Raw genomic sequence first — 115,343 nt, 5'->3', positions numbered from 1 at the left:
CGGAGTGCGCTTCCTTCGCTGAATATTTAACCAAATTCACCAGCAGCTTATCGATCTCGGTAGTATCGTTCCGCCAGTTTTTGCTGTATTTCCCGAACCATTCTTCGTTCAGAAAAACCACTCCTGAATACCGGTAAACGTCCGAAAACCCGAACGCATCAATCACAATCGGCTCAGTGGGCCACTCTGCATTCAATTCTTTGTCGCTGTATCGCTCGCGACCATCGCCGAGGAGGGCGATAAACCTGTATGTTTTTACCATGGTGACAATTATTTCCGCTCAATATATTTCGCCGGATTTACTGCAACAAGTGATCGTGTAAAAATTGTTATACCTGCCCCACGCTCTTATCGGGGATGATTGTGACAATGGGAATGTTCGCTAATTTTACGCCCATATCAAGGATATAATTGTCAGATGATCCGAATTTCCCAGCTCCCGCTCATACAGAACCCCGGCCAGTTTTATGCCACGGAACATATCCTGCTCGTGGATGTCCTCCTCGTAGGCGACGCACCACGACAGATGCGGGAATATATCAAAAACACCCACGGAGGATTTATTTACGATAAAAAGACCTACATCCCGATCACATTGACGGGTACGCCCGAGAGCCTGCTTGCTAACGCGGGCAAACCGATCGTTTTCAAATTTGACCGTGGCTTTGAGAACCATTACCATTTCGACGGTAACCTCAATGCCCTGCTCTGGCATAAAAAGTTGTACAACATTTCATCGCTTATCGACCAGTCCTCAGTCCAGTTCGAACGGGAAGAAGATTTCATCATACAACGCTACCTGACCGGCTACCGTGAATACGTCGAACCCGAAACCGAAGAAAAGCTCCTGTCCATTCCGGTGCAAAGCCCTGCTATCGGGTTAAAAGCAATGAGGGGCTTGAAGCCTGTCAGGAAGGATTCCGCCGGTGCTTAAAGCACCTTCTTTTTAATCGCTTTCCCCCAAAACTCGCCCAGTACAGCGACACCATCTACGTTGGGATGCAGGTAAAACACGCCCTGCTGTCCGTTTTCGGGCTTGAAGAGTTTGAGGTAATGCTTTTTGAAGTATTTAAATGCTTTGGTATCCCCTTTGAAAACGCGTCCGGGTTCGGTGGTTTTGTATTCGCTGATCAACGCATCGAGCTCCGGAACATACGTTTGAAGCCGCTCCAACCCCTCCGCCAGATATTTTGACCGATTATAGGTATTGGTGCTGTACCAGATCGGGTGATGAATGATGACTTTGCTTCCCGGATACCGTTTCAGCAGCTCTGAAACGATTGTCTGCATATTCTTTTTATAGCTTTCCTTTGAAACCGGCGAGCCATTTGGACCTTGTATCGCACTGTCATTAGTCCCGAGCTTCATCGAGAACAATAGCTGATGGTCTTTTTTGAGATACAAACTATCGGCAGCGGTAGTGGCTAGCGTGAAATACTTGCCTGTCTCCGGGAGCCAGTCTACCGTAGTGGAACCGCTGCGCCCGACGTTCGCGTACAAGACGTCGTCGATGCCCTTTTGTGCTTTCAAATAGTTGACGGCGTGTGTAGGTGGAGGAAAACCGTTGTCCCCGCCCTTACCTTGAGTAATGCTATTGCCGATAAAGACAATGCTCAGCTTGGCCTGGGAGAAAACGTTGAGGGAAATCAGGAGAAATACAGCAGCAAGTATTAGAATCTTCATTGAATATGCCAGGATTGAGACTTATAAACTTTTCGGATATGTTTAAGAAAAGACCGGCACCGCAAATACTACCGAAAAAAACGGCTATCATTTTACCAGCACTTTCATGAGTTCTGTCAGGCTGACGGAGAACGGCAGGCCGGATGCCCGGTTGGCGCGGTAGCCGGGAAGCCGTGTCACATCCCAACGCATCCCCGCAAACTCCGGCTCAACTTCCGGATCTGTGGCATACACCAGATACAATTCCCGGGAGGGTCCCGGATATCCCTTTTGTATCAAATCTTGTTTAGAAAACAACCTCGGCGCCCTGTTATGCAACTTGAAGAGCATACCCGACAGCGGCTGGCCCGGTCCGTGCAGCAGCAGATACCGCGCATTCACTTCGGCTACGCCCAGTGACAGCGACCCGCTTTTGGCGCCGGTGCGGAAATTGTACAGATTGTGCGTTCGGATCCAGTTGAGATGCTCGCCGTTTTTGTAATATCCGACCAACACAAAAGTTTCGTCGGGAATCAGATCACGGTTTTTACCAAACGCTTCCGGCAGCAGCTCTCTCATATCCGCCGATGCCTGATTGTTGTAAATATCAAAACTACGGAACGCAACTTTTTCACGTTGCGAAGCCCGGTTCTGAAAGTGCGCTATGACGTCGAGCAGAAAGCGTTTCAGTTCCTCGCGGCCACTATCGGTTTTAGAGGGCCGTATCGCGAATGCGCCCAGGCCCGGAATCAGTTCATGGAACCCTTTTCTCTTGTAAACCTTCCCATCTGCGCCCGGGTAGAGCACATATGCGCCCGCAGTCCGGCGTATGGCGTCCTTATAGCTATGCATTTTTAACAGATCGTCCCGCGTGTGATCAGGTTGAGGCTCACCCGAAGCGAGCCGTACCTCATCTTCTCCAAATACGCCCGCCACCGATTCTACCTTGTATTTGGCATCAAAATGAATGTGCACGATTAGTTCCTCGGTTTCGGCCTGGGCCTGCGTAACACCGGCAGGCCAGATCGATAATGTAAAATCCGGCCGCATTCCTGTGGTCCAGCTGCCGGCCTGCGGATAATCGTTGTGCCCGGAAAAAGACCTGTTGAAACTGAATTCCACATTGAGCTTCCGGGAACCAGCATCGAAAACACCACTGACCGGCAAATGATGACCTTGTTTGAGTTGCAACCCCAATCCATTTTTCGTTGGCTTCACCAGATTACCTATATGCGCCGGTTCTATGGCAAATACACTTTTTACAATATCAAGCAGTTCGAAAAACAGCCAGTACTCGTACAGCACGGCAACATCCTTTTTCCCTGCATGATACACATCGTCGCCACCGCGCCAAACCAGTCGCGCAGCCAGATCGAACATCAGCCACACCCGCAGGATTTGTTTATACCCTTCTTTCCGGACCAGGCCAGGACCATTCAATACAAGTCGGACCGGCTTTCCTATCTCTTTAAACAACGGGGCCGAAAGCATCTGATTCAAATGGTTTTCCAATACGGTAGCCTCGTGCCAGAAGCGGCTACGCTCCGGCGCAATCCGCTTAATATGGTTCACAAAGCCCGCAAAAACCTCCAACGCGTGCTTTACGAAGCGGTTTTCGGGCGTATCCAAGGAGTCGGTTTTCGAACCGACCGTTATCCGGGAGGGTATCGAAACCATTCGTTTTTTAAGGATATGGTGATCCGAAAGCACAATGCGATTGCCTCTTTTTCTCAGCTGATTTAGAGTACTCCGATCAGCGCGCCCAGCGTTTCGGATATCCTTTTCTGCTTCTTGCCCCTGCCATTTCATGATCGGATTCCGCACTATTTTCTGAAATGCTATTTCAAACCTCCGGCTCATGAGCACGGCATTCACGAATGCAAACCGCTGGTAGAGCGTCTGCGGATCGGTCTGGTAGTCGGGTGTGAAGGGATGAGTAACGGGCGCGTTGTAGTAGAACAACAAATCGGTGCAGTGCTCGGTGATTCCTTCCAGCATCAGGCGATAGTCGGTTCGATAGCTGGCTTTTTTAGAGCGGATTTCTACTTTTATTTCTCCGCAACAGGCGTTATCCGAAAGCCGCAGCACTTCGATCGTCAGCGTACCTACATAAACATGCGGTGTAAGCCGTCCCATTGCCAGATTGATGCGGGAAGGTACCACGGCTGGTGACGACCGAAGCACAAAATCACCCAGCACCTCATATTCATAAAAACAACCTTCCAGCAATTGGATACGTGCCTCGCCATGCTCAAATGCCTCCCATTCGTCCAGTTCAAAAATGGTCGGTTCATTGCGTTCTTCGGCGATAATGTGCACCGAAACAACCCCGTCGGTCGTTTCGGCGCTTATCAGGAGCTCATTCCCCTCCATCAGGCTTCCGCAAAACTGGCAAAGCCATGATCGATCAGGTTTCTGTAAATGCGCCTGATTTTCTCCAATGCCGCCGGGTAATACACCTCTTCCGGACCCAATAAATCTTTCTTACCCGCCAGGTAGTCGTCCAGCAGGTCCGGATCAGCCAAACAACGCTTGCCTAACGCTTTCAACACGGGTTCCAGCTTCCTGCGGGAGCCGTAGATTTTAGGTAAAAGCTTTTGCATCAAAGCCGCGTCCATCACTTTCTGCACCGGCCATTTGGCCCCAAGTTGGTGGATCACCCCCGCGAACCGCAGGATTTCGGCAGCACTCCGGTAGCCGAATTCTGCTCCCGCCGGCTTTAGTATTTCAAACAATGCCAGCAATTCATCGGAGAGCTGCGCCCGAACCGGGCTTTCCGGCACACTGTTGCGCGCCATAGCCACGAATGCCTCCGCCCCATCTGCCCCATTTCCCGCGAGGCTGCCGGCGGCAGGGATTGGCCCGGATTTCAGAAATTTCTGCATTTCCTCTTTCAGGATACTGAACTCGATCACACTGGCCCGGTCGAGTACCTTGGGACTGAACATGTAAGTCGTTTCATCAATATTCACCGTTCCAACGATAAACAAATTGGGCGTTACCCGGACGCGCGGCGGCACCCCACCGGCAGTTTCATTATGCAGCCGGATGGGCTCACCCGACTCCATTCCGCTCAGAAAATCGGCAAAATACCGTTCGACATGGCTCAGGTTCATTTCATCGAGGATCAGAAAATACGGTTTATCCGCATTGATTTCGGCGGATATCAGCAGATCTACGACGCCACTTTCGGGCTTTACGTATTGTCCAGGTTCGAGCGCATTCGGAAAGCCCAGGAGTGGCTCACGGTTGGTCCAATCGGCTCCTACCGGCACCAGACAGATCTGATCTTCCGTTTCACAAATCCATTGTGCAAATGCATGCGCCAACCGCGTCTTTCCGGCACCTGAAAGGCCCGTCAGGATTACAAATGGCTTTGCTATGAGTGCCGCTGTAAACCGAAGTACGAGCTCCGGATCGATTTGCAGGCCGCATTCCAACGCCATTTGATGAAATGCCTGATAGTCAAACTGCGGGGGCCCGGTTATGCTGCCCGAAAGGGTAGCCTTATAAATACCCAACATCTCGCGCAAATCCGCCTCAACTTGCTGTTTATCCAGATCCGCAACTTCATAAACCCGGAATACGAACGAGCCGCCATATCTTGCCGGCTTGCCCAGCCCATGCCTTTTAAAATAACTATTGATCGTTTCCGCGCCGGATTGCTGCCACGGTATTTCGGGAGAAAGTGTTTCGCTTACGCCAAAGGCCAGTACCAGTAGCTGTTGGTTTTTGTAAAAAAGATAAAATGGATAAATGCCATTGCTGATGTGCTGCCCGGGCGCCAGAAATGCGATCCACGGCACCCGCGCAGGATTACCTTTTCCAAAACTGATCTTGATTTTGAGCCCTTCCAGCTTGCCAGCGAAGTGAGAGGTTTTAAGGTTTTCGGTCTGGCATTGCGCCAGAAAGCGGGTGAGCTGTTCGAAAAATTCCATGAAATAGTGTGTTAGGGAACCAATCATTCAAGTGGCTTAAAGATGAATGATATTTTGTTCTCTCCCAAACGCATCCGCCCTTTCAGACGAATTTATAACCCTGGTTATTAAGCTGATAGAGAATCAGTCACACTAATTCATGAATTTCCGGAAAAGCCAGATCAGCAGGTTCAGCAAACCGCTGAGGAGTAACATGGTGGTAATCGGGAAGTAGAACCGAAAATTTTCCTTTTCCACACGAATGTCGCCCGGCAACCGGCCAAGCCAATGCAGTTTGTCGCTGAGAAAATACACGACAACACCCACCAGTATCACCAACAGGCCAATGATAATGAGATATTTACCCGTTACCTGAGACATTTTATTCGATATTACCCAACGCCAGATCAATATGCGCCAGGTGATGTTTCACATGCCATACCGACATCGCCAGTGCCTGCCTCTGATCGAGCCAGAACCCGCGGACGGGGTGCAAATAACGACGCGCGAATTGTTCGTCGTTTAACGTTCCCGCAAGGTAGGCGTAACGGGCATGCGTTCCTTCCAAAATGGCCAAAGAGGCCTCGATGGGCACATTCAGGGAATCGGGTGTAAAGGCCCAGGCGTTCATATCGATGAGTGTTACCTCATTATAATCCGGTTCGGTGATCGCCTTTTTCATCCGCAGGTAATGCACAAACTGCAAGTCGGCCACGTGGTGAACAAGCTGCCGGATATTCCAACTTCCCTCCCGATATGTTTTCAACAAATCCTCATCCGAGAGGTTCCCGACCCGCTTTCGGTATTCTTCCGGAATTTCGGCAATAATGCGTATGAATTCGCGGACTTCGTCGCCGGAATAAGCCTCTTTCAACGCAACAGGGCCAATAGGATAGCGGCGATCGGTCATACGCTCTTCTTTCTTTTCGATTCAACAAAGAGGGCACCCGCGATCAACCCTATAAGCAATAGCGAGCTCACAAGGTCGATTTTACTACCCACGGCCACTGATACTGGCTCGAAACGGAACTTGATCGTGTGTTTGCCCGCAGGTACACGCAGCGCACGCAACACGTAATTGGCCCGCAACATATCCGCAGGTTTGTCGTCGATCGTCACTTTCCATTCGTTGCGGACATTGTAATAAATCTCCGAAAACACTGCCAATCCTTCCGCGTTTGAGTTGGTTTCATACACCAGTTCGTTCGGTTTGTAGGATACCAGGCTGATTTTAGCCGTCGAGTCGGCACCTGCTTTAAGGCCTTCCAGTTTGGATGCAAAACGCTGGTCGATCACGGCTTCCGTACGCAGGTTCACCGTGCGCAACGCGGCCATTTCGGCATCCGCATTCGGCACAACTTTAAAGGACTTCACAAACCACGCGTGGCCGTAGGCCTGCGGGTTGGGCTGCGCAACTTTGTTACCTTGCTGGTCCGGCGTGATGAAATACTTGGCATTCAGCATATTCAGCACTTCCATATTGGGCTTTTCGGTAAAGAACTGATTTTCAAAAAGCTCCTGGTAGCGGCGCATTTTGGCAGCATGATACCCGCCCAGCGATTTATGAAAATAAGATGCCTGTGCGCTGTTGAACGGCCCTCCCTGAGAAGCCACGTCATACACCCGATAGTCCGGATCGGTATCGCGGAGGATTTGCTCGTCGGCCGGCGACGGGGTAGTAACACTCTGAGCCACGTAAGCGCTTACAAAGTCATCGTTGTTGAGGTACCTCTTATCCACTCCGAATAAATCAAAAATAACCAGCACAAGCAGCACGCCGTAAAATACTGTCGATTTGAGCTTATCCTGGGCATAGAACCATACCAGCCCTGCGGCCAATGCTATGAATATCAATCCACGGATCGCATCGCCCTTCATCAGGCCCTCGCGGTCCTGGATGACAGCATTCATGATCTGTTGACCAAATGCCTGATCTTGTGCCATTTGTGCAAACTGCTGTGAGAACTGCGCATCGTTAAGTCCTTTGAAGCTGAAAAACAACCCCGGCAATAATGCCATAATCAGCATCAGCCCTCCGGTAATGGCTGTTGATATCAGGAAAGGCTTCTGTAATTCTTTTACAGTAACCTTTTTTTGAGCTATGGTCACCAATGCTAAAACGCCTACGAGCACCATCAGAAGTTGTGCCAGGGAGATCACCATCGTCATCGCCCGGAACTTGTTGAACATTGGGAAGTAATCGAAAAACAGGTAATTGATACCAGCCAAACTCTTTCCAAGCGCCCAGATCACGTAAAGCACAATTACCCCCGCAGCCCAGTATTTCAATGGGCTTTTAACAATAAACAACCCAAGCACAAACAGGAAGAATACAATAGCGCCAATGTAGTTGGGGCCACCCATAATCGGCTGATCACCCCAGTAGAGTGGTAGTTGCTGAACTATATTCTGAGCAGTAGCAGCGTCAACACCGCGACCTGTAAGCGTTTTGTAAGTTTCGGATGTATTCGACAAAGGGCCGTAGGAAGCACCGCCATATGCGTTCGGAATCACCAGGGTAAGCAATTCCCCCACGCCATAGCTGTATGTGAATGCATATTCTTTATCCAGCCCGTTACCCTTTTTGGCAGCAGCATCCTTGCCCGTTGTCGTAAGCTCCGATTTTCCGCGGATCGTTTCTTTGGTATAGTCATAAGCGTTCCAAAGCCTTGTCGTGTGCGTGCCAACGGCAACAACCGCCGCCAGGGCAAGCCCTCCCAGGATCATCACCAGGTCTTTTGCAAGGCCTTTTTTAATCAGGGTGATACTTTCCATGATTACCAGGATTATGATACCAATCCCGAGATAGTAGGTAATCTGCACGTGGTTGGCATACAGTTCCAGCGAAAGGAAAAATGCGGTAAGCGCCGCTCCTGCCAGCCAATTACGGCGAAATGCCAGTATCACACCGGCAAGCACGCCCGGCGCATACATGATCGCGATCACCTGCGAAATGTGCCCTGCTTCCAGGTTAATGACGTTAAAACAGGAGAATGAGAATGCCACCGCGCCTATTGCCGCGAGCCAGCCGCCCGCCCCGAGTACCAGGAACAGCACATAAGCGCTCACCATGCCGATCAGGAAATAGTTGGCCGGTGCCGGGAGCAGTTTGTTCACAGCCTGCCCGATTTTGGTGGGAATGCTGGTAGGATAGTCGGCCGAGACAAGGTAGGCCGGCATCCCGGCGAACATGCCGTTGGTCCACCACGACCGTTCACGGGTTTGCTTATAGTAATCCATTACCTCCCGCGCACCGCCCAGCGCCTGGATCTCGTCGGTTGCGCTGAGTTTCTTGCCTTGCAGCACCGGTGAAACGTAAGCGACGGACAAGATCATAAAACCGATGACAGCTACCAGGTGTGGCCAGAGACGTTGCCACGAGAACAGATTTTTCATTTTGGTAATATTAAGCTACGGGTTGATTTCGGATGAAAGCGGTACCGCACACGGCCCGCCTTAAATATGACTTTTCAAACAGTAATAGTAGCAACGAACGTCGGTTAAGGGATATTAAATTTCCATTAACCGGCGCAAATATAGGAGTATTGGTATATGTTTGAGATGCTAAAAACGAATCTTGTTCCGGCATTTTTTTAACATAATTAAGAATCAAGGCATATATTTTAAGAAAATACCGGATAAATTTGCGGAAATTGTGCCTTTAAGGTTCAATACGGAGCTGTACATAGAAAGATTAGAAGTAACCCGAAATTATTAAATGAAACGAATTGGAGTTTTTACCTCAGGAGGAGATGCCCCTGGTATGAACGCCTGCATCCGGGCGGTAGTACGCGGAGCATGCTACCATGGTATTGAAGTATTTGGAATCAGAAGAGGATATAGCGGAATGATCGCAGGAGATGTCTACAAGATGGAGTCTCATTCGGTCAGCAATATAGTTCAAAGAGGAGGTACCATCCTTAAATCAGCAAGAAGCAAGGAATTTATGACTCCCGAAGGCCGCAAGAAGGCATACGACAACTTGCAGGCACTCGGAATCGAAGGACTGATCGCCATTGGCGGTAACGGTACGTTCACCGGCGCGATGATCTTTGGCAACGAGTACGGTATCCCTACCGTAGGCGCTCCCGGAACGATCGACAACGATTTGTACGGAACCGACTATACCATTGGTTTCGATACCGCCGTGAACACTGCGTTGGACGCGATCGACCGTATCCGTGATACTGCCAGCTCACACGACCGTATCTTCTTCATCGAAGTAATGGGCCGTGACTCGGGTTATATCGCTATCCAGTCGGGCATTGCAGGTGGTGCGGAACTTGTGATGGTTCCCGAAGTCCTGACCCCGATCTCGCAGGTTGTGGAAACTCTGAAACAGGGATGGAGCCGTTCGAAATCATCATCCATCATTATCGTGGCGGAAGGCGATGAAGAAGGCAGCGCGCAGGAAGTAGCCGATAAAATTAAGGTGCAGGTGGATGAGAACGCGGACATCCGTGTAACCACACTGGGCCATACCCAGCGCGGAGGAACACCGTCTGCTTACGACCGTATCCTGGCAAGCCGCCTAGGATTGGGTGCATTGGAAGGCCTCATCGCAGGACAAAAGAATGTAATGGCTGGTATCATCAACAATGAGCTGGTTTATACGCCTTTCGAAGATACTATCAGACTTCCCAAGCCGATCAACGAGGATTTGTTGAGAATGGTGAAGATCCTGAGTGTATAACACAGGTAAGATCTAGCAGTAACCCACTGCTTTGTAGGCTACATACCCTACGAATTCATGCCATAGCATGCAAAAGTAGGCAAAAGCCTCGGGGTCCGGCACCAGTTTATGGATGAAGAACCGGTTATATCCCCCACGAAAGTCGGCCGGGAAGGGGTCAGTTTTGATCCCCATTTTTTCGAAACACCCGGCCGACCGGCGCATGTGAAATGCGGAGGTAATCAGCAGGTATTTTCCGGAAGGAAACATTTTATTCAGGATTCGCCCCGAGTACATGGCATTCTCACGCGTGTTGCGCGCTTTTTCCTCGAACAGGATATCTTTTGCCGGCACTCCCCAGCTTACAAGCAGCGACGCCGCCTGGCGTGTCTCGCCCAGCCTCCGGGTCATCAGCATTTCGCCGCTCGTTCCCGTAATCAATATCTTTCTGATCTTGCCGTGCTTGTAGAGCAGGTAGGTTTGCAGGAGCCGGTCACCATGGTTACCCATTGCCGGGTGGTCCTGCCTTGGTGTGCTCATCGTGATCAGCCCGCCGGACAGCAGAATCCCGACGTCATAAGTCTTCCTCACCTCGGCCAGATTGACGAATTTGGGCTCCCACGCATTGATAGCCTTCGTCACCAGGTACGAGTTGGATGCCAGCCCGAGAGCCGCAATCCCAAAACCCAACGCCAGCTTCCGGCGCCGGTTGCTTTTGGTCAAAAATGAATAGATAAGTATAAAAAACACAATGCTGAGCGGCATTATGAGAAAGTCGATCGCTTTAGAGAGAAAATAAAACATTTGAATAAGAACCCTGCTGATGTTAGCGTTTTGAAGTTAATTTTACAGACTTCAAACTTTGAAATAATCCAATAAACAGCTTTAAAGCAAACTTTTCATAGCCTGATGAGAGATTATACCCGCACTTACCTTCTGCTGCTGCTGGCCGTTTTCGGCCTTTTTTCCTCCGCTTACTCCCAGGGCTACCGCATCGAGGCTACCATTAAGGGATTCCGTGACTCGTCGTTTGTGATCGGGCATTATAATCGGAATGCCACACAATTCGTACCCAAAGACACGGCCAAGGCGGATGCCAATGGAAAAATCGTGTTCGAAGGAAAAACAGCGCTACCCGGTGGCCTTTACGTGATCCTTTTCCCCGGGAACCAAAAAATGATCGAACTAATCTATTCCGGTAAGGAAAACAATATCGCGCTCGAAGCCGACTCTGCCGATGTGAATACCTCCATCAAAATAACCGGCTCCAAAGAAAACGAGCTTTTTTACAACTATCGAAAAGAATTAGCCAAAGGCAGCAAGGAGATCGAAGCGCTCAGCAAGCAAACGACACCAGAGGCACAGGCGCGTATCAAGGCAATCCAGGAGGGATTTGGCACCTATCGTAAGAAACTGCTGTCCGAAAACGCCGGAACTTTCACATCGCAGCTGCTCAGAATGTCGGCCGACCCCGAAATCCCCACGGCTCCGAAATTAGCCAACGGTAAAACCGACTCGATGTGGGTTTTCAACTACTACAAGGCGCACTACTGGGATGCATTCGATTTTTCCGACCCGCGGATTGTGAATACCCCCTTCTTCGAGCCTAAAATAGAGCGGTACTTTAAAAATCTGGTAGTCCAGGTGCCCGATTCGATTATCAAAGATGCCGACCTGATGGTGAAGAAGGTTTCGCCTAACAAGGACCTGAAAGCCTGGACAGTATTTTACATTACCAACCAGTACGAAAATCCCAAAACCGTAGGTACGGAGGCAGTTTGGGTATATATGGCCAATAAATATTACCTCTCCGGCGAAATGGGCGTTTCGGAAGATGTAAAAAAACGCATTGCCGAAAAAGTAGCAACGATGAAGGACTTGCTGGTAAATAAAACTTTCCCGGCCCTGACCCTCACCGATCCTAACGGCAAAAAAGTTAGTGTCCAGAGCATTGACGCCAATTACACCGTGCTATTCTTCTTCGCTCCTACCTGCGGGCATTGCAAGGAAGCGTCCCCAGTGCTGAAAGCGTTCTACGACAAAAACAAGGCCAATGGTATCAAGGTAATGACCATTTCGACGGAACATAATATCGAGGAATGGAAGTCCTTCGTGAAAACGTATCACCTGGAAGAGCTCATCAACGGCTACGATGCCTTGAACCAGATCGACTTCAACCGGAAATTCGATGTCGTGACAACGCCGACGATCTATATTCTGGATAAAAACAAAAAGATCATCGCCCGCAAAATGCCTGTTGAGCAGCTGGAAGACTTTTTGAATTACTACCAAAACAAAATGGCCAGAAAACTCTGACCATTTTGTTAAGCTCCGATTTCCATATCACTTAAAGGAATGCTACGCAAATGGGCAATTTCACGGCAATGCTTTCGTGCTTGAACGTGAATTTGCCCGTTGCTGCATTTACATCATACACCACCAGGTTGTCCGATCCCTGATTGGCCACGATCAGGTATTTGCCTGTCGGGTCTATATTGAAATCACGTGGCGTAGCGATGGATTTCGTTTGCTGGTCCACCATTTCCAGCTCACCATTGCCCAGTATCCTGAATGCAGTGATCGAGTTATGGCCGCGGTTGGAAACGTAGACAAACTTTCCGTTCGGGTGCAGATGCACGGCAGCGCTTGTGTTCGTAGGTCCCGAATAATCCGCGGGGATCGTGGGATAAGTTTTGATTGCTTTAATCACCCCTTTTTTATCGATCGAGCAGGCCGTTACAGTAGCATCGAGCTCGTTGAGCAGGAACAATCGCTTGCCCGAAGGGTGAATGACGAGATGGCGCGGCCCGGCGCCTGGCTTACCTGAAAAAAACGGCTGTGCCGCATTAGGCGTAAGCTTTCCGGCATTAGGATCGATGCTGTAATTCATCACCTTGTCGCTTCCCAAATCGGTTACATACACAAATTTACCATCCGGAGTCGATGTTGCGAAATGTGCGTGCGCCTTTTCCTGGCGTTTGGCATTCGGGCCAGTGCCGGTATATTGCTCTTTATAAACGGGCGCGCTCAATTTCCCATCGTCACTAATGTTGTAAGCCGAAAAACTTCCGCCGCCATAGTTGGAAACAAAAGCCATTTTGCCTGCCGGATGCACCGACACGTGGCATGGCCCCATTCCTTCCGAGGGCTGGCTATTCAGAAATGTTAACTTTCGGTCGGGCGCTATGGCATATGCCGAGACTTTGTTATCTGACCCGATCGCGTAAATGTGCCGCTTGTTGGGTGAAATGGCTACATAACCCGGCGCGACAGACTTGTTGACGGTATCGATGAGCGTAATCTGACCCGAGGCAAGGTTCAGCTCGCAGCGGGTGATCGAAGAATTCGCTCCCTTATCCTGCGTACCTACGTAAAAAGTAATGTTTCTGTCCTGTGCAAAAGCTTTGAGGCCCGCCGAAAATAATATAACGGATAACAGCAGTTTTTTCATCGTTTGAGTTTAAATGAATCCCTTCAATGCTTGGGAAAGAGTACCCAAAGGCTTTTTTAATGTTAATTTGCCGGATAAGTATCATTAAAATCAAACCAGAAGCCATGAGCACAATTACCTGGCAGGAATTTGAGCAGGTCGACCTGCGCGCCGGAACGATCATTCAGGCCGACGATTTCCCGAAAGCGAGAAAGCCGGCGTACAAGCTACATATCGACCTCGGCCCTGAAATCGGTATTAAACCAAGTTCTGCACAAATTACGAAACGGTACACCAAAGAACAGCTAATCGGCAAACAGGTGCTTTGCGTGGTGAACTTTCCTCCGAAACAAATCGCCGATTTCCGTTCCGAGGTCCTTACAACCGGCTACGTGCTACCCGACGGCGAAGTGATTCTCACAAGCCCCGATTTCCCTGTCCCAAACGGCACACGCCTCGCGTAGAGGCCTGTTTCCATGAATCTTGTAAATCATAGCCAGAATTGTGTAATGCGGCCGGCAGCGTTGGGTTTTATTTTTGTATACCAATTCTGAAAGATTATGGAAACGATAACAGATATAAAAAAAGTGACACTCCCGGTCACCGGCATGTCGTGTGCGGCATGTGCCGTGAGCGTGGAGTCTATGCTGGGTCACACTAAAGGGATCACAAATGCGGCGGTAAATTACGCCAATCAGTCGGTATCGGTATCCTACGATCCCGACCTCGTCGACCTTCCCGATATGGACCGTGTGCTGCAAAGCATCGGTTACGGACTTATCATCGAAGAAAATGAGGAAGACGCGATTGCGGAACAGGAGAAAATTCAGCAGGAGCATTACCAGAAACTGAAAAACAAGGCCATCTATACCGGCATACTCACAGCGCCGGTGGTAGTGTTGGGGATGTTCCTCATGGACTGGAAATACGCCAACTACATCATGCTGGCCCTGACAATCCCGGTCCTGTTCATTTTTGGTCGGGATTTCTTCGTGAATGCATGGAAACAGGCGCAGCACGGCAAAGCCAATATGGATACGCTTGTTGCACTCAGTACCGGCGTTGCATTTCTTTTCAGCACATTCAATACATTCTTTCCTGCTTTCTGGCACGCACGCGGCCTGCACCCGCACGTGTATTTCGAAGCCGCGGCGGTCATTATCTTCTTCATTTTGCTGGGTAAGCTCATGGAAGAGCGCGCCAAGTCGAATACTTCCGATGCGTTGAAGAAACTGATCGGCTTGCAGCCCAAGACCGTCAGAGTATACCGCGATGGCGCCGAAATAGAAATCCCGGCGCGTGAGGTAATCCTGGGCGACGAAATCATCATCCGGTCCGGGGAAAAAATCCCCGTCGACGGTAAAGTTTTCAGTGGCAGCTCCTTCGTCGACGAGAGCCTCATGACCGGCGAACCGATCCCCGCCGAAAAGAAACCCGGCGACAGCGTCTTTGCAGGAACAATCAACCAAACCGGCAGCTTCACATTCATTGCCGAAAAAGTGGGCAAACAGACGGTTCTGGCGCAAATCATCAAAACCGTGCAAGCCGCTCAGGGCAGCAAGGCACCGGTTCAGCGCCTCGCCGACCGCATTGCCGGGGTATTCGTACCCGTCGTAATCGGTATTGCCATTCTTACCTTCATCGTGTGGATGGTGTTGGGAGGCGAGAATGCCATTACGCAAGCGATGCTCACGGCGGTCTCTGTGCTGGTAATAGCTTGCCCATGTGCGCTCGGCCTTGCTACACCTACGGCTATGATGGTAGGGGTTGGTAAAGGTGCTGAAAACAATATCCTGATCCGCGACGCCGAAAGTCTGGAAAAGGCTTACAAAGTAGATGCCGTAATCCTCGATAAAACAGGTACGCTCACCGAGGGACGTCCTCAGGTAACCGACTGGCAATGGGTAAGTTCGCTCGTTGATCCACAGACACATCTGGCAGCTGTGAAGGCACTTGAAGCACGTTCTGAGCACCCGCTCGCGCAAGCTATCGTGCAGTACATTGAAAACGATGCAAAAATCGATGTCTCTGACTTCCAATCCATGACGGGAAGCGGGATACGCGGCACGGCAGGCGGTCGCGAATACATCATCGGCACGCTCAAATTTCTCGAAAAAGAGCACGTTCGCATTGCCTCCGAGCTTCAACCTGCCTATGAACTACTCACAGCGCAAGCTAAAACCGTGATCGGAATCGCGATCGACGGGCAACACGCCGGGCTCGTCGCCATCGCCGACCAATTGAAACCGACCTCACGCGAAGCCGTTGAAAAACTACATGCGCAGGGCATTGAGGTGCATATGCTCACAGGCGACAATGCGCAGACAGCCGCAGCTGTGGCTGCACAAGTCGGGATCGACAGCTATCAGGCGGAAGTGAAGCCGGATGATAAAATGCAGTTTGTCAAAAAGTTGCAAGCGCAAGGCAAGACCGTTGCAATGGTCGGTGACGGCATCAACGATTCCCAGGCCCTCGCGCAGGCGGACGTGAGCGTAGCCATGGGTAAAGGTTCCGACATTGCCATGGACGTAGCCAAAATGACGCTTATCACCTCGGATCTGCTGGCATTGCCCAAAGCCTTGCGGCTATCCCACAAGACGGTGGTAACGATCAAACAAAACCTCTTCTGGGCATTTATTTACAATGTTATAGGTATTCCGATCGCCGCCGGTGTCCTCTATCCTATCAATGGCTTCCTCCTCGATCCGATGATCGCCGGCGGTGCCATGGCCCTGAGCTCTGTATCGGTGGTAATGAATAGCTTGCGGTTGAAGGGCGCACGACTGTAAATTTTCTGGTGGTGAGTCTAATTGTTTTGATTGATCAGGCTTACTACCACCTTTACCATCATATCTTTCTCCTTCGGGTTACTTTCAGCGATCATCAGTGTAAGCGCTACCAAAGCGTTGTCAGCCAGCCGTTTTGAACCATCCGATTTGTAAAGGATACTGTTTCGTTCCAGGAACCACACAAAAATCAAAGCCGCAATTCTCTTATTACCATCAGTAAACGAGTGGTTTTTGATGATAAAATAAAGCAGATTCGCGGCCTTCTCTTCGATACTTGGATACAGCTCTACGCCATCGAATGTCTGGTAAATTGTACTGATGGAACTCTTAAAAGAATCATCCTTTTCGTTGCCGAAAAAGGTATGATCTCCGAATTTGCTACGCAAGCCATGGATGGCCGAAATAGCCTCCTCATAAGTGATTACGTAAAGCTGCTTTTCAGATACACGTTCAATCCCTAATGCCTGCTGATCGTATTTTTCAAGTATATCAAGTGCATAGGCATAATCCGTAACCACCTGAATAAGCCCGGTCGCTTCACCAGCCGTCAGTTCTTTGTTGTGAATGACATTCGCGAGTAGGGCGACTGTTTTTTTCAGATTTTCCAGCTGACTCAGCTTTAATTTTTCCTGCGTAGCGAAGCCTTTGATCAGGTAATCTTTCAAAATCCGGTTAGCCCAAATCCGGAACTGCGTTCCCTGCTTCGATTTGACGCGGTAACCAACGGAAATGATTGTATCCAGGCTATAAAAGGCGGTTGGCTTGTCAGAAAAAGGAATGTGCATTTTTTGCACATTCCTTTTTTCATCGAGTTCTCCCTCTTTAAAAACATTGAATATATGCTTCGAGATAACTGATCTCTCCTTTCCAAACAGCTCGGCCATTTGCATCTGCGTAAGCCAGACCGTCTCATTTTGAAGTTGTACCTGAATGGCGAGCTGTCCTTCCTCTGATTCATAGAGCAGAATTTCACCATGCGGTGCGGGAGTGGTTGCGTTCATACGGTGTTTTGTTTAAAGTTTCACCATTGATACGCTAACCCACAGATTTGGTAACAGCTTGTAGAACTCTCCCAACTCAACCCAAAAACTCTGTAACACCTCCCCACAATTCTGTAACAAACCCCAAACCGGCACTGCCGATATTTGTAAAACAATTTAACACATAACCTATCCCGCGGGAAACGGGAGATTTTAGTAAACATGGAAACCTTGCAATTCAAAACCAATATCAAATGCGGCGGGTGTGTCGCTTCTGTTACACCGTTCCTGAATGGAGATGAAAATGTTGAAACCTGGGCAGTCGATCTGGAAAGTCCGGACCGTGTGCTGAAAGTCGAAACGAGCCATTCGCCGGAAGAAATTCAGGAGTTGATTAAAAAGGCTGGATATGTAGCCGAAGAAATTGCCTGATAATTAGTATTTTTGGCCCGGAATCTGAATTTCGGGCCAATTCAATAGCCTTTGCCAGCATTCAAATGAAAAACAAACTGCACCAATCGATCACCATCCTGATGGCCTTCCTCGTCCTGCTAAGCAGTACCGGGTTTGTGCTGACAGAGCGCCATTGCGCTGTGATGGGAGGCAAATCGGTGCAGCTCGTAGGCAAGTCCACAGAAACCTCCTCCAAGCCCAAAGTTGCTTCCTCCTGCTGTGCCAAACGCGCGGCATTGAAAATGGCTAAAGGCACATTCTTCGAAAAGGCAGCCTGCTGCAAGGAAAGTAAGAAGCTCGAAAAACTGGAAGTAGCGTCAGTTGATTCGCAATTGCTCGCGAAGTTGCTCAAATCGGTGGCGACAGGGGTCACCTGGGCGGTTACGCGTTACCAGTTTATCCAGGCCGAATGGACGCTTCCTGCCCCCTTCTTTTCCCCCGACATATCCTTCACTTCCCGCCTTCATGGGAGAAGTATGCTCGCATTTATCCAATCGTTCCTGATTTGATATCATTGAATAACAGCCGTTTAATGCAAGATCGCCGCATTTATGTCGACGATTCGGGCAATGAGTCTTTTATTCCAATGAATCCATGTAATCATGAACAAATACCTTCTGGGAGGGTTACTTCTACTCATAACCTCTTCCATCTATGCACAACGTATAACCGGTTCGGTCAACGAACAGGAACCGCAAACCAGGAACCTGAAACCCATCACCGGTGCCAATGTATACTGGTCGGGCACCACGCAGGCTACGGCTACCGATGAAAACGGCCGGTTCAGCATTCCACGTTCGGCGCAATCGGCCTTGCTGGTCGTCAGCTTCGTCGGATTTCGGAACGATACCATCAAAATTGGCCAGGAAAGCGACTTGCAGGTTGTACTGCAAAGCGATCAGACGCTCGACGAAGTGGTAGTCAGGGCTGGAAATACGTCTATCGACAGGCTTTCTCCCCACCAAACAGAAATCATCACAACCCGGGCGTTGGCCAAGGCAGCGTGCTGCAATCTTTCCGAGAGTTTTGAAACCAATGCATCTGTTTCCGTCTCATACAGCGATGCGGTGACAGGCTCCAAACAGATCCAGATGCTTGGACTGAACGGTACTTACATTCAGACCAACGTCGAGAACATTCCTTCCATCCGCGGGCTAGCATCTACATTCGGACTCAATTTCGTTCCCGGAACCTGGATCCAGTCGATTGATGTCGGCAAAGGTGCCGGCTCGGTCGTGAATGGCTATGAATCGATGACCGGGCAGATCAATGTCGAGCTTCAAAAACCGGATACACAGGAAAAACTATATCTGAATACCTACGTCAACAATTTCGGACGCGGGGAAGTGAACCTGAACCTCGCGCACCAGCTGAACAAAAAATGGAGCACCGGACTGCTTACACACGGTAGTACGCTGCGTAACCGCGTCGACAAAAACAACGACGGCTTCCTCGACCTGCCCCTTTACACGCAATACAATGCCGTGAACCGCTGGAAGTATCAGGGCGATAAATTAATGGCCCAATTTGGGGTAAAAGCACTTTATGAAGACCGCCTGGGTGGCCAAAAGAGCTTCGAACGTGAAATGAAAGGCACTACCCAAGCCTATGGTTTCGGTGCCAAAGTGAACCGCTACGAGTTTTTCTCGAAAATTGCACGGTTGTTCCCCGAGCAACCCTACAAAGGACTTGGCCTGATTCTGAATGCCTCTATTCATGATTCGAAATCCTATTTTGGACTAAATAACTATGATGGAACGCAAAAAACACTTTACGGAAACCTGATTTACCAATCGATTATTGGCAATACCAACCACTCCTACAAAACCGGTATCAGCTACATGCTCGATAATTATGATGAGGTTTACAAGGATATCCGTCTGAAACGGAATGAGTCGGTGCCGGGCGCATTTTTTGAATACACTTATAATCACCTCGATAAATTTGTGATGGTAGCCGGCGGACGTGTGGATTTCCACAATCTTTATGGCACGCAATGGACGCCGCGGCTGCATTTGAAATACAACCTTACCGACCAGACGACTTTACGCGCATCAGCGGGCCGGGGGTTCCGGGCCTCAAATCCGCTGGCGGAGTACTATGGAAACCTCGTGAGCTCGCGCAATGTGATTTTCCGCGAAGCCGTCCGCCCCGAAGTGTCGTGGAACTACGGTGCCAGTGTTACACAGGAGTTTAAAATCGGTGAAATGAGCGGGAATTTCATCATGGATTTCTACCGGACGGATTTTGAAAACCAACTCGTGGCAGATATGGAAGATCCTCGTTACATTCGCTTTTATAACCTTGAAGGAAAGGCTTTTGCCAATAGCTTCCAGGCCGAAGCGAACCTGACGCCCGTCAAACGACTCGAACTGAAACTCGCATACCGCCTTTTCGACGTGAAACAAAGCATCCGCAATGTGTACGACGAGAATACTCTACAGCCGAGAATGATGGTGAGCCGCGACAGGGTACTTTTCAACGCCGGGTATGCCCTGCCTTACGACAAATGGAAATTCGACGCCACTGTGCAGTGGAACGGCAAAAAACGGATTCCCTACATGGGACACGTTCCCGACCACCACGTGCCGACAGACCTGACATCGACCTGGGCTCCATCGTTCTACAATTTCAACGCGCAAATCACACGTACATTCCCAAAATGGGATATTTACCTCGGTGGCGAAAACCTCGCTAATTTCCGTCAGAAAGACCCGATCATGGGTGCCAGCGAGCCATTCGGCCAGCATTTTGATGCGGGAATGGCCTGGGGGCCGGTTGTAGGGCGAATGATTTATGCAGGAATGCGTTATAAGATTATCAGATGATTTGACTATGAAGTTATATATCAAAAATATGGTGTGTGACCGCTGCAAGCGGGTGGTGCGGGAAGAACTGAACGGGCTGGGAATTGATTTGACTTTCGTCGAACTTGGCGAAGTGGAAACCGTAGCGGAGGTAAATACCGATAAGTTGCAACAGGTGAAAACGGTGCTGGAAGCGAATGGTTTCGAGTTGCTCGATGACCGCCGTCTGGCTCTGGTGGAGCATATCAAAACGCTCGTGATCGACGAGGTACAGAATTTGAAAGGTAACAAACCCGCTCAGATGAATTTTTCGGATTATCTGTCGGAAAAGATCGGCTATGAATATTCGTACCTGAGCAACCTGTTTTCTTCCGAAACCGGGCAGACGATCGAGCAATATATCATCGCCCAGAAAGTGGAAAAAGTAAAGGAATGGCTTTCCTACAACGAACTGACTTTAAGCGAAATAGCATGGCGTCTTTCGTACAGCAGCACGGCGCATTTGAGCAACCAGTTCAAAAAAGTGACCGGCATGACGCCCGGAGAGTTCAAAAAAGGCGCACTACAGCGTACTGCGCTCGACCAGGTGGGGAATTAATGATCGGTATCCAATTATTATAAAATATTCGCTATTAATTATTATTAAATTTCCATTATATGAACAAAATCATTGTTACCTCCCTGCTGTTCTTATCCGTTGCATGTTCGGGAAACAAATCTGAAAAAGAGGGCGCGGCTACCGAAACACACGCCGTGAGCGAGAAAAAGTATGCCTGCCCGATGAAATGCGAAGGAGAAAAGACGTATGCAGAGGCTGGCAAATGCCCGGTTTGCAAAATGGAGTTAAAGGAAGTAGCACTGGCGGAAACCGATACAACAGCACATCAACACTGATTTTTTAAATTGACCAGATTATGAAAACGACCATTTTGAGCATTATAACCGCCCTGTTCCTGGGCCTGAATATCGCCTACGCCGATGGTACCAAAGAGGTGAAAATCAAGACTTCGGCCATTTGCGAAATGTGCAAGGCGCGCATTGAGCGCAACCTGGGCCTTTCCAAAGGCGTGAAAGAATCGAATCTCGATCTTTCCAGCAAGGTGATTACCGTGAAATATAACCCGGACAAAACCACCGCGGAGGCCATCAAGGCGACGATTAACAAAACCGGCTATGACGCCGACGAGCTACCAGCCAATCAGAAGGCACACGACAAGCTTCCGAACTGCTGCCGCAAAACTGCCGCAGCACATTAGTCACGAAATTACTTCGTCATGTTTCTCAACAAACTCATCTTATTGACGACAGCCGCCGGAATGGTGGCTGCCACAGTCCCTGCATTTGCCCAGCACGAGCACCATCAAGAGCCTGCGAAAGACACTACCGGCCATCAAATGCACAATATGAAAAGCATGGATCATGCGCAAATGAGCCACGAGAACTCATCACACATGACCCACAGCTTCTCATTGAGCCTGCCCATGACCCGCAATGGCTCCGGTACCGGCTGGCAGCCCGACGCCACGCCCATGTACGCCTACATGAGGCACGGCAGCAAATGGAACTATATGCTGCACGGGAGCATTTTCCTGCGGTATACCGCTCAAAATTTCAATAACGACGGCAAAAAAGGCTCCGATTCGAAGTTCAGCGCACCCAACTGGTTTATGGGAATGGCCCAGCGACAGGTGGGCAAAAACGGTTTGCTGAACCTCCGCGCGATGGTTTCTCTCGATCGGCTCACCGATGGCGGCGCGGGCTACCCGCTGCTTTTCCAGTCCGGCGAGAGCTGGAAAGGCGAGCCGCTTATCGACCGACAGCACCCGCACGACCTTATTTCGGAACTTTCTGTCGGTTATACCCAGCGGATCAATGATAAAGTCGACCTGACGATTTACGCGGGCTATCCCGGCGAGCCTGCCCTTGGCCCTACGGCTTTTATGCACCGGATGTCGGCATTCAACAACCCCGATGCGGTGCTCGGCCATCATTGGCAGGACGCTACGCATATCACATTTGGTGTGGTGACGGCGGGTGTCCGCTATGGTAAATTTAAACTCGAAGGCTCCTCATTTACCGGTCGCGAACCGAACGAAAACCGCTTTGACTTCGATAAGCCGCGCTTCAATTCTTACAGTTACCGGCTATTGTTCAACCCGTCAGCCAATTGGGCGTTACAGGCCTCCAGAGGTTTTATCAAAAGCCCCGAGCCGCGCGAGCCCGACGAGGATGTAGACCGCACGACCGCTTCGATACAGCACTCGGGTAATTTGGAAGGAAAAAACAGATGGATTTCCTCTACGCTTGTATGGGGTTTGAATGATGCCGGCGAACACCACAAGGAACATTCTGTTCTGGCTGAATCCAATCTGCAACTCGACAAATGGGCTCTTTATGGCCGCTATGAATGGGTGCAAAAAAGTGTCGGTGAGTTGGGGTTGGATACAATCTACGGCAGACAGGGGTTCGTAACCCTGCCAGTTTCCATGTTTTCTCTCGGTTTGAACCGGCAGATCGCCTCGTTCAGCAATACTTTATTGCAGGCTGGAGCTCAACTGAGCTTATACAAACCAGATCACCAGTTGGAGCCTTTTTATGGCAAGACGCCGCTTTCCGGGCAGGTCTACCTGCGCATTACACCCGCGCTCATGCGTATGTAAGGGGACTTTTTTAGTAGTTTTGGGTTTTAATTTAAACCAAAATACCGCCGTGGCCTGGTACCATACCTATTTCAAAGGACTCCCGCAACGCGCCTGGAAACTAAACCAGGACGAAGAATACACTGATTACGAGGTCGATTTCCTGCGGGATGTACTTGAAATAACGGCGGACAGCAAAGTACTCGACGTATTGGCCGGCTATGGAAGGCACGCTATTCCGCTCGCAGAGCAAGGCACGGCATTGACCTGTATCGATATTTCACAGGAATATTGTGAGGAATTACAGGGCATCAGCAGTAAGCAGCAACTACCGATAGAAGTCATTTGTGCAGATGTGTTGAACTACCAACTCCCCGAAGCCTCATTCGACGCCGCATATTGCTTTGGAAATAGTTTCAGCTTTTTCCCACGGGGAGATATGCAGCTATTTATCAACCAGATTGCCGCAGCATTAAAACCGGGCGCTCACATCGCGATCCACACCGAAAACCTCGCCGAAAGCATCTTGCCTAATTTCCAGACGCGCAACTGGATGCCGGTGCAGGACGACATTGTTTACCTGGCGGAAAACGAGTACCGTGCCGAAGGCAGCTACATTGAGGCTGAACAAACCTTCATTTCCGGCCCTGAGAAAGTGACTCACAGCGTCCGCCAGCACATTTACACCCTCGGCGAGCTTACTTATATGTTTGAACTGGCCGGACTACTCGTGGTAGGCACATTCAGCAACCTCGAAGCGGACCCGTTCATGCTAGGCGATGAGCAATTGTACCTTGTGGCGCGCAAGTAATCAATGCGGGAGCCGCGCGCGGACTAAACCGTAAATCCACGTTCCCGCAATGGCGCTCAGCAAAGTAATGGACACAGCCAGGTAACCTGCACCAATCTGCGCAAACAATGGCCCCGGACAAGCGCCGGTGATGGCCCAGCCGGTACCGAAAAGCACGCCGCCGTAAATCTGTCCTTTGTCAAACGTTTTGTCGGCGATGCTCACCATTTCGCCCGATAATGTTTTGATATTAAACTTCTTAATGAGCCAAATCGAAACGAGCCCGACCACAACCGCCGAGCCGATGACGCCATACATATGAAACGAATCCAGGCGGAACATTTCCTGAATGCGGAACCATGAAATGATCTCTGCTTTCAGAAAAACAATCCCGAAAATAATACCTACGACCAGGTATTTCAGGTTCGCAGTAAAACCCTCGGCGGATTGCTGGCGGTTTGCGCCGTCGCACCCGTCGATTTTGATATTGTCGAAATCCCTATCGGCAGATTCTTCGAGGGACTGATGTATCTTTTCCATACTATTTCAAGTTTAACGAGCCAGATTGAGCAATAAAGGAAGGAGCAAATGTGTGCTGACAAACCCTCCGATCATAAAACTGACCGTGGCCACCAGCGAGGGCCATTGCAAATTCGAAAGCCCCATGATCGCATGTCCTGACGTGCAACCACCCGCATAACGCGTCCCGAAACCGACTAAGAACCCTCCTAACACAAAAAATATCAGGCCTTTCAAGGTAAATACATTGCTTAAAGCAAAAATATCCGTCGGCATCAGTCCCGAAAAATCCTGCACGCCCATAGCTGCCAGGCTCTGCCGTGTATCCTCGGTCACCACGATAGCATCGGGATTAGCCAGCCAGAAGTTTCCCACAAACCCGCCAACCACGATTCCCGCCACAAAAAACAGGTTCCACGCCTCTTTTCGCCAGTTGTATTTAAAAAACGGCAACCCCGCCGGTATCACCGCCGCGCAGATATGCCGAAACGACGACGATATGCCAAACGACTTATTCCCCAGCAGGAGCAACACCGGCACGGTAAGCCCGATCAGCGGCCCGGCAACGTACCACGGCCAGGGGGATTTGAGCAGTTCGATAATTTCCATGTTAATATATCGGATTAATATAGTATTTAAATATAAAAGAATTCCAATTACTTAACGTTTCCGGATCGCTTTGGATTTGCTTTTAATCTACAAATAATCAATCGAAAATCACGCCTCGGCGAGTACCGGCACGTTGGTTTTGACCACGGCACCGTAACCTCCTTCGATATTCACGACGTCGTCGACGCCGCGGGATTTCAGGATGGAGGCAGCGACCATCGAGCGGTAACCCCCTGCGCAGTGAATATGCAGTTTGCGATCTTTCGGAAATTCCGGCATGAGGTCATTAATGTAATCTAAAGGCAGATTCCGCGCTCCCTCGATATGCCCTGAAGCAAACTCATCCGGCTTGCGCACATCGATTACTTCCAGACTACCCGATTCAAAGCGCCTCGCAAATTCATCGGCACTGACCGATTCGACGGTGTCGATTTCTTTCCCAGCCTGCTTCCAGCTCTCGAAACCGCCATTGAGATAGCCAATGGTATAGTCGTACCCTACCCGTGCAAGGCGTGTTACCACTTCTTCCTCTCTACCCGGTTCAGTGATGATCAACAATAATTGTTTCAAATCGGGGATCAATGCACCTACCCATGGGGCAAAACTACCGTCGATGCCGATATTGATGGAATTGGGAATAAAACCCTTGGCAAAATCCGCCGGTTTGCGGGTATCGAGGATCAATGCCCCGGTATTGTTGGCTTTCGCTTCAAAAGCCTCCGGCGATAATCCCTGATGCCCGCGTTCGAGCACGTCGTCGATGCTTTCGTAGCCGTCACGGTTCATTTTGACGTTTTCCGGGAAATACTGAGGCGGCTCTGTGAGGCCGGCTGTTACTTCCTTAACGAATTCCTCTTTGGTCATGTCCGCGCGTAATGCATAATTGAATCGCTTCTGGTTGCCCAGCGTGTCGGACGTCTCCTTGCTCATATTTTTGCCGCAAGCCGAGCCTGCACCATGGGCAGGGTAAACGATCAAATCGTCCGGCAGCGGCATTATTTTCGAACGGAGGCTGTCGTACAGGATTCCAGCAAGGTCGTCCATCGTCAGATCGCCTTTTTGGGCTAGATCCGGACGACCTACGTCCCCTATGAACAGCGTATCCCCACTGAACAATGCCACCGGCTTGCCGGATTGATCGATAAGCAAATAGCTCGTCGATTCCATCGTGTGCCCGGGCGTGTGCAATGCCCGGATCACTACGTTACCCAGCTTGAATTCTTCACCGTCTCGGGCGATATAGGCTTTAAAACCGGTTTGCGCACCGGGACCATACACAATCTCCGCGCCGGTCTTTTCCGCCAGATCGATATGGCCGGAAACGAAGTCCGCATGAAAATGGGTTTCAAAAACATACCGGATTTTAGCACCGATTCTCTCGGCTTTCTGAATATAGGGCGCGACTTCGCGCAACGGATCGATCACCGCGGCTTCACCATTTGAAACAATAAAATAAGCGCCCTGCGCCAGGCATCCGGTATATATCTGTTCTATTTTCATGCTTTCCGCGGTTATGTGACGATTTGATTAGTGGTCAGGTGTTGTCAGGTTTGGTCAAGTCTAGTCAGGTAATTGTTAAGAGGGCCAGTTTTAACAGATTTATCGGCAACAGCCAAAACCTCGCAACTAATCATCACAACCCGTAACCATTCCTGACAGTTCCTGACTACTCCTGACCACACTTGACAACACCTGACGACCACTTCTCTACCTCCGCCGTACAAACACCAGGCAATACCGCACCACGATCAGAAAACTCCTGACCAAGCCCAACACTATATGACTTCCCCGAATGATTCCAGGCATATTTACACTTTAACGACCTTCCATCCCCCAAGACGGAATCGCCAGATGCCCAGCATGGCCAGGACGGACTCCGCAATGGGTACCGCTGCAAAAACTCCAACCGGTCCGAAATCCAGGATAACGGCCAGTACATACGCAGTAGGGATTTGCACAGCCCAGAACGCGATCAGGTTCAGGACTGTCGGCGTTTTGGTGTCACCCGCGCCATTCAGCGACTGGATCACCACCATCCCATATGCGTAAAACCCATAACCCATACAAAGTACCCGTAATGCCAGCTTCCCCGTTTCCACTACATGCGGCTGGGAACTGAACAGGCTGATAATGTCCTCGGCGCCGACAAACATGACGACTGCAAGGACTCCCAGGAATATCAGGTTAAAAGAAGCGCATTTCCATACCGACGCTTCGGCGCGTTCCGGTTTCTCCGCTCCCAGATTCTGCCCCACCAGCGTTGCGGCTGCATTGGCTAATCCCCACGCCGGCAACAATGTGAACATGATCACACGAATAGCAATGGTATAACCCGCCACCACGTCACTGCCGAACTCGGAAAGAATGCGTGTCAGGAAAATCCAACTCGCGGAGCCGATCAGGAACTGAACCGTACCGCCGGTCGCAATTCTGACGATCGCCTGGATGGTTTCAGGGTTCGGTTTAAGGTCTTCCCAAAGCAAGCCCAACGCCTTTTTACCCTTGGTTAGTGAAAATAGCTGATACCCTACCCCAATGGTACGTCCTGTGGCTGTGGCCAACGCCGCACCTGTTACACCAAGCTCCGGGAATGGCCCGATACCGAAAATCAGGATTGGTCCGAGAAGCATATTGAACCCGTTGGCGATCATCAGCGAACGCATGGCCGTGGCTGCTGCACCCGCTCCGCGCAATGCGCCGCTCAAAGAGTAGAGCAATACCACCACGGGGCTGCTCAGGAACTGGATCCGGGCGAAATTGGTACCCGTTTCGATCACCTTATGATCGGCACCCATCATCCGGAGAATGTCGCCCGCCAGCAGGTAACCTGCCACAGCCGTCACCGACGAGATCGCCAATGAAATGAATATCACCTGTCCAACCGCATGCCGCGCCTGGTCCAGGTTTCCTTCCCCGGTGCGCCGGGCAATGGTAGCCGTAGCCGCCGTGCTAAGACCGATCGCGAGCGAGTACACCAGGGTAATCACGGATTCAGTAAGCCCGACCGTCGCGACAGCCTCAGTACTTACTTTTGAAACAAAGAAAATATCAACCACCGCGAACAGCGACTCCATGACCATTTCCAGGATCATGGGTACGGATAGCAAGAAAATGGCACGGTTGATGCTTCCTTCGGTAAAACTTTCTTCGGAGCCACGAATAGCCTCACGAAGCAGTGTAAACCACTTTTTCATGGATAATAAAAATTTGCAATAATGGATAAATAGAAATTGTGCGACCCGCAATGGGTCGTAAAAAAGTGCCTGTTAAAAGGCGGAGACTGAATTGTGGCTAGGCATTAGCCGAAGATGAGCACCAACATAGGCGTTAAGAATTTCGGCAAAGATACAAAAGTCTTTTCCGAATAATCAAACCAAAAAATGGATTTGTTAAATGCTAAATGTAATTTCACAAATTCCCGCGATGAACTTTTGCGATTGGCAAACCGTTGCAACTCTGCCCCTTTTCCGGCATTTGGGTATGCCATCGCAGGATTTTGAGCCGGAACAAAGACACAAAAACAACAGTGCATGATTGATAAGAAAAAATTATATTCGACAGCTGCCAAAAAGGAAACGGCCGTTCTGGTTGCTGTAAGCACCCAAAAGCAAAACGCCGAAAAGACAAAGGAATACCTGGAAGAACTCGCGTTCCTGGCCACTACGCTCGGCGTAGAGACCGTCCAGACTTTCACGCAAAACCTCGAACGAACCGATATCCGGACTTACACCGGAAAAGGAAAACTCGAAGAAATCCTGATCTACGTCACTGCCAACCCGGTGGACATGATCATTTACGATGACGATCTTACGCCTTCACAGGTCCGCAACCTCGAAGCTGTTTTCAAGGATATCAAGGTCATTGATCGCAGCTTGCTGATCCTCGCCATTTTCGCGATGCGCGCCCAGACAGCTCAGGCAAAATTGCAGGTGGAACTCGCGCAGTACCAATATATGTACCCGCGGCTAACCCGCATGTGGACGCACCTTAGCCGCCAGTCGGGTGCGGGCGTAGGTATGCGAGGTCCCGGTGAAACCGAGCTCGAAACCGACCGCCGGATCGTGAAAGACCGGATTGCATTCCTGAAAGAGAAGCTGGAAAAAGTGGATAAGCAAAGCGTTACCCGCCGTAAAGAACGCGACCGCCTTGTCCGCGTGGCCATTGTAGGTTACACCAACGTAGGTAAATCGACCTTGATGCGTAACCTCTCAAAAGCCGATGTCTTCGCCGAAAACAAACTCTTCGCGACCGTCGATTCAACTGTGCGGAAAGTGAACATGGAGAATATCCCTTTCCTGCTCACAGACACCGTCGGTTTTATCCGCAAATTGCCGACAACACTCATCGAGTCCTTCAAATCGACCCTCGACGAGGTACGCGAAGCGGATATTCTGATGCACGTCGTGGACATTTCGCACGCTTCATTCGAAGAACATCTGGATGTTGTAAACAAAACTCTGGAGGAAATCGGCGCGGCTAACAAACCTTCGATACTGGTTTTCAATAAAATAGACTTGTACAAACCGTCGTACAACGACGAGGATGAAGAAGAAGGCGAAGCGCCATCGACCCAGGACGTGCTCAACCAGCTAAAACGAAGCTACATCGCCGAAAAAGCCGATCACGTAGTTTTCATCTCGGCCCAGGAAAAGGAAAACATCGACGAATTGAAGCGGATGCTATTTTCCCTGGTGAAGGAAAAACACTTCTCCATTTATCCCAACTGGCTGGATCTTGGTTACACGCCAGTAGAAACAGAGGAATAATCATTTGTAATTCAAACGAATTTTTCTCAGTTTTGCACCCCGATTACCGCTAATTGGGCTCGATTCCCGTCGCGGTCACGAAAGTGAAATGTTACGTTCTTTATAAATATTGACTGCGTAGTTCAACGGATAGAGCGGCCCGCCGCCCGATAGGAGTTTCCTAAACTCTAGATATGGGTCCGGGGTCGCGCTCGACCGATTCTCGTCGCGGTCACCAAAGTGAAATGTTACGTTCTTTATACATATTGACTGCGTAGTTCAACGGATAGAGCGGCCCGCCGCCCGATAGGAGTTTCCTAAACTCTAGATATGGGTCCGGGGTCGCGCTCGACCGATTCTCGTCGCGGTCACCAAAGTGAAATGTTGCGTTCTTTATACATATTGACTGCGTAGTTCAACGGATAGAATAGGAGTTTCCTAAACTCTAGATATGGGTTCGATTCCCGTCGCGGTCACGAAAGCCAGGCATTATGTCTGGCTTTTTTGCAACATAGGTTGAGATTTTGTTTAGATCTGTCAAAATAAACATCACTAATCTGACCGAATAGAAAGAAAGCTGGAAGGCACCCCATCCACCAGCCAAACTCCATTCTCAGAAACAAGAAACTCGTACCCCGCCTCGCGCATCCCATCGTGTCAACTTCAAAAATCACCGGCTTTCCGTAGCGAGCGCCGACTTTTCGGGCGGTTTCAATATCCATCATCACCTTTCTCAGCTAAGCGATCTGGTCAATTGTGAAAGGACTGAGGAAATGAGGCTTCTTTCCCAACTTTCTCAAAACAAAGCCATTAACTTCCCCTGCCGCGACGTATTAAGATGCTTTAATACAACCAAGCTCCTAACCCCGGGATAATAAAACTTTTACCGGCACCCTTCTCGCGGCCTGAGGCCGGATCCTCTCCCGCGCGAAGGAACATTTAGAAACAGATAACAGATCGACAGCAAGCGCGTCGCATTGCAGGACGCTTCGCGGCTCGGCCAAACGGTGTTTTGGGTGTACAACTGTATTGCCCGAGCAAGGGAACCTGTTTGTGAGCTATATGCGACACTATTTGTAGTTTTCAAATGCCACGGAGGCACGAAGGATCACGAAACTTATTCGTGTTCGCTTCGTGCCTCCGTGGCATTATCGATATATATAAAATCAAACATAAATTACGTAATGCAAACGTTTGCATAAATATCCAATTGCAGTTGCATTTTCAGCAATCAATGCTTTATTTTGACTCAAATTCAAGTATTTTATATTTATTAAAATATTTTAAAAATAATTTTTCATCATAAACTTAGATTATTGGAAATGTCAAATATTAATCAAAAGATAAAAGTGGCGATTGTGGGCGTCGGAAACTGCGCCAGCTCGCTGGTACAGGGCGTTGAATATTATACCCGCTATTCAGAAAAAACTTCAGGACTCATGGCTGATAACATCGGTGGTTACCGTGCCGAAAACATCGAGTTTGTCTGCGGTTTTGAGGTAGATGAGCGCAAAATCGGGTTAAAATTGAAGGACGCCATTTTCACAAAACCCAATTGCGCGATCGAACTGTACACCGACATTACCACTGAAGCGCCGATTTACCGCTCGCCCGTACTCGACGGCGTTTCCCCGCAAATGCTCGCCTACCCTGCCGACAACCGTTTCGTAGTAAAAGAAGAACTGAAAGAAACCGACCTGCTCACGAGCGGCGAAAGTTATAATGAAGCATTAACGGCCACCATCCGCCAGGAAATCATTGCGCACCTGCGAGCGCACGAAGCCGAGGTGCTGATCAATTACCTGCCGGTGGGATCGCAGTTAGCAACGGAGTTTTATGCAGAAATCTGCCTCGAACTCGGCATTTCGCTGGTGAACTGTATTCCGGTATTTATCGCATCCGACCCGGAATGGGAACAGAAGTTCATTGATGCGGGCATCCCGCTGATCGGCGACGACATGCGAAGCCAGTTTGGGGCCAGTATATTGTCGCAAATGTTGCAGGAACTGGCCTTCGAGCGTGGCCACCACGTGAAAGCCCATATCCAGCGTAACGTAGGCGGCAACACCGACTTCCTGAATATGGAGGACAAAAACCGCCTGAAGTCGAAGAAGATATCGAAAGAAAATGTAATCCGCGCGCAAAACGACATCCGCGGCATCTCTACGGCCAACAGCTTCCTGCACGCGGGGCCATCGGAATACATTGCATTTTACGGCGATAACAAAGTGGCCAATTTCCGCTTGGAACTGGAAGGCTTTATGGGCTCGCCAGTGACACTCGACGCACAACTTTCGGTACAGGATTCGCCCAACTCGGCAGGTGTAGTGATAGATGCTATACGTTATGTCTACGTCGCGCGCGAGATGGGGCTGGTAGGCGCATTACGCGGACCTTCGGCAGCAACGCAAAAGACCCCGCCGCAGCAAATGATGTTCGCCGATGCCACTTATGAATGCCATGCACTGGCCAAACGCGAACTCACTGCATCGACCAGGAAGCAGCTGAAACTAAGCTACGAGCTGGCCGACAAAATGGATTAAAGAGCAGACTTACTTTCGTAAACCCTTACTTTCCTAAACCCTTACCTTCCTGCGACCAGCACCTTTACGCCGCGGTCTTCCAGGGATTTGACGGCCTCGTCCGACACGCCGGCATCGGTCACGATGTACTGCACCTGGTCGAGGTCGCAAATTTTTCCGATCCCCCGTTTGCCAAACTTCGTATGATCGGCAAGCACTACCACAATCTGCGCGGTGCTGATCATCTTCTGATTCAGCCCGGCCTCCGTCAGGTTGCTGATCGACAGCCCAAAATCGAAGTCGATCCCGTCGACACCGATAAAAAGTACGCCGCATGAAATATGGTCGAGAATATACTCGGCATAGGAACCGGCTACCGACGACGAGTTCTGGCGAATCAACCCGCCTAGCTGCAACACTTCTACATTCGGCCGGTTACTGAGCTCCAATGTTACCTTCACGGCCGGCGTAATCACCGTAATCTGCTTCGTCGGGTACAGGCAGCGCGCCAGCTCAAACACGGTCGTACCCGATCCGATCATGATTGAATCAGTTTGCCTGATCAGCGTCAACGCTTCACGCGCAATGCTCTGCTTTTCATCGGCGTTGATAAATTCTTTCTCATTGATAGGCCGCTCCACGGCATAGGGATTGTTGAGCGAACCTCCGCCGTGTGTCCTGAACAGTAAGTTCTTGTCTTCGAGGAGTTTCAGATCCTTCCGGATCGTCACGCCGGAAACCTGCATTTGCTCGGAGAGCTGCACGATACTCACCGTACCCGCCCTTTTCAGCTCCTGCAAAATGAATTGATGCCTTTCCGTAATAGTCATTTTGATACACTTTGAAAGCAAGTATAACCATAGTTCCCCGAACGCGGAAACCCGCTCACATACCCACTCCCAGCCATCTTGCCAGATTTATTTTTCAAATAGAAATAATACAAGGTAAAGCGTAAAAAGTGCCAGGATTACTACCCTAGGCAGGTATTATCATATTGTTAACATTCCAATTCCTAGGTTTCGTTTGCTTAAATAAACTTTAATTTTGTTTAAATAATTTAATTTCACTTTGTTTGTGTCGCTATTTGGCTATAATATTTCATGATTTTTATATCAATTATACCAAAAAGAACCTCGAAAGGCCTCCAAGGCGCCGGAGACCGATCGAAAAGTGAAATAAATTTTAACACATCATTATGAAAATGTAAAATTTAGATCTACTCAAACTCCCATGAAATCCCTTAACATTTATCTCGCAGCCGTCATGCTGCTGCTGACGCTGCTCTCGGGAGCGCACCGCGTGTACGCACAGGCCACCGATGCCTCGATTACCGGCACAGTCAAGGACGCAACAAACAATGAACTGCTACCCGGCGCCACCATTACTATCCGCAATGACGCTACAGGCTTTGAAACGCATACCATTACCAATGCCAAAGGTGAATATGCTTTGCACCAGTTGCCTTTGGGTAAACCTTACTCGGTCAGCGCGTCGTTTGTGGGGCTCCAAACAGTGAAACAAACCGGCTATTCGCTCAATTATGGCGATAAACTGAATGTCGACATAATCCTTTCCGCTTCTGAAACTGCTTTGAAGGAGGTTGTTATTTCAGAAAAAGGGTTCGTCAAGGAAGTGCAGCAGGCGGGTGCATCTACCTCCATTACGGCGGCTCAGATCAAGAGCTTACCCAACGAAGGCCGCAATTTCACGCGCCTCAATAACCTGTCCCCCTTGCAGGGAGGCGATAATTTCAGTTTCGGAGGCCAGCGTGCTACCGGCGCGAATGTGACGATCGACGGGATGAACGCCAAGAACCAGTGGACTAACGGTACCGTTGCCGAAGGGCCTTACGCCATTTCCCTGGAAGCAATCCGCGAGTACAAGGTGATTACCAACGATTATGACGTTACCCAGGGCCGGCAATCGGGCGGGGCGATCAGCGCGGTGACCAAAAGCGGTACCAACAAACTGGAAGGCTCGGCATTTCTTTATTTCAGGAACAACACATTATCCAGCGGCTACGACATCCGTGGCGTGAAACGCGAACAGGATTTCAGCAATTATCAGTCAGGTTTCAGCCTTGGCGGGCCCTTGATTAAGGATAAACTGCATTTCTTCGTCGCCTACGACCGTCAGGACGCAAGCCAGCCGCTCGTGATCGCCGATATTAAAAGCGCCGACGACGAGCAACGCTACGGAATCCGGAAAGACACGCTCGACAAGCTGATCCGCATTGCTTCCGAGCTGTATGGATTAAAAGGGCAGCAATATGGCCAGTTCCCCCGCAAGACCACTACCAACACCGCGTTCGTGCGCCTCGACTGGCAGATCAACCAGAAGCACAAACTGACGCTCCGGAGCAATACTACCCGCTATGTGTCACCCTTCAACGAAGGCGACAACTCGAATATCAACCTGCTGGAATCCTATAACAATTTCAAGGACGTTTCGACCACCGCGATGGCCGCTTTGCGCTCGTCGCTCAATCCGAGGCTGACCAACGAGTTCAAGGTACAATATATGTATTCCTACAAACCAAAGACGCCGCAGAGCTACCTGCCGTTTTCGAACATCCCCCGAGCGATCGTTAATGTGACTTCTCCTTTCCCGACCGAGGCTAATCCGAATGCGACGCAAACCAAGTCGGTACAGTTCGGCGGGCAGCGTTTCAGCCCGGAATCCAACCGCATGAAGCAGGTGCATTTGAGCAATACTGCTTACTGGAATACCGATAAGGTTAATTTCACATTCGGTACCGATAATATGCTCACTTACATGGAAACTTATCTTTCCAGCGAGCAAAATGGTCGTTTCTTCTTCAACAGCCTCAGCGACCTGGCCGCATTGCGCCCGTACCGCTACGCACGCGAGGTACCGTTGAAAGGTGCACCGATCGTGGAACAAACCGTACTCGACATTTCCGCATTCGCGCAGGCTGAATATAACCCGATCCGCGACCTGAACCTTGTACTCGGCGTGCGCTACGACGCCACGGCATTCCTGACGAACGGAGATTACAATGCGACCGTCGACAAGACATTAGGCGTGCGGACGGACATTAAACCGCAGGATTGGAACAACATCCAGCCACGTTTCCAGGTAACCTGGGATATGGGCGGCCGCAAGAAGGATATTCTCAAAATCGGCGGGGGTATGTTCTCATCGCAACCGCATTACTACTCGCAAGTGAACAACATCCAGAACAGCGGCACCATGGTAGGTGCGATTGACGTCACCGGTGCAGCCGTTCCGAAACCCGATTTCAATGCCTATCGCAACGATCCGTCCACGATCCCCGGTATTCCGCAGGGCGTGAGCTACATTTCGACGATCAACGCGGTGAACAAGGATTTTCAGGTGCCAACTACGTACAAGGCCAACATTAACTACAACCACTTCTTCGGCGACCGCATCCGCGTGGGTCTGAATGCGATCGTGGGTCGCACGGTGCATAACTATGTGTATGTAGACCGCAACCTGGCCGATAACCCGGCATTCAGGCTCACCAATGAGGATAACCGCGGGGTATTCGTGCCAGCCGCAAGCATTTCTGCCAAAGGCGTTACCGACTGGCTGCAATCCCGCAAGACGGCGGATGTTGGCCGCGTGCTGGAGCTGATTTCTACCGGTAAGTCCAACCAGCTCACATTTGTAGCTGACGCGAGCATTCGCATTGGAAATGACGGGTATGTAAATGCGAGCTATACCATCAACTCGGCGAAGGATAACTCCTCCTACAACTGCTGTGTCGCCAATACCTCCACATTCCTGCCCGTAAAAGACGACCCGCGCAACCTGAACTACGGCTATTCCGACCAACAGTTCCGCAACAAGCTTGTCATCAACGGCGCAGCACCATCCTGGAAAGGTTTCCAGCTCGGCGCAACGCTCATCGGCATCGGCGGCACCCGGTATAGCTTCCTGGTGGGCGGCAATACCAGTTTGAATGGCGATTTTGTATTGACCAATGACCTGGCGTATGTGTTTGATCCAAACAGCCCGAACACTCCCGAGAACATCCGCAAGGGCATCAGCGACCTGCTGAGCAACCCGGAAACCGACCAGAGCGTGAAGGACTATATCAATTCCAATATCGGGCAGGTAGCCAAGCGGAACGGCGGTTCCAACCCGTTCTACACCACTGTTGACCTGCGTCTGACCAAGGCATTCAGCATTGCCAAAGGCCATAACCTCGAATTTTCGGCCGATGCCTTCAACTTCCTGAACATCCTGAACAAGGAATGGGGCCGCAACTACAACCGCGGCAACACCAACCTGCTCAACATTACCGGGTTCGACCAGGCGAAGCAGCAGTACAACTATTCGGTACAGAACATTGCCACCCGGCCGATCGGCGGAACGCCATGGCGCATTCAGCTGGGTGTGAGATATTCGTTTAACTGACCTTTTTCATATTCCTAAATCAATCCCACAATGACACCAACGACACCCTTTGACCGCATCGGATTACCCCGGCACCTTGCCTGGGGTTATCTGGGCATCCTGATCTTCATGATGGGCGACGGCGTGGAGCAAGGCTGGCTCAGCCCCTATCTCCTCGACCGCGGCATGACGATCCAGCAATCCGCATCGCTGTTCACGGTTTATGGCATTACCATTGCCATTTCGTCCTGGTTTTCGGGCGTCCTCGCCGAAGGCTATGGGCCGCGTAAAGCCATGTTGATGGGCATTTTGCTTTACGTCGTCGGGACCGTCGGTTTTGTGGGACTGGGCATGGAATCGCTGAATTTCCCCGTTATGCTGCTCACTTATGCAGTCAGAGGGTTCGGGTACCCGTTGTTTGCCTATTCGTTTCTGGTTTGGATCACTTATCGCACGCCTGAGAACGCGCTTGGGCGTGCGGTGGGCTGGTTCTGGTTTGTATTTACGGGCGGCCTCAATGTGTTCGGCGCCTATTATTCAAGCTGGGCCATCGAGCGGATCGGCTACCAGAATACCCTTTGGAGCTCCATTTTCTGGGTTTCTGTCGGGGCATTTTTTGCATTGGTTTTGAATAAGGATCAATTCCACTCCACCGGCGAAGCGGCCGGCAAGGCCAAAGAACTTTTGAAAGGTTTTACCATTATCAGAGAAGAACCGAAAGTACTGATCGGCGGCATTGTACGCATTATCAACACCACGGCGCAGTTTGCATTTCCGGTATTCCTGCCTACTTACATGGCCGAGCATGGGCTGTCTACCCAGGAATGGCTGTGGATATGGGGCACCATTTTTACGAGTAATATCATTTTTAACCTCATATTCGGCTTCGTCGGCGACCGGTTGGGCTGGCAAAACACCATTATGTGGTTCGGCGGCTTTGGTTGCGGCGTAAGCACCCTGCTCTTTTACTACTCGCCCGCGCTTTTCGACGGCAACTTCTGGCTGATCCTCATCCCAGGCATTCTCTGGGGTGGATTACTCGCCGGGTATGTGCCGCTCTCCGCATTGGTCCCCTCATTGGTAAAAGAAGAAAAAGGCGCCGCCATGGCCATTCTCAACCTCGGCGCGGGTCTCCCCGTATTCATTGGCCCGGCTATCGTCGGCCTGTTTATCGGCTCCATCGGCAGCGAAGGAGTTGCATGGACGCTTGCGGTTTTGTACTTCATCAGCGCCATTTTGACCCGGTTCATAACGCTGCCACAGACTAGTGCCGTGGAGGCGGAAATGGTCAGGAATGGTCAGGTATAGTCAAGTATGGTCATTTATTGCCAAGTGTTGTCAGAAATAGCCATGGGTTGTCAGGTGTAGTCAGGCATTGTCATGGATTGATTCTTCTCAAAATCAGAATTATTCTGACTATCTAAACACAGATGACTATCCTCACTATACTTGACAATAACTGACAACTCCTGACCAAACATGACCACAAATGACAATACCTGACTACTTCCCCAACATAAATTAAATACCGTCAAACTTTAAAGAACCGTATCGACACCAAACATGAAAATCCTAATCACCGCCCCCTACCACGACAAGGCGCAGCAGGCGTTAAAAGAACAATTCGGAGAAATCATCTATAAGCCATGGAAATTACAGGAGCGCGCTTACAATGAGGACGAACTCATTGCACTACTGACTGAGACCGGAGCAGACGCCCTCATTACCGAGCACGATCACGTTACAGCTGCGGTAATCGAGGCGTTCCCGGATTTACAGTTTATCGGCGTTTGCCGCGGGACGCCCTCCAATGTGGCTGTGGCGACCGCTACGGCCAGAGGCATCCCGGTTTTCAATACTCCCGCACGTAATGCGCAGGCAGTGGCCGAAATGTTCATTGCCAACCTCATCAATCTCCTGCGTAACACGCTCGAAGGCATTGCCTGGCTCGAAGGCGAACACTGGGAGGCCGGCGCGCATACTTCCTATTTGCAGTTCAAGGGGAATGAAATTGCCGGAAAAACAATCGGAATGGTCGGTTTCGGAGCCGTAGGGCAAACTATCGCTAACCTTGTCAAGCATTTTCCGGCCGAAATCCTGTATTACGACCCGTTCTATACTTCCGATGACCCGGATTACAAAAAGGCCAGCCTGGAAGATGTTTTTCGGCTCAGCGACGTGGTATCGATCCATTTGCCTGTGACCAAGGAAACCGAGGGCATGATTGGGGAAGAGCTGATCGGGTTAATGAAAAAAGACGCCATTTTCGTCAACACGGCGCGCGCTGTGGTGGTGAAACGGGAGGCATTACTATCGGCCATCGAAAACAATGCAATCCGCGGTGCGATCCTCGACGTTTTCGACCACGAACCACCTGACGCACTGGATTATAGGCTCATCCACCATAAGAATGTACTCGCTACGCCGCATATCGCGGGGGCTACGTTTGAAGTGGAAGACCACCACGCCGACATTATGAACAAGGCGCTGCGCGGCTTTTATGTGGAAGGCAACCGGAACGTCCGCCAGTTGGTGAACCGCGAAGTATTGCCTGTTAAAACCCATTAATCCCCAAAAAATGACTTTAAAACAGGCATACCTCGTGGCCGATATCGGCACTGGCAATGTACGCGTAGCCATCGCCGACCCCGCCGGTACTATCCTCGGCGTGGCGAGCGGCAATATGCAATACCATAAGGACGAGCGTTACCCCGAATCCATATTTTTCGATCCAGACACGCTTTGGGAGCAAATAAAAAGTCTTGCGAAAACTGCATTAACCCAGGCCGGAATGGTGACCATCACGGCCATTACCGCCACCAGCCAGCGTGAGGGCATCGTAGCGCTCGACAAAAACGGCGCGTCGCTCATCGGCATGCCTAATATCGACCACCGCGGACGCGAATGGGAAAATATTATCCCCGACAAGCACGAAGTTTACATGCTGACAGGCCGTTACCCTACATCGCTTTTTTCGGCATTGAAGCTCGTCGGCGTCCGCGAACGCCGCCCCGGGCTTTGGCAGCAAGTGTCCACATTCGTCAGCATCAGTGATTGGGCGCAGTATATGTTCAGCGGAGTGCAGGGCTATGAGCATTCGCAAGCCTCGGAAACTTTGCTTTACGATGTTGCCCAGGGCGGATGGTCCCAACAACTTTGTGAAAAATACCGGCTCGACGCCTCACTCCTTCCGCCGCTCGTGCATTCCGGATCTGTTTTGGGTAAAATACAACCGGATATTGCAGCCGAACTCAGTATTTCGGAAGCCGCCGTGGTGGTAGTCGGTGGCTCGGATACCCAACTGGCGATCATGAGTCTCGAACCGTCCGTCGAGGATATTGTGATCGTTTCGGGCACCACCACGCCCATCATTAAAATAGCCGACCACTACATTACCGACGCTCAGGAACGCACCTGGACCAACCGGCATACCGACAATGCGAACTTCCTGCTCGAAGCCAACGCGGGCGTTACGGGCCTGAATTACCAGCGGCTGAAAGAAATCTTTTATCCCAATGAACCCTACGAACTGATCGAAACCGAGGTAGCAGCCATTCGCGATACGCATTGTATAGGCGCGCTGGGTTCACTGCTGGCGGGCGAGAAATCACCGCTGATCCGTGGAGGTTTTATTTTCAATACGCCTGTGTCGCACCAGCTCAGCCGGGCGCATTTCGTGTGGGCTACGCTTTGGGATATTGCTTGCAGCATTTCCGAGAACTATCATGTGCTTCGTGAAGTGACGCGCCATGAGCAGGATTATGTGTGGATGTGCGGCGGGGGTGTGCAAAGCAGACTGCTGCGGCAGTTTATCGCCAATTTATTAGGCAAAAAAGTGATGATACGCGCCAATTACCGTCAGGCCTCGGTCTCGGGCGGGGTGGTGATCTGCAACAATGCGTTGAACATTCCGAACAATGCAGCGGAGACATTGGAAATTACCCGGCCAGAGGACGACAACATCTGCCGCGAATGGTACCACGAATGGAAAAGCGCCCGGAAAGCATTCAAATCATTGGCGAGAAATTAACGTCAATGATGAAAACGCGACACACATATTTTGGCGCGTACAATATTTCGGGAACGCGAATATTTTGGGAACGGTAATATTGCGGTGTCCACAAGTATTGCGGTGCGCTGCACCTTACGGTCCGATATTACCAGGCATTCACGCCAGGTGCAGAGCACCGCAATATTTGTAGACGGGCCGGACCGTGATTATGGTCGATACCACGCATCGCCATAATTTTATTGTAAATCATATATTTTATTGTCAATCAAAATATTGATCTGTTAAATGCATTCATATTTCATAGGAATCGACGTCGGGACGCAGGGGGTGCGGGTGGTAATGCTCGACGACACAGGCCGAACGGCAGGCAGCAGTGAAAAGATGTTTCCGCTTACGCAGCATTCGCGCGAGGAACAATCACCGGCATTGTGGTGGGAATCGGTATTTACGTGCTTGCAAAATCTGCTGGTTTCTGTGCGCGAAGTGATCGATCTAAATGCTATCAAGGCTGTTTCGGTTACCTCCACATCCGGCACGGTGATCCCGCTCGATGCGCACGACGAGCCGCTTCATAATGCACTGATGTATTCCGACACCCGCCCTGCCGCGGAAGGAAAATACTGCCGCGAAATCGCCGAACGGTTTCACCCGCAAGGTTACACCGGCTTCAATGCATCCAGCGGATTATCAAAAATGGTGTGGTACTCAAACCATTTCACCGAAAAAGCTGCGCAGATCAAAACCTGGATACACGCGACGGATTTTATCATCGGCAAACTCTGCGGCGACTATTCGGTAACCGATTATACCAATGCGCTGAAATCGGGCTTTGACGTAGGAGCGGGCGAATGGCCAGGTTACCTGACAGAGCATCTGCCGTTGCAGAAAGAATGGCTGCAAAAAGTTGTCCCGTCGGGCACGCAAATCGGTCGCTTACTCCCGGAGTTGAGCGAACAACTCGGCGTAGGGGCGATTCAGGTCATAGCCGGCATGACCGACGGCTGTGCGTCACAGGTGGCTTCCGGTGCAGTGCGACCGGGAGATTGGAATACCACCATAGGCACCACGCTCGTCGTGAAGGGCGTTACTACGCGGGAAGTACGCGATCCGGAAGGCCGGCTGTACAGCCACCGCCACCCCGAAGGCTACTGGATGCCCGGCGGGGCAGGCAATATCGGTGCCGACTGGGTTTCGGCAGGCTTCGCCGACGATCTCCCCGCATTGACCCACGCCGCCTCAGACCTCATTCCCACCGGCCTGATCGCCTATCCTTTGCTGCAACCAGGCGAACGATTCCCGTTCATCGCCCCTCAGGCACGGGGTTTTTCGCCCGAAAATGCTAGTCGCCAGGCCACATTTGCCGCTAATATGGAAGGCGTGGCGTTCGTAGAGCGGTATGCGTACCAGATGATCGAAAGCCTCTCGGACGAGAAGGTGAATGCCGTGTACACCGCCGGCGGCGGCAGCAACAGCGATGTGTGGCTTACCATTCGGGCGAATGTGCTCAACCGCCCCGTACACAAATGCGGTAATGTGACCGGCGCTGCAGGTGCTGCAATCGTTGCTGCCGCGGGCTCCTATTTCGGAACGCTTACCCAGGCGGCGCAGGCTATGACTCGCATTGAGAAGACGATCAGGCCCGAACCGGCGCTGGTAACTGCTTACACGCTGCAATACCGGAATTTTATCCAAGCTTTAACCGAAAAAGGTTTTATAGCAGGGCCCGTGCCCGTAACCCATTGACCATGCTTCACGTATATCTGCTCCGCCATGGAGAAACATTCTGGAATGCCGACGGCAACCGCTACTGCGGCGCAACGGACATCGGATTGACCGAAAAAGGCCTCGAACAGGCGCATTTGGCAGCTTCATTGCTGAAAGGCATTGCATTCGACGCGGTGTACACATCTCCACTTCAACGCGCCCATCACACGGCTACCATTGCTTCGGGCAACTACCCGGGCATTACCGTCGACCAACGGCTGATTGAAGCCTCATTCGGCGAATGGGAAGGGAAAACGCGCGCCGAGTTCATCGCCGAAAATCCCGCGCTCTGGGACGCATGGGCGCGCGAGCCCGATTATGCACGCGCGGGCGGCACGGGCGAGACGGCCATCGAGATTGTGACACGCGTCGATAATTTTTTCAATGATATTTTACAAAAACATCCCAACGGGACCGTGCTTGTAGTGGCCCATAATGCGGTGAACCGGTTTTACATGGCCTGGAAATTAGGCATGCCGCTCAAAAACTACCGCCAGATTGTTCAGGAAAATTCTTCGGTAACGCTGTTTAGTCTCGATCCGCAAGGTGAATTCAGTCTTTTAAAACTCAACTGCCGCTCATAATTTTAAAATAATCATGAAAAAGAAACTCCTTAACCCGTTCATATTAACCGCATTGCTCGCCCTTGGCAACCATTTTGCAGGCTATGCGCAGAGCAAGCTCAATGTCCTGAAAATCAAGACTGCGAAGGATTTACACGCCTATTTTCAATTCACCGGCAACGACCCGATACTGATCGCCGGACACCGCGGCGGGATGGTGAAGGGCTTCCCGGAAAACTCCATTGCCACTTTTGAAAATACATTGAAATACACCCCAGCATTCTTCGAAATCGATCCACGATTGACCAAGGACAGCGTCATGGTGCTCATGCACGATGCCACGCTCGACCGCACCACCACGGGGACGGGCAAGCTATCGGACTACACTTATGAAGAACTCAAAAAATTCCGCCTCAAAGACGCCGAAGGCAATGTCACCGACTTCACAATCCCGACGCTTTCCGAGGTAATCGAATGGGCGCGCGGCAAAACCGTCCTCAACCTCGACCACAAGGATGTCCCCCTCGCTATGACCGCCGCATTGATCAAAAAGCACAAAGCCGACGCATTTGTGATGCTCACCGTACACAGCGCCGCCGAAATGCAATACTATTTAACTCAAAACAGGAACCACACCTTCTCGGCATTCATCCGGAATATGAAGGAATACGAAGATTACGAAAAAGCCGGTGTCCCCTTCACCCAGATGATCGCCTACATAGGCCCGCACGTGAAGCCGGAGAATAAGGAATTATATGCATTATTGAACAAAAAAGGCACTATGTGCATGATTTCAGCTGCGTCGTCCTATGACAAACTGAAAACCGCCGAAGAGCGTAAAGCCGCTTACCTGGCCATCGCGAAAGACGGGGCGTCTATTCTGGAATCGGACTTACCGATCGAAGCGGCGGAGGCTGTGAAGGAATATGCGCAGAAGAATAGCCCGAAGCAGAAGTTTTTTGAGAAGAAGTAATCATTGGCTTCTTTCCTGCCTATTTGAGTTTCTTTTTGTCAAAGTCTAAGAATGAAGATTCCTGTTCCTTCTTAATAGATTTGATGATATCAAGCTGCTCTAATGTTTTGCGTTGATCATGACAGGTTTCGTCCAATATTTTGAAGCGCTCCCGCTTTCCCAATCCGGTTTTGATTAACACCGAATTAAGATTCTCAAGATTTGAAAGTATCGTCAGTTCATTGATACTGGCCATGTCGCGAATGTTTTCGCCCGCAAGATCGCGCTGCGGATTAGCTTCGCGCCATTGCTTGGCTGTACAACGAAATAAAACGAGGTTCAGCAAATCGGCCTCATCCGCATAAAGCAGCCATTCTTTCGCCTGGGAATAACCGGTTTTCGGAATGAGGTAATCCCGCACGGCAGTTGTGTGTATTTGATAATTTGCTTTTGAGAGGATGCGCTTTACATTCCATTCTAGCCCATATTGATTGTTTTCAATCTCTTTAAGTCTCTGGTACTCCCGAATAACGTAAAGCTTGAATATCGGACTAATTGCTGACCCAAATTCGAATGCTATATCCTTGTGTGCATAAGTACCTCCGTACCTGCCTGATTTAGAGAAGATTCCAATCGCATTGGTGTTCTCAATCCAGTTTGAAACACTCATGGTAAAAGTAGGAACACCCGCTTCTCGTCTAAAGTGGTCGAATTCGACCACTTTAAAATCGGAATTATATATCGTCTCCCACGTTCCCAAAAATTCAATGGTTGAACGGTTCCTGATCCAGTTTTTAATAACATCTGCTGCCCTGCTCACATCCTCTTTTCCCTTCACCATATCGGTGAGGCAGATGTAGTCATTATCGTTGATGGTGGTGATGGATATGTCGACGTTATCCACCGTGATTTTACTCATCTTCGCCATAGTGTGATGATTGTGATGTTATGGTGCTTGTAATCCGATAAAGGAAAAGCTTTGCTGATTCTATCGCATCGAATTTCCTGATAATTTTATAAAAACGCGTGCAACATCGGACGAGCCTTGTTCAAAAACGAACAGGGCTTTTGTCATAAAATAGCCTTAATTCGACTCAAACGGCATTTTCAATACCTGGCAAGATATTTTACATACCGAAATAGATATAATCAATCCGGACACATCCTATGAGACGAAGCGATTTGGGTGAATTTGAAGAAATCGTATTACTGGCCGTGGCAGCACTGGCGCCGGGGGCCTACTCAGTGAGTATTGCCGAAGAGCTCGAAAGCGAAACCGGGCAGACGGTGAGCACCGGGGCAGTACATGCCGCATTGCAGCGGCTCGAACAAAAGGGCTACCTGAGTTCTTACCTCGGCGAAGCTACACAGGAACGCGGCGGACGGCGCAAGCGGCTGTTTAGCATTACGGCCTATGGCGGCAAGGTCCTCCACGAAGCCCGCACCGTGCGGAACAGCCTCTGGAACCGCATTACCCCTTCCGAATTGTCTAAAATGGGCCTCGATTTTTCAAACAGCTGAGCCATGCAACCACTCCCTCCCCGCTGGCTCGATAAGCTGGCTACCCGCATTTGTGCCCCGCACTTGCGCGAAGAACTCCTCGGTGACCTGCACGAGCGTTATGCCTTGCGCCACCGCCGCGCAGGCGCGCATAAAGCCAATTTCTTCTTCCTCCGCGAAGTGGTTGCACTGCTCCGCCCCTCCATTATGAAGCGAAAACCGTCGCCGTATGGCTCGCCATCGGTTTTCAACCGCGATATGCTGGGTAATTATTTAAAATCGGCTCGCGGGTATTGATGAAAAACAGGGGCTATTCGCTGATCCATTTGACGGGACTTTCCATTGGATTGTGGGCCTGTATGATGGTGGCTACCGTGGTGATCGATAGCCTCTCGTACGACCGGCAGTGGAGCAGGAAAGATGATATTTACAGGATTGTGAGTGTAGATAAAATGGGCGGCGGGTTGTCTGAACGGCATACTTCGTCCCCCTCGTACCTTGCGCCCGCATTGCAGAAAATGTACGCTGAAGTAGAGTCCTGGTCGTCCGTTGAATCCTATCGGCCTCATTTTAAGATACGTCCGGAGGATAACGACGGCATAGAAACCAATATGCTGACGGTAGACACGATGGCGAATAAGATGTTGGGCATTAAACTTGTTGCTGGCAGCCTCGAACGCACTACGCAAAACCGATGGAGTTTGCTCGTCACGCGATCGTATGCAGCCAGGATACTCCCGGGTCAGAACCCGATAGGCCGGATTATCCACGAAATCCCGACGCTCCATTCGGAGTCCACACCTTATGAAATCACTGGCCTGATCGAAGACCTGCCTTACAACAGCCATCTCCGCACGGACGTGATCCGGCTGAAACGAACTAAGGTGGAACCGCTGACAAATAATGGTATAATTATGTTCGAGCAAAATTACCTGTTGCTCAAACCCGGCACAGATGTGAAAGCATTTACCCGGAAAGTCAATACGTGGTATGCCCGCTTCACTAAAACAGACCAGCGACAGTTCGAATTCCAACCTTTAAAGGACATCTACCTCCGTTCCGATTTCGCGGAGGGGCAAAATGTCAGGGCAAGCATCCGGACGATCTATATCTTCGCGGGCGTTGCATTATTGCTGTCTTCATCGCCTGCGTCAATTTTGTCAATCTCAGTACGGCCAAAGCATTTGTACGGGTGAAGGAAGCCGGTGTACGGAAAGTACTCAGCGGATCGCGGACGCAGCTCGTCTTGCAGCTTTTGACTGAAACCTTGCTATTATTCGGCATTTCCATCGGCATTGCGGTATTTGCATACTTCTTCACATTGCGCCCGGTCGAAAACTTTCTCGGGCATCGGTTGGTACTCACGTTTACCTCCGATATCCCGATGGCGGGAGGCGCATTGCTGATGTTCCTCCTCACCGCATTGCTCACGGGCCTTTATCCCGCCTGGATAATCTCGGGTTTTAAACCGGCCAACACATTACGCGGCATATTCACAGCGTCGTGGGGGCAAACGGGGGTTCGCAAAACACTCGTCGTAGCGCAATTCTCCATTTCGATTATTGTATTGCTCGCTACCATCGTAGTCTGGCAGCAATTCGATCTGATGAAAAATAAAGAGCTCGGCTATGACAAGAACAACTTGATCGGCATCGAGCAGATTTCCTGGAATGGTAAAGGCGAAGCATTCAAGAACGAACTGCAAAGGATACCGGGAGTCATTCGTAGCAGTCTGAGCCTGTGGATGCCCACAGAGGGCGCAGGTTATATGCAGCGCGAGGTCCCCGACCCGGCCCACGCCGGCCGCCGGCTGCGGATCTGGTACATTGCCGGTGATGTGGATTTACCCGCGACTTTGGGATTAAAATTGGTCAAGGGACGCATGTTCAGCAACGGTTTCGCCGATGCACTTAATGCCGATTCCCTGCGGGAAAAGGATTTTGTAAAATTTGAAACGGCGCAGATGAACCAGAATTCGCTGATAACTGCCTCAGCCGCCAAAATGCTCGGTATCAAACAGCTGGATGTGCAGGCCGAAAACGTAGAGACGGTACCTGTGGGAATTGTCGGCGATTTCCATAACGAATCGCTTTACGAACCGATGAAGCCAACGCTTATTCTCGCGCAAAAGGCGCCGCAATATGCCGGTATGCTCATCCGCATTGAGCCCGGGACCGAAATGCAGGTCGCGGCAGGCATACGAAAGCTCTGGAAACAGTTTTTCTCGGGGAAATTGCTACGTATCAACAACATAGCTGAAAAGCTCAGCCAGCAATATGAATCCGAATCCAAACTCCACCAGCTCTTCCTGTTTTTCAGCGGGCTTACAATGTTCCTTTCGGCGTTAGGCATTTTCGGATTGGTGGTACAGGCCGCCGAACAGCGCGCGAAGGAAGTAGGCATTCGCAAGGTACTGGGCGCGTCGGTGGCCGGTATTGTGGGATTGATCTCAAAAGATTTTGTCAAACTGGTGATCATAGCCATCGTGGTAGCGTCGCCGCTGGCGTGGTATGCGCTGCAAAAATGGCTGGAAAACTATCCTTATCGGACAACGATCCATTGGTGGGTATTCGTCGTGACAGGTTTTGCGGCACTGGCTGTAACAATCGGCACGGTGAGCTTCCAGGCCATCCGCGCCGCGACGGCGGATCCGGTCCGCAGCCTTCGCAACGAATAATCGATTTAGGGAATTAAAGTACAGCGATGCCACTTTAATTCCCCATTTTTAAGCTGCGGGCAGATTGTCCATGCCCTTTTTCAGTTAGCATGACAATTGCATGTTATCTTGCAGCACCAAATCATCGTTCGTAATGCAAATGCTGTCCGCTCTGGGCAAAGCCCGCTATATACCCCTCCTGATACTTTTTACCCTCGCCATCATGCAGTCGTGCCGGAAGAATCCGCAGGACATGACCGACCAGGAGCTGGCAGAGGCGATCAGCAGTAAGGATATTTACCAGGAACTCCTTTCGCAAGCAGGTGAAGCGGGAATCAATACCCAAAAATTTGAAACAAAGGACACCATTGCGCCGGTTTTCGCACTTCTGGAAGAAATCGCGTTCGGCCACAAGCCTACTATCCGGTTTACCCAGAAGAGAATGAGGGCGGATACCGCATTGATCCGCAATGCAGCCGAAGAACTCGCCAGAGGCCAATCGGTGGAAAAGGTAATGGAACAGCTGGAACCCGTTTTCCCGGTTTACCACAACCTGAAAATCCATTACGACCGGCTGCTCAAGTCGAACAAAAAGGACAGCGCAGCGTATGTTGCACAGACCCTAAATGCCTACCGCTGGATTCGCCGGCAAATCCAGGGCGCTCCGCGGTTTGTGATGGTGAATATCCGGGGCGCTTACCTGACGGCCATGGATTCCGCGGGCAAGAATGTGCTCACCATGCGCACCGTAGTAGGCAAGCGGGACACGCCTACGCCTACGATCGACACCTACGCGACGAGCATTGTGACGCACCCGTATTGGAATGTACCCAAAAGCATTGCGATCAAGGAAATTTTTCCGAAAGCCGCCGCAGATCCCGAATATCTGACCCGCAACCGCATTCAGGTGATTGGGAAGGACGGCCAGGCTATTAACCCCGAGGAACTGGAATGGGGCGACCTTACTGCCGATCAATTCCCCTACCGCTTCCGCCAGGAAACAGGCGAGGATAATTCATTAGGCTTGTTAAAAGTTGAGATCAAAAACCCGTTAGCCATTTACCTGCACGACACCAATGCGCGGTACTTGTTCAAAAGCAACCAGCGCTGGCGCAGCCACGGATGCGTACGCGTGCAAAAACCGACGGATCTGGCCAATTATATGGCAGGTACCCAGCTGCTCGACAGCGATTTCATGACCGAGCCCGACAGCGTTTCGCACCCGCCGAAATGGCACAAACTGAAAGTGCGCGTACCGGTGTTTCTGCTGTATTTGCCGGCAGACTGTAATGAGAAAGGAGATCTGATGTATTTCCCGGACGTTTACAAACGCGAGGCACCCAATGCCTGAACTTCGGAAATAGCCTCCATTCCGGCGAGTAACGAGGACTTTTCGAGATAATGCTGGTCACCGGAGTAAATAAACAACCCCGCACCATTATACAGCATATTGATCAGCTTTTTGGAATCGGCGATCGAAACCGCGGGGCAACCTAGGCTGCGCCCGAGACGGCCGGTGTTTTTGATAAATGCCTCGCTCACATAATCGGCGCCGTGCATCACGATCGCACGTTCCAATGCACGGTCGTTAATGCCTTTTTCGAGGCCTTCGAGTTTTAATGACAATCCGTGTTTGCCCTGGTACGTGCCTAAGGTTTTGTAAAAACCCAAACTGGATTGGTAGGAAGAATTGGCATTCGAAAAATGCTCGGCAAACTCGTTGCCCGAGTTTCGTCCGTGCGCCACGTAGGTGTTGTAAAGCACCTTCTTTTTCAACAGGTCGATCACATACAACCGCTTGTTACGCGATGACTGTGTAAAATCACAGATCGCCATGATCGGGTTATCGAGTTTGATTTTCTGGAAACCAAACCATGCACAGTAGAATGCACGCTCCGACAAACCCTGCTTTTTCAGCCCCAGCGAGTCGTACAATGAAATCCATTCGGAACGGGTAACAACCGAGTCGGTTTTCGCGACCGGCGTTTTTTTAGTGGTAGAAATATGGGAAACTGAGTCGGCCCGGTGCACACCCAATGAAATGCCTGCTGCTATCAACACCGCTGCCCAAACCCCATGCGCTTTTGTCATTTCCTATTGTTTTATTGAGACTATATGCTTCAAAATCAATCAAGGAGGCGCCGTTAAACGACCCCACCTTAACAGCCCAAAAATCGCAAATGGTTCCGAAAAATTTCAGAACCATTTACAATGCACTAATAATCAGTAAATTACAAACAACAATTCCTAACCACACCTGACAATAACTGACAACACATGACCATTCCTGACAACACATGACCATACTTGACAAAACATAACCATACTTGACAAAACATAACCATTCCTGACAACACATGACCATACTTGACAAAACATGACGATTCCTGACCACGCCTGACTACTTCTTTTCAATCCCCGCCAAAACCCGCCCTATGTCATTTGCCCGGACCATATAAGAAAGGCTGGCGTCCAGGTCACGCTCATCAATCGCGTCCTTGAATTTTTTCAGGAGCTCGATGTAATCGCCCAGTGCCTTGGAGACATTCTTTTTGTTCTGGTCAAAAATAGGCGCCCACATTTGCGGAGAGCTTTTCGCCAGACGCACTGTCGAAGAAAAACCGGTACTCGCCATATCGAAGATCGCGCGCTCGTCGCGCTCCTTATCGAGGACGGTCATACCCAATGCAAAAGAGCTGATATGGCTCAAATGCGACACGTACGCCAAATGCAGATCGTGCTCCACCGGCTTCATATAATGGATCTTCATGCCCACATCCCGCAGGAAGGTTTCCACCAGGCCCAATGAATCGGGGTTGCTCTTTTCCTTGTCGCAGATGATCACGTTTTTATCGATCAAAAGCTCCCTGAATGCCGCGCCCGGCCCCGAGTTTTCGGTACCTGCCATCGGGTGCGCCGCTACAAACTGGCCCCGTTTCGGGTGCTTATCTGCCAGTTTGCAGATCAGCTCCTTGGTAGAACCCAGGTCCATGATCGTCCGGCCGTCGGGCAGGTGATCGAGCATGTAGGGCAGCAATTTGGTAATGGCGTCCACGGGCGTCGCGAGGACGTTCAGCTCGGAGACCTGCAATGCCTCGTCGAGCGTCAGGATCTCGTCCACGATCCCTTTTGCCAATGCTATTTTCTGATTGACCGCCGAGTTGTCCACCCCCACGAATTTCACATGCGGGTATTTCTCGCGCAGTCCCAGGGCGAACGACCCGCCGAGCAGGCCTACCCCTATGATACTGATGATCATTATTTTAAATTTAAATATCTGAAATATTACCCTTTAATCCGCTCCACCGCCTGCCAGATTCTCTCTTTGGGCAAGCACAATGACAAACGGATATATCGCTGGCCTTTCGGACCAAAAATGAAGCCCGGTGCGATGAAAACGTGCTTCTCAACCAGCAGGCTGTTCACGAGCGCTTCCGCCGATTCCGTGGAATCGGGCAGCTTGCCCCATAGGAACATGCCTTCCTGCTTGTGGTCCCATGTGCAGCCGAGCGTGCGCAGAAGCGCTTCCGAAGCTTCCAGACGCCCCTGGTACACCGCATTTCGCTCTGCGTGCCATTCTGCCGGGTTGCCCAATGCTTTCGCACCGGCCTCCTGCATTGCGAAGAACATGCCCGAATCGACATTGCTCTTGATGGTCAGCACTGCGCTGATGTATTCCTTCGCCCCCGAAAGCCATCCGAGGCGCCAGCCCGCCATATTATGTGATTTGCTCATCGAATTCAGCTCGATAGCGACCTCTTTGGCCCCTTCCACCGAAAGCAGGCTGATCGGCGCTTTCTTGTTCAGGATCAAGCTGTAAGGATTATCATGACAAAGCAAAATCCGATGCTTCTTCGCAAATGCAACCGCCTCTTCGAACAACTCCTGCGTAGCGGGCGCGCCCGTGGGCATATGCGGGTAATTGAGCCACATGATCTTCGTTTTGGGCGTCACGAGGCTTTCCATCGCATTCCAGTCAGGCTGCCAGCCGTGGTCTTCGCGCAGCGGGTATTCCTTCACGACCGCACCGACCATCTGGCTTACGGCGCGGTAGGCCGGGTAACCCAGCTCGGGTACCAGCACCTCGTCGCCGGGGTCCAGGAATGTCAACGATATGTGGGTAATACCCTCTTTGGAACCAATGAGCGGTAATATTTCAGTATTCGGATCGAGTGTTACGCCATAGGTACGATAATAAAAATCTGCAACTGATTTTCTGAAAGCGGGGGTGCCTGTATAAGGCTGATAACCATGCGCCTGCGGTTGATAGGCAGCGGTTGTCAATGCTTCCAGCGTTTCTACTGAGGGCATCATATCCGGGTTTCCGATCCCGAGATTGATGACGTCATGCCCTTCGGCAATCAGTTTGCGCACTTCGGCCAGCTTCACCGAAAAGTAGTATTCCGATGTCTGCCTGGTGCGCTGTGCAGTTTCTATGATCATTATAATGATTAAATTGTGCTTTTAGCCCTTGGCTATCAGCGGTTCAAACGTCCGTCCGGAACAGCCCGGCGAAACGGGGCGCAATTTACGACAATTTCCCGAGGGGACGCTCCACGGAGGCTGCAAGCGGCTATTATTGCAAAACAATATTTCTAAATTGCGGCATGAACAAACTACGTATCCTCATCCTTTTTGCTGCATTGCTGGCTGGTTGCTCCAAACCGTCGGAAAAAATCGTCGTCGCTACCGCTGCCAACGTGCAATATGTGATGAAGGAAATCCAGCAGGAATTCGAGAAGGAATCCGGCAAAAAGATCGAGATCGTGGTCGCCTCTTCCGGCAAACTCACGACGCAGATCCGTGAAGGGGCGCCATTCGACGTATTCGTTTCCGCCGACACCAAATACCCTGAAGAAATTTTCAAAAACGGCGGCTCCGACCTGAAACCGGAAATTTACGCCACCGGCGCATTGGTACTCTGGTCGAAAGACATCCCCGAAGTCGACCTCAAACCGGAAATATTAGCCACCGAGAAAGTCAAAAAAATAGCCGTTCCCAACCCTAAAACCGCACCCTACGGCGAAGCAGCCGTGCAGGCCTTAAAGACATTGAAACTCTACGAACAAACCGAAAGGAAACTCGTATACGGCGAAAGCATCGCGCAAACAGCCCAATACATTACCACAGGCTCTGTGGAAGCAGGTTTCAATGCATTATCCATTGTGCTATCGCCGGAAATGAAGGACAAAGGGCATTATATCATTGTAGATTCAAGCTTGTACAAACCTATTCAGCAAGCGGCTATTCTATTAAAACACAGCGAAGATTCTCCTAAAAAAGCGTCGAGCGAACAATTTTATCAATTCCTTTATTCCGCAAAGGCAAAAGCGATTTTCAAACGGTATGGTTACCAATAATAGTCAGGTATTGTCAAGTGTAGTCAGGAGTTGTCATTTGTAGTCAGGTGTAGTCAAGTGTAGTCATTCGTGGTCAGGTGTAGTCAAGTGCTGTCATTGATAGTCTGGATTAGTCATGAAACACACATACAACAACATCTGACAACACTTGACAACTCCTGACAAAACTTGACCACACCTGACCATTCACTCATTCAATCATTCAATCATTCAAAATTGGATCCCCAACCACTCCTGCTAACCTTCAAACTAGCCAGCATCACTTCAATTTTGCTGCTGGCAATCGCGTTGCCGATCGCCTACTGGCTGGTTTTCGGGAAGTTTAAAGGCCGGGGCCTCGTGGAGGCGCTGATCGGCATGCCGCTCGTGCTGCCGCCATCGGTGATCGGGTTTTACCTGTTGCTGGCATTCAGCCCATCGCATTGGTTTGGGGCAATGGTCGAGGAATACCTGGGGTTAAGGCTCGTCTTTTCATTTCCGGGGCTGGTAATCGCCTCCATTCTGTACAGCCTGCCATTCATGATTTACCCGATCCGCGCGGGCCTGCAGTCGCTGCCGCCTTCGTTGCGGGAGGCATCTTACACGCTGGGCAAAAGCGAATGGCAGACGTTCACGAAAGTACTCCTGCCCAATTGCAAACCGGCCATACTCACGGCATTTGTACTCACATTTGCCCATACGGTCGGCGAGTTCGGCGTAGTACTGATGATCGGCGGTAATATCCCCGGAGTGACCAAAGTGGCGTCCGTAGCGATTTACAATGAGGTGGAAGCCCTGAATTACCCCGCCGCCAATGCTTACGCGATGGTGCTTTTTGCGATCACTTTCGTTATTTTGCTGCTGGTCTATTCCATTAATAACCGACTGCTCCGTGTCCAACAAACTGCTTGACGTCCATATCCGGCATACTTTGCACACCGCGCACGGCATCTTACCGATGGAAGTGGATTTTGCGTTACCGGTCAACAGCATTCTCGCTCTCACCGGGCCCTCGGGTGTAGGAAAAACGACCTTGTTACGGCAAATCGCCGGGTTGGCCATGCCGCAAGCCGGCCGTATTGCTTTTGGTGAAAAACCATGGCTGGACACGGCAGCCCGCGTTCACGTTCCCGCGCAGCAGCGTCACATCGGTTTTGTTTTTCAAGACTATGCATTGTTCCCGCATATGACCGTGATGCAAAATCTTGAATTTGCATTGCCCAAGAACCATGATAGCGCGTTGATCGGGCATTTGCTCGACATGGCCGGCCTTACCCAGCTCACCAACCGGAAACCTCACCAGCTCTCAGGTGGGCAGCAGCAACGCGTTGCCCTCGCCCGCGCCCTCGTACGCGAGCCGGAGCTGCTCTTAATGGACGAGCCTTTTGCCGCCCTCGACCCGGATATGCAACTGCAATTGCAGGATTTATTACTCAAACTCCACCGCGAGCGGCCATTTGCCGTCATCCTGGTAACCCACGATATCGGGGAAATTTTCCGTCTCGCCGATCAGGTGGCAGTCATGGAAACCGGCAGGTTGGCCCGTTTCGGAACACCCGCAGAAGTGTATCTGACCGAGCCGGCCCCCTTGAACGGTATGCTATTGCATGGGGAGGTCCTTACCTGCGAGCGCGTGGGCGATGCGCTGGTCGTACATGCGTGGGTCGACAACCGGGTTCGCAAACTCAACTTGCCGCTCCATTTGGAAACGCAGTTGGATCCGGGGCGGAGTTTCACGATCCACTACGCCCCGGATCCTGCCGGAATACGCCTCATAGACCCTTAATTCGCTCACAAATGCCGTAGGGTAACTTTTCAAATGCATCGTCTTTTTCCCAAAATCCATACTTAACACTAAACCATGAAAGTATTTTTTAAACTGCTGCAAATTGCCATTATCTCGCTTCCGTTACTTGCCATGCGTGCCGACAAGCCCATTCGCGTCGTATTCTTCGGCGATTCCATTACCCAGGCAGGCGTGAGCCCTACCGGCTATATCACCAAAGTAGGCGAAATGTTGAAATCAAAGGGCCAGGACAGCGAATATGAGCTGATCGGCGCCGGAATCGGTGGAAATAAAGTATATGACCTCTATTTAAGGCTCGAAGACGACGTGCTGGCCAAAAAGCCGGATGTGGTATTCATTTACGTGGGTATCAACGACGTCTGGCACAAAGCCTCCTCAGGGACCGGTACCGACCCCGACAAATACGTGAAGTTCTATGAGGCGTTGATCAAAAAACTGAAAGCGCAGAACATTCGTGTGATCGTGTGTACACCTACCGTGATCGGGGAGCGCAATGATAATTCCAACCAGCAGGACGGTGATTTGAACCAGTATTCGAAACTGATTCGCGAAATCGCGACGCGCAACAACCTGCAACTGCTCGACCTGCGCAAGCATTTCCAGGACTACCTGGCCAAAAACAATCCTGAAAACAAGGAAAAAGGCATTCTAACGACTGACCGCGTGCATTTGACGGAGGCGGGCAACCAGTTCCTGGCAGAGAAAATGCTGGAAGCATTGGTACAGAAATAAAATTTGCATTTCCATTAGCGAAGAGAATCCCGGGCGTTCGGCTGCGGGATTTTCTTTTTTGGGAGCCGAAATAACCGTTTGATAACCACTAGCGTTCCTTGAACATTGCTTTCGGAAAGAGTTGGAGATAAGTACAAAATTGAAAACCGGGTAGGCCGCCCTGTTTTACACTTCACCTTATCCCCAATTTTATCCTATGAAACGACACCTCCTGCCGTTATTGATCGCGGCGTCAGTCATTCTCCTGTTTGCCTACGTTTATTTCAACTGTTTTCTTCCAAACCATTTCACCTTATCTGCCGCCAGCGTTTATGATTCAGGCCAGGCACCCTCTGCCAGAAATGCCGATATCCTCATTCCACCCGGTATTGGAGAGGCCATTGCCTCACGCGAGTACCACATTACGTACGACCGCACGAAGCACATGCTCCAAAGCCCCAACCGAAAGCAGAACCTGCGGGCATATTATCGGCCCGGAAGTCTCAACATTCAAAACCGGGTCGATTCCGCTGGTCATAAGTTCTCTTTTACATTAAAAAATGAAGGTATTCTGGCCGACGGCGGCCTGATTGGCCGGTCCGATCCTGCGGCTCAGCCCGAAATATTGGGGAACAAGCTGCTGATCCGGCACGCAAAATTCGACGAAGAATTTGTCAACAATGAAGATGGCATAAGGCAGAATTTCATCGTTCACGAGGCACCCGCAGGTACGAAGGAATTAAAGGTAAACCTTGCCGTCAAAGGCCTGCAAATTCGGAACGGTGCCGAAAACGAATTGCTGTTTTTTGCCCAAAATAATAAAACCACTCCCAGGCTCATTTACCGCGACCTCAAATGCTGGGATGCCCGTAACAAGCCGCTTACTGCGCATCTGACCGGCCAGGGGCAGCAAATTGTGATCGCCGTGGACGTACGCGGCGCCGCCTATCCGGTAACGATCGACCCGATTGTCGTAAATGGTAGCCCTGGCAATGCGGATGCCCTGCTGGAATCGGATCAGGCCGATGCATTGATGGGTTTTTCCGTAGCTTCCGCTGGCGATGTAAATGGCGACGGTTTTTCCGATGTCCTTGCCGGCACACCGCATTATGACAATGGGGAGGACAACGAGGGCGTCGTATTGCTCTATTACGGCTCCGCCAACGGGCTTAATACTGCACCCACGCTTTTTGAAAGCAACCAGGCACATGCTGAAATGGGTTATTCGGTTTCAAGTGCAGGGGACATTAATGCGGATGGTTTCAGTGACGTCGCGCTGGGAGCCCCTTTTTATGACAACGGGCAATCTAATGAAGGAGCGGTGTTCGTTCACCTGGGATCTTCCAAAGGGATAAAGCCAAATCCCGTTGTCATACTGGAGGGAGATCAGTCCGGGGCGCAGTTCGGCATTGCCGTTGCACTGGCCGGCGACATCAATAACGATAATTACAGCGATTTAATAGTGGGAGCCAACGAATTCGATCAGGGGCAATTGAACGAAGGTGCCGCATTTGTTTACTATGGCTCCGCGGCGGGCATTAATCCTGTGACAGTAACTATCCTGCAAATGAACCAGCCGGTCTCCGGAATGGGCACCTCAGTGGCGGGTGCCGGGGATATCAATGCCGACGGTTTCGGCGATGTGCTTGTCGGTGCGCCGTTTTACGATCAGGGGGAATCCGATGAAGGTGCCGCGTTTGTTTACCTGGGTAGCCCGCAAGGAGCATCATTGGTCCCAACCATGATACAGGGCAACCAGGCTAACGCGCACCTGGGCACCTCGCTGGCTTCCGCAGGCGACCTCAATGGCGACACGTTTTCCGATATTATCATCGGTGCACCGCATTACGATAAAATGTATCCCGACCAGGGGCTGGTCAAAATCTACCTCGGCGCCGCTGGTGGTGTCAATTCCAACACTTCGATAGCTCTCTTAGGACAGCAAATGGACGAGGGATTTGGCCGTGCAGTTGCCTGCGTGGGCGATGTGCAAGCCGATGGTTACGCCGACATCCTGATTGCGAGCCGGATGCGGGGCAAAACCCTGCTCAATGAAGGGGTGGTAACGCTCTTTTCCGGAATTCAGGCCGGGGTGGATAAAAAGCCTGTATCCGTTTTCAAAAGTGGCCAAGCCAACGCTTATCTGGGCCAGTCTCTCGCGAGTGCAGGCGACATCGATGGCGATGGTTTCAGCGACATTGTCATCGGCGCCCATCTCTATGATCACGGAGAGAATAATGAAGGGGCCATCATGGTATGGCACGGTGGCGCATTCCGTCCGGACACTGCCAGCGCAACGGCCCTGCATTCGGTTCAACCGGAATCGCAGTTCGGATATGCGGTATCTGGCGCGGGTGACGTCGATGGTGATGGCTACGACGACATTCTCGTCGGCGCACCATATTATGATAATGGCCAATCCGAAGAAGGCGCAGCGTTTCTATTTAAAGGAACGTCCAACGGCATCAGCAAAACAGCTGTAAACATGCTCGAAGCCGACCAGTCCGACGCCGGTTTCGGCACATCAGTTTCCGCCGCCGGCGATGTGAATGGTGACGGTTTTGGCGACATTATTATCGGTGCCATGCATTACGATGAAGACGAGGACGAAGAAGGCGCAGCGTTCGTATACCTGGGTTCCCTCTCCGGCCTCAACCCCGTCCCCATCAAACTGGAAAGTAACAAGACCGGAGCCTGGTTTGGATGTGCCGTCGCCCACGCCGGCGACCTCGATAACGACGGCTTTTCCGAAATCATTATTGGCGCGATGAACTACTCCAATGGCCAGTCAGAAGAAGGCGCGCTCTACATATTCCCCGGTTCGCCCAACGGCCCCGATCCCGCGGGGATGAAGATCATCGAAAGCGACCTGGAAGATGCACGGCTCGGCAATGCGGTAGCTCACGCAGGCGATCTGAATGGCGACGGCACCGACGACCTCATTGCAGGTGCATACAGCGTCGGTTCTTACGACGCAGGCGCGATCTTTATCGGGTATGGAAAGGCAAACGCCTTGGATTCGATTTCAATGGATTGCATCAAAGGGACGCAGGATCAGGCGCATTTCGGCTGGGATGTATCCGGCGCAGGCGATGTGAATGGGGATGGCTATTCTGACCTGATCATCGGAGCGCACGGCTATGATAATGGCGATGGCGCCGCGCACATTTACTATGGCTCGCCGGCTGGGATAACCGCCGGAAACGTCACGCATTTGTATGCACATGAAACGGGCATGGCCGCAGCCATGGGCGAGTCCGTCGCGGGCACGGGCGATCTCGATGGCGATGGATACGGCGATGTCATCGTCGGTGAGCCCTGGTTCATCGATGAAAACACCTCGGTGCTAACCGGCATGGCGCTGATCTATTACGGATCACCGGCAGGGATCGACACAAGCCCCCAACGCATTCAGGGCAATGCCAACGACACTTATGATTTCTTCGGCTGGTCGGTAGCAGCAGCCGGCGACGTGAATGCAGATGGGTTTGGTGACCTGATCGCCGGCTCGCCCAATTTCAGCACCGGCCAGACCGACGCGGACGCCGCGTTTGTTTATTATGGAAACAATGGCCGGGGCTTGCGCAACAACATCCGCCTCTACAATTCGGACCTGACCACATCAATGAATTACCAGCAGCACAACAAAACTGATTTTGGTATCGGATTGGCTGCCAGATCATTCCTGGGTGCAAATAAAGGAAAACTGGTGTGGGAGACGGTTGCAAACGGGAACAGTTTCTCGACCGGTGCCAATGGCCGGATCGCCAATAGTACATTCTGCAATGGATCTCAAAAAGGATATTACAACCTGACAGGCGCCGAGCTCAAAAGTGTGGTGTATAAATCAGGCCCCGGAACGAGCTTGAGGGCCCGAATTAGGTATAATGCCGCCCTTGCATTGACAGGGCAGATTTATGGCCCCTGGCGATACCTTAACGGACCTGCGACCGGCGCAACCAGTGCACCGGCACCGCTGATTTCCGCGAACGCATCTCAAGAAACCGCTATTGCATACGTATATCCAAATCCGGCAGCACTCGCATTGCACATTCGAAGCGAAAAAAGTGTGCCTATTGCCGAATCGTCGCTACTCACGACCAACGGCTCGGTGGTCCGAAAGTGGATAAATGATTTTGAGAAACTGGACATCGGGGGAATTCCTTCCGGCCGGTATACCCTCTGCATTCGTTACACCGATGCTACCGCGAGCACCCATTCCATTGTGCTGCACTAATTATCTGACGGCGACTTTCCAGAGACTACCGAACCACGGGCTAAGCGGTTTTCACCTGAGAATAATCGTTTAACCTTTTTAATTCCCGCACTCACAAAATTTGGGCGCGGGAATATTACCGTAATCCAAAACTATCAATACACACGAGTATGAAAAAGATTTATCAACGGGCCATGGCCGTTGCCCTGGCCGGAACGACTCTCCTCGGAGCAGGGTTGTGGCACCAACACCACCGAATGAGCCCGACCCCTGCCAAACAAGTAACGAAAAACGCCGACACATTACCGACAGGCGTTTCCGAAGCAACGCTGGCAAACATCCGCAGCTCGCTGGAAAAGCAGGAATACCACATTTCCTACGATGAGCAAAAGAAGAAGCTGCAAAGCCCCAACCGCCGGAACAACATCCGGGCCTACTACGAGCCGGGCAAACTCACCGTCCAGACGCGCGTCGACACCACCGGACAGGGCTTTAAAATGGAATTGGTGAATGAAGGCATCTTCGCCGACGGCAAGCTGCTTTATGCCCCTGAAATGGCCGCAAAGGCAGAGCATCACGAAAACAAAGTCCAGATCAATCACAGCGCATTCACGGAGGAGTTTATCAACAACGAAGACGGCGTCCGCCAGAATTTCATCATCGAAAACGCTCCCGAAGGCACACGGCAATTGCAGGTCAGAATGAATGCCAAAGGCCTTAAAGTGGAACAGAGCCCCGGTAACGCGCTGCGCTTCTATTCCGAAACAGCCAAAGGCGAAACCCGCAATGAACTTGTGTACAGTGACCTCAAATGCTGGGACGCTAACAAGAAGCCGTTGAATGCGACACTGGCTTATGCGGACAATCGCATTCAGATCAGCGTGGACGTTGCAGGTGCCGACTATCCCGTCACCATTGACCCGATTATTGCCAATGGTACGCCGCAGAATGCCAACAAGGTAATCCAGATAGATCAGAGCTACATGCACCTAGGCTTCTCCGTATCCAGTGCCGGGGATGTAAATGGAGATGGTTACAGCGATGTGATCGTCGGTGCGCCGGATTATGACAAGGGGCAAAATAACGAAGGGGCCGCATTTGTGTACAAAGGCGACCCGTCGGGGTTAACCCTGACAGCCGTTACGCTGGAATGTAACCAGGCTGATGCTAAAATGGGGTATTCTGTGGCGAGTGCTGGCGATTTTAATGGCGATGGATTTAGTGATGTGATTGTAGGAATACCGTACTATGATGAGGATGCTATCGACCAAGGGCGAGCAAATCTCTATCTTGGTTCCGCTACATTTTTTAGTTCGTCAATCACGGCCTATGATTTTGGTAACGATCACGCGGGGGCTTTACTGGGAATTAATGTAGCAACCGCTGGTGACATTAATGGTGATGGTTTTAGCGATGTCTTGATCGGTGCCACGCAAGATTCCAATGGGCAAAGTAAGGAAGGAACAGTGGCCGTATGCAAAGGCAGCGCCAATGGAAATCTACATTCCGCAGTTACCCTTCTCGAAGCCAACCAGGCCAATGCCCAATTCGGCTACTCCATCGCCCCCGCAGGCGACATCGATGCGGACGGATACAGCGATATCATCGTAGGCGCGCGCTGGTATACCAATGGACAAGGACAGGATGCGGAAGGTGCGGCCTTCATCTATCGTGGAGGGAGCAACGGTCTTCAGGGAAACCCGACAGTCATAGAAGGTAACCAATACAATGCCGCCATGGGCAACAAAGTGAGCTCGGCCGGCGATGTGAATGGGGACGGGTACAGTGATGTGCTGATCAGCGCTTATTTGTACGATCAAAATGTTGCGAACCAGAAAGACCATGGAATTGTCAATCTGTACCTTGGATCTTCAACCGGCATTAGCTCACAACAGCCGCCATCCAGAACCTTTTTCGGCAAGGACAACGACCATATGGGCTCCTCGATTGCCTGTGCAGGTGACGTAAATGGGGACGGCTATTCTGACATTCTTCTTGGCGCAGAATACTACGATAACGGTCAGTTCAATGAAGGTGGTGTGTTCGTCTATTATGGATCGAAAGGCAATGTGGGAATAGTGGGTGATCCGGTCGCTACGATGGAAAGCAACCAGGGCGATGGCTGGTTCGGCACCGCCGTTGCCAGCGCCGGGGACGTGAATGGGGATGGGTATAGTGATATTCTGATTGGCTGCTACACATTTGACAATGGGCAGAAGGATGAAGGGCATGTATTTGTGTACCATGGCGGTGCGGAAGGGATTGGTAAAAAGGATGCGTTAACAATCACGAACGGCAAGCCGAATGCCCAAATGGGCCTTTCCATAGCGAGTGCAGGTGACGTTAATGCGGATGGCTATGACGACGTTGTCGTGGGGGCACCCTATTTTGATGATGGGCAGGCTAGCGAAGGAGCAGCATTTGTCTATTACGGATCTGTCGACGGATTAATTACCAATACCTATCACCTGTTGCAAAAAGATCAGGCGAACTCTTTCTTTGGCGGCTCCGTTGCAGGCGCAGGAGATACCAATGGAGACGGCTTTGATGACGTCCTCATTGGTGCCAAGGAATATACCATTGGAGAAAGTAATGAAGGGATAGTGTTTTTGTACTTTGGCACAGCATCGGGTATCGATATGAACGTACAACCCAAGGCACTGCAAATGAATAAAGCCGATTCGGATTTTGGTTACGCAGTCGCTGGTGCGGGAGACATCAATCGTGACGGATATGCCGATATTATCATTGGTTCTCCCACCTATATCGCGCAAGGCATAGCTTTGGTTTGCTTCGGAGGAGTCAACGGGCCAGCAAATCAAGTCACCCTTACCGGATTTACCAACACTCATTTTGGTGAAGCAGTGTCCTCGGCAGGTGATGTCAACGGAGATGGGTACGGCGACGTGATCGTAGGTGCCTGGGGTGCAGCGATCGGAGAACAGGGAGAAGGCGCTGCCTACATTTATCACGGAGCATCTTCGGGTCTTGACGCGACTTACGACAAACGTCTGGAAGGTAACCAAGTCGATGCTAATTTCGGCTATTCAGTTGCTTCCGCTGGAGATGTGAATGCGGATGGATATAGTGATGTGATCGTGGGAGCCCGCTATTATGACAAGGGCGAATCCAATGAAGGTGCCGCGATTGTCTATTATGGAACAATCGGAGGTATCAATGACGTCAGCCCTGCGCCCACTTATCTGGAAGCAAACGTCACTGGGGCCTATTTCGGATGGTCGGTCAACAGCGCGGGAGATGTAAATGGGGACGGATACAGTGATGTGATTGTGGGCGCTCCCAGTTTCTCCGTCGGTCAAAGTAATGAGGGAAATGTATTTGTTTACCATGGCTCCCCCAATGGGGTTAAAACAGCCAGTTCATTCAGTAATGAAAGTAATACCGCCGGTAACTTTCTGGGCAAAGCGGTTACGGGAGCCGGTGATGTCAACGGCGATGGGTATAGTGATGTTCTTGTGGGAGCAAATGGCTACAATAACGGACAAGCAGCTGATGCAGGAGCGGCCTTCTTTTATTATGGTAACAATGGCAAAGGATTGCGGAATAATGTACGGCTCTATAATGCTGGCACATCAACTCCAATCAACCACAATAATTTCAACGCCCCGGATTTCAATATCGGGCTATTTATGAAATCATTTTTAGGAGGTGGCAACAAAAATGCTTCGTTTATGAGAGAAGTGAAGGGGGCAGGTACAGCATTTTCAAAAACAGGAAGCAATCCAATCACCAATAGTACGAGTTACTCGCACTTCTCGGATTATGTAAATCTTTCAGCAACGGGGGACCAGTATATACCTTTACAGGACAAAGTAGGAATTTCCACCAAACTCCGCGCACGCGTACGTTACTCGTCCGTGCTCGCCATCACCGGCCAGAGGTACGGCCCGTGGCGCTACGTACAACGCCAGCTCGCAGGCTACAACAATGCCCCGGTACCGGAAGAAGCAATGGCGGAAACGATCAAACGGAAAGCAGAACCGAAAATCGAAACTTCCGTTTCCCTTTTCCCGAACCCGGCTTCGGATCGCCTGTCCATTCAGGCAACGGATCCTTCCGATATCCGGGCGACTCGGCTTTATAATACTAGCGGAACACCCGTTTTCCAATCGCAGCGATACGAAAAAGACATCGACGTAAGCAAACTGCCCGGTGGCGTTTATATCCTCATGCTCAACCGGGCCAGCGGCACACCTACATCGCACCGGGTATTGATCCGGCGATAAGCCCCTCCCCCAACGCCTCCCCCGTGCCGTGGGGAGGCGTTTACTTTCTGCATTGCCGGACGTTCCACGCCGGGGCATACAGCTTAAAGCCTACCGCTTACAGCTTCCATGCCGTCTACTCATTCCAGTTCCCCCGGCGGCTAAACGGTTTGAAATCGCTTTTGAAGTATCGCTAAACTTTACGCAAGCGTTTCGCGTAACCCCTTCTTGTAACCGATTGTTTCACTTAAAGGATTTCTGACTATGAAAAGTCGTTACATGCCCATTCTGTACGTAGGAATGGTTTTCGCAGCATTTGCTGCCGGTTTTCACTCCTTGGACCGTCTCAACCGGGCGGTACCACGGAACCCCGTTAAAGCACGGCCAACCTCTAATTTACCAGCTGAGGTTCCCGAAACAACCCTATCGGACATTCGAAATGCGCTCGAGAAACAGGAGTACCACATTTCCTTCGATCCGCAAAAAAAGAAACTGCAAAGCCCCAACCGACGGAACAACATCCGCGCCTACTACGAACCGGGGAAGCTGACCGTCCAGACCCGCGTCGACACTATCGGAGACGGCTTCAAAATGGAATTGGTGAACGAAGGCATATTCGCCGACGGCAAGCTACTTTATACCCCCGAAATGGCCGCAAAGGCAGAGCACCACGAAAACAAAGTCCAGATCAATCACAGCGCATTCACGGAGGAGTTTATCAACAACGAAGACGGCGTCCGCCAGAATTTCATCATCGAAAACGCCCCGCAGGACACCCGGCAATTGCAGGTCAGAATGAACGCCAAAGGCCTGAAAGTGGAACAGAGCCCCGGTAACGCGCTGCGCTTCTTTTCCGAAACAGCCAAAGGCGAAACCCGCAATGAACTTGTGTACAGCGACCTCAAATGCTGGGACGCCAACAAAAAACCGTTGAATGCTACCTTGGCATTTGCGGACAACCGCATTCAGATCAGCGTGGATGTGGCTAATGCGGCTTACCCGGTCACCATTGACCCGATCATCGCCAATGGTACGCCGCAGAATGCCAACAAGGTGCTTGAAATCAATCAGACCTCTATGCACCTGGGCTTCTCCGTATCCAGTGCCGGGGATGTAAATGGAGATGGTTACAGCGATGTGATCGTCGGTGCGCCGGATTATGACAAGGGGCAAAATAACGAAGGGGCCGCATTTGTGTACAAAGGCGACCCGTCGGGGTTGACCCTGACAGCCGTTACGCTGGAAGCCAACCAGGCTGATGCTAAAATGGGATACTCCGTGGCGAGTGCGGGGGATTTCAACGGCGATGGGTTTAGTGATGTGCTGGTAGGGATTCCGTACTACGATGCAAATGCTGTCGACGAAGGACGGGCAAACCTTTATCTGGGATCCGGCACATTTTTTACTTCCGCCATCACCTCTTATGGCTTTGGGAACGGCCATGCCGGCGCTCTTATGGGGATCTCGGTAGCCACAGCAGGGGATGTCGATGGTGACGGATTCAGCGACGTTCTGATCGGCGCAAGTCAGGACTCCGACGGGGAAAGCAAGGAAGGAACTGCAAATCTTTGTTTAGGCAACGCAAATAGCAATTTATTTTCAAAAAAAGTCCCGATTCAAATTGACCAGCCCAACGCCATGTTTGGCTACTCAGTCGCTTCTGCAGGCGACGTAGACGCGGATGGTTATAGCGACATCATCATTGGTGCCCGCTATTATACCAATGGCCAGGGACAGGACGCAGAGGGGGCTGCCTTCATCTTCCGTGGGGGCAGTGGCGTTCTTCAAAGTAATCCGACAATCATAGAAGGCAACCAATACAATGCCGCCATGGGGAACAAGGTAAGCTCGGCTGGAGATGTGAATGGGGATGGATATAGTGATGTGCTGATTAGTGCTTATTTGTATGATGGATTTTATAATGGCCAGTTCAGTAGAGTTGATGCAGGCGTAGTGTATCTGCATCTCGGTTCCTCAACCGGCATTAATACGCAGCCATCTAGCACCTTTACGGGCGAATCTAATGATCACATGGGCTCCTCTATTGCTTGCGCGGGCGACGTAAATGGTGACGGTTATTCCGATATCCTTCTTGGTGCCGAGTACTACGATTACGGTCAGTTTAACGAAGGCGCAGTGTTTGTATACCATGGATCCAAGGATGGAATCCCTAGTTGGGCTTCTCCTGTTTCTCGTTTGGAAAGCAACCAAATCGACGGCTGGTTCGGCACCGCCGTCGCCAGCGCCGGTGATGTGAACGGGGATGGGTACAGTGATATCCTGGTGGGTTGCTATACTTTTGACAACGGTCAGACGGACGAAGGGCATGTGTTTGTTTACCATGGCGGAGCGGAAGGTATTGGTACGAATGGATCGGTAACGCTTTCAGGCAGCGTTACCGATGCCTTGATAGGTTACTCCGTTGCGAGTGCCGGAGACGTAAATAGCGATGGCTTCGATGATGTGATTGTCGGTGCACCGGAGTTTGATTTCAATGGAACAACTGGCGGAGCTGCCTTGGTGTATTATGGATCGATGGATGGGATTCAGCTTGGGAATCAGATCATGTTGAGCAAAAATCAGCCCGACAGCTACTTTGGAACATCTGTAGCCGGGGCTGGCGATATCAATGGTGATGGATATGGTGATATTCTTGTGGGCGCCGATAATTATACCAATGGCCAGACGAGCGAAGGGGCCGCTTTCATATACTTTGGCTCAAATACAGGGATCAATCCCGCATCAGTCAAACAATTGGAGGGCAATATACCGCAACGCGATTTTGGATGTGCAGTTTCAGGTGCGGGCGATCTCAATCGGGATGGTTATGCCGACATCATCATCGGGGACGATGCGTATTCAGCCGGGGAAGGAGGCGAAGGTGCTATACACATCTATTATGGCTCTACCAGCGGCCCTGTCAATGATGCAATTATTGAGTCCAACGTACTATATGCACATATGGGCAACTCCGTTTCTTGTGCCGGCGATGTGAATGGAGACGGATATAGCGACATTGTTGTAGGGGCTTCCGGCTACGACAGTTACAAAGGTGCAGTCTACGTCTTCCATGGCTCCGATCAGGGAATATCGAGTAATAATCCCAAAATTCTGCTGGGTAATCAAATAGGTGCTCAAATGGGCAGGTCCGTTTCAGGAGCCGGGGATGTCAACGGAGATGGATTTAGCGACATTGTAGTAGGGGCACCTTATTTTGACAAACCGGAGGTTGATGAAGGAACTGTCATAGTGTACTACGGCTCATCAAATGGAATTAGTGATGTTAGCCCGGCACCTATTACCCTTGAACAGAATCTCGCAGGTGGCGGATTCGGATTCTCGGTTAAAGGCGCAGGGGACGTGAATGGTGACGGGTACAGCGATATTGTTGCCGGTGCCGCCGATTTTGAAAATGTCGCTGCGATGATTAAAGGAAAAGCATTTGTCTTTCATGGATCGCCCGTAGGGATCAAACCAATAGCAGCATTTAGCGTCGAAAGTAATCAGGATAATGCAAAACTGGGAACCTCCGTTTCCGGCGCGGGAGACGTCAACGGCGACGGATACAGCGACATTATAGTAGGCGCCCCGCATGCCAACTACAACCAGACTAACGATGTCGGCAGTGCGACGGTTTATTATGGCAACAACGGCAAAGGCCTGAAAAACAACGTTCGGCTATTCAATGGTGATCTGGTAACGCCTCTCAATCACAGCCAATTCAGCCAACAGAATTTTGTAGGCACCTTATCCGCCAAGTCATTTATTGGAAGAAACAAGGGCAAATTCGTCTGGGAAACCATGGCACCGGGCATACCTTTTTCGAAAGTGGGAAACAATCCGATCACGACGAGCAATCAGTCGACCGGAGCTTCTGGTAATTTCACCATCATGTCGGGCCTCTCCACCGTACTGGGAGCCTCCATTACCAAGACAGGCGTCGCCACAAAGCTCCGCGTACGCGTACGCTATTCGCCTGTGCTTGCGATCACGGGCCAGATGTATGGTCCTTGGCGGTACCTGCAATCCCAATTGGCAGGCTACAACAATGCACCCGTGCCGGAAGAAGCCACAGCCGAAAACACCAACCGGAAGAAAATGGAGGTCGGTAAGGAAGATCCGGGGCTTTCCATTGTCCCCTACCCCAACCCTGTTTCTGACAAGCTGTTCATCAAGGCAGGAAACATGGATCAGATTCGTTCGGTCCGGCTCCTCACACCGACAGGAAGGCTGATTCATCAATCCCAAAATCCGTCGGCGGAAATGGATGTAAGAAACCTGGAACCGGGAATGTATGTGCTCCTTGTCACGCGGCGGGATGGTTCACAGAGCTCTCATAAGGTAATTATAAAAAAATAAATACTCCCGCACTCCCCGAAAGGCGGCGCTTCTCGAACCCGACGAAGGCCGCCTTTCGCCTTAAAATCATTGCTTTATCCATTCGGCTAAACGGATTCGGTAACAGCTTGCCATAAGCGTAAAATTTGACCCGGCATTTGCTAGTACCCAATTTTTTTAACATAACATCTATTTTAACATGAAACACACTTACAAGTCCATGCTCTTCGCAGCGATGGCCCTGGCGGCAGGAGCCGCGGGTTACTTAGGCATTCATTCCGGGGATGGATTACGGCACCTGCAGATTCCGGCAGAGCAAACTTCCGGCGCCAGCCACGGACAAATTGCAGGCTTATCGCAGGCAAACATTGAAGGTATCAAAGAAATGATCGCCCGGCAGGAGTACCACATTTCGTATGATGAGGTAACGAATTCCCTCCAAAGTCCGAACCGCATGCAGAACCTTCGGGCGTACTACAAACCGGGAAAACTAACCGTACAAAACCGCGTAGATTCGGCCGGGCACAATTTCAGGCTGCACCTGATCAATGAAGGGATTTATGCCGACGGAAAGAAGCTCTTCTCGCCACAATCCGACGCAACCCCGACGAACACCGAAAACAAGCTGCTCATCGACCACAAAGGATTTACCGAAGAGTTTATCAACACCGAAGACGGCGTTCGTCAAAATTTTACTGTTAAAACTGCCCCTGAAAACACGGCCAGCATACAGGTAAGACTCTCTGCCAGAGGCCTCAAAGCAAAGAACGGCGGCAAAAACGAAATCCAATTTTACCGTGAGAATGCAAAAGGTGACTTCGAAAACTACTTGTCGTACAGTGATCTGCATTGCTGGGACGCCAACAAAAAACCGTTGGCGGCAACCCTTGCGTATGTGAATGACCGCGTGGAAATCAACGTATCGGTAGAAGGAGCCGAGTATCCTGTCACGATCGACCCGATAGTAGCGAATGGCAATCCCAATAATGTCAACAAAACGCTGGAATCAGAGCAGAGCTATGCATGGCTGGGCTATTCTGTCGCCAGCGCAGGGGATGTGAACAAAGACGGGTACAGCGATATCATCGTAGGCGCACCTAAATACGACTGGAATGGTGAGGATGCCGGTGCCGCATTTGTTTTTCCGGGATCGGTTACAGGCGTTACCCTCAGCGCGCAAAGACTCAACCGGAACCAGCCATTTGCGCAAATGGGTTATTCCGTTTCCAGTGCCGGTGATGTGAATAAGGATGGGTATAGTGATGTCATCGTGGGATCGCCTTATTGGGAAGACAGCCCCGCCCAAAATAACGAAGGAGCTGCATTTCTATACTTTGGCGGACCAGTAAACCCTCAGAATGCCCCGACAGGCATCAATGCAGGTAGCTGGGTAGTATTTCAATCGGACCAGGCCGAAGCCAACTTCGGTATTTCGGTTGCCATGGCTGGTGACGTCAATGCCGATGGTTACAGCGATTTCATGGTAGGCGCCCATATGTATGATAAGGGTCAAACCAACGAAGGTGTGGCGTTCCTGTATTATGGTTTGGATAACGGATTGGGCTATGATCCTCCAAAAACAGAAATACTTGAATCCAACCAGGCTGATGCCATGTTCGGTTATTCACTTGCCGGTGCCGGGGATATCAATGCAGACGGCGCCAGCGATATTGTAATCGGAGCAAGGCTTTATGATATCAATGCAAACAAAACCAATGAAGGTGCTGCATTCATGTTCAAAGGCAATATCAATTCCACGCCTGTGTCGGCATCACAGCCGCAGGTGATCCTCATGTCCCAAATCGCTACTCCTCAGGCCGACGCCCGCTTTGGCCATACGGTATCCACAGCTGGAGATGTGAATGGTGACGGCTATGCGGATATCGCCATCGGGGCATACTATTTTGACGGCGGCCTTAACAACGAAGGTGCGGTATACATCCATCACGGCAACGCGAGTGGCGTCAACTCGGTGGCCGACAAGGTGATAGAAGGTGAGCAATTTGGCGCCGAGTTTGGCTGGTCGGTTGCGAGTGCCGGAGATGTGAACGGTGATGGCTATGGTGACCTACTGGTAGGCGCCCGGTATTTCGACAATGGGCACCTTAATGAGGGGGCCGCATTTGTATACCACGGTTCCTCAACTGGTTTGAATACGACAGCGGCAAGCATGATCGAAAGCAATCAGGGAGACGCATGGCTGGGATTCGCCGTATCCTCCGCCGGTGATGTAAACGGAGATGGTTACAGCGATATTCTCGTTGGAAGCTACGCCTTTGATCATGGGCAGACGGACGAAGGGCAGGTGTTTGTGTATCATGGCAGTGCGGGAACCGTGGGACCCACCGCAAAGGGAGTTTCCTACTCAACAGCCTCAGGGGCACTTGCAGGCTCCTCCGTGAGCAGCGCCGGTGACGTCAATGGCGACGGCTTAAATGATGTAATCGTGGGAGCGCCCAACTACGATGGAGGACAGGTTGGCGAAGGAGCTACTTTTACCAGTTTAGGTGACGCTGTCACCGGAACCGCAGGTATAAGTAAGTTTGAAACCAACGAGAGTAATGCCCACGTAGGTTGCTCGGTTTCCGAAGCGGGAGATATAGACGGTGATGGCTTCGATGACGTAATTATTGGTGCCAAGGGTGCGGTAAATGGTGTAAACATCGGAGCTGCCTACATTTTCCGCGGCAGCCCTCAGGGACTGGTCTCCGCAGTGTCACAAACGCTCGGCTTTGCGGCAAACCAGGGATTTGGTACCAGTGTTTCAGACGCCGGCGATATCAATCGCGACGGATACGACGACGTGATCGTAGGTTTGCCTTCATATAGTAAAGCCAACGCCAGTCTTTGCGGAGCGGTATACGTTTACTTAGGCTCCAGCAACGGCTTGATAACCCCTCCCACTGTTTTAACCTCCGGGCTTGCAGGTACTCAAATCGGAACTAGCCTCGACAATGCCGGCGATACCAATGGTGACGGATATAGTGACATCGTGGTTGGCGGTAGCCTGGCAAGTATTGGCCAGAACTCAGAAGGTGCAGTCTTTATTTGGCACGGTTCATCATCGGGGCTACCAAGCAATACTGTTTATACTAAACTGCTCCAACTCGACCAGGCTAATGCCGAAATGGGCAACTCCGTTGCAGGAGCAGGCGATGTTAACGGTGACGGATATTCCGACATTATAGTAGGCGCTCACAAATACGATAATGGACAAGGAGACGAAGGTATCGCCGCTGTTTACTACGGCTCCTCTACCGGTATTGTCTCGCAAATCAAAACCGTTCTGGAAGCTAATCAATCAAATGCTTATTTCGGAAGATCTGTGGGCGGCGGCATAGATGTCAATGGGGACGGTTACGACGATGTTGTCGTAGGCGCTCCGGAGTTTGATGGCCAGTCCCCTAATGGCGGAGGTGCATGGGTATTCCATGGGTCAATGAATGGCATCAGCACGACCAGCAATTTCTCCGTCACCAGTGCACAGGCAGAATCTCACATGGGTGAGTCTGTATCTGGCGCAGGAGATTTGAACGGGGATGGTTACGGCGACATATTGGTTGGGATTCCGGGGTACGATCAAAGTGGAGTGACAAACGGAGGCGCGGCATGGGCGTATTTTGGAAATGATGGCTACGCCGGCAAAGCAAAAAGAAGCAATTTGCGTCTCTATAATGATGATCTTACCACCATTATGAATCACGAACAGGATGATGAAGAGGACTTTGGATTGGGACTCGCCGTGACATCCTTTTTGGGACAGAACAATGGCAGACTGGCATGGGACCTTGCTAAATACGGAGAGAGCTTTTCCAAATTAGCTAACACCCCGATTACAAACAGTACTCTAACCGATGGCTACGAAAACAGTTTTTCAAGCCTCTCTCTCGTGGGTGGTAATATGGATTTGAAAGAAGTCATTAACAAACCTCTACCAACGTACGCGGCGCTCCGAGTACGGGGCAGGATCAAGTATGAGTTGGCAACGGCTCTAACTGGTCAGGTCTTTGGGCCATGGCGTTACCTTCCCGGATATGTGATTTACACGCCTCCAATTAGCCCAAACCGAGAAAATGGTGTAGAAGAATTCGAAACCCTAGCAGATCATAATCTGAAAGGTGAATACAAAGATCTCATCACTGTATACCCTAACCCGGTAGCCGAACGCCTCTTCATTCAATCCGCCAACATGGATCAGCTAGCATCGCTCCAACTGATCTCAACGAACGGAACGATGGCATTCACATCCGCCAAGCCGCAAAGCGAAGTAGATGTAAGACACCTCGCAGCCGGATCATACATCCTGGTAATCCACCGCAAGGACGGCTCTAAAACCTCTCACAAGGTTTTGATCAAAAAATAATAGTGCGACTTAGGTTTGAAATGCTTCCCGGAAATTCCGGGGAGCATTTTTTATTTCCGAAGGGTCAATGGTTTCTAACCGATCGGACATCGCTTTCTGATTTCGAGCCCGCTCATTATTAATTTGTAAGCTCGATCGGAACAAATACCTCTTCAAATCAAAACCGGACAAGCTTATGAAAAAGCACTACGCTACTATCATTGGAAGTACGGCCGCAATTGCGGCTATTGCAATAATTCTAGTTCTTGCTTCGCTGATCAGTAATCGAGAGGAGCAAACCTTCTCCATTCAACCGGATATGTCAAAGATTTCTTTGAAAAATGATACGACAGGTAGCGCATTAACCAGCATCCAGAATGAAATTGCGAAACGAGAGTATCACATTACCTTCGATTCAACTCATCATGCACTCCAAAGTCCGAACCGACAGCACAACCTTAGGGCCTACTACCGTCCTGGCAAGCTTGCCATTCAGAACCGCATTGACTCCGCAGGCCAAAACTTCCGGATGGAGCTGGTTAATGAAGGAATCTATGCCGACGGATCCCTCATCGCCAAAGCAGAACCGGACGCTGTTTCCCACAACAGTAATGACACGCTGACAATCACACACCAGGGCTTCGCCGAAGAATTCATTAATAATCAGGCGGGTATCCGGCAAAACTTCATAATCACCCGGGTGCCCGCCCATACGCAGCAATTGTCCGTGCGCCTGTCGGTTCGTGGCTTGCATGCACGGCAGCGGGACGACAGTAATTTAATACTATATTCTAATGACGGCGGTAAGAGAACCGATCGCCTCACATACAGCGACTTGAAATGCTGGGATGCAGAAGGTAAGCCTCTTACTGCGAGCATAGCGCTCTTTGGAAAACAAATTGAAATCAACGTCGACGTGGCTAATGCAGCCTACCCGATTACCATCGACCCGATCATCGCCAACGGCAGCCCGGCCAATGCCGACAAAACACTGGAAATCAACCAAAGCAATGCCTGGCTAGGCTTTTCGGTTTCCACTGCTGGTGATGTAAATGGCGATGGGTACAGCGATGTACTCGTAGGTGCGCCCAAGTACGATAACGGGCAGGCAGATGAGGGCGCCGCCTTCCTGTATCCTGGGACAGCCGGTGGAATCAGTCTCGCTGCTACGGTGCTGGAATGCAACCAGGCCAATGCGCAAATGGGATACTCGGTGAGTAACGCGGGAGATATCAATAAAGACGGTTTCTCCGACATTATGGTGGGAGTACCGTATTACGATGCATCTGTATCCAATGAGGGTGTGGTGATGATCTATAAGGGTTCTGCAAACGGATTGGTCACCAACAGCCCTTCCGTTTTCAAGCTCGATCAGGCAGAAGCTAACCTGGGCATTTCCGTTGCCATGGCAGGCGATGTCAATGGTGACGGTTATTCGGATATGCTGGCCGGGGCCCATCAGTTTGACAACGGGCAGTCCAATGAAGGCGTTGGCGTGCTGATCCTCGGTGTCCCAAATGGCTTGGGGGCGGTAACGTTCCTGGAATGCAACCAACCCAACGCCATGATGGGCTTTGCGGTGGCCAGCGCGGGTGATGTGGATGGCGACGGATTCAGCGACGTAATGGCCGGTGCACGGCTTTACAGCAATGGGCAAGCCCTGGAAGGCGCTGCATTTGTTTTCAAAGGTTCAGTAAATGGGTTGATAACCGCTAATCCGACGATTATTGAAAGTAACCAGATCGACGCCCGGTTCGGGCATGCGCTCTCATCAGCGGGCGACGTGAACGGAGACGGCTTTTCTGACATTGCCCTTGGAGCCTATCAGTACGATAAGGGCAGCAACAACGAAGGAGTGGTTATGATCTATTTCGGGTCGCCAAACCAGATAAATACCATTCCCGACCAAATATTGGAAGGCGACCAGATCGAGGCACAATTCGGTTTCTCAGTCGCCTGTGCAGGCGATGTGAATGCCGATGGCTTTGCAGATTTGATCGTTGGTGCGCGGTACTACGACAAAGGGCAGAACAATGAAGGTGCCGCATTCATTTATCAGGGCTCCCGAGATGGCCTGGTTCCAGCAACTTCGGTCCTGGAAAGTAATCAGGGCGACGCCTGGCTGGGCAGCGCGGTGGCACCCGCAGGCGATGTGAATGGCGATGGATTTAGTGATGTATTGGTAGGGAGTTATGCATTTGATCATGGGCAGAAGGATGAGGGCAGTGTGTTTGTTTGGTACGGGGGCGGAGACAGCGTTAAAGAGACTGTCATAACCAATTTGGAAATGAACTTGCCTGATACACACTTCGGCTGGTCCGTGGCAGGTGCGGGCGACGTCAATGGTGACAGCTTCGGAGACATTGTTGTGTCCGCCGACGGCTATGATAATGGAGAATTAAATGAAGGTGCTGCATTCATATTTTACGGGACAACTAATGGTATCTCGCAGGATACAGTAACGATTATCGAGAGCAACCAAATAGGAGTAAAAATGGGCATCGTTACCTCCGCAGGTGACGTGAATGGGGACGGTAACGATGACATAATAATTGGCATCCCATGGTATAACATTACTCCGGCGGCGGCTGAGGGAGCAATATTTGTCTTTTATGGAAGTCCGCAAGGCATAACGGCAGCAGCAAAAACAGTAATTTATGGAAGCCAGGCAGGAGCACAATTGGGTTTTTCAGTTTCCTCTGCCGGAGACATAAATAGAGACGGTTATGCCGATATTATTGCGGGAGAGCCTTACTACGATTTAACCAAATTCAACAATGAGAACGAAGGCAGGGCACACATTTTTTACGGGTCAGCATTGGGAATAGATAAAACATCGACAATTATTAACGGTCCACCCAATGGCACAAATATGGGTTGGTCGGTTTCAGGCGCTGGCGATCTGAATGCCGATGGCTATCATGACGTTGTTATCGGGAATCCATTGCTTGACTCGAAAGGTGCCATCTTTGTTTTAAACGGCTCCTCAGTGGGCGTCGATCCTGTAAATCCAACTATTCTCCCTGCACTTTTAAACACCTCATCTTTTGGCGCATCAGTATCCGACGCGGGCGATATTAATGGCGACGGTTTTGGCGACATTATGGCAGGTGCCTATCTGGCAACAAATGATCAGGGCAATGAAGGTGGAGCAATAATTTACTATGGCTCCGCCTCAGGCATAAGCGATACACCATTCATCGTGGAAAGTAATTTTCAAAATGGTTATTTTAACACTGCTTCAACAGCTGGTGATCTAAATGGCGATGGATTTAGTGATATTGTTATGAGCAGCTGGACATTTTCGTCTGGTCAATCAAAGGAAGGAGCAATTTTAGTTCTATTGGGCTCCGAGGTCGGTATTAGCAGCGAACACAAAATTTTTATTGAAAGTAATCAAAAGGATGCCAATTTCGGACATTCGATAGCATTTGCGGGCGATTTAAACGCCGACGGTTACAGCGAAATACTTGTGGGCTCACCGAGATATGACAATAACCAACTAGATGAAGGAAGAGTATTTGTTTACTACGGCAACGCCACATTAGGCACCCGCAACAACCTCCGCCTCTACAACACCGACCTCTCCACCCCCATCAACCACACCCAATTCGCCCAAACCAACTTCGGCGCGGGCCTTTTTGCCAAATCCTTCATAGGCAGAAACAAAGGCAAGCTGGTATGGGAAACCAAACCGACCGGGCAGGGCTTTTCCAAAGGCAGCAACAATCGCATTACCAACAGTACCCAATCCACTGCATCGCAAAATGCTTACTCGAACCTGGGAACGACTGGCTTCGAGCTGAAAAATGTGATCGACAAGCAAGGGCCGGGTACCAAGGTGCGGGTGCGTGTCAAATATGACCCTGTTTTGGCATTAACCGGGCAATCCTACGGGCCGTGGCGGTATTTACCGGCCTATCTGATGGGAAATGGTACTGCGCCTGTGCCGGAGGAAAAAGGAGGTAATTTATCAGAAATTATCGAAAAAAGAGCAATCCGTTTGGAGGAGGGGAAAGCATCGGAAGTAGCCAAGATTTATCCCAACCCTGTTTCCAGCCGATTGAATATCGATCTCAAAGACAAAGACCAGGTGCAAAGTTTGAGAATCCTCACAGCAACAGGATCGGTGATGTATCAATCAAACGAGCTTCGATCATTTGTAGATGTGAGCAAACTCCCCGAAGGCGCTTACTTCCTGATCATTACGAAAACGGACGGCTCCCATACCACCCGTCAAATACTGATACGCAGATAATACATAAGAACTTCATAAATAAGGTTTAGATGTAATGCAAAAGGCGTCCGCGAAATTCGCGGACGCCTTTTAGTTAAATGCTTGCTGTTTCAAAAGAGACTTATCAGAATGCATTACTCCCACAATTTCGAAGGATAAGCCCCTGCCTCGTGTAATGCATTCAGTGAAGCCTGTACCGATGGCTTGTCTTCAGGATAAGTAACCCCGAACCAGTCCGAAGCGATACGGAACACGCGGCAATCGCCCAGGCCGCTTTTGATGATGTGCGTCATCACGGTCGGGATGTAGAATTCGGCTTTCGGGGTGTTGATATTTTCGCGGGCGTATTTTTCGAAAAGGTCCTTAGTGATCGGGAACATCGAGGGTTTAAAGCCCCAGAAGTTCATCGATACCGGTGTTTCAGGTGCCAACTCGGTACGTGTTTCACCTTCTTCGAAATAAATTACACCGTTTTCTTCAAATATTTTGGTACGTTCCACCACGGATTCGAGGTTGTGATCCTCGCGCTCCACGCATACACCACGTGAGACGGTACCGTTTTCGGAAAGCGTGCGTTTCAGCTCGTAACCGATCATAGCATGCTGCTTGTCGTTGGTGTCCGTTTGCAGGAATTTGGCCATGGTTTCAAATGCATCGCGGCCATAGAAATCGTCGGCATTGATCACGGCAAATGGCGTGTCGGTTTGCTCCCAGGCGCATAGGGTGGCGTGGCCGGTTCCCCATGGTTTGGTACGCTCGACAGTCCCCAGGTCTTCGGGAACGTAGGATTGAACGCCCTGAATCGCGAAGTCGAAGTCGATCTTACCTTTGAGTTTAGGGGCAAAAATTGCTTCGGCGCTGTCCTTGATCTCCTGGCGTACGATGAATACTACTTTTCCAAAACCTGCGCGAATGGCGTCGTATAAAGAATAATCGATGATGGTTTCTCCGTTGGGACCGAACTGGTCGAGCTGCTTGATACCTCCGTACCTGCTACCGATGCCGGCAGCCAAAATCAAAAGAGTTGGTTTCATTCAAATGGATTTAAACGTTCCTTTAATGCGGTGTGTAAAAGACGGTTCAAAATAAACCCATTCAAAACGATAAAAAAAACGCGCTCCGGGTTTCGGAGCGCGTTTTTCCAAAATAAAATATTTTAATAATTTTAATTATACCGCGAAGCTCTCGCCGCATCCGCACGTGCGGGTGGCATTGGGATTGATGAACTGGAATCCTTTCCCGTTCAACCCGTCGGTGAAATCAAGGGTCGTTCCGGCCAGATATAGAAGGCTCTTTTTGTCTACGATAATTTTCACTCCTTTATCCTCGAAGACCATATCGTTCGGCTTCGACTCGGAGTTGAATTCGAGGTTATATGTGAGACCCGAACAACCACCGCCCAACACGCCTACACGAATCTGATAATCGTCTTCAAAACCGTCAGCCTTGCGGAGTTCTACAATCTTATTTTTGGCTGAATCGCTTACCGTAACCATTTTTCTAATGTTTTTATTACCTGTCCAAATTAACGTTTTAACCGAACCTGAAAGTTCAAATTCTGGCCGAAAACACGTAATTCACCCCTAGTCATTACTCGGAGCAGGTCGTGATTTCAGAAAAAATCGCGTAGCGATGTAATATCGGTAGTCAGAAGGTTGTACCCTATTTATCTAAATCCCGTCAGGGATGCCACAACAGATGCCCTGCGGTCCCTGATAATGCCTTGCTGTTACATGCCCAAGGGCATTTCGAGACATTGTAAAGCCTCCATTTTGCTACCAATATTTCATGCCTAACCGCATTTCTCACTACTCGCACGCTCTTTCCGACGCCCCATTCACTCATTCCCCGTTCCACGGCGGATCATTACAATATCACCGCCCCGCCCTGGTTAATGCCTGAAACGTGCACGGCCGATTCAATCCCTGCACTCGCAAACCGCTCCTGCATGGCCTTACCGGCATTTTTCGCGTTCTCAATTCCCCGGCTCAATGCAAACATCGACGGCCCGGCGCCTGAAATACTGCATCCCAGCGCCCCATTGGAGATAGCGGCCTGTTTTACTTCTTTGAACTCCGGAATCAGGATCGAACGAACGGGCTCGATGATCACATCTACCATCGAGCGACTGACCAGATCATAATCCGCTTTCATAAGGCCCGCTACCAGACCCGCCACATTGCCCATTTGAGCGATTGTATTTTTCAAAGAAACTTCATTCCGTAAAATGAAGCGGGCATCTTTGGTATTGATCTCGATATCGGGATGCACGAGCGTGCAATAAAGGTCGTCCGGCACCGGGATCGTGAAGATATCCAATGGGTTATAACTACGAATCACGACAAAACCGCCCAAAAGCGACGGCCCCACATTATCCGCATGCGCCGAACCGGAAGCAATGCGCTCGCCTTCCATCGCGAACGGCAACAATTCTTTACGGCTCAACGGATTACCCAGTAATTCGTTCATTGCCACCACACCCGCCACCGCGCTCGCCGCGCTGGACCCCATTCCGCTGCCGAGCGGCATATTTTTACGCAAAACCACTTCGCAGCCAAGGTCTGTGATACCCAGATGTTTCAGCAGGGCAAGCATCACCACGGTCACAGAATTCTTCTCCGCCTGACGCGGCAACCGACCTTCATCACCCGTAATGTCGGTAATAACAATCCCCGGCTCGTCCCGCTTGGTCAACTCAACGGTATCCCCCGGCTCCTGGATAGCAAACCCGAAAATATCAAACCCACACGACACATTAGCGACTGTCGCCGGCGCAAAAGCTTTTACTGAATTCACTGTAAGTGGTTGTTTTCTATCCCAAATAGCTACTGATACTCATGATATCCGCAAATACACCTGACGCTGTCACCTCGGCGCCGGCCCCCGGGCCTTTGATCACGAGCGGGCGATCCTTATAACGTTCCGTAGTGAAGGACACGATGTTGTCGCTGCCCGAAAGCGTGTAAAACGGATGCGAGGCGTCTACGGTTTTGAGCTCGATGGTGGCTTTGCCGTTTTCAAGCGTCGCGATGTAGCGAAGTTTTTCGCCGTTCGCTTCCGCCGCTGCCTGAATATCTGCGAAATACGCGTTCGAGATTTCCAGTTCCCCGAAAAATGCATCCACAGTGGGCGCGTTCAGGCAGTTCGCGGGCAGGATTTGCGAAATTTTCACTTCTTCCGGTTCCAATGCCACCCCTACTTCCCGCGAAAGGATCAGGATTTTACGGCCTACGTCGGCACCGCTGAGGTCGTCGCGCGGGTCGGGCTCGGTGAAACCTTTGGCTTTGGCTTCTTTTACGACGTCCACAAAGCGGTTGTCGCCGCCGAAATTGTTGAATATATAGGATAGCGTTCCCGAAAGGATCGCCTCGATTTTCAGGAATTTGTCGCCGCTCGCCATCAATCCCTGAATGGTATTGATGATCGGCAGACCTGCGCCTACGTTGGTTTCGTACAGGAACTTCACGCCGCGCTGCAATGCGGTGCGCTGCAATGCAATGTACTCCGAATAGCTGCCCGAGTTGGCCACTTTATTGGGCGTCACGACGCTGATACTCGCGTCAAGCAGCATATGGTAGTACTGCACAATGTCCTTGTCGGAAGTACAATCCACAAAAACGCTATTCGGCAGGTTGAGCTCGATCATGCGCTGCACGAATGCGGGCAGGCTCGTTTTTACGCCCTCATCCATTACACGGTCGCGCCAGTTTTCAGGCTTGATGCCGTCCGGATCGAGGAGCATTTTTTTGGTATTGGATAAACCGGCGATATTCAGGTTCAGCAACTTTTCTTCGCGCAGATACTGGGTCTGGTTGCGTATTTGCTCGATCAGCGTGCCGCCGATTAACCCTACCCCGACGATAAACAAGTTCAGCGAGCGCGTTTCCGATTGGAAGAATACGCCGTGAATCGCGTTCAAAGCCTTGGAAAGATCGCTTTTGGAGATCACCACTGAAATATTGAGCTCCGAAGAACCTTGCGCGGTGGCAACCACATTGATACCGTTTTTGCCCAAAGCCGAGAACAGCTTGCCCGAAATACCGGTGTTCTTCTTCATTCCCTCGCCCACAATCGCAACGATCGACAGGTTTTTCTCCACGGAAATCCCATCGATATGCCCCAGACCGATCTCTGTCGCGAATTCTTTTTCGAGTACGTCGATCGCCTTTTGCGCATTCTTCGGATCAATAGAGAAGCAGATCGAATGCTCCGATGACGCCTGCGAAATGAGGATCACGCTGATCGCATTGTTGGATAGTGCGGTAAACAAACGCCCGGAAATACCGGCAACGCCGATCATCCCGCTGCCCTGGATATTCACGAGCGCGATTTCGTCGATCGACGAGATTCCGGTGATCACATACTCCTTACCGTTAGCGGATTTTTGAACATAAGTTCCTTCAAAATCGGTATTGAAAGTATTGAGCACTTTCAGCGTGATATTCTTCGCAAATGCCGGCTGCAGGCTCGGCGGATAAATCACCTTCGCACCGAAATGCGACAGTTCCATCGCTTCCGCGTAGGAAATGGACGGGATCGTAAATGCATTCGCGACTTTGCGCGGATCGGCGGTCATCATACCGTCGACGTCCGTCCAGATTTCGATCGAATCGGCTTCCAGCGCGGCGCCCAGGATGGATGCCGTATAATCGGAGCCCCCCCGGCCGAGTGTCGTAGTAACACCCTCGGCAGTGGATGCGATAAAACCCGTGACACATTGCAGCGCCGGGCTTTTCGCGAAATGCTCTAATATTAAATGATTGGTAACTTCAAAATTAACATCCCCCATGCCATAAGTAGCATTGGTACGGATCACCTGGCGCGCGTCGCAGAATTCGGCGGCTACGCCTTTACTTTTGAGGATTTCGGTGATAACCAGCGTCGAAAGGCGCTCACCGAAGCTCATAATAAGGTCCAGCGTGCGTTCCGACAGCTCACGGATCCAGGAGACACCCCGGAGAATGTCTTCCAGCTCATTGAAAAGGCCGCGCACAGCCGCAAATGTGCTACTCTGGTTTTTCACGGGAATCAGCCCGCGCACGACCGCGAAATGCCTTTCCTCCACGCCTTTCAAAAATTCGACATATTCCGTATTGCCGGCGGCTGCCATTTTCCCGATTTCGATGAGCCTGTTCGTGACCCCGCCCATGGCAGAAAAAACGACCGCGATACGCTCGCCTTTTGACAGATTTTCTTCGAGGATACTGATTACCGTTTTGATACTGTCGACCGATCCGACAGAGGTGCCGCCAAATTTAAGAACCTTCATTTAAAGCTATATTCGAAATATGCGAATGTGAACGGCGCAGGGCCGCTCATTTTGAACAGAATGCAAATATAGCAATTCAAACGCCGCTTACTTTCAATAATACCCCTAAATGCAGGTGGTTCTGGCGAATTAACCCGACTGCCGGAAGCGCCCATCATCGGTATACCTCACCCTCAGCCAGTTGCCGACGGGTGTAACTTCATATAAACATCTCTTTTAAAAATATTAAATTTTAAATAAAATCATTTTCATCACGGAATATTTCATTAAAACATTTTTTCTCAAACAGATATTTTTTGAAATTAATTAAAAATAGAAGATTATTCTGTTTTAATCAGATTACCTAACTGTTTCACTCCATTACTTAATCAATTATGAAGAAAGTCTTTACATTGGGCTTCTTATGCGCCTTACTGTTCCTCAGCGGAGCTGGTTTTGCGCAAGACCTGAGCATCAAAGGCAAAGTGCAGTCGGCCGACGGGTACCTTCCCGGTGCCAGCATCCTCATCAAGGGCACCAGCCGCGGCAGCACCACGGATACCAACGGCGACTTCACCCTCAGTGCGCCGGCCAATGCGACCCTCGTTATTTCGTTTATCGGTTACAAAACATTGGAAATCCCCGTCGGCTCGAAAACCGTCTTAGACATTACGCTCGAAAACGACGCGACGCAGTTTAACGAGATCGTCGTAACGGCCCTCGGTATTGCCCGTGAGAAGAAGGCCCTGGGCTACGCGGTGCAGGAGGTGAGCGGGAAAACGCTCACACAGGCGAGAGAAACCAACCTCGTCAACTCGCTTTCGGGCCGGTTGGCAGGGGTGCAGGTGACCAATTCCAATGGCGCACCGGGCTCTTCGTCTCGGATGATCATTCGCGGGGCGAGCTCCATCGGCAGCAATAACCAGCCACTGTTCGTCGTGGACGGCGTACCGGTGGATAACAGTAATTTCGGCTCGGGGACGGGTATCGATTACGGCAATGCCGCCGCAGCGATTAACCCGGACGATGTGGAATCGATCAACGTTCTGAAAGGACCCAGTGCGGCGGCGCTTTACGGCTCGCGCGGGGCTAATGGCGTTGTGTTGATCACAACCAAAAGCGGCAAAGGCACGAAGGGAATCGGAGTTTCTTTTAATTCCAACACGGCATTCGAATCGCCATTCCGCCTTCCGAAATGGCAGAATGAATACGGCCAGGGCGCAAAAGGACTGTTTTCATATGTGGACGGAACCGGCGCGGGGGTGAACGACGGCGTGGATGAAAGCTGGGGACCGAAACTTGACGGCCGGTTGTTGCCGCAATTCGACTCGCCCATTGCTGCAGACGGTACCCGCACGCCTACGCCGTGGGTAGCGCATCCCGATAATGTCGACAAATTCTTCGAAACCGGCCGGACGCTCACCAACAACGTGGCCATTACCGGCGCGAACGACAAAGGAGATTTCCGCCTTTCATTCACCGACCTCGACCAGACAGGCATTTTGCCTAATACCAATTACAAAAGAAGAACAGTTTCATTGAACGCAGGCTGGAATCTTACTAAAAAGCTGAGTATTCGCGCCACTGGCAATTATGTGAACGACGGCAGCGACAACCGGAACAATTTCGGGTTGTACTTCATCTGGTTTGGCCGCCAGGTAGATATGGATAAGCTGAAAGACTACCACAAGCCGGGCAGCATTTATCAATACAACTGGAACGACAATTACTGGACCAACCCCTATTACCTGCTTAATGAGAGCACGCGAGCCAACGAACGCGACAGGTTGTACGGAAATATGTCGGCAACTTACAAGTTTACCGACTGGCTGAGCCTCACAGCACGAACCGGTACCGACTTCTACGAGGATCGTCGCAAGACCAAAACTGCCGCTCGCCAGGCAAAAATCGGGGCATCGGCTTTATATGACGCTTATAATGAGGAGCAAATATTCGTGCGCGAATCTAACTCCGATTTTCTTTTGAATGCGACGCACAAGTTTGGCGAGTTTGATATCGCGGCTAATATCGGCGGTAACCACCGCACCAACTATGCGCAGCGCAACTACATGGGTGCGACCGAGCTCGCGATCCCACGTGTGTACAACCTGGGTAACTCTCGCCAGCGCCCGGTTACGGAAAACAGCTTTATCCGGAAAAGTGTGAACAGTCTTTACGCTTCGGCCAACCTCGGTTTCCGCAACTACCTGTTCGTGGACCTCACTGCCCGCAACGACTGGTCGAGCTCCCTGCCGAGCGACAATCGCTCCTATTTCTACCCTTCCGCGGCTGTAAGTGCAATCATTACCGACATTTTCGACGTAAAATCTGCGGTGTTATCGTTTGCGAAACTTCGTGCAGGCTGGGCGCGCGTGGGTAACGATACCGACCCGTACCGTTTGGCAAGTACTTATAAATACGAAAACCCTTGGGGCAGCACGCCGAGCCTTTCGGAAAACAATGCACTGCTGAATGCCAACCTGAAACCCGAGCTTACCTCTTCCTATGAGATCGGAACGGATATTCGTTTGTGGCAAAACCGCATTGGCCTGGACATTACTTACTATAAAAAGGTCTCTTCCAACCAGATCCTCGATGTAAACATTTCCAATGCAACCGGTTACCTGTCGAAACTGCTGAATGCGGGTAAAATCGAGAACCAGGGTATTGAAATCCAATTGACGGCTTCGCCCGTTAAGACCGAGGCTTTTGAATGGCAAGTAGGTTTAAACTGGGCACGGAACAAGAACAAAGTCGTTTCGCTAGCCAACAACCTTACCACCTATCAGCTGAACACCAGCTATAACCCACTGACGCAGACTACCTCTACCAACAGCTTCCGTGGGCTTTCGGTGGAAGCGCGCGTGGGCCAGCCTTATGGTACTTTCTTCGGAAAGGGCTTCCTGCGCGCCCCGGATGGTCAGATCGTTTACGATGCGCAGGGTTACCCGATGCTCGAATCGTCGAGCCGCGTGCTGGGTAACTTCACACCCGACTGGATTGGCGGCTTCTCGAACACGTTCCGTTACAAAAACCTCTCATTGAGCACATTGATCGACGTAAAACATGGTGGCGACATCTTCTCGCAGTCCATCAACATCGGTCGCTACACAGGGGTATTAGCCGAAACCACCCTGGGACGCGAAGACGGCATTATCGGGCAAGGCGTAGTGAATAAAGGTACTGCTGCAGCGCCTGAATATGTTCCGAACGAAAAACGCATCAGCTCCGAAGAGTACCATCACAAATATTACCTGCTGACCAACAACGAGAATACCATTTTCGACGCGAGCTATGTGAAGCTGCGCGAAGTGAAGCTGACTTACATGCTTTCGGGGCAGGTGTTCAAGAAACTGCCGTTCCGCGACATTGCGATTTCGGTTGTAGGCCGCAACCTGGCGCTACTGAAAAGCAACCTGCCGCACATCGATCCTGAAACAAGCTACTATAACGACGGTAACTTGCAAGGCATCGAAAACGGGCAGATCCCGACGACCAGAACGGTTGGTTTCAATATCAGCTTCAACCTGTAAGCCATTATCCTAACTGATTACAAGCATGAAAAGCATCATACGTTCACTCAAATCCAAAACTTTGCTCGCCGCATCCATCGTTTGCCTTTCGGCATGCACGGGTGATTTCGACGAAGTCAATACCAACAACAACAGTGCTGCGACCGGTACGGCGGACCTTTTCCTCCCACACGGCATCCAGAGCGCGGTCGACCTTTACTGGGGCGGCTCTATCGGACAGGACATCGGCGACGGCTTCTCGCAGCACTGGGCGCGCATTCAGTACACCGATATCGACCAGTACACTGTTTCGGCGGACGTTTACAATACCGGCTGGCAAACACTTTACATCGAATCCCTGGCGGATTTTCAACGCATCATGAAAATCTCCGAAGAGTCGGGCAATACCAACTACAAGGCCGTTGCGATGATTATGCGCTCCTGGGCATTCATGTTGCTGACCGATATATACGGCGACATTCCCTACACCGACGCATTACAGGGCCTGGACGACAAGCTTTTGCCCAAATACGACGCGCAAAAGAACGTGTATGCCGGCATTGTAGCCGAGTTGAAAACAGCCAACGACCTGATCGACATTAATGACAAAAGTAAGGCGATTGCCGGCGATATTCTCTTTAATGGCAACCTTACCAAATGGAAGAAATTTGCCAACTCGCTGAGCCTGCGCGTGCTTGCTCGGATGATCGATAAGGCCGACGCACCCATCGATGTAAAATCGGAAGTTACCCGCATTCTCAATGACCCGACAAAATACCCCGTGATGGAGTCGGTGGCTGACAATATCCAGCTCAACTACCTCGACGCGACGAATAACAACAATCCTGTGAACCAGAACCGCAAAACACGCGACGACCACCGCGTGAGCGCCACTTTGGTGACCAAGCTAGCGGCATTGAATGACGGTCGCCTGGCCGTTTATGCCAACAAACCTGCGGATGGAGGTGATTACAAGGGTGTTCCAAACGGGCTGTCATCGTCCGACGCGAATGCATTAGGCCTATCCAAAACCTCGAAAGTAGGCGATTACTTCGTGGCTGCGACCGCTCCGGGTGTGATCATGAGCTATGCCGAACTGCTATTCCTCAAAGCGGAATTCGCCTACAAAGGCATTGCAGCAGCAGGTACCGCTTCTAAAAACTATGCGGACGGCATTACTGCCTCATTTGCGCAATATAAATTGACCGTTCCCGAAGCCTACCTTACAGCCAACGCGCTGAAAACGGGCTCAGAAGCATTTACCCAGATCATGGAGCAGAAATGGATCGCGCTCTTTGGCCAGGGTGTAGAAGCCTGGACCGAGTTCCGCCGAACCGGCATTCCTGCCCTTTCCCCTCCTGTTTTGAATACCAATGGCAACGTCATTCCAACGCGGCTGTCTTATCCTGGTTCCGAGGAATCGCTGAACTACGAGAATTTCTCAGCGGCCCTTACCGCCCAGGGAGGCAAGAATGACATGAAAATGAAGCTTTGGTTTGCAAAATAGTGCATATCCAAACCTGTTAAAAAAGCAAAACGGGTCGATGCGTGCGGCATCCGACCCGTTTTCTTTTAGTATCTGGTATGGTTAAAATGAAATCCCCAATCCCGCACCGATATTCGCAACCCCAACAAACCGCTTTTCGTTAATCGGAATACCTACTTCCGGATAGTTACCCACGCGCACATTCACGGCTACGTTTTTCAGCTCGGCTTCGGTCGCGAGGAAATCGCCCGACAGGTGGAAATACAATGGCCCGGCAATCGGCAAACGCAAGCTTGCACCGGCACCTACACCGAAACCGCTGGTAGAAGCGGGGCTCAAATGCACGAGTATCTGGTTTTCACCGGATTGGAAAGTGCCGGTCATATCCACGGTAGGCGAGGTTACTTGTACATAACCTCCCTGCACATGCCCTTCCAGTTGCACCCTATTGAAATTGAGGAAAATTGCAGGCCCTGCCATGATCGCATTGAACTTCCAGCGCGACACGCGCGTGTCCCACGTATGAGAGCTGGTTTCGTTGATAAAACCTTTGATTTCTTCCACGCGGAGGTCCGCAATGTCCACGATCGGCTGAGGGCGCGTCGTGTTCTTGTTCATACTTCCTGAAAACTTCAACCCAAACCAGCGTGCGATGCGAAAATCATAATTCACCTGACCATAATATCCTGAGCCCGTCAGACCCGCAAAAGGGTCGTTCAGTTTTTCCCTGGCAAGCTCCCCTACCGGCAAGCTGTACCCGGCAGTAACCGAAAAGAAGGACCGGTTATCGTTTTGTGCCTGTGCATCGAGTTGCGTAAATAGGAAAAGTGCAAAAATAAGGATAGAGAAACGTTGGCTGATTTTCATGAATATGGCTGGTTTGTGAGAAGAACTAGTACGTGAAACGAAATTTCCAGCTAAGGTAACATGAAACATCCCCGATTTATTACATTTTAGTTTCACGACTTAGTTTGGGGAAATTTTATCAACACAATGTTATATAAATCGCTCGAAAAGTGCCGAATCCGCGCTGGTATGGAAATGGTAAGGGTTATTTCAAACTAAATCATTCAACCCATGAACAGGCAAGAAACAGATAAGGAAGCAAGGGCCACCAAGAACGTGAAGAACGTCTGGAAGTGGATCGTCGGCATCGGTATCGTTCTTTCGCTGATCGCCTGGTTTGGCGGCTTCTTTAACCACGACAGAAACCTGTCAGGACAGGCTGATAACCCGGCCGACCAGGGCACAACCGCTGTCGACAGCATTGCTTCCGATACCGCCGGTACGCCATTGCGTTCGGATACGGTTTATGAGCACGTGCGCGGTACGCAATAGGGTGCTACTTGATCAGTGCGTCGTATAAAATCTCGACAGGGTGCATGACTTTGCGTCCTGTGCCATCCTTGATCTGATGGCGGCAACTCGTCCCGGCAGCTGCGATGATCACATCCTCGGGCTGCTGCCGGACAGTTGGGAACAGCACCAACTCCCCGATCTGCATCGATACATCGAAATGCTCTTCCTCATAGCCGAACGAACCCGCCATTCCGCAGCAACCCGACGGAATCAGCTGAACATGATAATTTTCCGGCAACTGCAATGCTTTTTTAGAAGCCGTTAACGTCGAAAGTGCTTTCTGATGGCAATGTCCATGCAGCTTGATTAATTGATTTTTACCGACAAATGCAGTTTTCTGAATGCGTTTCGCATCAATCTCACGGGCGATAAATTCCTCAAAGAGCAGTGCATTCTCCGCGATTTTCTGCGCATTGCCTCTTTCTTTTTCCCCTACCAGGTCCACATATTCATCACGGAATGACAAGATCGCCGAGGGCTCAATGCCCACCAACGGAGCGTCGTAAGTGATTTTATCTTTCAGCAAAGCCACATTCCGGATCGCCAGTTTCTGTGCTTCTTTCACAAAACCTTTGGACAAATACGAACGCCCCGATTCCACATGTTCGGGGATAATGACCTCATAACCCAGCTTTTCGAGCATTAATACGGCCTTTTTACCAACCTCAGCATCATTGTAATTGGTAAACTCATCGCAAAACAGATATACCCTGCGCGAATGCGGCGGGACCGCCGGCCTATTCCGCTGATGCTTTTCCCACCAGCTTTTCAATGTCTCTCTGTCCAGCTTCGGCATCGACCTTTCAGGATGGAAACCGACCATTTTATTAGCGATCCTCCGCAATGCCGGCGTCCCGAATATACCGTTGAATGCCCAGGGAGCGATCGAGGCCAGTTTCATTTGCCTTGAAAATCCGGCGATCAGCTTGCTGCGCATCGGCACGCCGTGGCTTTCATAGTATTGCTGCGTGAATTCGGCCTTCATTTTGCCAATGTCTACGCTCGAAGGGCATTCCGATTTACAACCTTTGCAGGACAAGCAAAGGTCGAGTACCTCTTTCACCATTTCCTGGCTCGTTGCCGGAGCCGTTTCCGGTGTGAAATACTGCCGCAGAATGTTCGCCCGGGCACGCGTGGTGTCGCGCTCGCTGCGCGTGGCCATGTAACTCGGGCACATGGTTCCGCCGGTGAGTTCGGTTTTACGACAATCGCCCGAGCCGCTGCATTTTTCAGCGAGGCGAAGAATGCCTTCTTGTCTTGAAAAGTCAAATATGGTCTCGATTTGCGGATTCGGCTTATCCTGCCCGTAGCGCAGGAATTCGTTCATCGGCGGCGTGTCCACGATTTTATTGGCATTGAAAACACCATTGGGATCCCAGATCCGCTTCACCTGCCTGAACATTTCATACACATCCTCACCCATCATGTAAGGAATGAACTCCCCGCGCAAGCGGCCATCGCCATGTTCTCCCGACAATGCGCCGTTGTATTTTTTCACGAGTACAGCGGTATCGGCCAGCACATCACGGAATTGCTGTTTTCCCTCGCTCGTTTTCAGGTTAATCATCGGCTCCACGTGCAGTTCGCCCGCGCCCGCATGGGCGTAGTACGATGCGTGCAAGCCGTGTTTTTCCAGTAGTACCTCCAATTCTTCAATATAAGCGGGCAAATCTTCTACGGCTACCGCGCAGTCTTCGATCAGATTCACCGGCTGTGTGTCGCCCGGCAGGTTCCGTATTAGTCCGAGACCGGCCTTACGGATATCCCAGGCCTTGTTGGCATCGTCCCCGAACAACAACGGATAGGCATATCCGAGGTTTTCCGATTGCAATTGCGCAATTAATGCGGACGCTTTTCGCTCTACTTCCTCTTTAGCAATGCCCCAGAACTCCACCATCAGCATCGCCGCAGGGTCGCCTTGCATAAAAAACCGGTTTTGGGAATACACATTATGGTTTTTGGTAAAATCCATAATGTATTTGTCGACGAGTTCGGAGGCCTTCGGATCATACTGCATGGCTACGCGGTTCGCGTGCAGCGCTTCCGCGAGCGAGCCCGTATGTACACACACGACGCCCACGGCCGCGGGAGGAGCATCGACCAACGCAAGTTTAGCCTCGGTAACGAAGCATAATGTCCCCTCGGAACCAGCAATGAGGTTACAGAGGTTGATATTCCCTTTTTCAAAATTCCTGACCAAGGCGTCCAGCGCATAACCGGAGTTACGGCGGGTGACGGTCGGTTTTGGAAATTGTTTTTTGATTAAGTCCTGGTCAATAGGATTGGATATGAGCCCGAACATGCCTGCCAGAATCGATTGCAGGCGCTGGCCTTTGACTTGTTTCTCACGAATTTCACGCGTAAAATCAGCGATGGATTGCCCATTGAAAATCGCTTCGGAACCATCCGAAAGCAACACCTTTACTTCCAGCAAATGGTCGCGCGTGGCGCCCCAGGTGATGGAATGCAGCCCGCACGAGTTGTTCCCGATCATCCCGCCGATCATCGCGCGACTGGCCGTGGAAGTTTCCGGGCCAAAAAGCAGGCCATAGGGTGCAAGGTGTTTGTTCAGATCGTCACGGATCACGCCCGGCTGCACGCGTACCCATTTTTCGTCCGGGTTTACCTCGATAATCTTCCGGAAATGCTTCGAAATATCGACCACAATACCCTTTCCTACCACCTGCCCGGCCAGCGAGGTTCCGGCTGCGCGGGGAATCAATGTTACTTTATTGTTTTGGGCAAAGTCGATCAGCGAACGGATATCCTCCACGGTTTTCGGCAAAGCTACCGCTACCGGCATTTCCTGGTAGACCGATGCATCCGTAGCGTAAACCGTGCGCTGGGCAGTGTGTAAAGTGGAATTATCAAAATACAACTCTCCCTCGAATCGGGCGCGGAGCGTATTGAACTGGAATTGTGAAACGCGGGTCATGGGAACAATCGATAATCAAAGAGCGAATTTACGGTAGTTGGCCTATTAATGCTTTGAAAAACTGCATGAATGTGCCCGCGACCTACGCTGAATAAGCCGCCGGAGCAGATACCGCCCTGAGTTACGTATATTGGCACAATTTTTACGCCTTCTGTTTTGGGTAAAACAGTTTTTCCTTTCGAACCGATGAAACACATAAACATTCTGATCCTCACACTATTCTGCCTGACCGCATTAGCCCGGGCTGCTTACGCGCAAAATACCGCCAATATTACGCTCACAACGACCAAACAGGCCCCTGTGACCGTTACGCTGGTGCTCGAAGATGTACATTTTCACCCCAATCTGGGCACAGGCCTTGCCGACGCGAAGCTCGACGCAGTGGCCTCGGTGAACTTTGCGGACAAAACGACTGAAAAAACGGTCATTCAGCTCAGTGAGCCCAAAATGATGCGCTTGCAATACAGCGGTAACGGTGTAAACAAGACCTGGATGCTCTTTCTGCAACCCGGCGACGACCTCACGATCAACTTCGCCGACAAGGCCGACGTGACTTTCGCAGGCAAGAATGCCGGTTATCAGACATTTTTGAAAAACTATTTTCTGGAAAACCAATACCAGTACCTGCCGGTTTTTGGCTATAAACCTTCACAAATCGACAATAAAAGCGTCGTGCAACAAAGCGACAGCCTGAAAAAAGTGAGGCTTGATGCGTTTGAGAAATTCAAAATGGCGAATCCGGTGGTACCTGCATTCGAAGCATATGTGCTGGCTACCACCGCAACCGAGCCATCACTGACCCGCCAGCTGATTCAGGAGAAAATCATGCGTCGCAATCGGGCAGCGAAACTCGACGCCACGCAGCGTAAGGAACTTGAAGATTTCACATTGACCGACTTCAAAATCCAGCCCGACGACGCACTGCTCAGCCAGGCTTACCGTGACGAGCTCCGTAACTGGGCGCTCATTCCCTCGACCCGCAAATATCCGCTCGAATCGGAAACACGCTATGAAATCAGCCCGGATGCGTTGAAGGATGTATATGCATTCAGCAAGGAAAAGCTGGCTAATTATCCGAAACAGAAAGAATACCTGGCTACCTATTGGCTCAACTACGCCGCTACGGCTATCCCGGGTATCGAAACTGCCAAAACGCTGCTGGCAGACTACAAAACGACATTCCCGCAATCGCCTTACACCGAATACATTTCCAAGCTGATCCAGACCAAAGAATCGTTACAACCGGGCGCCGCCGTCCCGGACATTACCCTGCTCAATACCGACAGCGCCGCGGTAACGGTTTCCTCACTGCAAGGCAAGCCGGTTCTGATGGTATTCTCATTCAGCATCGGACAGCACGAGCCAGGATTGAAGGTTTTAGAAGATAAATATGCCGATAAGGTTACGTTCGCCTACATTTCTGTTGCGACGGGCATCCCGCTTTCTACCTGGAAGCAATATGTAAAGGCGCGTCCAACCGCAAAGCATTTTTGGGCTTCGGATGAAAACATTGAGGTTTTAAAAGAGAAATATGGCATTGACATCCGGTACCCGTTCCTGGTGATCGATGGTGCGGGTAAGATCGTGAACCGCTGGATTCCGCAGGAATTTCCGAACAACAAAACCCTGGAAGCCGAGTTACAGAAAGTAGCAAAATAATGTAAAGCGAAGCTGTGCTGAACAAGCTGGCGCGAAGCTGCGCTTCGTGCCTACCATTCGCAGGCCTCCGGCCGGTCAGACATGCAACATTGTGCAAAAGTCGGCCAGAGGCCTCCACATAGCGTGTGCGAAGCAGGAGCTTCGCACCATCATCCTGTGATTTTGATCGAATGTATCGGCTCCTCGTACTGATACGAAATCCGCAGTTCGCAGTTATCACAAATCTCCTTCACGATCGCCAGTCCGAGCCCCAGTGAATCCGCCCCCGTCGATTCCTTCTTGAACCGCTCGAACAACCGCTCCGGCTCGCTCTTCAACGGATTCCCGGTGTTACTCACCTGCACATAGTCGGAACCCGATTCCAGCCGCAGCTCTCCGCCGGTATAATTGTGCCGGATTGCATTATTGATCAGGTTCGTAAGCAGAATATCCGCCAATGCAGGCGACATTACTTTTCTGAAATTTCCTGTCGATTGCAATGAAACGCGGATCTCTTTATGCTGTAAGATATCTTCAAAATCTTTCAACTTATTCAATGCCAGCCCGGAAAGATCCAGCTCTTCCTGCTCGGTAAACTGCTGGTTTTCAATTTTAGCCAACAACAAAAGCCCCTGGTTAAGTCGCGACATCCGTCGTGCGGCATGGTAAATCTCTTCAATCCAGTAAGTATGGTTTTCGCCCAAATCCTTCGATTGGATAAACTGCTCCACCCGCGCATTGATCAGCGCGAGCGGCGTCTGGATTTCGTGGGAAGCATTTTCGGTGAACTCGCGGAGGCTGCGATAGTCGTGCTGCATTTTCGACGCCATCTTCTCCATCACATCCCCCAGCTCGTTAAATTCGGTAATTTCGCTTCGCACGGTTTCCAGCGGCTTGTTTTTCGTCCAGTCGAAATCCTTGATCCTGGCCAATGAATCGTAAAAAGGCTTCCACAGCTTGCCCGACAAAACGCGGTGAAAAAGGAAAGTGCTGACCAATAGCAACCCCAAAAACGCGATCATCGCTGCCGAAATGGCTTCAATCAGCTTGTAGGATTCGATCATCGACTTCCTGATCGCCACGCGGTAGGGCGAGCCGCCGATTAATGTATAAAATGTAAGCTGGCGGAACGGATCGGCGGTTTCGTCGTAGCGGTTGCTGATGAGCGTGTCCGTGAATGCAACTTTGTTGTCAAATTTACCGAACACCGGTACCACTTCAATTTTATTTTCGACAAAGTAAGAATTGTTGCTCCAAGTGTCGTTGCTGCGGACATAGGCTTCAAAATCCTGCTTTTCGACCATCAGCCGGCTCTCTACCTCGTCGTAGATCATGAATTTGATGATCCAGAAAAAAGCAATCCCCACTGCCACATAAATCAGCAGCGAGGCGAGCAGGTAAATGCGGCTGGCTTTTTCGAGCAGTTTCAAGGTGCTGTGAATTTGTATCCTATCCCGTAAATCGATTGAATGTAATCTTTTCCGCCCTTTTCAACGATCTTCCGGCGAAGGTTTTTGATATGAGAATAAACCATATCGAGCGAATCGGCCGAATCCATATTGTCGCCCCAGAGATGTTCCGCAATGGATTCCTTGGTCAACGCCACGTCGATATTGGAAAGAAAATAGAGCAGCAGATCGTACTCCTTTTTAGATAATGTGGTTTCAATATCTTTGATAAAAACCTTTCGGGCAGGCAGGTTAACCCGGATATCCTTCCAGGTCATATCATTATTCCCGCCAAAATTCCTGCGCCGGATCAGCGATTTCACCCGGGCATTCAATTCCGAAAGGTGAAATGGCTTGGTCATGTAGTCATCCGAACCTATCTCCAATCCTTTCAGCTTGTCTTCCAGCGTGTTGCGCGCCGAAATAATGATAATACCTGTTGCGGCGGCGATTTTTTTCAAGGTCTGGATAATGTCGAAGCCATTGCCGTCCGGCAACGTCAGGTCCACAATCGTGCAATCGTACTGATACAAGCTGATTTTCTCATCGGCCTGCCAGAATGTGTTGGCGACCTCGCAAATGAACCCTTCGCGGGAAAGGTAATCGGTGATACTTTCTGCCAGCCCTTTTTCGTCCTCGACAACTAAAATTTTCATTCCTCTTTCAAAAGATACTTTGCAAAAATACACCCTGAAGTTGGAAACATTTAGGAAGTATAATCGGGTAATAAACAGCCCCTTGCAGGGTTCCATTTCCCAAATGTTTCCAGAATTGAGCTCTAATTTCGGCTAAAAATATCTTTAACCCGAATTATGAAGCACTCCCAGTATCATTCGGTTTCCCGCTTTTTTCCGCCGGGAAACGCGCATTCTCCGGCGCACCGGAACTTCAAAATCAAAAACCGGTGGCCTGCATTCTTCTTTGTCGCCTTCGCTTGTATGCAGGCGAACGCGCAGCAAATCAAACTGCACGAAGCATTGGAACAAGGCAAAGGCAATTTTCCGTTCCTGAAAGCCAAGCAGGCCGAAATACACGCCGCCGAAAGCCGGATCAAGTCCGTCAAAACCGATTACCTGCCCGCATTTATTGTGCAGGACCAATATACCTACGCCACCAGCAACAGCGTGGCCGGAGCGTTCCTGCCCAACGAGGGTAGCGCATTGTCGCCGTCCGGTGGTATCCGCCCCGAAAACATTTACACGGCCACATTCGGCAGCTTCACCACGGCGCTGGTCGATTGGAAGGTCTTCAATTTTGGAAAAGTGAATGCCAATGTCAATGCCGCCAAAGCAGATCTGGCCCGCAGCCAGGCGGATTATGAAAACGAGCTTTTCCAGCATCAGGTCAAAATCATCGATGCCTATCTGCTGCTTTTGATTAACCAGAAACTGGTAGATGCCCAGCGGCAGAACCTGGAAAGGGCCTCGGTTTTCAAACGCGTTACCGACGCTGCCGTAAGTTCTGGAATGCGCCCGGGCGTCGACAGCTCATTGGCTGCCGCGGAATATGCCAAAGCACAATTGCTGTTACTAGAAAGTCAGCGATCGGAAAAGGCGCAGCGACTCCGGTTTTCGGAGCTGACCGGCGAACTCCGCGATAGCATTCAGGTGGATACCATGAGTTTTTACTCGCAATTGCCTGCGGTCTCCGAAATCGGATCATTCTTGAAAAACCCCGCATTAAAATTCTCCCAAGCCCAAATCGACGCCTCGCTGGCGCGTAGCCTGGCCGTTAAACGCTCCTATTTGCCCTCTGTTTCACTCGTGGGTGCAGGCTGGGGACGTGGTTCGGGCGTTTCAAACAAGGATGATTCCTTCCGCACCGACTTCGGCAGCGGCGTCAAATACCAGGTTTACAACTACCTCGTAGGCGTTTCGACCCGCTGGAACCTCACCAACATTTTCAAGGTCAGAAACGACTATCATGCCGAGCAATTCCAGGTCGAGCGCTTCAAGTCATTATACCAAACCCAGCAGCTGCAACTCGACCGCCAGACGCGCGAATCTGAAATCCAGTTCCAGCTCTCGCTCGCGCAGGCGCGCCTCACACCCGTGCAGCTCGCGGCCGCGCGTACGGCATTCAATCAGGCCGAGGCCCGGTACCAGAGTGGTCTGACCGACCTTTTCACATTGGCACAGAGCGTAAATGCATTGAACCGTGCCGAAGTGGACAAGTTTGTCACCAACGGCAATGCATGGCGCTCGCTGTTACTCAAAGCCGCCGCTGCAGGTGACCTAAGTATGTTCCTAAATCAAATAGCCCAATGACATGCAAACTGTCATGCTGAGCGTACCGGGCCGCCGGACGGTCGAAACATCTCGCACGACGCCATCCTACAAAATGCTTCGAGTGCGCTCAGCATGACAAAATATAAATCTGAACATTATGTATCAACTCATCAGAACTGCCCTCCGACAGCCCATTTCCATTGTGGTGGTCGTGATCGGCATCCTATTCTTCTCGATTCTGTCGATACGGAGCATTCCCGTCGACATTTTTCCCAACCTCGATTTGCCGACCATTTACGTGGTGCAGCCCTACGGCGGTATGGCTCCCGACCAGATGGATGGCTTCATTGCCACCCGCTACCAGGACCACTTCCTGTACGTGTCGGGTATCCGTGATGTGGACGTGAAAACGATCCAGGGGTTATCATTGATCAAACTTTCGTTCTATCCCGGTACCGACATGGCGCAGGCCGCTGCGGAGGTCGCCAACAACGTCTCCCGCGCGAAGGCCTACATGCCCGAGGGTACCGTACCGCCGCAGGTGGTCCGCTTCGATGCCAGCTCAGTGCCGATCGGACAAATGGTATTCGAAAGCGCCTCCCGGTCGCTGAACGAAATCCAGGATTTCGCGTCCTCCCGCGTTCGTCCCATGTTCAGCCGCATCGAAGGGGTTTCCAGCCCACCGCCATTTGGCGGTAACCAGCGCACGATCGTCGTGCGCGTCGATCCCGAGCGCATTAGAAGCTACCATCTGACACCAGAGGAGGTCATCAAATCCATTATTGCCAACAACCAGCCTTCGCCGGCGGGTAACATCCGCATGGGTGACAAGACTTTGATGACACCCGTCAACTCACTCATTAAAAAGCCTGAAGACTTTCTGAACATCCCTATCCGCGTTGGAGCCGGGCCTACCGTTTTCATCCGCGATGTGGGGGTGGTGGAAGACGGTGCCGATGTGACCGTGAGTTATGCATTAATCAATGGCCGCCGGGCGGTTTATATTCCTGTTGTTAAAAAATCCGATGCTTCTACGCTGGACGTGGTGAATAATATCCGCGCTGCATTACCCCAACTACGGAATGCAGTACCCGAGGACGTGAAAATTTCCTATGAATTCGACCAGTCGGTGTATGTGACCAACTCATTGAAAAGCCTCATTACCGAGGGGATTCTCGGTGCATTGCTGACAGGCTTGATGGTGCTCCTTTTCCTCAGAGACTGGCGCAGCGTGATTATCGTCATTGTGACTATTCCTATTTCGATTCTTTCGGCGGTGATATTGATGAATTTGTTTGGTCAAACCATCAACATCATGACATTGAGCGGCTTGGCACTGGCTATCGGTGTACTTGTAGACCAGGCAACAGTGACCATTGAAAACATTCACCAGCACCAGGAAATGGGCAAACCGAAGGAGCAGGCTATTTGGGACGCGTGTAAGGAAATTGCATTCCCCGAGTTTCTGATTTTGCTCGCAATCCTGGCCGTTTTCGCACCGTCGTTTGTCATGAGCGGTATTCCAAGATCTATGTTTTTGCCGCTTTCACTGGCCGTGGGTTTCGCGATGATCGCTTCGTTCTTGCTTTCACAGACATTGGTACCTGTGCTTTCCAACTGGCTTTTGAAAGATCATCCGCACCACGAGGCACCTACTTTGGCATTGGATAACCAGGAGATTGAGGATGTGATCGAAGAAGGAGCGCACCCTTCGCTGCCACCTACCGGTTTCGAAAAATTTAAAATGAAATACCTGAATGTCCTCGGCGGTATTATGGGCAAGCGCCTGATCGTTCCGGTGTACCTCGTCGGCAGCATTGCATTGATTATCGGCGGATTTTTCCTCATTGGCACGGATATTCTGCCGAAAGCGAACAGCCACCAGTTCCAGATGCGCATGCGGGTACCCGATGGCACACGTGTGGAGCGCACGGAAGAGGCTACGTTGAAGGTGCTGAACCTGATTAAATCGGAAGTTGGCAAAGAAAATGTCGAAATATCCTCGGCCTATGTGGGCACTGTGCCTTCCAGCTATGGTACTTCCAACATTTTCGTGTTCAATAGCGGCCCGCATGAGGCGGTCTTGCAGGTTTCTTTGAAAGAAGAGTTTCCCGTGAGGATGGATGCCCTGAAAGAAAAGCTGCGCGCAAGAATAGCCAAAGAAATTCCAAATCTGGCCATTTCATTCGAACCCATCGAACTAGTCGACAAAATCATGAGCCAGGGCGCATCGACGCCGATCGAGGTAAGCGTAGCCGCCAAGGATGTGGAAGAAGCCGGAAGGTTTGCGCGTAAGATTCAAAAGGAAATGCAGCAGATTGCATTCCTCCGCGATGTACAGATTGCCCAGCCATTGGAATACCCGATCCTGGACGTAAAAATCGACCGCGAACGCGCCGGACAATTGGGCATTACCTCTACGCAGGTAGCGCGCTCGATGGTCGCAGCGACGTCTTCCAGCCGTTTTACCGACAAAAACCTCTGGCTCGACGATGCCAAAGGCCTTGCCTACCAGGTCCAGGTGCAGATTCCGGAATACCAGATGACCTCCGTGGAAGACATCGGCACTATTCCTTTGAAAACCGGCGTCAGCAACCCACTGCTCGCTGACGTGGCTACTTTTTCTGAAAAAACGGCACCCGGGGAATACGACCGCGCCGGCCCGAACCGGCTCGTAACCGTCACGGCCAATATCCACAAAAAGGATCTCGGTGCAGCCACTACCGCCGTTCAAAAGGCAATCAAGAATGCAGGCGAGCCGCCACGCGGGGTAATTGTAGAACTGAAAGGGCAAACCGAACTGCTTACTGAAACATTGAGCAGCTTGCAAACGGGTTTGTTAATCGCGGTTGTGATTATGTTCCTCTTGTTGGCGGCTACTTACCAGTCGTTCAAACTATCGCTGGTCGTACTTTCCACTATCCCTGCGGTAGTTGTAGGCTCCATCGGCCTGCTCCTGCTTACCGGTGCGACGCTGAACCTGCAATCCTACATGGGTCTGATCATGTCCGTGGGAGTATCGGTAGCGAATGCGATTTTGATGGTAACCAATGCTGAAAACCTGCGGCTCAAATTGCAGGACGCGCACAAAGCGGTAACCCTCGCAGCCGGTAGCCGGATCCGCCCCATCCTGATGACGAGTATTGCGATGATCGCCGGGATGATCCCGATGGCATCGGGCCTCGGCGAAGGCGGTGACCAGATCGCGCCGCTCGGGCAGGCGGTAATCGGGGGGCTGATCGCCTCTACGTTAGCGTCGCTCCTCATTTTACCGGCCGTGTTCACATTGGTGCAGCGCAAAGCGTCCGTCAATTCGGTATCTCTCGACCCCGAGGATCCCGAAAGCAATTTTTTCCGTAAAAAACTCCAAACATCCGTTTCCATGAATACCTTGAAATCCATTCTGATACTGATCACGGTCGCCGCAGGGATGAGCGCATGCAGCAGCACGGCCGAAACGAGCGACAGCCATGAAGCCAAAACTACGGAGCAAGCCGCCAAAGAGCCCGCTGCCGTCGAACTCGCTTACGTCAAAAGCATGAAACCAGCTAAGCAGATTGCGTTGCCAGGCGAATTGAAGCCATGGAACAAGGTGAGCATTCATCCTAAGGTGAAAGGTTTTGTCAAAACAGTAAATGTCGACCGGGGTACGGTTGTCAGAAAAGGCCAGGTATTGGCCATACTGGAAGCGCCGGAAGTGATCTCGGAAATAAGCCAGGCCAAGGCTCAACTGATCGCCGCGGAAGCCTCATTACAGCAAACCACCACGCGGTACCAGGCCAGCGCATTGACATATAGCCGCCTCCAAAAAACCAACCGCACCGAAGGGGCCGTGTCGCTCCATGAACTGGACCTCGCCAAAGCGCGTGCCGCTGCCGATAGTTCCGCTATGGCCGTAGCCCAAGGCAATGTACAAGCCGCAAAATCATTCATGGAAACAAAAACAGAACTTTCCCGCTACCTGACTGTGACTGCGCCATTCGACGGCATTATTACCGAACGGAACATCAGTCCGGGAGCGCTTGTGGGCCCGGGCGAGGGCGGTGCGAAGCCGTTATTTATCCTGGAAGACAACACAAAACTGCGTCTGACGCTTGCAATCCCTGAAAACATGTCGAGTGCCATCCCGAATAAAGGCGAAGTAAGTTTTACGGTTTCGGCGAGCCCTGAAAAGGTCTACAAGGCAGTTTACGCCCGCAGCTCTCGTACGTTGTCCGAAGAAAACCGCTCGATGATGACTGAATTCGACGTCAACAACCGCTCGAACGAACTGAAAGCCGGCATGTACGCACAAGTGCAGCTCAGCACCGAGCGCACCGGTAATACGCTTTTCGTTCCCACGACCGCGGTCGTCAATTCCAGTGAACAAGTCTTCGTCATCCGCGACAAAGGTAAAAAAGCGGAATGGGTGCCTGTGAAACGCGGTGTCGTGGTCGATACGCTCGTTGAAGTATTCGGCGATTTGCACGATGGCGACGCGGTTGTGAAGAAGGCATCTGAGGAGTATCGTAACGGGCAGGATTTGTAAGCTATAACCGTAACATCAGCCGTTCGTTCATTAGAGCGGAGAAGTGGTCCTATTGACAACTTTTCCGCTCTATTTTTGTTTAAAAAATGCACACCATTTCATGAATGTGATCAGTTTCAGAAAATTGAAAGAATTTTACGAAATTCATGCTGATTCAAAACCTTATCTGACCTCCTGGTTCAAAACCGTCAGGAAGGCGCACTGGAACGATTTAAATGCTTTGAAAGCAGATTTCAAAAGTGCGGATCTGATCGCAGACAACAGGGTTATTTTCAATGTAAAGGGTAGTCGGTACAGAATGGTAACCCGCATTAGCTTTGAACATAAACGAATTATGATCAAATGGCTGGGAACGCACGCAGAATACGACAGGATTAACGCGAAGACAATTTAGGAGATGGTAGATGTAAAACTGATCGAGACCGAAGAAGAATATAACGAGGCCTTGGCGCGCCTTGATGTGTTATTTGATGCCCCTGTCGGTAGTCAGGAAGCCAAGGAAGCCGAAGTGCTCGCATTGCTGGTCAACCAGTACGAAGAGGTACATTACCCGATCGAAGAACCATCGCCCGAGGACTATGCGAGGATTCGGATGGAGGAATCGGGCCTGAGAGACGACACATAGCCACAAAAAATGCCGGACGTAAGCCCGGCATTTTTGCTATTTCCCTTTAAAATCACTTCCTGCTATAAGTGTCCAGCGTTGCTTGCGGGAAGGAGCGAAGGATGTCCGCCATGGTGTTTTTGATCATCGTGTTCTGGTCCTCCTTCTTGGTTGGCGCCTTCACTTTACCGGAAGCCCAGCCTTGCCAGATCATTCGCTCGGTGGCTTTCTGATAGATGTTCAGGATGAAGCGGCTTTCCTGGTAGTTATAGGTCGAGATGTTGTTACCCCCGCCATACCACCACATGTAAGGCGAATACATGTTGTTGGAACGCACTTGCTGGCGATCCTTCACGTCCGTCATAAACCGCACCACAATTTCGGGGTTTTGCTGATCCAGTTTATAGCCTTTGGCTTCCATCACTTCCACAACGGCATCGCCCAGCCGGCGCCTGTTCAATTCGCTACCCAGCAGCGGGTCCTGCTCCATATTATGCTCGGCCTCCACTTTGAAGGTTTTGAATTGTTTCAGGTTCACTGAGGAGTCATAATCGTAACTCACTTGAAGGGCATTGCTGCATGCCATCATGAATACACCCGCCACAACCGCCATACCTGCGGATTTTATCAACTTCACTATGGTTTTCATTGTGCTTTAACGTTTGGTTATTGTTATGCTATTCTGACAGTTTCAGAGGGTAAATGGTTTAAATACCTGTGAAACATCTATTAAACTTATAAACAAATAAAACTGATATATCGATCGGTAAAATTCCTTGTTTCAAGACGTTTCAAACGTTTGCATGGCCCATAGTTCATTCTTTTAACCTTACTTGTAAAAACATGTTTCTGTTGCAGTTCACGCAAGGGAAAGTATGACCAAAAACAAAAACGCGCCCGGATTTTGCCGGACGCGATGTACTGGGAATATATAAGGGACCACGAACTTTCAAGACCTATCCTAGACGTGTTTATAGTCAGGATGTTTGTAGGGAGCCCGGTAGGTGCGGGCCAGCAACGCATTAGCCTCTCTATCTCCCACAATTTCGCGTTTTATTGGGTCATAAACAATCGAACGGCCCGTTTTCATCGAAAGATTTGCTAAAATACAGCTTGCCGTCGATATATGCCCTTCCTCAATGTCCGCAACAGGTCGGCCATTGTTATCGATCGCCGCAAGGAAGTCCAGCATGTGAAGGCGTGTCGCGGGTGCCGCATTCAGTTCGATCTTGTCTTCTTTGAGGTCTTCGGGATATTTTTCCTTTTCATAAACGACATCCTTGTGAATCTTCTCGCCCTTGCCTTGCGGAATGAAATCGTAAGCCATGGTACTTGCCCAGAGCGTTCCCTTTTCGCCGTAAAGTGTAAATGACCAGGGATAATCGGGATTGTTCGGTGTGCCCCACGTACGGTGCTGCCAAACGCAATTCAAGCCGTCGTATTCGAAAATCGCTGATTGTGTGTCCGATATATTAGACTTACCTTCCTTCTGCACATAAATACCACCTGTCGACGTGATTTTTTTCGGCCAGCCTAGTTTCAGCATCCAGCGCACCGTGTCGAACATATGCACACACATATCGCCGGTAATACCGTTGCCGTATTCCATGAACGTCCTCCACCAGCGCACATGTGGCGAGCCGTCGTACGGGCGCAGAGGCGCGGGGCCGGTCCATTTTTCATAATCCAGATAATCCGGAACCGCTTCCACCGGCGGGTTGCCATTAGCCCTCATGTGGTAATAGCAGCACATCTCCACATGCGAAATCTTGCCCAACAAACCTGCATCGACGATATTCTTCTTGGCGTCGATCAAATGCGGCGTGCTTTTGCGTTGCGTTCCTACCTGTACCACTTTTTTATATTTACGCGCCGCGGCTACCATCGCCTCCCCTTCCATGACGTCCACGCTGATCGGCTTCTGCACGTATACGTGCGCGCCGGCTTTCACTGCGTCGATCATTTGCAAGGCGTGCCAATGGTCGGGTGTGCCTATCAGTACAATATCCAGTTCATTTTCCGCAAGCATTTTCTGGTAGTCGCCATACAATTTCGGCGTCTTGCCCGATTTCTGCCGCTGGCTCACCAGCTTACCCGCTTCGTTCAATTGGTTTTTATCCACATCGCAAAGCGCAATCACCTCCACGGGCGCAACCTGAATCAATCTGAAAAGATCACTTTTACCATACCAACCTGTACCAATTAACCCTACGCGCCATGTTTTGGCGGGGTTGATCAGGTCCATTCCCTGCGCTCCGAAAGTGGAAAGTGCCAGTGCTGCCGTGGCCCCATGGAGGAAACTACGGCGGTTGATATTGAAAGTATTCATTCGTGATTTTGATTGGTTTTAGGAAAACTGGCAAATGCCATATGGGGATAAAAGGGCGGGAAGCGTGGCGTTTTACTTTTAAGGACAGATTATTTTACATTTGCCGAGCCTACTACTCAACTTCCTGCATTCGATATGGTACCCGCTATCTCCCGATTGTATGGATTTGGAATTTTATCCGTTTTACGCCGACGATGATCGGCTTTATTTTAGATTTTTGAGTGTTAGTCCTGAGCGGACGATCCGGAAGGCAATCATTTTTACTCCTTTATCAGCACACAGAATTTTCAACCTGGCACTTGTCGATGTGCTTCCGGATGGAAGTTTTTGCGACCAGACGATTAGTAATAATGGCGACCTTGAAAAGATTATGGCAACCGTTATTCAGTGTGTTGCACAATTTTTCGAATGCTACACTCAGGCCGACATTTATTTACAGGCCAATACCCCGGCCAAAAACCGACTGTACCGGATCATCATTTCAAGAGAACTTTCAAGAATCAAAAAGTATTACGAAATTTATGGGATAAATGATTCAGTGACAGAACCATTTCAGACAGGAAGAGAATATCATCACTATATCATCAAATTAAGAGGCATATGAAAATCAAAGAAATGTCCATCAAAGAAAGCAGGGAAAAGCTGTTCGCCGATCCAAAGTTCCAGGCTTTTCTCAAGGTCAAAATTGACGCCGCGGAGAAATTCCTGGCAACTGCCGATTTGAGTGCAATGCGTAAAAATGTCAAAAAGGAGTAATTGTTACTTCAAAAACGCCCCCACATTCTCCTTCGTCACCAGCTGAAACGGAATAAGTACCTCCTTCTCAAAAGCCTCTTTCTTAGCCGCTTTCACTGCCGTTTCAATGGCCCTTCCACCCTGCTCCCTGGCATTCTGGAAAACAGTGGCATCCAATGTTCCTTTCTTCACAGCCTGTAATGCATCGGGAATAGCGTCTACGCTTACAACCAGCACTTTACCTTTTAAACCAGCTGCTTCCAGCGCTTTCACGGCGCCCATGCCCATTTCATCGTTTTGCGCAAAAATGGCGTTGATTTTATCACCGTAAGATTGGATCCAGTTTTCGGTAAGGGACATGCCCTTTGCCCGGTCCCATTCGCCGGTTTGTTCAGCAAGCAGTTTGAGACCAGGATTGGCTTTCAGGATTTCTTTGGCGCCATTGTCCCGCCGGATTTGCGCGGCCTGGCCCATGAAGCCGTGCATCATCAGCACGTTGCCTTTGCCGCCTAGCTTTTCGGCAATGTATTTCATCGCTATGCGCGCCGACTCGGTGTCGTCCGAGCCTACAAATGCGGTCGGTTTGGCAGAAGTTTCGGAGTTGACGTTAATAATGGGAATCTTCGCGTCCATGGCCAGTTTGACCGCCGGAGAGCTTGCTTCCACTTCGCAGGGGTTCATGATGATCGCGTCCACCCCCTGGCCGATAAAGCTCTCGACCTGCTCTACCTGCTTCAATGCCGAACGTTCGGCGTCCACGGTAATCAGCTCGACGCCCATTTCCCTGGCCTTTGCTTCCATGGCATCGCTCACATTCACGATAAACTCATTTTGCATACTCAGCATGGTAGCACCAATTACGAGCTTATCGCTGCCGCCTTCGCCGGATGCTTTGTCTGATGATTGATTATTACAGCCCGCGAGTAAAGCAGCGGCGATAAGTGTGGTAAAAATTATGTTACGTTTCATAAAGCTATCGGCATTCGGCTGTCGGCCGTCGAAATATGTTTCAGTATATCAAAATCAATTCTCCTCCTCCATTCTCCTTCCTCCCTTTCCTCCCCTCATCAATCCTTCTTCCCAACCCCATCCAGTACCACCGCGCCGATGATAATCATCCCCATTACTACCTGCTGATAATAGGAAGTGACATTCAGCAAATCGAGACTGTTACTGATTACCCCGATCAACAATACACCGATCAATGTGCCGGTCATGGTTCCGGTGCCGCCCGAGGTGCTGGTACCACCAATAATTGCAGCGGCAATCGCGTCGAGTTCGAATCCGGCGCCAGCGTTAGGTTGACCGGTGGTAATACGCGACGTGAGCAGGATCCCCCCTAATGCAGAAAGCAACCCGCAAATGGTATATACCCACATTTTGACACGGCTTACACGTATGCCCGACGCCCGCGCGGCAGGCTCATTGCCTCCGACCGCATACATGTAGCGTCCGAGAATGGTTTTATTCAGCACTACCGAACAGATTGCAAATGCGATCAGCAAAACGATAATAGGAAACGGAATACCGGCAATATTCCCACCACCAATGAAATTGAACTCATCTGAAAGATTCGAAACGGGCCGTCCTTTGCTGAGGATCAATGCCAACCCGCGCCCGATGGTCATCGTTCCCAGGGTGACGATGAATGGCGGCACTTTGCTTTTGGTAATCACCAAGCCGTTGAACGCGCCCATAGCCGAACCCACCCCCAGACCAACCAGCAATGGTACCACCAACGGATAGGTATCAGGATGTGCAAAACTCGCGGCCGCAACGCCTGTTACCGCCACCATGGAGCCCAGCGAAAGATCTATGCCGCCTGTTATGATCACAAAAGTGACGCCAAATGCGAGCAATGCATTGATGGACACTTGATTACCAATAATCAGCAAGTTCGAAACGGTAAAAAATTTCGGCGTACTCAACGCCAGCACGACGCATATCAATGCAAATGCGAAAAAGATACCGTATTGGCCTAGTTTGGAGAATCTGTTCATATTATACTTCGGCTGTCGGCTTTCGGCAGTCGAACCTTTTAATTGATGTATTAAATTGCACCCCCAGATTCGGCCGACAGCCGACAGCCGACAGCCGACAGCCGACAGCCGACAGCCGACAGCCGACAGCCGCTACGCCACCGCATACTTCATGATCAACTCCTGTGTCGCCTCTGCCCTGGAAAGCAACGCGGTTTGTTTGCCTTTCGATAATACCAGTATCCGGTCGCTGAGTCCCAGGATTTCGGGCAGTTCCGACGATATCATGATCACCGCCATACCCCGATCGGCCAGGCTGCGGATCAGTTTATAAATTTCGAATTTCGCCCCAACGTCGACGCCCCGCGTCGGTTCGTCGAGGATAATGATTTCGGGCGACGCGAGCAGTACTTTGCCAATGACGACTTTCTGCTGGTTTCCCCCACTCAAATACGTTACGTGCTGACCGGTTCCGGCCGTTTTGATCTTTAAATCGGCGATCATTTTTGTAGTGACCGATTGCTCGCTGTGTGTGTCAATAAAACCGCCTTTGCGGTGATTGTTCATGCTCGAAAGCGTGATGTTGTCCTTGACCGACATTCTTGGAATAAACCCTAACCCTTTCCTGTCCTCGCTCACATACCCAATTCCCCGATCGATCGCCTCACGTGGCGCACGCGCGCGAAGGGGCAATTCTTTCATTATAATTTCTCCCTCATCCCATTCATCCAGCCCAAATATCGCCCGGGCTATCTCCGTCCTACCCGCTCCCATTAACCCTGCAAGCCCCAGTATTTCACCGGATTTTACATTGAAACTGATATTGGAGAACTTACCCGCTTTCCCCAGGTTCCGCACCGAAAGTACTTCCCCCCCCAACCGGCTGCATCGCTTCCGGGAACATCTGATCAATTTCCCGGCCCACCATCATGGTAATCAAAGCGTTTTGATCCAATTCGGCGGCACTTTTGGTACCAATGTATTTCCCGTCCCGGAGCACGGTAATGGTGTCCGAGATCCGGAATATCTCGTCCATTTTGTGGGAAATGTAGATCATACTGACGCCCTCAGCCTTCAAATCACGGATGATCTGGAACAATGTCTCCACTTCCTTATCCGAGATCGCCGAGGTCGGTTCGTCCATGATGATCACTTTGGCATTATTCGAAATAGCCTTCGCAATCTCGACCATTTGCATTTGCGCCACGCTAAGATCTTTCATTTTTGCCTTTGGGGCGATGTTGACGCCTATCCGGTCCAACAATGCGGCCGCCTGCCGGTTGATTTCCGAATCATTCAGCCAACCCGAAAGGATCCCGCTTTTCCCCGAAACTTCCCTTTCCCTTCCCAGGAATATATTCTGCGCCACGGTCAGTTCAGGAATGATAAGGATTTCCTGATGGATCATGGAAATGCCTTTTTTCAAGGTTTCATTCACATGGCTCCCGATCAGGTTCTCGTTTTCAAGCAAAACTTCACCGGAATCGGGCGCAACAAGACCGATCAATATTTTCATGAAGGTCGATTTCCCTGCACCATTCTCCCCCATCAAGGCATGTACTTCACCCTTTTTCAGGTCAAAATGAATGTTGTCCAGCGCTTTGACGCCAGAGAACGACTTGGAAATCTCCTTAACCCTCAGAATATAATCGGACATAGCAGTATCGAAACTGAGGCTTTAACCTCACCTGCCATGCAGGATCCGGTTAAAGCCTCAGATTATGAATGCATTATTGGATTAACCTTCCCAATGTACGCCGGTATCCTTCCAGCTTTTGGAAGCCGCCGATTCCAGTACTGCTTCACACACTTTCTGTGTTTCGTAAGCGTCGCGGAAAGTAGGGGAGCAAGGTTTGCCGGTTTGAAGGCTTTCGAAGAAATCGGCCGCCTGGTGCACGAACGAATGCTCGTAACCAATGCTGGTACCGGGGATCCACCAACGCTTCATATACGGTTGGTCGCCGTCGGTCACCAGGATCGAACGCCATCCGCGCACGATCGACTGATCGTCGTGGTCGAAGTATTCGAGGCGGTTCATATCATGCAAATCCCAACGAATGGAAGCATGCTCGCCATTGATTTCAAAAGTATAAAGCGCCTTGTGACCGCGCGCATAACGCGTAGATTCGAACAAGCCCAGCGAACCGTTATCGAAATGACAGTGGAAGATACAGGCGTCGTCGATACCTACTTTTTGTACTTCACCGGTGCCGGCGTGCTTGCGTTCTTTGATGAATGTCTCAGCCACCGCCGACACATCCTTAATGCCGCCGTTGATCCACATCGCAGTGTCGATACAGTGTGCGAGCAAGTCGCCGGTAACGCCGGAGCCTGCTGCGTCCACATCGAGGCGCCAGGTAGCGGTACCACCTTGCGGTACGTCCGGGCTGATCGTCCAGTCTTGGAGGAAGTTGGCACGATAATGGAAAATGCGGCCCAGTTTACCTGAATCCACGATTTGTTTAGCCAAAGTCACAGCTGGCACGCGGCGGTAGTTATACCAAACAGTGTTTTTAACACCAGCAGCCTCAATGGCATCCACCATTGTTTTCGCTTCTGCCAATGTACGTGCCAAAGGTTTTTCGCAAAGGATCATTTTGCCCTTGGCAGCAGCAGCCAATGCGATTTCGGCGTGCGTATCGTTTGGTGTACAAATGTCCACCGCGTCGATATCGTCGCGCTCGATGATTTTGCGCCAGTCGGTTTCGTACGATTCATAGCCCCATTGCTCGGCGAAAGCCTTCACTTTCTCCTCGTTACGGGAACAAACAGCCGCCAGCACGGGGCGGTATTCTAGCTCAGGGAAGAAATCCCCGATTCTTTTATAACCATTGGTATGCGTGCGGCCCATCAAACCGGAACCGATCAGGGCGACGCGGATTTGTTTTTTTTCTGACATTTTGTTGAATGCTTTAGGCTGTAAGCTATAAGCTTTAAGCCTTAGGTTTTGGAATATTTTCGAAAGAGCTTTAAGCTGTAAGCCATATGCATTAAGCACAATTAAGCAAAGTATACGGCCTATTGCTTAAAGCTTACAGCCTCTACGCCTGCCACCCATGCGCGTTCCGCACTTTCACGAGCGCGGCGAGGATGTCGTTCCAGGTTTGCTGCTTGTACATTACCTCGTTCGGGAACATACAACCGTCCCAGCAGATGTGGCGGAATGCTTTGGTGAGCTCGCCTTTTTCATCGCGAAGCCAGAAGCCTGCGTGATGTACGATGTCAAGCTTGCCATTTGGGTCGGTAGCCAGGCAGTGGCGGCCGGTCTTATCGTGTGAGCCCGTTCCGTGAACGGTTCCGTCGTTTTGTGCTACGTGGAAATCGATGGTCCACGGACGCAGTGCGGCAGTCATTTTCTTGAATGCTTCATCCAAAGTAGCGCGGTCACTCCATTGAAAATCTGCTGGCAGAATGCGGTCTTCCGGCGCATTGTAGCCTAACAGATAAAGGAATGTGTGCGACATATCCGCCTGAAAACCCACATTTGGTCGGTCTGTCGCTTCGAGCGTGTCGATCATCGCTTTCCAGCTATGCATGCCGCCCCAGCAGATCTCACCTTCGGCAGCCAGTCTTTCGCCGAAATCAGCCGCTACATCAGCGGCGCGTCTGAAAGTTTCTGCGATTTGCTTGGTATTGCCTTTCGGGTCAGCCGACCATGCTTCCGGCGATGCGGCCGAGTCGATACGGATCACACCGCCATGACGAATGCCGGCGTCGCGTAATTGCTTGCCGAACTCACATGCCTTGCGCACTTGTTCCACAAATGTGTCACGCGCATCCTTGCTGCCCATTGCGGAACCAGCCCAAACGTTTGCTACCAGGCTACCCGCTTCGAGGTTATATCCCGCCAGCTTGTCGGCCAGTCGCTTGCCGCCGTCCGCGCTGTTCAGATATTCACCGATATGCTCGTCGAAAAGACCGATATCGACACCGTCGAATTTCACACCGTCCACTTCCGCAGCGGCTGTCTTTTCCAGCAATGTATCAAAAGGAATAATAGGCTCTGAATCAGAACCTTTGCCCACGATACCAGGCCATGTGGCATTGTGGAGCTTAGGGAAATTATTCTCAGGCATGGTTTGAGGAATTTATGGTTAATGACTTCGGCTGTCAGCTGTCGGCTATCGGCTCCAAAAGAGAAAAACCAAATGCTGACAGCCGACGGCCGAAAGCCGAAGTACATTTACAATACCAAATCAGGATTACCCGGACCGAAGTGTTTTAAAATCACGATCGGGTCATTGCTCGACGGGTTGGTGATCGTTACACCTTCGATTGCAGCGGATTCACTTACGAAATATTCGTCGTTGGTCAGCTGTCCGTAGCGAATCAATGCAGGGGTTTCGATGTCCCACACGCCGAACTTGCCGTGGCCTTGCATCACAATCATTCCGTATGCAGCTGCGTCTTTGATGGTAACTGTCTGTCCCGGAAAAACGGTTAGTTCCTTTGCGCTGTAAGCCTCGCTTTTATAGCAAATCCAATTTTCACTATATCCTTCTTTCGCCATCGCAGCGACGTCTTTCACCGGTTTCGGGCGCATGAAATGCTTTTCCATCAAATTAGGATTCACGTTCAAATCCCAGTCGATCACTTCCATCAGCAGATCATAATCGCCAATTCTGTCTTTCGGCGTTCCTTTCCAAAGTAACTCTTCCGGAATAACCGCCTCATTGACCAGCGATTGATACATCGCAAAAATATCGGATGCTTTTTGAGGCTCATAAGTACACAAGCTGCCCGGTGCATGCAACATGCCAGGAGGGATATCCCAGCCTGTTCCCGGCTCCAGACGGAACGCCTGGGAGTAATTGGTAATTTTATTATCGCCCTTGGTGAAGTTCATCAGACACTCTTTGATCTGCTCTTTGGTGGTGCCGGGTGCGATACCGATGAATGTGTAGGGAAAATCGCCACCGTGGTTGTTCAATTGAGGCGGGAAATAGTAGGCTTCCGGCTTTCCATTCTGGCCCACCATAGCGGCGTGCTCATCGCGGTGGTGAATATGATGCGGAAGCGGCCCCATATTGTCAAAAAACTTGGAGTACATAGGCCAGCTCTTGTATTGATCCCAAAGTCTGTCGCCTATAATCCGGCCTTTCAGCTCTGCTACTGCGTCCCGCAATGTCACCTTTTGAACCCCTGATTCATCTTCCAAAACGATCTGACTCAAACCTTCATTTTCGCCTGTAAGCGGCCCATTTTCCGCAGGAGTTGTGGACGACAACCAACGCTCATCGATCCCACCACGCTCTCCACCCAGCACGTAATAATCGTCGGGGTGCAATTTGATCCTGCGTCCGGGAACGCAAAACGAACGCGGCACCCAGGTCGGTGCCAAACGCAAAATTCCCTTCCCCTGCTCCAACGCCTTCTCAGCTATACTTGAAAGTCCCATTGTTTTTGTATTAAAGAATTGGTTTTGGTTATAAATATGGCGGTGCGTTGCACCGGTTATTTTCGCATTTATCCAATTACCCTCGCGAATCGGATATTCTGAAATGTCGTTTTTCTACGACACGTTCACCTTCAATTCAAATTCCTCAATTTCCTCCTTCGCGGTCAATACGCTCAATTCGAGGTCATATTCTTTGGTTTCCTCTGGTTGGAGAAAAATCAACGTCCCGTCTTCCCTAGCCTTCGCCTGGCCCGACAACGGGTGCGTACTCGGCTCGATGCCGGTCACATATTCACCCCTGCCCCAATGCTGCCAGTTAGCCAGCCAGGGGAGTTGTTCTTTTTTGAATTTCAATGCGACGGCCAGCCCGAGCTTCTCATTATGCAGCCCACAAATGCTATCGCCGAAAATATCCGCGTCCACGTCGATCAAGGCCACTTCCTCTCCGCTCCCAAGGTGGCTTTCCAGCGGTGCAGGCACCTTTTTGAATGCATTCCCTTCCTTGAAAATTTGTGCATTCTCTTCAAAGCGCGGCCGCCATTGGCCGTTCCACAGGATGTCTGTTCCCTCGTCTACAATCGGCCAGCCGAAATTGAAATGGTACAGCAGCATATGCGGTGCCTCAGTATTGGCTTTATTAATCACCTCGTCACGAATGCGCAGCTTTGCCTCGCCTAATGTGGCCGAAATGGTCCGTTTCAGCTCCAAACTCGGACCAAATGGACGCGTTTCACGTACGATACCGGTAATGCTCATCTCATATTTGCCCGCGCGCAGGTCTGGTTGGATAATCGAAATGATTTCCGCAGGCTGGTTACCGATCAGCCCGTGCAAACCGCGGTCTCCGAAGCTGTCAGACTCGGGCCCACCTGCATGCGAGAGGCCGCAGGTAGTAAGCAAGCCTCCGCCGAATGTCCGGAGCCAGTCGATGCCTTTGTCCGAGAATGGCTGCGGATAGGTAACGCCACCGTGGCTGATCCACGCCAGGCTATGCTCGTTGTAAAAAGCCTCAGCAATATCCATCGCCCGGTCTATCACGACCTTGAAGCGCAAGCCACCGCCCGTGTTGATCCACGCAATGCGGGTACCGCGCCCGGCGCCATTGTCCAGCACCGAAGTTTCAATGCCTCCCACCTGAACGTGGTTCGACACTTTGGTTTTCCAGTCTTGCCCAGTACCTTTCGAATTGCCGGTCTTCATTATATCTTAATTAAACTCGTAATTGTCTAAACTTGAGAAAAGCGCAAAATGCCTTATTTTAATAGTTTAACTTCTAAAATGCGGGGTCAGGCCACCGTAACGGCGGCAAGCCAGTTTCTCACGCGGGCATTGAAATCCTCTGTATTTTCAAAATGGAACGCGTGCCCGAGCTTGTCGTACAGAAACAACTCTGCACCGGGAATACCGTTGGCGACCTCTTCGGCCATCCATACCGGCGTAAAAATATCCTCCTTGCCACCGATCACCAATGTAGGCGCATTGATCTTGCCTAAATCCGGCAACGCATTATGGTTAATGCAAGCAACAGCCTGCCCTTCCAATCCGTGCAACGGCTGTGGAAACGGATTGAAAGCGTCGATCCGACGGCCGTTTTCTAGGTCCTCATGCTGTTTCGCATCGTCCCACGACGATTTCGAAAAGATCAGCAATTGAATGTACAAGCTGAATTCCTCCGGCCTGAAACGGGCCTTGGCATTCATAATATGCTGAAAAAGACCTTTGGCATAGTTGTCACAACGCGCCCAGGGGCACATCAGCACGAGCGATTTTACCTTTTTCGGATGCCGGATCGCCAATTGCTGCGCAATAGTACTGCCCATAGAGCAGCCGACGACATTGACATTCTCCAAACCCAGCGAATCCAGCAACCCGGCATAGTCGTCCGCCATTTGCTCGGTCGAGTACGGGCCGGCAGGCTTGTCGGTAAGCCCCACGCCGCGGTTATCGCCAATAATGCACCGGAAATGATGTTTCCAATCGGCCACATGCACATTCCATACTGCTCCCGGCGCAGTAATGCCCATAATAAGGAGCAATGGCTCGCCGGAACCGCGTTCTTCATAGTAAAAGTTGATACCGTTGGTCTTGATGGTAGGCATATTGTTATGGCTGTCGGCTTTCGGCTATCGGCCGTCGGCTTTCTATAATGTTGATTTTAAACAAAAAACAAAAGTCTGGCTGCCGAGAGCCGACAGCCGAAGTTATTAGCCGACTGCCGAAAGCCGACAGCCGAAGTTCACTTCAGTGCGGGCACCAACTCCTCCCGAATCCACTTCCCGTCGTGCAATGTCACGAAATCCGGATCTTCGAGGGCTTCCTCGCCTTCGTCTTCGCAG

The 115,343-nt window shown here is 50.8% G+C and carries 83 protein-coding genes, 3 tRNA genes and 1 pseudogene (2 of these 87 cut by a window edge); 49 read left to right on the top strand and 38 right to left on the bottom strand.

Annotation, left to right across the window (positions count from 1 at the left end):
- Positions 1–262 carry the 5' portion of a hypothetical protein gene (locus tag ACQ4MZ_RS00885; RefSeq protein WP_309989783.1) on the bottom strand. Its footprint begins 107 nt before the window's first position, so the window shows 262 of its 369 coding nt (coding positions 1–262); its start codon is at positions 260–262; its stop codon lies off the left edge, out of view.
- A 156-nt stretch (positions 263–418) separates the two neighbouring features.
- Between ACQ4MZ_RS00885 and ACQ4MZ_RS00880 the strand changes: the two genes are divergently transcribed.
- Positions 419–934, top strand: a complete 516-nt coding sequence (locus ACQ4MZ_RS00880) for a hypothetical protein (RefSeq protein ID WP_430842018.1) — start codon at positions 419–421, stop codon at positions 932–934.
- Here the strand turns inward: ACQ4MZ_RS00880 and ACQ4MZ_RS00875 are convergent.
- The 6 genes from ACQ4MZ_RS00875 to ACQ4MZ_RS00850 form a co-directional block, all read right to left on the bottom strand.
- Positions 931–1,683, bottom strand: a complete 753-nt coding sequence (locus tag ACQ4MZ_RS00875) for a GDSL-type esterase/lipase family protein (protein ID WP_430842016.1) — start codon at positions 1,681–1,683, stop codon at positions 931–933. The two genes, ACQ4MZ_RS00880 and ACQ4MZ_RS00875, sit on opposite strands and share 4 nt — an antisense overlap.
- Before the next feature lie 87 nt (positions 1,684–1,770).
- On the bottom strand, positions 1,771–4,035 hold the full coding sequence (locus ACQ4MZ_RS00870) for a DUF2357 domain-containing protein (RefSeq protein WP_430842014.1): 2,265 nt from the start codon (positions 4,033–4,035) through the stop codon (positions 1,771–1,773).
- Positions 4,035–5,600, bottom strand: a complete 1,566-nt coding sequence (locus ACQ4MZ_RS00865; protein ID WP_430842012.1) for an MrcB family domain-containing protein — start codon at positions 5,598–5,600, stop codon at positions 4,035–4,037. The genes ACQ4MZ_RS00870 and ACQ4MZ_RS00865 overlap by 1 nt, the downstream gene beginning before the upstream one ends.
- Positions 5,601–5,732: 132 nt before the next feature.
- The gene (locus tag ACQ4MZ_RS00860; protein WP_430842010.1) at positions 5,733–5,960 is read right to left on the bottom strand and encodes a DUF2905 domain-containing protein; all 228 of its coding nucleotides are present in this window, start codon (positions 5,958–5,960) and stop codon (positions 5,733–5,735) included.
- Between the two features lies 1 nt (position 5,961).
- Positions 5,962–6,489 carry a YfiT family bacillithiol transferase gene (locus ACQ4MZ_RS00855; protein WP_430842008.1) on the bottom strand — a complete coding sequence of 176 codons (528 nt, stop codon included), beginning with the start codon at positions 6,487–6,489 and terminating at the stop codon, positions 5,962–5,964.
- Positions 6,486–8,975: a hypothetical protein gene (locus tag ACQ4MZ_RS00850; protein WP_430842006.1), complete on the bottom strand. Its 2,490-nt coding sequence runs from the start codon at positions 8,973–8,975 to the stop codon at positions 6,486–6,488. The genes ACQ4MZ_RS00855 and ACQ4MZ_RS00850 overlap by 4 nt, the downstream gene beginning before the upstream one ends.
- Positions 8,976–9,297: 322 nt before the next feature.
- Here ACQ4MZ_RS00850 and pfkA point away from each other — a divergent pair, with 322 nt between their 5' ends.
- Positions 9,298–10,272, top strand: a complete 975-nt coding sequence (pfkA, locus tag ACQ4MZ_RS00845) for a 6-phosphofructokinase (protein WP_106597640.1) — start codon at positions 9,298–9,300, stop codon at positions 10,270–10,272.
- A gap of 12 nt (positions 10,273–10,284) precedes the next feature.
- On the opposite strand, the gene ACQ4MZ_RS00840 is transcribed toward pfkA, so the two are convergent.
- Positions 10,285–10,974 (bottom strand): YdcF family protein, encoded by a 690-nt coding sequence (locus tag ACQ4MZ_RS00840; RefSeq protein ID WP_430842004.1) that lies wholly within the window; start codon positions 10,972–10,974, stop codon positions 10,285–10,287.
- 186 nt (positions 10,975–11,160) lie between these two features.
- On the opposite strand from ACQ4MZ_RS00840, the gene ACQ4MZ_RS00835 reads away from it, so the two are divergent.
- The gene (locus ACQ4MZ_RS00835) at positions 11,161–12,567 is read left to right on the top strand and encodes a thioredoxin-like domain-containing protein (RefSeq protein ID WP_430842002.1); all 1,407 of its coding nucleotides are present in this window, start codon (positions 11,161–11,163) and stop codon (positions 12,565–12,567) included.
- Positions 12,568–12,598: 31 nt separating this feature from the next.
- On the opposite strand, the gene ACQ4MZ_RS00830 is transcribed toward ACQ4MZ_RS00835, so the two are convergent.
- Positions 12,599–13,702, bottom strand: coding sequence for a lactonase family protein (locus ACQ4MZ_RS00830; RefSeq protein ID WP_430842000.1), 1,104 nt, complete (start codon positions 13,700–13,702; stop codon positions 12,599–12,601).
- Positions 13,703–13,806: 104 nt separating this feature from the next.
- Here ACQ4MZ_RS00830 and ACQ4MZ_RS00825 point away from each other — a divergent pair, with 104 nt between their 5' ends.
- Both ACQ4MZ_RS00825 and ACQ4MZ_RS00820 read left to right on the top strand, forming a co-directional pair.
- Positions 13,807–14,145 (top strand): tRNA-binding protein, encoded by a 339-nt coding sequence (locus tag ACQ4MZ_RS00825; protein WP_430841998.1) that lies wholly within the window; start codon positions 13,807–13,809, stop codon positions 14,143–14,145.
- A 96-nt stretch (positions 14,146–14,241) separates the two neighbouring features.
- Positions 14,242–16,470, top strand: coding sequence for a heavy metal translocating P-type ATPase (locus ACQ4MZ_RS00820; protein ID WP_430841996.1), 2,229 nt, complete (start codon positions 14,242–14,244; stop codon positions 16,468–16,470).
- Positions 16,471–16,487: 17 nt separating this feature from the next.
- Here ACQ4MZ_RS00820 and rhuM read toward each other — a convergent pair whose 3' ends face one another.
- The gene (gene rhuM, locus ACQ4MZ_RS00815; protein WP_430841994.1) at positions 16,488–17,471 is read right to left on the bottom strand and encodes a RhuM family protein; all 984 of its coding nucleotides are present in this window, start codon (positions 17,469–17,471) and stop codon (positions 16,488–16,490) included.
- 201 nt (positions 17,472–17,672) lie between these two features.
- Here rhuM and ACQ4MZ_RS00810 point away from each other — a divergent pair, with 201 nt between their 5' ends.
- The 8 genes from ACQ4MZ_RS00810 (at position 17,673) to ACQ4MZ_RS00775 (ending at position 24,160) form a co-directional block, all read left to right on the top strand.
- Positions 17,673–17,882 carry a heavy-metal-associated domain-containing protein gene (locus ACQ4MZ_RS00810; RefSeq protein ID WP_430841992.1) on the top strand — a complete coding sequence of 70 codons (210 nt, stop codon included), beginning with the start codon at positions 17,673–17,675 and terminating at the stop codon, positions 17,880–17,882.
- Positions 17,883–17,947: 65 nt separating this feature from the next.
- Positions 17,948–18,412 (top strand): hypothetical protein, encoded by a 465-nt coding sequence (locus tag ACQ4MZ_RS00805; protein WP_430841990.1) that lies wholly within the window; start codon positions 17,948–17,950, stop codon positions 18,410–18,412.
- A gap of 93 nt (positions 18,413–18,505) precedes the next feature.
- Positions 18,506–20,731: a TonB-dependent receptor gene (locus tag ACQ4MZ_RS00800; protein WP_430841988.1), complete on the top strand. Its 2,226-nt coding sequence runs from the start codon at positions 18,506–18,508 to the stop codon at positions 20,729–20,731.
- A 7-nt stretch (positions 20,732–20,738) separates the two neighbouring features.
- Complete coding sequence (locus tag ACQ4MZ_RS00795) at positions 20,739–21,308, top strand: helix-turn-helix domain-containing protein (RefSeq protein ID WP_430841986.1); 570 nt, start codon at positions 20,739–20,741, stop codon at positions 21,306–21,308.
- A gap of 59 nt (positions 21,309–21,367) precedes the next feature.
- Positions 21,368–21,604 carry a heavy metal-binding domain-containing protein gene (locus ACQ4MZ_RS00790; protein ID WP_430841984.1) on the top strand — a complete coding sequence of 79 codons (237 nt, stop codon included), beginning with the start codon at positions 21,368–21,370 and terminating at the stop codon, positions 21,602–21,604.
- 20 nt (positions 21,605–21,624) lie between these two features.
- On the top strand, positions 21,625–21,966 hold the full coding sequence (locus tag ACQ4MZ_RS00785; RefSeq protein ID WP_430841982.1) for a heavy-metal-associated domain-containing protein: 342 nt from the start codon (positions 21,625–21,627) through the stop codon (positions 21,964–21,966).
- Positions 21,967–21,984: 18 nt separating this feature from the next.
- Positions 21,985–23,370: a hypothetical protein gene (locus ACQ4MZ_RS00780; protein ID WP_430841980.1), complete on the top strand. Its 1,386-nt coding sequence runs from the start codon at positions 21,985–21,987 to the stop codon at positions 23,368–23,370.
- Between the two features lie 49 nt (positions 23,371–23,419).
- Positions 23,420–24,160, top strand: coding sequence for a class I SAM-dependent methyltransferase (locus tag ACQ4MZ_RS00775; RefSeq protein WP_430841978.1), 741 nt, complete (start codon positions 23,420–23,422; stop codon positions 24,158–24,160).
- On the opposite strand, the gene ACQ4MZ_RS00770 is transcribed toward ACQ4MZ_RS00775, so the two are convergent.
- The 4 genes from ACQ4MZ_RS00770 to ACQ4MZ_RS00755 form a co-directional block, all read right to left on the bottom strand.
- Positions 24,161–24,679 carry a DUF6691 family protein gene (locus ACQ4MZ_RS00770; protein WP_430841976.1) on the bottom strand — a complete coding sequence of 173 codons (519 nt, stop codon included), beginning with the start codon at positions 24,677–24,679 and terminating at the stop codon, positions 24,161–24,163. It abuts the gene before it with no gap.
- A 12-nt stretch (positions 24,680–24,691) separates the two neighbouring features.
- Entirely contained in the window at positions 24,692–25,267 is a 576-nt protein-coding gene (locus ACQ4MZ_RS00765) for a YeeE/YedE family protein (RefSeq protein ID WP_430841974.1), read from the bottom strand.
- 108 nt (positions 25,268–25,375) lie between these two features.
- Positions 25,376–26,767: an MBL fold metallo-hydrolase gene (locus ACQ4MZ_RS00760; RefSeq protein ID WP_430841972.1), complete on the bottom strand. Its 1,392-nt coding sequence runs from the start codon at positions 26,765–26,767 to the stop codon at positions 25,376–25,378.
- 308 nt (positions 26,768–27,075) lie between these two features.
- Complete coding sequence (locus ACQ4MZ_RS00755) at positions 27,076–28,461, bottom strand: MATE family efflux transporter (RefSeq protein WP_430841970.1); 1,386 nt, start codon at positions 28,459–28,461, stop codon at positions 27,076–27,078.
- 336 nt (positions 28,462–28,797) lie between these two features.
- On the opposite strand from ACQ4MZ_RS00755, the gene hflX reads away from it, so the two are divergent.
- The 5 genes from hflX to ACQ4MZ_RS00730 all read left to right on the top strand — a co-directional run bounded on the left by hflX (position 28,798) and on the right by ACQ4MZ_RS00730 (position 32,555).
- Positions 28,798–30,033: a GTPase HflX gene (hflX, locus tag ACQ4MZ_RS00750; protein WP_430841968.1), complete on the top strand. Its 1,236-nt coding sequence runs from the start codon at positions 28,798–28,800 to the stop codon at positions 30,031–30,033.
- 111 nt (positions 30,034–30,144) lie between these two features.
- A tRNA-Arg gene (locus tag ACQ4MZ_RS00745) sits at positions 30,145–30,250 on the top strand.
- Between the two features lie 30 nt (positions 30,251–30,280).
- Positions 30,281–30,386: transfer RNA gene (locus ACQ4MZ_RS00740), tRNA-Arg, on the top strand.
- Between the two features lie 30 nt (positions 30,387–30,416).
- Positions 30,417–30,488, top strand: a tRNA-Arg gene (locus ACQ4MZ_RS00735).
- An 846-nt stretch (positions 30,489–31,334) separates the two neighbouring features.
- Entirely contained in the window at positions 31,335–32,555 is a 1,221-nt protein-coding gene (locus ACQ4MZ_RS00730) for an inositol-3-phosphate synthase (protein WP_430841966.1), read from the top strand.
- A 41-nt stretch (positions 32,556–32,596) separates the two neighbouring features.
- Here the strand turns inward: ACQ4MZ_RS00730 and ACQ4MZ_RS00725 are convergent, their stop codons facing one another.
- Complete coding sequence (locus tag ACQ4MZ_RS00725; RefSeq protein ID WP_430841964.1) at positions 32,597–33,364, bottom strand: DeoR/GlpR family DNA-binding transcription regulator; 768 nt, start codon at positions 33,362–33,364, stop codon at positions 32,597–32,599.
- Positions 33,365–33,764: 400 nt separating this feature from the next.
- Between ACQ4MZ_RS00725 and ACQ4MZ_RS00720 the strand changes: the two genes are divergently transcribed.
- The 7 genes from ACQ4MZ_RS00720 (at position 33,765) to ACQ4MZ_RS00690 (ending at position 44,229) form a co-directional block, all read left to right on the top strand.
- The gene (locus ACQ4MZ_RS00720; protein WP_430841962.1) at positions 33,765–36,938 is read left to right on the top strand and encodes a carboxypeptidase regulatory-like domain-containing protein; all 3,174 of its coding nucleotides are present in this window, start codon (positions 33,765–33,767) and stop codon (positions 36,936–36,938) included.
- A 30-nt stretch (positions 36,939–36,968) separates the two neighbouring features.
- Positions 36,969–38,225: an MFS transporter gene (locus tag ACQ4MZ_RS00715; protein WP_430841960.1), complete on the top strand. Its 1,257-nt coding sequence runs from the start codon at positions 36,969–36,971 to the stop codon at positions 38,223–38,225.
- A 255-nt stretch (positions 38,226–38,480) separates the two neighbouring features.
- The gene (locus tag ACQ4MZ_RS00710; protein WP_430841958.1) at positions 38,481–39,485 is read left to right on the top strand and encodes a 2-hydroxyacid dehydrogenase; all 1,005 of its coding nucleotides are present in this window, start codon (positions 38,481–38,483) and stop codon (positions 39,483–39,485) included.
- 10 nt (positions 39,486–39,495) lie between these two features.
- Positions 39,496–40,947 (top strand): FGGY-family carbohydrate kinase, encoded by a 1,452-nt coding sequence (locus ACQ4MZ_RS00705; protein WP_430841956.1) that lies wholly within the window; start codon positions 39,496–39,498, stop codon positions 40,945–40,947.
- Between the two features lie 267 nt (positions 40,948–41,214).
- Positions 41,215–42,672 (top strand): FGGY-family carbohydrate kinase, encoded by a 1,458-nt coding sequence (locus ACQ4MZ_RS00700; RefSeq protein ID WP_430841954.1) that lies wholly within the window; start codon positions 41,215–41,217, stop codon positions 42,670–42,672.
- A gap of 2 nt (positions 42,673–42,674) precedes the next feature.
- A complete protein-coding gene (locus tag ACQ4MZ_RS00695) occupies positions 42,675–43,277 on the top strand; it encodes a histidine phosphatase family protein (protein ID WP_430841952.1) in 603 nt (200 codons plus the stop codon).
- A 13-nt stretch (positions 43,278–43,290) separates the two neighbouring features.
- Positions 43,291–44,229, top strand: a complete 939-nt coding sequence (locus ACQ4MZ_RS00690; protein ID WP_430841950.1) for a glycerophosphodiester phosphodiesterase family protein — start codon at positions 43,291–43,293, stop codon at positions 44,227–44,229.
- A gap of 19 nt (positions 44,230–44,248) precedes the next feature.
- Here ACQ4MZ_RS00690 and ACQ4MZ_RS00685 read toward each other — a convergent pair whose 3' ends face one another.
- Positions 44,249–45,127: a KilA-N domain-containing protein gene (locus ACQ4MZ_RS00685; RefSeq protein ID WP_430841948.1), complete on the bottom strand. Its 879-nt coding sequence runs from the start codon at positions 45,125–45,127 to the stop codon at positions 44,249–44,251.
- 248 nt (positions 45,128–45,375) lie between these two features.
- Between ACQ4MZ_RS00685 and ACQ4MZ_RS00680 the strand changes: the two genes are divergently transcribed.
- The 5 genes from ACQ4MZ_RS00680 to ACQ4MZ_RS00660 all read left to right on the top strand — a co-directional run bounded on the left by ACQ4MZ_RS00680 (position 45,376) and on the right by ACQ4MZ_RS00660 (position 49,715).
- The gene (locus tag ACQ4MZ_RS00680) at positions 45,376–45,729 is read left to right on the top strand and encodes a PadR family transcriptional regulator (protein WP_430841946.1); all 354 of its coding nucleotides are present in this window, start codon (positions 45,376–45,378) and stop codon (positions 45,727–45,729) included.
- Between the two features lie 3 nt (positions 45,730–45,732).
- Complete coding sequence (locus tag ACQ4MZ_RS00675; protein ID WP_430841944.1) at positions 45,733–46,005, top strand: permease prefix domain 2-containing transporter; 273 nt, start codon at positions 45,733–45,735, stop codon at positions 46,003–46,005.
- Positions 46,005–46,904 (top strand): ABC transporter permease, encoded by a 900-nt coding sequence (locus ACQ4MZ_RS00670; RefSeq protein WP_430843792.1) that lies wholly within the window; start codon positions 46,005–46,007, stop codon positions 46,902–46,904. The genes ACQ4MZ_RS00675 and ACQ4MZ_RS00670 overlap by 1 nt, the downstream gene beginning before the upstream one ends.
- Complete coding sequence (locus tag ACQ4MZ_RS00665) at positions 46,835–48,385, top strand: FtsX-like permease family protein (RefSeq protein ID WP_430843791.1); 1,551 nt, start codon at positions 46,835–46,837, stop codon at positions 48,383–48,385. Before ACQ4MZ_RS00670 ends, ACQ4MZ_RS00665 begins: the two co-directional genes overlap by 70 nt.
- 133 nt (positions 48,386–48,518) lie before the next feature.
- The gene (locus ACQ4MZ_RS00660; RefSeq protein WP_430841942.1) at positions 48,519–49,715 is read left to right on the top strand and encodes a L,D-transpeptidase family protein; all 1,197 of its coding nucleotides are present in this window, start codon (positions 48,519–48,521) and stop codon (positions 49,713–49,715) included.
- Here ACQ4MZ_RS00660 and ACQ4MZ_RS00655 read toward each other — a convergent pair.
- The 3 genes from ACQ4MZ_RS00655 to ACQ4MZ_RS00645 all read right to left on the bottom strand — a co-directional run bounded on the left by ACQ4MZ_RS00655 (position 49,688) and on the right by ACQ4MZ_RS00645 (position 52,807).
- Complete coding sequence (locus ACQ4MZ_RS00655; protein ID WP_430841940.1) at positions 49,688–50,455, bottom strand: murein L,D-transpeptidase catalytic domain family protein; 768 nt, start codon at positions 50,453–50,455, stop codon at positions 49,688–49,690. The two genes, ACQ4MZ_RS00660 and ACQ4MZ_RS00655, sit on opposite strands and share 28 nt — an antisense overlap.
- Before the next feature lie 310 nt (positions 50,456–50,765).
- Complete coding sequence (locus ACQ4MZ_RS00650; protein ID WP_430841938.1) at positions 50,766–51,623, bottom strand: prephenate dehydrogenase; 858 nt, start codon at positions 51,621–51,623, stop codon at positions 50,766–50,768.
- 26 nt (positions 51,624–51,649) lie between these two features.
- Entirely contained in the window at positions 51,650–52,807 is a 1,158-nt protein-coding gene (locus ACQ4MZ_RS00645) for a pyridoxal phosphate-dependent aminotransferase (RefSeq protein WP_430841936.1), read from the bottom strand.
- 164 nt (positions 52,808–52,971) lie between these two features.
- Here ACQ4MZ_RS00645 and modA point away from each other — a divergent pair, with 164 nt between their 5' ends.
- From modA to ACQ4MZ_RS00600, 9 genes are all read left to right on the top strand, one after another.
- Positions 52,972–53,724 (top strand): molybdate ABC transporter substrate-binding protein, encoded by a 753-nt coding sequence (gene modA / locus ACQ4MZ_RS00640; protein ID WP_430841934.1) that lies wholly within the window; start codon positions 52,972–52,974, stop codon positions 53,722–53,724.
- 216 nt (positions 53,725–53,940) lie between these two features.
- Positions 53,941–54,615: a molybdate ABC transporter permease subunit gene (gene modB / locus ACQ4MZ_RS00635; RefSeq protein ID WP_430841932.1), complete on the top strand. Its 675-nt coding sequence runs from the start codon at positions 53,941–53,943 to the stop codon at positions 54,613–54,615.
- Positions 54,596–55,489, top strand: coding sequence for a sulfate/molybdate ABC transporter ATP-binding protein (locus ACQ4MZ_RS00630; protein WP_430841930.1), 894 nt, complete (start codon positions 54,596–54,598; stop codon positions 55,487–55,489). The genes modB and ACQ4MZ_RS00630 overlap by 20 nt, the downstream gene beginning before the upstream one ends.
- Positions 55,490–55,564: 75 nt before the next feature.
- Positions 55,565–56,242, top strand: coding sequence for an SGNH/GDSL hydrolase family protein (locus ACQ4MZ_RS00625; protein WP_430841928.1), 678 nt, complete (start codon positions 55,565–55,567; stop codon positions 56,240–56,242).
- A 196-nt stretch (positions 56,243–56,438) separates the two neighbouring features.
- Entirely contained in the window at positions 56,439–60,458 is a 4,020-nt protein-coding gene (locus tag ACQ4MZ_RS00620; protein WP_430841926.1) for an FG-GAP-like repeat-containing protein, read from the top strand.
- 149 nt (positions 60,459–60,607) lie between these two features.
- Positions 60,608–64,684: an FG-GAP-like repeat-containing protein gene (locus ACQ4MZ_RS00615; RefSeq protein ID WP_430841924.1), complete on the top strand. Its 4,077-nt coding sequence runs from the start codon at positions 60,608–60,610 to the stop codon at positions 64,682–64,684.
- A 243-nt stretch (positions 64,685–64,927) separates the two neighbouring features.
- On the top strand, positions 64,928–69,022 hold the full coding sequence (locus ACQ4MZ_RS00610; protein WP_430841922.1) for an FG-GAP-like repeat-containing protein: 4,095 nt from the start codon (positions 64,928–64,930) through the stop codon (positions 69,020–69,022).
- A gap of 178 nt (positions 69,023–69,200) precedes the next feature.
- Positions 69,201–73,364 (top strand): FG-GAP-like repeat-containing protein, encoded by a 4,164-nt coding sequence (locus tag ACQ4MZ_RS00605; RefSeq protein WP_430841920.1) that lies wholly within the window; start codon positions 69,201–69,203, stop codon positions 73,362–73,364.
- Between the two features lie 175 nt (positions 73,365–73,539).
- On the top strand, positions 73,540–77,601 hold the full coding sequence (locus ACQ4MZ_RS00600) for a T9SS type A sorting domain-containing protein (protein WP_430841918.1): 4,062 nt from the start codon (positions 73,540–73,542) through the stop codon (positions 77,599–77,601).
- Between the two features lie 113 nt (positions 77,602–77,714).
- Here ACQ4MZ_RS00600 and ACQ4MZ_RS00595 read toward each other — a convergent pair whose 3' ends face one another.
- From ACQ4MZ_RS00595 to thrA, 4 genes are all read right to left on the bottom strand, one after another.
- Positions 77,715–78,614 carry a nucleotidyltransferase family protein gene (locus ACQ4MZ_RS00595; protein ID WP_430841916.1) on the bottom strand — a complete coding sequence of 300 codons (900 nt, stop codon included), beginning with the start codon at positions 78,612–78,614 and terminating at the stop codon, positions 77,715–77,717.
- 135 nt (positions 78,615–78,749) lie between these two features.
- Positions 78,750–79,076: a HesB/IscA family protein gene (locus tag ACQ4MZ_RS00590; protein ID WP_430841914.1), complete on the bottom strand. Its 327-nt coding sequence runs from the start codon at positions 79,074–79,076 to the stop codon at positions 78,750–78,752.
- 370 nt (positions 79,077–79,446) lie between these two features.
- On the bottom strand, positions 79,447–80,376 hold the full coding sequence (locus tag ACQ4MZ_RS00585) for a homoserine kinase (protein ID WP_430841912.1): 930 nt from the start codon (positions 80,374–80,376) through the stop codon (positions 79,447–79,449).
- Positions 80,377–80,392: 16 nt separating this feature from the next.
- Positions 80,393–82,849 carry a bifunctional aspartate kinase/homoserine dehydrogenase I gene (thrA, locus tag ACQ4MZ_RS00580; protein WP_430841910.1) on the bottom strand — a complete coding sequence of 819 codons (2,457 nt, stop codon included), beginning with the start codon at positions 82,847–82,849 and terminating at the stop codon, positions 80,393–80,395.
- 374 nt (positions 82,850–83,223) lie between these two features.
- Between thrA and ACQ4MZ_RS00575 the strand changes: the two genes are divergently transcribed.
- Positions 83,224–86,361, top strand: coding sequence for a SusC/RagA family TonB-linked outer membrane protein (locus ACQ4MZ_RS00575; RefSeq protein WP_430841908.1), 3,138 nt, complete (start codon positions 83,224–83,226; stop codon positions 86,359–86,361).
- A gap of 25 nt (positions 86,362–86,386) precedes the next feature.
- Complete coding sequence (locus tag ACQ4MZ_RS00570; protein ID WP_430841906.1) at positions 86,387–87,847, top strand: SusD/RagB family nutrient-binding outer membrane lipoprotein; 1,461 nt, start codon at positions 86,387–86,389, stop codon at positions 87,845–87,847.
- A gap of 81 nt (positions 87,848–87,928) precedes the next feature.
- Here ACQ4MZ_RS00570 and ACQ4MZ_RS00565 read toward each other — a convergent pair whose 3' ends face one another.
- Positions 87,929–88,693, bottom strand: a complete 765-nt coding sequence (locus ACQ4MZ_RS00565) for a hypothetical protein (protein ID WP_430841904.1) — start codon at positions 88,691–88,693, stop codon at positions 87,929–87,931.
- Between the two features lie 210 nt (positions 88,694–88,903).
- On the opposite strand from ACQ4MZ_RS00565, the gene ACQ4MZ_RS00560 reads away from it, so the two are divergent.
- Entirely contained in the window at positions 88,904–89,164 is a 261-nt protein-coding gene (locus tag ACQ4MZ_RS00560; protein ID WP_106597568.1) for a hypothetical protein, read from the top strand.
- 4 nt (positions 89,165–89,168) lie between these two features.
- On the opposite strand, the gene ACQ4MZ_RS00555 is transcribed toward ACQ4MZ_RS00560, so the two are convergent.
- The gene (locus ACQ4MZ_RS00555) at positions 89,169–92,120 is read right to left on the bottom strand and encodes an FAD-binding and (Fe-S)-binding domain-containing protein (RefSeq protein WP_430841902.1); all 2,952 of its coding nucleotides are present in this window, start codon (positions 92,118–92,120) and stop codon (positions 89,169–89,171) included.
- Positions 92,121–92,306: 186 nt separating this feature from the next.
- Here ACQ4MZ_RS00555 and ACQ4MZ_RS00550 point away from each other — a divergent pair, with 186 nt between their 5' ends.
- Positions 92,307–93,779 carry a TlpA family protein disulfide reductase gene (locus ACQ4MZ_RS00550; RefSeq protein WP_430841900.1) on the top strand — a complete coding sequence of 491 codons (1,473 nt, stop codon included), beginning with the start codon at positions 92,307–92,309 and terminating at the stop codon, positions 93,777–93,779.
- 149 nt (positions 93,780–93,928) lie between these two features.
- Here the strand turns inward: ACQ4MZ_RS00550 and ACQ4MZ_RS00545 are convergent, their stop codons facing one another.
- Both ACQ4MZ_RS00545 and ACQ4MZ_RS00540 read right to left on the bottom strand, forming a co-directional pair.
- On the bottom strand, positions 93,929–95,188 hold the full coding sequence (locus ACQ4MZ_RS00545) for a sensor histidine kinase (protein ID WP_430841898.1): 1,260 nt from the start codon (positions 95,186–95,188) through the stop codon (positions 93,929–93,931).
- Positions 95,185–95,862: a response regulator transcription factor gene (locus tag ACQ4MZ_RS00540; RefSeq protein ID WP_430841896.1), complete on the bottom strand. Its 678-nt coding sequence runs from the start codon at positions 95,860–95,862 to the stop codon at positions 95,185–95,187. Before ACQ4MZ_RS00540 ends, ACQ4MZ_RS00545 begins: the two co-directional genes overlap by 4 nt.
- A gap of 156 nt (positions 95,863–96,018) precedes the next feature.
- Between ACQ4MZ_RS00540 and ACQ4MZ_RS00535 the strand changes: the two genes are divergently transcribed.
- The 4 genes from ACQ4MZ_RS00535 to ACQ4MZ_RS00520 all read left to right on the top strand — a co-directional run bounded on the left by ACQ4MZ_RS00535 (position 96,019) and on the right by ACQ4MZ_RS00520 (position 102,587).
- Positions 96,019–97,473, top strand: a complete 1,455-nt coding sequence (locus ACQ4MZ_RS00535) for a TolC family protein (RefSeq protein ID WP_430841894.1) — start codon at positions 96,019–96,021, stop codon at positions 97,471–97,473.
- Positions 97,474–97,591: 118 nt separating this feature from the next.
- On the top strand, positions 97,592–101,962 hold the full coding sequence (locus tag ACQ4MZ_RS00530; protein WP_430841892.1) for an efflux RND transporter permease subunit: 4,371 nt from the start codon (positions 97,592–97,594) through the stop codon (positions 101,960–101,962).
- Between the two features lie 100 nt (positions 101,963–102,062).
- Positions 102,063–102,356 (top strand): type II toxin-antitoxin system HigB family toxin, encoded by a 294-nt coding sequence (locus ACQ4MZ_RS00525; RefSeq protein ID WP_430841890.1) that lies wholly within the window; start codon positions 102,063–102,065, stop codon positions 102,354–102,356.
- Positions 102,357–102,359: 3 nt separating this feature from the next.
- Positions 102,360–102,587 carry a hypothetical protein gene (locus tag ACQ4MZ_RS00520; RefSeq protein ID WP_430841888.1) on the top strand — a complete coding sequence of 76 codons (228 nt, stop codon included), beginning with the start codon at positions 102,360–102,362 and terminating at the stop codon, positions 102,585–102,587.
- 52 nt (positions 102,588–102,639) lie between these two features.
- Here the strand turns inward: ACQ4MZ_RS00520 and ACQ4MZ_RS00515 are convergent, their stop codons facing one another.
- Entirely contained in the window at positions 102,640–103,215 is a 576-nt protein-coding gene (locus tag ACQ4MZ_RS00515; RefSeq protein WP_430841886.1) for a DUF4136 domain-containing protein, read from the bottom strand.
- Positions 103,216–103,527: 312 nt separating this feature from the next.
- Positions 103,528–104,895 (bottom strand): Gfo/Idh/MocA family protein, encoded by a 1,368-nt coding sequence (locus ACQ4MZ_RS00510; protein ID WP_430841884.1) that lies wholly within the window; start codon positions 104,893–104,895, stop codon positions 103,528–103,530.
- A 160-nt stretch (positions 104,896–105,055) separates the two neighbouring features.
- Here ACQ4MZ_RS00510 and ACQ4MZ_RS00505 point away from each other — a divergent pair, with 160 nt between their 5' ends.
- Both ACQ4MZ_RS00505 and ACQ4MZ_RS00500 read left to right on the top strand, forming a co-directional pair.
- Entirely contained in the window at positions 105,056–105,499 is a 444-nt protein-coding gene (locus ACQ4MZ_RS00505) for a DUF6934 family protein (protein ID WP_430841882.1), read from the top strand.
- Positions 105,496–105,651, top strand: coding sequence for a hypothetical protein (locus ACQ4MZ_RS00500; protein WP_430841880.1), 156 nt, complete (start codon positions 105,496–105,498; stop codon positions 105,649–105,651). The genes ACQ4MZ_RS00505 and ACQ4MZ_RS00500 overlap by 4 nt, the downstream gene beginning before the upstream one ends.
- Positions 105,652–105,654: 3 nt before the next feature.
- On the opposite strand, the gene ACQ4MZ_RS00495 is transcribed toward ACQ4MZ_RS00500, so the two are convergent.
- The 9 genes and pseudogenes from ACQ4MZ_RS00495 to ACQ4MZ_RS00455 all read right to left on the bottom strand — a co-directional run.
- Positions 105,655–106,599 carry a sugar ABC transporter substrate-binding protein gene (locus ACQ4MZ_RS00495; RefSeq protein ID WP_430841878.1) on the bottom strand — a complete coding sequence of 315 codons (945 nt, stop codon included), beginning with the start codon at positions 106,597–106,599 and terminating at the stop codon, positions 105,655–105,657.
- A gap of 98 nt (positions 106,600–106,697) precedes the next feature.
- Positions 106,698–107,630 (bottom strand): ABC transporter permease, encoded by a 933-nt coding sequence (locus ACQ4MZ_RS00490; RefSeq protein ID WP_430841876.1) that lies wholly within the window; start codon positions 107,628–107,630, stop codon positions 106,698–106,700.
- Between the two features lie 132 nt (positions 107,631–107,762).
- A pseudogene (locus ACQ4MZ_RS00485) lies at positions 107,763–109,266 on the bottom strand (sugar ABC transporter ATP-binding protein).
- An 81-nt stretch (positions 109,267–109,347) separates the two neighbouring features.
- A complete protein-coding gene (locus ACQ4MZ_RS00480; protein WP_223399946.1) occupies positions 109,348–110,508 on the bottom strand; it encodes a Gfo/Idh/MocA family protein in 1,161 nt (386 codons plus the stop codon).
- A 142-nt stretch (positions 110,509–110,650) separates the two neighbouring features.
- A complete protein-coding gene (locus ACQ4MZ_RS00475; RefSeq protein ID WP_430841874.1) occupies positions 110,651–111,685 on the bottom strand; it encodes a TIM barrel protein in 1,035 nt (344 codons plus the stop codon).
- Positions 111,686–111,792: 107 nt separating this feature from the next.
- Positions 111,793–113,007, bottom strand: coding sequence for a hypothetical protein (locus tag ACQ4MZ_RS00470; RefSeq protein WP_430841872.1), 1,215 nt, complete (start codon positions 113,005–113,007; stop codon positions 111,793–111,795).
- Positions 113,008–113,121: 114 nt separating this feature from the next.
- Positions 113,122–114,207 (bottom strand): aldose 1-epimerase family protein, encoded by a 1,086-nt coding sequence (locus ACQ4MZ_RS00465; RefSeq protein ID WP_430841870.1) that lies wholly within the window; start codon positions 114,205–114,207, stop codon positions 113,122–113,124.
- A gap of 86 nt (positions 114,208–114,293) precedes the next feature.
- Positions 114,294–115,106 (bottom strand): alpha/beta fold hydrolase, encoded by an 813-nt coding sequence (locus tag ACQ4MZ_RS00460; protein ID WP_430841868.1) that lies wholly within the window; start codon positions 115,104–115,106, stop codon positions 114,294–114,296.
- Between the two features lie 137 nt (positions 115,107–115,243).
- Positions 115,244–115,343 carry the end of a sugar phosphate isomerase/epimerase family protein gene (locus ACQ4MZ_RS00455; RefSeq protein ID WP_430841866.1) on the bottom strand. Its footprint extends 728 nt past the window's final position, so 100 of the gene's 828 nt are visible here — the last part of the coding sequence; its start codon lies off the right edge, out of view; it ends in the stop codon at positions 115,244–115,246.

Source organism: Dyadobacter sp. BHUBP1 (genome assembly GCF_050587785.1).
Classification (GTDB): domain Bacteria; phylum Bacteroidota; class Bacteroidia; order Cytophagales; family Spirosomataceae; genus Dyadobacter.
This window is presented reverse-complemented; position numbering and strand designations above follow the sequence as displayed.

Bases quoted from the DNA above. Each gene is read 5' to 3' on its own strand.
- ACQ4MZ_RS00490 (WP_430841876.1), bottom strand. From the start codon at position 107,630: ATGAACAGATTCTCCAAACTAGGCCAATACGGTATCTTTTTCGCATTT.
- ACQ4MZ_RS00805 (WP_430841990.1), top strand. From the start codon at position 17,948: ATGAAAAACAAACTGCACCAATCGATCACCATCCTGATGGCCTTCCTC.
- ACQ4MZ_RS00610 (WP_430841922.1), top strand. From the start codon at position 64,928: ATGAAAAGTCGTTACATGCCCATTCTGTACGTAGGAATGGTTTTCGCA.
- ACQ4MZ_RS00555 (WP_430841902.1), bottom strand. From the start codon at position 92,120: ATGACCCGCGTTTCACAATTCCAGTTCAATACGCTCCGCGCCCGATTC.
- ACQ4MZ_RS00470 (WP_430841872.1), bottom strand. From the start codon at position 113,007: ATGGGACTTTCAAGTATAGCTGAGAAGGCGTTGGAGCAGGGGAAGGGA.
- ACQ4MZ_RS00680 (WP_430841946.1), top strand. From the start codon at position 45,376: ATGAGACGAAGCGATTTGGGTGAATTTGAAGAAATCGTATTACTGGCC.
- ACQ4MZ_RS00650 (WP_430841938.1), bottom strand. From the start codon at position 51,623: ATGATCATCAGTATCATAGGGGTAGGCCTGCTCGGCGGGTCGTTCGCC.
- ACQ4MZ_RS00725 (WP_430841964.1), bottom strand. From the start codon at position 33,364: ATGACTATTACGGAAAGGCATCAATTCATTTTGCAGGAGCTGAAAAGG.
- ACQ4MZ_RS00860 (WP_430842010.1), bottom strand. From the start codon at position 5,960: ATGTCTCAGGTAACGGGTAAATATCTCATTATCATTGGCCTGTTGGTG.
- ACQ4MZ_RS00670 (WP_430843792.1), top strand. From the start codon at position 46,005: ATGAAAAACAGGGGCTATTCGCTGATCCATTTGACGGGACTTTCCATT.
- ACQ4MZ_RS00705 (WP_430841956.1), top strand. From the start codon at position 39,496: ATGACTTTAAAACAGGCATACCTCGTGGCCGATATCGGCACTGGCAAT.
- ACQ4MZ_RS00720 (WP_430841962.1), top strand. From the start codon at position 33,765: ATGAAATCCCTTAACATTTATCTCGCAGCCGTCATGCTGCTGCTGACG.
- ACQ4MZ_RS00800 (WP_430841988.1), top strand. From the start codon at position 18,506: ATGAACAAATACCTTCTGGGAGGGTTACTTCTACTCATAACCTCTTCC.
- ACQ4MZ_RS00550 (WP_430841900.1), top strand. From the start codon at position 92,307: ATGAAACACATAAACATTCTGATCCTCACACTATTCTGCCTGACCGCA.
- ACQ4MZ_RS00525 (WP_430841890.1), top strand. From the start codon at position 102,063: ATGAATGTGATCAGTTTCAGAAAATTGAAAGAATTTTACGAAATTCAT.
- ACQ4MZ_RS00615 (WP_430841924.1), top strand. From the start codon at position 60,608: ATGAAAAAGATTTATCAACGGGCCATGGCCGTTGCCCTGGCCGGAACG.
- ACQ4MZ_RS00620 (WP_430841926.1), top strand. From the start codon at position 56,439: ATGAAACGACACCTCCTGCCGTTATTGATCGCGGCGTCAGTCATTCTC.
- ACQ4MZ_RS00515 (WP_430841886.1), bottom strand. From the start codon at position 103,215: ATGAAAACCATAGTGAAGTTGATAAAATCCGCAGGTATGGCGGTTGTG.
- ACQ4MZ_RS00595 (WP_430841916.1), bottom strand. From the start codon at position 78,614: ATGAAACCAACTCTTTTGATTTTGGCTGCCGGCATCGGTAGCAGGTAC.
- ACQ4MZ_RS00880 (WP_430842018.1), top strand. From the start codon at position 419: ATGATCCGAATTTCCCAGCTCCCGCTCATACAGAACCCCGGCCAGTTT.
- ACQ4MZ_RS00695 (WP_430841952.1), top strand. From the start codon at position 42,675: ATGCTTCACGTATATCTGCTCCGCCATGGAGAAACATTCTGGAATGCC.
- ACQ4MZ_RS00710 (WP_430841958.1), top strand. From the start codon at position 38,481: ATGAAAATCCTAATCACCGCCCCCTACCACGACAAGGCGCAGCAGGCG.
- ACQ4MZ_RS00460 (WP_430841868.1), bottom strand. From the start codon at position 115,106: ATGCCTACCATCAAGACCAACGGTATCAACTTTTACTATGAAGAACGC.
- ACQ4MZ_RS00500 (WP_430841880.1), top strand. From the start codon at position 105,496: ATGAAAATCAAAGAAATGTCCATCAAAGAAAGCAGGGAAAAGCTGTTC.
- ACQ4MZ_RS00730 (WP_430841966.1), top strand. From the start codon at position 31,335: ATGTCAAATATTAATCAAAAGATAAAAGTGGCGATTGTGGGCGTCGGA.
- ACQ4MZ_RS00675 (WP_430841944.1), top strand. From the start codon at position 45,733: ATGCAACCACTCCCTCCCCGCTGGCTCGATAAGCTGGCTACCCGCATT.
- ACQ4MZ_RS00870 (WP_430842014.1), bottom strand. From the start codon at position 4,035: ATGGAGGGGAATGAGCTCCTGATAAGCGCCGAAACGACCGACGGGGTT.
- ACQ4MZ_RS00655 (WP_430841940.1), bottom strand. From the start codon at position 50,455: ATGACAAAAGCGCATGGGGTTTGGGCAGCGGTGTTGATAGCAGCAGGC.
- ACQ4MZ_RS00520 (WP_430841888.1), top strand. From the start codon at position 102,360: ATGGTAGATGTAAAACTGATCGAGACCGAAGAAGAATATAACGAGGCC.
- pfkA (WP_106597640.1), top strand. From the start codon at position 9,298: ATGAAACGAATTGGAGTTTTTACCTCAGGAGGAGATGCCCCTGGTATG.
- ACQ4MZ_RS00760 (WP_430841972.1), bottom strand. From the start codon at position 26,767: ATGAAAATAGAACAGATATATACCGGATGCCTGGCGCAGGGCGCTTAT.
- ACQ4MZ_RS00575 (WP_430841908.1), top strand. From the start codon at position 83,224: ATGAAGAAAGTCTTTACATTGGGCTTCTTATGCGCCTTACTGTTCCTC.
- ACQ4MZ_RS00690 (WP_430841950.1), top strand. From the start codon at position 43,291: ATGAAAAAGAAACTCCTTAACCCGTTCATATTAACCGCATTGCTCGCC.
- ACQ4MZ_RS00700 (WP_430841954.1), top strand. From the start codon at position 41,215: ATGCATTCATATTTCATAGGAATCGACGTCGGGACGCAGGGGGTGCGG.
- ACQ4MZ_RS00825 (WP_430841998.1), top strand. From the start codon at position 13,807: ATGAGCACAATTACCTGGCAGGAATTTGAGCAGGTCGACCTGCGCGCC.
- rhuM (WP_430841994.1), bottom strand. From the start codon at position 17,471: ATGAACGCAACCACTCCCGCACCGCATGGTGAAATTCTGCTCTATGAA.
- ACQ4MZ_RS00855 (WP_430842008.1), bottom strand. From the start codon at position 6,489: ATGACCGATCGCCGCTATCCTATTGGCCCTGTTGCGTTGAAAGAGGCT.
- ACQ4MZ_RS00565 (WP_430841904.1), bottom strand. From the start codon at position 88,693: ATGAAAATCAGCCAACGTTTCTCTATCCTTATTTTTGCACTTTTCCTA.
- ACQ4MZ_RS00600 (WP_430841918.1), top strand. From the start codon at position 73,540: ATGAAAAAGCACTACGCTACTATCATTGGAAGTACGGCCGCAATTGCG.
- ACQ4MZ_RS00810 (WP_430841992.1), top strand. From the start codon at position 17,673: ATGGAAACCTTGCAATTCAAAACCAATATCAAATGCGGCGGGTGTGTC.
- ACQ4MZ_RS00505 (WP_430841882.1), top strand. From the start codon at position 105,056: ATGGATTTGGAATTTTATCCGTTTTACGCCGACGATGATCGGCTTTAT.
- ACQ4MZ_RS00685 (WP_430841948.1), bottom strand. From the start codon at position 45,127: ATGAGTAAAATCACGGTGGATAACGTCGACATATCCATCACCACCATC.
- ACQ4MZ_RS00820 (WP_430841996.1), top strand. From the start codon at position 14,242: ATGGAAACGATAACAGATATAAAAAAAGTGACACTCCCGGTCACCGGC.
- ACQ4MZ_RS00770 (WP_430841976.1), bottom strand. From the start codon at position 24,679: ATGGAAAAGATACATCAGTCCCTCGAAGAATCTGCCGATAGGGATTTC.
- ACQ4MZ_RS00875 (WP_430842016.1), bottom strand. From the start codon at position 1,683: ATGAAGATTCTAATACTTGCTGCTGTATTTCTCCTGATTTCCCTCAAC.
- ACQ4MZ_RS00590 (WP_430841914.1), bottom strand. From the start codon at position 79,076: ATGGTTACGGTAAGCGATTCAGCCAAAAATAAGATTGTAGAACTCCGC.
- ACQ4MZ_RS00780 (WP_430841980.1), top strand. From the start codon at position 21,985: ATGTTTCTCAACAAACTCATCTTATTGACGACAGCCGCCGGAATGGTG.
- hflX (WP_430841968.1), top strand. From the start codon at position 28,798: ATGATTGATAAGAAAAAATTATATTCGACAGCTGCCAAAAAGGAAACG.
- ACQ4MZ_RS00850 (WP_430842006.1), bottom strand. From the start codon at position 8,975: ATGAAAAATCTGTTCTCGTGGCAACGTCTCTGGCCACACCTGGTAGCT.
- thrA (WP_430841910.1), bottom strand. From the start codon at position 82,849: ATGAAGGTTCTTAAATTTGGCGGCACCTCTGTCGGATCGGTCGACAGT.
- ACQ4MZ_RS00540 (WP_430841896.1), bottom strand. From the start codon at position 95,862: ATGAAAATTTTAGTTGTCGAGGACGAAAAAGGGCTGGCAGAAAGTATC.
- ACQ4MZ_RS00475 (WP_430841874.1), bottom strand. From the start codon at position 111,685: ATGCCTGAGAATAATTTCCCTAAGCTCCACAATGCCACATGGCCTGGT.
- ACQ4MZ_RS00465 (WP_430841870.1), bottom strand. From the start codon at position 114,207: ATGAAGACCGGCAATTCGAAAGGTACTGGGCAAGACTGGAAAACCAAA.
- ACQ4MZ_RS00785 (WP_430841982.1), top strand. From the start codon at position 21,625: ATGAAAACGACCATTTTGAGCATTATAACCGCCCTGTTCCTGGGCCTG.
- ACQ4MZ_RS00495 (WP_430841878.1), bottom strand. From the start codon at position 106,599: ATGAAACGTAACATAATTTTTACCACACTTATCGCCGCTGCTTTACTC.
- ACQ4MZ_RS00510 (WP_430841884.1), bottom strand. From the start codon at position 104,895: ATGAATACTTTCAATATCAACCGCCGTAGTTTCCTCCATGGGGCCACG.
- ACQ4MZ_RS00755 (WP_430841970.1), bottom strand. From the start codon at position 28,461: ATGAAAAAGTGGTTTACACTGCTTCGTGAGGCTATTCGTGGCTCCGAA.
- ACQ4MZ_RS00480 (WP_223399946.1), bottom strand. From the start codon at position 110,508: ATGTCAGAAAAAAAACAAATCCGCGTCGCCCTGATCGGTTCCGGTTTG.
- ACQ4MZ_RS00765 (WP_430841974.1), bottom strand. From the start codon at position 25,267: ATGGAAATTATCGAACTGCTCAAATCCCCCTGGCCGTGGTACGTTGCC.
- ACQ4MZ_RS00645 (WP_430841936.1), bottom strand. From the start codon at position 52,807: ATGATCATAGAAACTGCACAGCGCACCAGGCAGACATCGGAATACTAC.
- ACQ4MZ_RS00830 (WP_430842000.1), bottom strand. From the start codon at position 13,702: ATGAAAAAACTGCTGTTATCCGTTATATTATTTTCGGCGGGCCTCAAA.
- ACQ4MZ_RS00625 (WP_430841928.1), top strand. From the start codon at position 55,565: ATGAAAGTATTTTTTAAACTGCTGCAAATTGCCATTATCTCGCTTCCG.
- ACQ4MZ_RS00570 (WP_430841906.1), top strand. From the start codon at position 86,387: ATGAAAAGCATCATACGTTCACTCAAATCCAAAACTTTGCTCGCCGCA.
- ACQ4MZ_RS00530 (WP_430841892.1), top strand. From the start codon at position 97,592: ATGTATCAACTCATCAGAACTGCCCTCCGACAGCCCATTTCCATTGTG.
- ACQ4MZ_RS00715 (WP_430841960.1), top strand. From the start codon at position 36,969: ATGACACCAACGACACCCTTTGACCGCATCGGATTACCCCGGCACCTT.
- ACQ4MZ_RS00660 (WP_430841942.1), top strand. From the start codon at position 48,519: ATGCAAATGCTGTCCGCTCTGGGCAAAGCCCGCTATATACCCCTCCTG.
- ACQ4MZ_RS00835 (WP_430842002.1), top strand. From the start codon at position 11,161: ATGAGAGATTATACCCGCACTTACCTTCTGCTGCTGCTGGCCGTTTTC.
- ACQ4MZ_RS00605 (WP_430841920.1), top strand. From the start codon at position 69,201: ATGAAACACACTTACAAGTCCATGCTCTTCGCAGCGATGGCCCTGGCG.
- ACQ4MZ_RS00790 (WP_430841984.1), top strand. From the start codon at position 21,368: ATGAACAAAATCATTGTTACCTCCCTGCTGTTCTTATCCGTTGCATGT.
- modA (WP_430841934.1), top strand. From the start codon at position 52,972: ATGAACAAACTACGTATCCTCATCCTTTTTGCTGCATTGCTGGCTGGT.
- ACQ4MZ_RS00795 (WP_430841986.1), top strand. From the start codon at position 20,739: ATGAAGTTATATATCAAAAATATGGTGTGTGACCGCTGCAAGCGGGTG.
- ACQ4MZ_RS00865 (WP_430842012.1), bottom strand. From the start codon at position 5,600: ATGGAATTTTTCGAACAGCTCACCCGCTTTCTGGCGCAATGCCAGACC.
- ACQ4MZ_RS00535 (WP_430841894.1), top strand. From the start codon at position 96,019: ATGAAGCACTCCCAGTATCATTCGGTTTCCCGCTTTTTTCCGCCGGGA.
- ACQ4MZ_RS00560 (WP_106597568.1), top strand. From the start codon at position 88,904: ATGAACAGGCAAGAAACAGATAAGGAAGCAAGGGCCACCAAGAACGTG.